We start from the raw sequence: 115,343 nt of genomic DNA on the forward strand, positions 1-115,343 counted from the left end.
CTACTGAAATTTATCATAATCACCTAATTAAAGACTTTGTAGGTGTTGAAAAAATTATCTCAACCTACCTTTAAGATTGATTATTTTATTTTTGACTATAAAACTCTTCCATAACTAGGAAGTTATTTTGATCAATCATAAAGTAAAAGTTTATCCTTCAAAAATTCCATTATCAAAAAAGAAGCAACTTGCTTGGAAAATCGCAGAAATCGCAAGTGACAATGCAAAGTTAGATGAAGAAGCTATTGAAATGGTAATTAACAGAATTATCGATAATGCCTCAGTTGCTATTGCCTCTTTAAATAGAAGACCAGTTATTTCATCCAGAGAAATGGCATTAAAACACTCAAGAAAAAATGGTGCTACACTTTTTGGAGTAAATAATAAATTAAAATTTGATTGTGAATGGGCTGCATGGTCGAATGGTACAGCTGTAAGAGAATTAGATTTTCATGATACTTTTTTAGCAGCCGATTATAGTCATCCAGGTGATAATATTCCTCCTTTGATCAGTGTTGCTCAACAAAATAGAAAAAGTGGTTTAGATCTTTTAAGGGGAATTATTACTGCTTACGAGGTTCAGGTAAATTTAGTTAAAGGCATATGTCTTCATAAACACAAAATAGATCACATTGCTCATCTTGGTCCAAGTGTTGCTGCTGGTTTGGGATCAATGCTAAGATTAAATACTGAAACAATATATCAAGCTGTACAACAAGCGCTTCATACAACTATTTCAACAAGACAATCTAGAAAAGGAGAAATTTCTAGTTGGAAAGCTTATGCACCAGCTCATGCAGGAAAACTTGCTATAGAGGCAGTAGATAGAGTCATGCGAGGTGAAGGAGCTCCTAGTCCAATTTATGAAGGTGAGGATAGTGTAATTGCAAGAATATTAGATGGAAAAAAAGCGTTATACAACGTTCCACTTCCAAAAAAAAATGAGAGCAAAAAAGCTATTCTAGAAACATACACTAAAGAGTATTCTGCTGAATATCAATCTCAGGCTCTAATTGATTTAGCAAAAAAACTTAAGAAAAAAATTCCAAATCTTAATCAAATAAAAAAAATTGATATTTTTACTAGCCACCATACCCATTATGTTATTGGGACAGGTGCAAATGATCCACAAAAAATGGATCCAAATGCAAGCAGAGAAACTTTAGATCACTCAATTATGTATATTTTTGCTGTAGCATTAGAGGATGGTGATTGGCACCATGTAAAATCTTATACAAAAGCTAGAGCTAACAAAAAAAGTACAATTAAAATTTGGAGATCAATTAAAACATTTGAAGATAAAAAATGGACTAAAAAATACCACGATCCAGATCCAAAAAAGAAATCATTTGGTGCTAAAGTTATTGTCACTTTAAACAATGGAAAAAAAATTATTGAGGAACAAGATAGAGCAGATGCTCATCCGTATGGTTCAAGACCGTTTAAGAGACAAAATTACATTAACAAATTTTTAACTCTTACTGATGGGATTTTAGACAAAAAAGAAAGTAATAGATTTATTAAAACTGTACAAAAATTAAAATCGTTAAAACCTGGTCAGCTTGATCAACTTAATATTGAAGTTAAGAAAAGTAAGATTAAAAGAAATTTAAAAAAAGGAATATTTTAGTGCACTTTGTAGAAAAAGAGCCAAGTCAAAAAAGAATAGATTTTGCTGAAAAACTAAAATCAAATAAAATTTTAAGAGTACCTGGTGCTTACAACCCGTTAACAGCAAAACTTATTGAAGAAATTGGTTATGATGCAGTTTACGTATCAGGGGGTGTAATGGCAAATGATCTTGGTTTTCCTGATATTGGATTAACAACCTTACAGGATGTTAGTACAAGATCTTATTTAATTTCGCGAGTTACAAATTTACCAACAATAGTTGATATTGATACGGGATTTAAATCTTGTAAAGAAACAATTCAAACATTTGAAGATTTTGGAATAACAGCTGTTCACTTAGAGGATCAAATTGAAAGAAAACGTTGTGGCCACTTAGACAATAAAGAGTTAATTTCAACAGATGCTATGGTTAAAAAAATCAAAGAATGTGTTGATGCAAAAAAAGATGAAAACTTTAAAATTATAGCAAGATCTGATGCTAAAGGTGTTGAGGGTATCGATAAAATGATTGATAGATGTAAGGCTTATATTGATGCGGGTGCTGAAATTGTTTTTCCAGAGGCATTATATGATGAAAAAGATTTTGAGAAAGTTAGAAAAGAATTATCCTGTTATTTGCTAGCTAATATGACAGAGTTTGGAAAATCAAAACTTTTTAATTACAAAGAATTGGAAAATTTTGGATATAATATTGTAATTTATCCAGTTACAACACAAAGATTAGCAATGAAAAATGTCGAGGATGGCTTAAGGGACATTTATACTAATGGACACCAAAACAATATTATTGATAAAATGCAAACTAGAAAACGTCTTTATGAGTTAGTGGAATATGAAAAATATAACTCATTAGATGAAAAAATTTATAACTTTAGTACGGAAGGACATGAATAATGGCTGATGATGTAAAAAAAGGATTACTTGGAATAGTAGTTGATGAAACAGAAGTCTCTAAAGTTATGCCAGAAATTAACTCTCTAACCTATAGAGGTTATGCTGCTCAAGATTTATGTGAATATTGCAAGTTTGAAGAGGTTGCCTATTTAATTTTAAATAAAGATCTACCTAACTCAATTCAATTAAAAAAATTTGAAAAAGAAGAGAGAAATAATAGAGAATTATCAAAAGATCTTTATGCGATTGTAAAAAGAATGCCAAAAAAATCCCATCCTATGGATGTTGCAAGAACAGCTGTAAGTTTTATGGGATTGGAAGATAAAGAAACTTCAAACTCATCTCCTGAAGCAAACATGAGAAAAGCATTAAGAATTTTTGCAAAAACCCCTACTGCGCTTGCTGCATTTTATAGACTTAGAAAAGGAAAAAAAATTATAAAACCTAAAAAGAATTTAAGCTTTGCTGAAAACTTCTTTTACATGTGTTTTGGTAAAGTACCTCAAAAAGAAATCGTAAAAGCTTTTGATGTATCTTTGATTTTATACGCAGAACACAGTTTTAATGTTTCAACTTTTACTGCAAGAACAATTACTAGCAGTTTATCAGATATTCATGGAGCAATTAGTGGAGCGATTGCTAGTTTAAAAGGACCTTTACATGGTGGTGCTAATGAAGAAGTGATGCACATGATGGATAAGATTAAAAAACCTGAAAATGCACTTAAGTGGATCAATAATGCTCTAGAAAATAAAGAAGTTGTGATGGGATTTGGTCATAGAGTTTATAAATCTGGAGACTCTAGAGTTCCAACAATGAGAGAATACTTTGGTAAAGTTGCAAAAATTAAAAAAGACAAAAAATTTGAAAAAATTTATGACATTGTTGAAAAAGTTATGATTGAAAAGAAAAATATCTATCCAAATGTCGACTATCCTACTGGCCCAACATACCACTTAATGGGTTTTGATACAGATTTCTTTACCCCAATTTTTGTAATTTCACGTATTACAGGTTGGTCAGCTCATATTATGGAGCAACATGCTGCAAACAAACTTATTCGACCTTTAGCTAAGTATAAAGGAAGTCAACACCGAAAAGTTTTAGAACTAAACTACAGATAAATCTTAACTATTTATTGGTAGATTTTTGCAAATCGACCTTCGCAAAGAATATCAATTTTAAAATTATTTTTTTTAACAAATTCATCGATTGCAATCTTTACATCTGGTAAATGTCCAAAATTATAATCATCACACATAATCACACCATTTGACTTAGTAATAACTTCTAAACTACATTCTAAATCATTTTTAACAGTGTCATAAGAATGGCCACCATCTAAAAAAACAAAATCTACTTTTGACATATCAATTTTTTTCATAACAACATTAGAATTTCCTTTGATTAAATTAACGTTATCAGTAAATCTTTTCAGAAAATCCATAACTGCTGGCTTGCTATAAGGATTTTGTTTTTTTATATATTTAAAATATAAATTTTTTATTGGGTTAGAAAAAACAGTACTTGGTATTAATTCATTGGAACTTTCATCCGTTTCCTCAAATAAATCTATACCTATATATGTGAAATTTTTTTTATGTATTGCAAATAACAGCTCACATAAATTTCTTGCAGTTACACCATGGAATACACCAACTTCCAATACAGTTTTAGGAGATAACTTTTTAACCTCGTTAAGAAAAAAATCTCCAACACCTTTTTGTTTAAGACTGGTCTTACGGAAATACTTTTTATATTTCAATTTAACTAAATACTTCTGACCAAGTTCCTTGAGTTGATGCTTTAGAATATTCAGTTGCTCTTCCTTCAAAGAAGTTCATATGCTCAACTGCATTCAACATAGTATCAAGCCATCCAAGAGGATTTTTTTGAACGTCATAAATTCCCTCTAAGCCTAACTGAGATAATCTTCTATTTGCAATAAATCTAATATATTGTTTAACATCATTGGCTGTTAAACCTTCCATCGGACCCATTTCAAAAGCTAAATCAATAAAAGCATCTTCGTGTTTAATTATTGTTTTGCAAGCTTCATAAAGTTCTTTTTTAAGTTGCGGCGTCCAAGTTTCAGGGTTTTCTTTAATGAAATCTTTAAATAATCTAATCATTGAATTACAATGCAAAGTTTCATCTCTTACAGACCACGTAACAATCTGACCCATACCTTTCATCTTATTGTGTCTTGGAAAGTTTAATAAAATTGCAAAACTTGCAAACAACTGAAGACCTTCGGTGAAAGCACTAAATACTGCAATTGTTTTTGCAATATCATGATTTGATTTAACATCAAATCCTTGCATATAATCATACTTATCTTTCATTTCTTTGTATTTCATGAAAGCAGTATATTCAGTTTCTGGCATACCGATTGTATCAAGTAAGTGTGAGTAAGCAGCAACATGGACTGTTTCCATTGAAGCAAATGATGACATCATCATTAAAACTTCAGTAGGTTTAAATACATTCATGTAATGTCTGATATAGCAATTACTTACTTCAACATCAGCTTGTGTAAAAAATCTAAAAATTTGGGTTAGTAAATTTTTTTCTGAAGTACTAAGATTTTTCTGCCAATCTCTAACATCGTCCCCAAGTGGTACTTCTTCTGGTAACCAATGAATTCTTTGTTGTGTTAACCATGCATCATAACACCATGGATATCTGAATGGTTTGTAAACGGGATTTGCAATTAGCAATCCATTATTATTTTTTTTTGGGTTCGTTTCCTCAGAATTAATTTTTTCTGCTACTGACATGATAGACACTCCTCGTACTCTGGTTCTTTTTCGGTTGATTTATTTTTATAAACATTAGCAAGAATATCTGTTGATTTTGCATCATTAATATTCTCTGCTCTTTGGATTGATTTTGATCTGCAATAATAAAGACTCTTTAAACCCTTTTTCCAAGCATCAAAATGAATTTTATGTAATTCTTTTTTATGAACATCAGCTGGTAAAAATAAATTTACAGACTGTGCTTGAGAAATAAATGGTGTTCTGTCACCACTTAACTCAATTATCCAACTTTGGTTCAATTCAAAAGCTGTCTTAAAAACATCTTTCTCTAAATCGGTTAGAAAATCTAAATGAGAAACAGATCCTTGATTAGTTGTTATAGTTGACCAAGTTTCATCATCATTTTTTCCATGACTTTCAAGAATTTCTTCTAAATATCTATTTCTAACATTAAAAGATCCAGATAAAGTTTTATGTGTGTAACTATTAGCTGCAATTGGCTCTACTCCTGGTGAGGCACCACCACAAATAATTGAAATTGAAGCTGTAGGTGCAATAGCTGTTTTATTTGAAAACCTTTCTTGATAACCGTATTCAGCTGCATCAGGACAAGCGCCTCTTTCATCTGCTAAATCTTTAGACGCTTGATTTACTTTTTCATGAATGTTTTTAAATATCTTTTTATTCCATACTTTAGCCATCACTGATTCAAGTGGAATTCTATTCTTTTGTAAGTAAGAGTGAAAACCCATAACACCAAGACCAACACTTCTTTCTCTTTCAGCAGAATATTTAGCATCTTTAAATTGGTCTGGAGCTTTATTAATAAAATCAGTCAATACATTATCAAGAAATCTCATAACATCATTGATCATGTTAGGATCATCTTTCCATTCATCATATTTTTCTAAATTAAGTGAAGACAAACAACAAACAGCTGTTCTATCTCTTCCATCTTTGTCTATTCCAGTTGGTAAAGTAATTTCACTACATAGGTTTGAAGTTTTAACAGTTAAGTTTGCAAGCTTATGGTGCTGTGGTATTTGTCTATTAACCGTATCGATATAAATGATGTAAGGTTCACCAGTTTCAATTCTTGCGGTTAATAATCTTATCCATAAATTTCTTGCAGAGATAGTTTGTTGAATTGTACCATCAGCAGGACTTTTTAATGCCCACTGCTCATCAGTCTCAACAGCTCTCATAAACGCATCAGATAATAAAACACCATGATGAAGGTTAAGTGCTTTTCTATTTGGATCACCGCCTGTTGGTCTTCTCATCTCAATAAATTCTTCTATTTCAGGATGATCAACTGGAAGATAACATGCAGCTGAACCTCTTCTTAAAGAACCTTGGCTAATTGCCATAGTTAAAGAGTCCATAACTTTTATAAAAGGAATTATTCCTGATGTCTTTCCAACCTTACCAATTTTTTCACCAATAGATCTTAAGTTACCCCAGTAACTTCCAATACCTCCACCTTTAGCTGCTAACCAAACATTTTCACTCCATAGATCTAAGATACCACCTAGGCTATCTGAAGCTTCATTTAGAAAACACGAAATAGGTAAACCTCTTTTAGTTCCGCCATTCGAAAGCACTGGTGTTGCGGGCATAAACCACAAATTACTAATATAATTGTAAATTCTTTGAGCATGTAAATTATCATCTGAATAAGTGCTGGCTACTCTTGCAAATAAATCTTGAAAAGATTCGTTGTGACCAAGGTATCTATCTTTAAGGGTTGCTTTCCCAAAGTCAGTCAAATTTGCATCTCTAGAACGATCAATTTTGATAATAATACCTTTATCATTTTGAAAAAGTTCAGTTTCATTATTTAGTGAAAATAAATCAGGTCTTGAGACTTTTGAAACTTCATTAACTGATGGGCTATATTCAGAGACAGCTTTCTTGAGTGCTTGTGATAGAATCTTGTTCATATTTTTATTATAAATTGTTGTTTAAGCGAAAACAACTATATGTTGTATGCGCTTTGACTAAATACACTATATAAATAGCTTATCAATAGAACATTTATAGAACGCGACAAAAAAATTATCAATAAAAAAATTGGAAAAAGTGTAAGTAATTAACAGTATGAGTGAACAACTTAAAATAGACCCCTACGGATTTAGAGAATACGACGCGCGATGGTTGTATGAAGAAAGCATAAATAAATTTGGAATAACGAATCTGGGTAAAGGTTTAGGAACACAAATTATAAAACATACAAAAAAAAATAATCCTAGAGTAATCGTTGGTCAAGATTATCGATCTTATAGTGAAGAAATAAAAGAAGCTTTGAAGGAAGGATTAATTTCAACAGGGTGCTTGATTGAAGATGTTGGTTTGTCTTTATCTCCGATGGTTTATTTTGCTCAATTCAATTTAAACGCAGATGCTGTAGCTATGGTTACAGCAAGTCACAATGAAAATGGTTGGACAGGAGTAAAGATGGGTATTTCAAAGGGACTAACACATGCTCCAAAAGAAATGAAAGAATTAAAAGAAATTACACTTAATCAAAAATTTATTAAAGGAAAAGGACAAGAAAAAAAGATTAATGATTTTCAAAAAATTTATAAAGACGATTTAATAAGTAAAAATAAAATCAATAAAAAGATAAAAGCTGTTGTGGCATGTGGAAATGGCACAGCGGGAATATTTGCACCAGATATATTAAGAGGAATAGGTTGTGAGGTAGTTGAGTTAGACTGTAATTTAGATTGGACATTTCCAAAATACAATCCAAATCCAGAGGATCTTGAAATGCTACATGCGATTGCAAAAGCAGTTAAAGAAAACAATGCTGATATAGGTTTTGGATTTGATGGAGATGGAGATCGAGTTGGTGTTATAGATAATAATGGTAATGAAATTTTTTCAGATAAAATAGGTTTGTTAATTGCTCGAAACCTAGCTCCAAAACATAAAAACTCAAAATTTGTAGTTGATGTAAAATCAACAGGACTTTTTGCTAAAGATGAAATATTAAAAGAAAATAACTGCGAAACGGTTTATTGGAAAACTGGTCATTCACATATCAAAAGAAAAGTAAATCATGAAAAAGCTTTAGCTGGTTTTGAAAAAAGTGGCCATTTCTTTTTCAATCAACCATTAGGTTTTGGTTATGATGATGGAATTAACTCTGCAATTCAAGTTTGTCATTTACTGGATAATCAAGACAAAACGATGAGTGAAATTATTAAGGAACTTCCAAATACCTTTCAAAGTCCAACAATGGCTCCATTTTGTAAAGATGAAGAAAAATATCAGGTAGTAGATGACATTGTAAAAGAATTTGAAGAATTAAAAAAACAAGGAACTGAAATTGATAATCAGCCCATAAAAGATATTTTAACAGTAAATGGTGTAAGATTTACATTTGAAGATGGTTCATGGGGACTAATAAGAGCTTCATCAAATAAACCTTCATTAGTGATCGTAACTGAAAGCCCAACTTCAGATGAAAGAAAGAAAAAGATTTTTGAATTTATCGATCAATTACTTCAAAAAACTGGGAAAATTGGTGAATATGACCAAAAACTTTGAGTTTTTTTTGTTCACAAAATTAAATTACAACTATTAAGTGTTCATAAAACTGTAAAGAATCATTTAAATTTTAATCTGAGGTGATGGAGGGAGACTGAAGTCACCTCTTTTTTTTTATACCCTCTTCTAATTTTTTAATCATACTTTTAAGTAAAGAGTTTTTATAAGGTTTTCCCTTAACTACCCACACAGATAAAGGCCAAGAACTATCACTTTTCTTTCTTGCTATAATGTGAATATGTAGCTGTGGAACTATATTACCAATTTTTTCAACATTTAATTTGGTAGTTTTAAAGATCTTTTTCATAACATTACTACAAAAAACGATTTCTTTGATTAAGGTAACTTGATCCTTAGAATTTAGATCTGTTATGTCAGTCACCTTGTTTCTTTTTGGAACAAGTATGATCCAAGGGAATTTTTCATTATCAATAAGTCTGACACTACACAATTTTAAGTCAGCTATATAATGAGAAGTTTTTAAAAAATTCTTATTAACTTTATTCATCATAATTATATCTTGAAATATTCATACAAAAATTTACCAGCAACAATTAATAAAAATATCCCAAAAATTTTGCTTATTTTATTTTTATCAATTTTATGAACTGTACGGGCACCAATCCTTGCCATAAATGTTGTTATTGGAATAAAAATTAAGAAAGCTGGAATGTTTAGAAAACCAATGCTAAGAGGAATATTAGTTTTTAAATAACTGCCAGAGATTAAAAAGCCTATTGCGCCAAATACTGATATCAAAAAACCAATTGCAGCAGCACTTCCTATTGCTCTGTTTATAGAATAACCAAAGAATTTTAATATTGGAACATTCATTATTGCTCCACCAATTCCCATTGGAGCAGATATAAAACCGACAATAGCTCCTAATATGATTTTCAAATGTAGTTTTATTGGAATTATAATGGTCTTCTCTTTTTCCTTAAGCAACAATAAATAAATACTGAGCAAAAGTATAACAATAGAAAAAAATAAAATTAGAGTTTTTGTTTTGAGTGATGCAGCAAAAATTGTTCCAAGTACAACACCTATAACAACAAATAATCCATAATTTTTTACAATTTCAAAATCGACTGCTTTAAATTTATGATGAGTTAATACAGATACTGTTGATGTAGGAATTATTATTGCAAATGAAGTACCGACAGCTAAATGCATTAGGTATTGTTGATCTACTCCTAAAGAATTAAAAATATAATACAAAAAAGGTACAGTTATTAATCCACCTCCAATACCAAACAATCCAGCAACAAATCCGACAGGAAAAGCCGTAAATAACATTAATAAAATCGGATAAAAATATTGGCTATCTAAAATTGTATTAAACAGATTGACCTACGCTATTTTCAACATTGTTATATTTTATCTTATCCATGATATGATCTATTTTTTTAACATCAGCATCACGTACACACATATTTTCACTTAAATATCTTTTCCAATGACTTGCTCCTGATTGACCATGAAATAGACCAAGTGTGTGTCTCATAATTTGATTTAGTCTTGTTCCTTTTTTAAGTTCATCTTTAACATATGGAATTAATTGCTCAATTACTTCCTGTCTGCTTAATATATTTTCGTTATTAAAAATTTCTCTTTCAATATCTGCTAAAATATAAGGTGTGTGATAAGCTGATCTTCCGATCATTACTCCATCAGTTTTTTTGAGATGTTGTTTAACTTGATCAACATCAGTAATCCCACCATTGATAATTATTTCATCATCTGCAAAATCTTTTTTAAGATTATAAACATAATCATATTTTAAGGGTGGAATATTTAAATTTTGTTTTGGAGTAAATTTTCCAAGCATTGCTTTTCTTGCATGGATAATAAAGGTTTTAACTCCAGTAGATTTGATTGTTGAAATAAACTTATGAAAAGTTTCATAGTCCTCAACATTATCATAGCCAATCCTTGTCTTGATGGTAACTGGTAACTTTGTAACTGATTGCATCTTACTTAAACAATCAGCGACCAAGTTAGGTTCTTTCATTAAACATGCACCAAATTTATTTTTTTCTACTTTTTTACTAGGACAACCAAGATTTAAATTTATTTCATCATATCCAAAATCTTCTCCAACTTTAGTGGCCTCAGATAAAAGTTTAGGAGAAGAACCTCCTAATTGAAGTGCTACAGGTTTTTCATTAATGTTAAATTCAAGCAATTTTTTCTTATCTCCCCTGTTAATAGCTTCATCAACTACCATTTCAGTGTAAAGAAGAGTGTGTTTTGAAATTAATCTTAAAAAGTACCTCTCATGACGATCTGTGCAGTCCATCATAGGAGCAACTGATACTTTCCTGTTCATAACTGGACTTTATATGATTTTATTAAGAGTTTGAAGTTTCGTTATCTTCAGAGTTTTCTTGCACTTCTATTGCAGCATCTTGTTGGCTTTCTGTCTCAGAAACTTCATCTAATGAAACTTCACCATCTTCAGAAATGTTCTCTTCAGCAACAGAGCTTTCAACATCAGGTTTTGCCGTTTGTGATAATTCTGCTAAATCTTCTTGTGATACTTGAATTTTTTCTGGAGCTTTTCTAGCTCTTTTTGAAGGAAGAATTGGTGCACCACTTTTTGAAATTTCACCTTTATATAAGCTTTCAAAATCATCGCCTACTTCTTCATCATCTTCAGCTCCATCATCAACTTGCTCAACATGTTTTCTAAGTTTATAAACTGCACTTTCAGTTAAATCTGGAACTTTAATTTTTTCTTCAGCAATTTCTCTTAATGCAATTACTGTATTTTTATCGTTATCTCTTTCAAGAGTTGGCTCTATACCAGAATTTAATTGCGTTGCTCTTTCTTTTGCAACTAAAACTAATTCATAAGGACTATCTACTTTATCGATGCAATCTTCTACGGTTACCCTAGCCATGCGCAGTATCTATACAGTAGCCTTTAAAAAATCAAGCTTAAATTCTAAAGATATTCTGGGTTTAGCTTATTTTTAATTGAAAATAACAAGATAATTGAAGCTAGGATGTAAATCCCAGCAACAATAGATATTTGTTCTATAGAAAAGCCAAAATCTATTAATATACCAAATAAAGCTGTTCCAAATGCAGTAGAAAAAACCATTAAAGATGTAGTTAAAGCTTTTATTGAACCAATATGTTTAACTCCATAAATTTCTGCCCAAGTTGAAGAGCCTAAAACATTAGCTAAACCATTTGAGATCCCTATTAAACCTAAAAAAATAAATGATGAAATTTCAGAATTAAAAAAATAAAGAACAACTGCTGAAAAAAATAAAGGAGTATTAATATATAATAATAATTTTCTACTTGTAAATTTGTCAATTAAAAAGCCTGAGATAAATAAAGTTATAACTGACAGTATTGAATAAACCATAAATGATTGTGCAATAATATATGGTCCCCAATTTTTTGATGTTGTAATAAATGATTGATAAACAAAAGTACCGGTAGCAATCCAAGGCATCGCCAACATAGTCATACAAATAATATAAAATCTATAATCCTTTAAAACTTCAATTCTTTTCCATTGCCTAATTTCTCTTGAATTGTTTACTTCTTTTACTTCTTCGCGAGTGTCTAGCTTTACATCTCTAATAAATAAGTATGCAACTATTGGTAAGATTATTATTACAATGATTGAAATTGTAATCCATATATCTCTCCAGCCTAAAAAGGTTAAAAGAAAAACAATTAATACGGGTAATATAAATTCAGCTAGAGACAAACCTAACCAACAAGTGCTTAAAGCTTTTCCTCTACTTTTTTCAAAAAATCTAGATACTGTCGTTGTAGCAGTATGCGTAGTTAATCCTTGACCAGCTAAACGCATTAGAAAAATTCCAAAAAATAAAAAAATTACTGAAGAAATTTTTGAAAATATAAAACAAGATACTGCTAAAAAAACTATCACATAAGATGCAAATTTTATAACATCTACATCATCTATTTTTTTTCCAACCCAAACTAAAACAAAACTACTTAAAAGTGTTGCTGAAGCATAAATTGAACCAAACTGTCCGTGACTAATAGACAATGCATCTCTGATACTTGAATTAAACAAGCCAAGAAAAAAACTCTGTCCAAAACTAGAAAAAAATGTAAAAATGAAACCAAATATAATTACTTTTAAACTTAAACTTTTAAACATAGAGAGAATTTATGACTTGTAATGTTGCTTTCATAGGTCTTGGGGTGATGGGCTACCCAATGGCTGGATATATATCAAAAGCCGGTCACAATGTAACTGTTTTTAATAGAACTAAATCTAAAGCTGAGAAATGGGTTTCTGAATACAAAGGTAAACTAGCTGACACTCCTGCTGAAGCAGCAAAAGATGCTGAATATATCTTTACATGTGTAGGTAATGATAATGATTTAAGAGAAGTAACATTTGGTGAGAATGGAGCTTTTAAAACAATTCAAAAAGGATCTATCTATATTGATAACACAACTGCATCAGCTACAATTGCAAGAGAGATTTATGATCACGCAAAGAAAAGTGGATTTGGTGCATTAGATGCACCTGTATCAGGTGGTCAAGCTGGAGCTGAAAATGGTGCACTGACTGTGATGATCGGTGGTGATCAAGCTGATTTTGATAAAGCAAAAGATAAAATTGATTGTTACAGCAAAAAAATGAAATTACTTGGCAATGCTGGTAGTGGACAACTTGCTAAAATGGTCAATCAAATTTGTATTGCTGGATTAGTTCAAGGTTTATCTGAGGGTATAAACTTTGGAATGAAAGCTGGCCTTAATATGGAAGATGTAATTGAAGTCATATCAAAAGGTGCCGCGCAATCTTGGCAGATGGAAAATAGATACAAAACAATGATCGAAGATAAATTTGATTTTGGTTTTGCAGTAGATTGGATGAGAAAAGATCTTAAAATTGCTATGGATGAAGCTAAGAATAATGGAGCTTCATTACCTGTTACAGAAATTGTAGATAAATACTATGGAGAAGTTCAGGAATTAGGTGGCAATAGGTGGGATACATCAAGCTTAATTAAAAGATTCAGAAAATAATATCGTATGCAACCAGCATACTATGAAAATTTTGATGAGATAATTAAGAAAATTTGGTTGATGCTTAATGATGCAGTAACCAATAGAAGTTCTCAATTTAGAATACCTGTATTTATTTGTGGCACTCAAAATGATTTTGATGGAAGAATTGTTGTCTTAAGAAAATCAGATCAAGATAACAATCTAATTCAATTTCATAGTGATATTAGATCAGATAAAATTGAAAAACTTAAATCAAATAATAAAGCTAGTTTAATTTTCTATGATAAAGAAGAAAAAATACAGGTAAGAACTAAAGTTGAATGTACTGTTAATCATAAAAATGAAGTTACTGAACAATCTTGGTTAAAGACTGCCCATATAAGTAGAAAATGTTATCTTGTTGATAATGGTCCTGGTACAGAGTCAGTTGAACCTACATCTGGTCTTAAACCTGAAAAAGATAATTTTGATTACACAATGGAAGAAAGTGAAAAAGGATATGAAAATTTCACTGTCATTCAATGTAAAGTTAAATATTTTGAGTGGTTATATCTTGCAGCAAAAGGACATAGAAGAGCAAGATTTGATTTAGAAAATGATAAAAGAGTTTGGCTTGTACCTTAATTCTAAAAAATACTCTTTGAATATTTTTTCCAATTATCTTGGTAGTGTTTAGTATTTTCCATCACTGCTTTTTTCTCTTCTTCAGTGACTTCTCTAATAATTTTACCTGGAGATCCAACAACCAGTGAATTATCAGGTATTTCTTTATTTTCAGTGATCAGCGCTTTTGCACCAATAATACAATTCTTTCCAATCTTTGCATTGTTAAGAATTACAGCACCTATTCCAATTAAACTTTTATCACCAACAGTACATCCATGTAGCATAACCATATGGCCTACAGTTACATCTTTACCAATTTTTAATGGACAACCAGGATCAGTATGAAGGACACTTCCATCTTGAACATTTGAACCCTCACCTACAAAAATATTTTCAATATCGCCTCTTAAAACTGCGTTAAACCAAATACTTGTATTTTTTTCTAAAGTAACATCTCCAATTATTGTTGCATTAGGTGCAACCCAATTTTCACCTGAACTTTTGGGTTTTTTATCTTTTAAATCATAAAACATAACATATATATTATTACAGTATGCTCACTCAAACTCCAATATGTGATTTTGGTAAAAAAGCTATTCCATTCAAATTAAAATCTACTGAGGGTAAAATTATTTCATTAGAAGAACTTAAAGGTGAAAATGGAACATTAGTTATGTTCATTTGTAATCACTGCCCATATGTTAAAGCAATCACAAAAGATATTGTTGAAGATTGTAATGAATTAAAAAAAATTGGTATTAACTCAGTTGCAATTTCTTCAAATGATTCAACTAATTATCCTGAAGATTCTTTTGATAATATGATTAAATTTGCAAAAAAAAATAATTTTAGTTTTCCATATTTAATTGATGAAACTCAAGAAATTGCAAAAGCTTATGATGCAGTATGTACACCAGACTTCTTTGGATATAATAAAGATTTAGAGCTTCAATACAGAGGTCGTTCGAGAGAATTAAAAAACCTTGTTCCAGTAAGAGATGGTAAGAGTGACTTGTATAAAGCTATGAAATTAATTGCCGAAACTAGTAATGGTCCAAAAGATCAAATCCCAAGTGCTGGCTGCAGCATTAAATGGAAATTTAATTAATGTATTTAGTAGTAACTAGATCCTTTCCTCCTGAACTTGGGGGGATGCAAAGTTTAATGTGGGGTTTATCTAAAGAACTATCAAAAAATTATTTAATTAAGGTATTTGCAGATTACCAAGATGGTCACAAAGAATTTGATGAAAAAGTAAATTTTTCCATCGAAAGAGTTGGTGGAATAAAATTTTTAAGAAAAATCAGAAAAGCACAATTAATTGATGAGGTTACAAAAAATAATCAAGTGGAAGGAATTATTGCTGACCATTGGAAAAGCTTGGAAGTGCTTAAAAATAATAAAAAAAAATATTGTTTAATTCACGGAAAAGAAATTAATCACCCTCAAGGAAGCAAATTAAACTCTAGAGTACTTAAAGTATTAAATAATGTTGAAAAAGTAATAGCTAATTCAAAATATACAAAAGATTTAGCAGTTGAAATTGGAGTTAATGAGGAAAAAATTATAGTTATTAATCCAGGTGTCGATAAGGTTGTAGAATTAGATAAAAAATCTCTAGAAAAAGTTGAAAGTTTATTAAAAATTAAAACACCAAGATTAATTACTGTTTCAAGGTTTGATAAAAGAAAAAATCATGAAAAAATTATTATGGCTCTTAGAAATCTTAAACAATTGTATCCTGATATTGTTTATCTTTGTATTGGATATGGTGATGAGGAAGCAAATATCAAAAGATTAGTTAAAGAACTTAATTTAGAATCTCAGGTAATGTTTTTTAAGGATATTTCAGATAATTTAAAAAATGCATTAATAGCAAAATCAAATATTTTTGTTATGCCATCTATAAAACATAAAACTTCTGTTGAAGGATTTGGTATCGCTTATATTGAGGCTGCTCAATATGGTATTCCATCTCTAGGTGGAAAAGATGGTGGTGCTGCTGATGCTATTGAGCATGACAAAACTGGTTTAATATGTGATGGAAATAATTTAGATGAAATTTACTCATCATTAAATTTAATGATTGAGAATAAGAAATATTTAGAATTTGGTAAAAATGCAAAAGAATTTGCATCAAAATTTACTTGGGAAAAAACAATAGAAGAATACAAAAAAATTATTCAATCTTCTAAAACTTAAAAATCTGAGACATTCGTTCAAAAACCTTTTCTGCTGAAAGTTTTGATAAATCTGGTGCTTGTATTGCTTTAAAATTTTCTCTTTCAATACTAACTTTAAAAGGAGTTGTGTGAGAACCAAACAAAGCAATTCCTTTTGAACCTAAGTGAGCTGTCATATGAGCAGGTCCAGTATCATTAGCAACCACAAATAAACTATCTTTAATCAATCCAGATAATTGTGAAATATTCAAAGCTTTACCATTATCCAAAACACATAAAGCATTTATATTTTTTGCATCTTCAATTTCATCTGGTCCAGGTGCAGTAACAACTTTAAATTTATTTTCAAATTTTTGATTAATGATGCTGATTAAGTCATTGTAATAAGGCCATTTCTTTGAAGTTAAATGAGGTGAGCAAAAAGGAAAAAGTATTATGTATTTATCTAGTTCATAATTTTTTTTTATTTCTGAAATATCAACCGTACTCCATGAAAAGTCTGGTTTCATTGTATGATTGGTATCAATTCCTGAAGACTTTAACTGATAATCAAATCTTGAAAGAACAGAGTCTTTATCAAAATCTTGTTTTGTGGTTCCTTCTGGTAATGTGGTTTCAGTGGATGACCATATTTCTTTTGAAGCTTTTGGAGATAATATTCTTTTATAAAAAGCTGTTCTACTCGAGTTTTGAAGATCGTAAACTTTAGAAAAAGAATATTTCTTCAGCTCACGCATTAGAAAATATAAGTAAATTAGATTATATCTAGGAAGCCTTTTGTCTAAAATTACGCCCTTTAAGAAAGGATTTTTTTTAAATAAATCAAAATATGGTTTTGTAGTTAATAAATACACATCATCATTTTCATGATTTTCACAAATATCTTGAATTGCACCACTAGCTTGAGCTATATCTCCTAATGATCCATGTTTAATGATTAATATATTAGACATATATTATTTAACTTAACATAGTATCAAATATTATGAATAAAATTTTAGTTGAAGTTTCAGTTGGTGAACTCTTAGATAAAATTTCAATTTTAGAAATTAAACAGGAAAAAATTAAAGATCCTGAAAAACTTAAATTTATTAATGACGAACATTCCATACTAAAATCTCAATTAGAACAAAATGTTAAAACTGATGAAAAATTAGAAAAACTTTTCCAGTCTTTAAAAGAAATTAATTCAAAACTTTGGGTTATAGAGGATGACAAAAGACTATGCGAAAAAGAAAAAAATTTTGGGGAAAAATTTATAAAACTTTCTAGAGATGTACATTTTTTAAATGATGATCGAGCTAAAATAAAGCTTGAAATGAACAATCATACAGGTTCAAAAATAAAAGAAATTAAAGAATATACTAGTTACTAAAACTATATTTTTTTTCTAAAAATTTGATTAAGTTGTGAATACAAAAAGTCATAAATAGATAAATACTTCCAGCAACAATAAACACTTCAATTGGTTTAAATGTTGTTGAAATTATATATTTAGCAACCCCTGTTAGATCCATTAAAGTAACAGTGCTTGCAAGTGATGTACCTTTAAGCATTAAGATAATTTCATTTCCATAGGCTGGTAAAGATTGTCTAATAGCAATTGGAATTTGGATTTTATAAAAAATTATTTTATCTGAAATACCAAGACTTTTACCAGCTTCTATCAGTCCTATTTTAATAGTCTGAAAAGCTGATCTTAAAATTTCTGAAGTATAAGCGCCTGTATTTAATGAAAAAGCAATTATTGCACACCAATAAGGTTCTTTAATGATTGCCCATAAAAATGTTGATCGTAAATATTCAATTTGAGCTAATCCATAATAGATTATAAAAATCTGAACAAGTAGTGGCGTTCCTCTAAATAAATATGAATATCCATATGCAAATTTATTTATAAAAATATTTTTATTTAATCTTAGAATAGCAAATCCTAAACCAATAATTAGACCTATTATTAAAGAACTTATTAAAAGTTTTAATGTAACTAATGCTGCTGGAAGTAATTTTGGTAAACTATTTAATATTAATTCTAAATCCATATTAATAGCCCCTACTATATTTTAGTTCTAACCTATTAATTAATTTCATACTTAAAAAAGTAAGTAAGAGATAAAGAACTGCAGCAAATGAATAAAAGAATAAAGGATCTCGTGTTGAGCCTGCTGCAATATAAGATTGTCTCATAATTTCAACTAAACCTGTCACTGAAATTAATGATGTGTCTTTTAGAGTAATTTGCCAAACATTACTTAAATTAGGAATGGCAAGTCTTAAAACTTGTGGGAGTATAATTTTATAAAATTGAGTAAATTTACTAAGACCTAAAACTTTAGCAGCTTCAAACTGACCTTTGTCAATTGATTGAACTGCACCTCTAAATACCTCTGTTGAATATGCTCCTGAAATTATTCCAATTGCTAATGAACCAGTAATAAATGCATTTATTTCAATATATTCATAATATCCAAATATTGATGCTACATACATTATTGCACCACTACCTCCAAAAAAGAAAAGATAAATTACGAGTAGTTCGGGAACACCTCTGATAACTGTTGTGTAAAAATTTCCAAAAAAATTTAAAAATTTAAGTTTTGATAATTTTAGTGGTGTAAAAATTAAAGCGAAAAAAAAACCAATTAACATTGCTGTTATTGAAACAGCGATTGTCATTAAAGTTGCATAGAATAACTCATCACCCCAACCAGTTTTTCCAAATACAAGAAGTTCCATATAGAAAAGGCGGTTAATAAATTAACCGCCATTTCAAAAATTTAATTACATAGAAGCATCAAAGCCAAACCATTTGATTGCAAGTCGAGAAATTACTCCATCTTTTCTTGCTTGATCTATAGCTTTATTAAATGCTCTTAAAAGTTCAGCATCTCTTTTACCCATAGCTGAGTCTTCACCCATTTGAGCTGCTTGTCTCAAACCAACACCAACTCCATTTCCAAATGCACCACCTGAAAATGTTGGACCAACTAATACAACAGGTTTTCCAGATTTTTCAGCATAATCAACAAATGCTACTGCTGCAGCTAAAGCAACGTCACATCTTCCAGCTTCTAGGTCTAAATTAACCTCATCTTGAGTTTTGTAAGTTCTTAAATTGATTTTACCTACATCACCAGACTCTAAGAAGTTTTGATGAATTGTTCCAGTTTGAGTACAAACTGTTTTTCCAGCTAAACCAGCTTCAATTGTTTTTAAAGCTTTTTTTGCAGCACTATCAGGCTTTGTAAGATTTATTCCAGCAGGAGTTTCCATACCTTCTAAATCAGATCCTTTCATGACAGCTAATGAAGCAACTTCGTCTGCATATCCTTGTGAAAATGTAATTACTTTTTTTCTTTCATCAGTAATTGACATTCCAGCCATGATCGCATCATATTTTCTTAATTGTAAAGCAGGTATCATTCCATCCCAATCTTGCTCAACAATTTCACATTGTCTCCCAATATATCTGCAAAGTGACCAAGCCAATTCAACTTCAAAGCCAATTAATTTTCCAGCTTCATTTTTTGAATTCCATGGAGGGTAAGCGCCTTCAGTTGCAATCTTAATTTTATCAGATGCATTTACATTTCCGATAATTAATAGAGATGCCAAAACTGAAAAAATAGTTTTTTTAAATTTATTCATTATTTCTCCTAATTAATTTAATAATTAATTATTCCATAATTTGATGATTTTAAAAAGAAAAATTAATGATTGATGGATGATGAAAAATTCCAAGAACAATCAAAACTTGGGATATATACTCTAGATAATTTAGTATTTCCAAAATGATGGTTAAATACATTTAACCAGTTATCAACTTGTTGAGGTTTTTTGTCTTGAGATCCAACTTGTGCAGTAATTACACCTTTTGGTTTTAGTATTCTTACAAGTGAGTCCATATTTTTTGCCGCTAAATCAATACAAAATTGATCATCATTTAAATCTACAAAAATATGATCATAAGTATCATCTTCTACTGACTTTATACTCTCAAAAGCATCTCCCCAAACACATTTAACTGAATTTTTTTCTGTAGATTTATTACCAATTTCACCTAAGTGTTTATTGCATACATCCACTACTTCTGGATCTAATTCATACCAATCTACGAAATTAAAATTTTTTGAAATACATTCTCTTGCAACACCTCCATCTCCACCACCAATTATTGCAGCTCTTTCATTTTGTTGATTTAGTTTAAGTCCAGCTCCAACAAAAGTTGAGCTATAAAGATGTTCATCATTACTTGCAACTTGGATCTCTCCATCAATGAATAAAGATTTACCAAACTGTTCTAATTCTAATATTTCAATATGTTGACCAACTTTAGATTTAAAATCTTCTAAAACATCATTTACTACATAAGATTTTTGCAAACCTGGCGAGCTATAAATGTCGTGATAAAGAGATTTGGTATCTCTGTTAAATTCCTTTTTAACAATTCTTTTATGTTTAAATTCTTTTTTAACAATTTCTAAAGCTATAGAGGGGCTAACTTTTCCACATGTAAAAAAATCAAAACTTATTATTCCTTTTTCAGGGAATGTGTGAAAGCTAATATGACTTTCCGCAAGTAATGCCAAAATTGTAAAACCTTGTGGTTCAAATTTATACTTAGAGATATTTAAAATTGTAACTTTTGCGGCTGCTGCGATTTCTTTAATAACTTTCTCGTAGATAGAAGGATCGTATTCTTTTGTTGTACCAATAATATCTAAAGTAATATGCTCACCAACTTTAGTCATAAAACTAACCGCTTTTATAATTTTTTACTTTATCTAAAATTTTTTTCATTTCTTGAAATGAAAGAATTTTAGGTTCGCCCATCTTTAAAGCAATAACATATTGATAGCAAATATTTTCTACCTCTTGAGCAAGTTCAAAAGCTTTGGATAAATTTTCACCAAAAGCAACTTGACCGTGATTAGACATCAAACATGCTTTTCTGTCTTTTAAGGCTTTAATAATATTCATTGATAACTCGTGTGTACCAAAAGTGGCATATTCAGAGCATCTTATATTTTCACCTCCTGCGAGAGCAATCATGTAATGAAATGGTGGTATTGATTTTCTATGTGTAGAAATTGCAGAAGCATGTGGTGAATGCGCATGAACAATTGCTTTAGCTTCCCATTTATTTTTATAAATATCTTGATGAAATCTCCATTCTGAAGAAGGATTTTTTCCAGAATTGAACCACGCTAAAAAATCTTTCTCTTCATCCAAAGAGAGAAATACTATATCTTCAGGTTTCAGGCTTTCATACTTTTTACCAGAAGGAGTAATAAAAAAACCTTCTTTGTCATCTTCAAAACCTCTAACTGAAATATTTCCAGATCTTAAAGGAGATAAATTTGTTGTATTAAGTTTAATTGAATACTCAATTACTTCTTCTCTTTCTTTTAAATTTTTCATTTAAATAAATTATTTAATCCCTCTGAAGAAGCATCACAGATCCCTTTTTCTGTAATTAATTTTGTTACATACTTTGCTGGCGTTACGTCAAAAGCTAAATTTAAAGATTTACTTTTTTTTGAATAGATTTGTATCTTTTTAATTTCTCCCTGATTATCAAAACCTTCTATATGTGATAATTCCTCAGAATTTCTCTCTTCTATTGGAATTTGATTGTGATCTTTAATCGTCCAATCAATTGTTGAGCTTGGTAACGCCACATAAAAAGGAATATTATTGTCAAAAGCTGCTAGAGCTTTTAAATAAGTTCCAATTTTATTACAAACATCTCCATTAGATAAGGTTCTATCTGTTCCAACAATACACATATCTACTTCTCCTCTTTGCATTAATATGCCACCGGTATTATCTGCTATTATTGTATTATTTATTCCCTCTTCATTTAATTCAAATGAGGTTAAATTTGCACCTTGGTTTCTTGGTCTTGTCTCATCAACCCAAACATGAACTGGAATACCTTTTTTATGTGCATGATAAATTGGAGATGTAGCTGTGCCCCAATTAATTGTAGCGAGCCATCCTGCATTACAATGAGTTAAAATATTAACTGTTTTATTTTTCTTTTTATAAATCTCTTCAATTAAAGTAAGTCCATTTAAACCAATTTCATTACAAAATTTTTCATCTTCATCACAAATATTTTTTGCTTCATTAATAGCAAGTTCTAAAATTTTATTTTTTTCAGCAACAATTAATTTTGCCATCATTCGATCTACAGCCCATTTTAAATTTATTGCTGTTGGTCGAGAATTAATCAATTCTTCAGATGATTTTTTTAAAAAACTTAGATCGTTATTCTCTATAACCGACAAGACTAATCCGTAAGCTGCAGTAGCACCAATTAGTGGAGCACCTCTAACTTCCATGATTTTGATAGCATTAACAGCATCATTGCAAGTTTTAAGCTTTTTTATTTCAAACTTATGAGGAAGCTTAGTTTGATCTATAATTTTAACTAAGTTATTTTCAAACCAGATGGTTTTGTAATTTTTACCTTCAATTTTCATTTATTTAAAACTCGGCCTGCGACAGTGCCAAGTTTTTTAATGGTTTCTTTAGTTCTTTTTTCTGGAGATGTTATAATTGCAACATCTAAACAATTATTTGTTGGATCATTTGGATCAATATGGCTTTGATAGTTATCAATCAAATTTTTAATCATTACTTTAGCTTTTTCAGCATTACTTAATAAAATTTTAATAACTTGCTGAACATCAACATTTTCATGATTTGGATGCCAACAATCAAAATCAGTAACCATTGAAACAGATGCGTATCTAATCTCTGCCTCTCTTGCAAGTTTAGCTTCTGGCATATTGGTCATTCCAATAACATCTGCATTCCAAGATCTATATAAATTAGACTCTGCTAAAGTTGAAAACTGAGGTCCTTCCATTACAACATAAGTCCCATTTCTCTGATAATCTATATTTGATTTTTTTATTGCATCTTCACAAGCATTCATAAGACCATTTGAAGTCGGATGTGCCATTGAAACATGTGCAACAATTTCATCTTCAAAAAAAGTTTTTTCTCTTGCAAAAGTTCTATCAATAAACTGATCAACAATTACAAATTTACCAGGTGGTAAATTTTCTTTTAGAGATCCAACAGCTGAAACAGATACTATATCGCTCACACCTAATTGTTTTAAGGCATCAATATTTGCTCTAAAATTTATTTTTGTTGGTGAAATAAAATGACCTCTTCCATGTCTTGGAAGAAAATATACTTCATTGTCATTGTATTTGGTTTTAAGTATTTCATCAGATGGTTTTCCCCAAGGGGTATCAAGAAGAGAAATTAGTTCTCTTTCTTTAAATTCTTCAACATCGTATAAGCCACTACCACCGATTATTGCTAATTTATTTATTGTCATAACCAAAATATAATTTAATTATAATTTATACTTATGAATTTAAAAGAACATATTAGATCAATTAAAGACTATCCAAAAAAAGGAATATTATTTAGGGATATAACAACATTAATTAAGAATGAAAAAGCTTTCTCTGAAACTATTGATCAAATAATAGAAAGATCTAAGAAATATAAGATTGATAAAATTGCAGCAATTGAATCACGGGGTTTCGTTTTTGCCTCCGCTGTATCATATCTCCTAAAAAAACCTTTCATTCTATTGAGAAAAAAAAATAAATTACCAGCAGACGTGCACTCTGTAGATTTTGAATTAGAATATGGAACTGCGACTATAGAAATGCACAAAGATTCAGTTGAAAAAGATGAAAATATTTTAATCATAGATGACTTAATAGCTACTGGGGGTACAGCCGAAGCTGCTGCAAAACTTGTAGAAATTTCAGGTGGTAAAGTATGTTGTTTTATTTTTGTGATAAACTTATTTGATCTTAAAGGGTCAGATAATCTTATCAATAATGGCTACAAAGTTGAAAATCTTATAAATTTTCCAGGGCACTAAAATTATATGGAAAAACTTAATCCACTGAAGAAAATATTTAATAAGTTTTATTATGAACTTTTTATAGAAAATTTTAAAGAAAAGGTAGTTTATGATTTCCCCCAAGATTACTTTAGATGGGATTTAATTGATTACTTAATTAAAAAGTATGATTACAAAGATTATTTAGAAATTGGATGTGATAGAGATCAATTATTTTCAAGGATCAAATTAAAAAATAAAATAGGAGTAGATCCTTATAGTGGTGGAAATGTAAGAAAAACAAGTGACGACTTCTTCTTAGAAAATAATAAGAGTTTTGATTTAGTATTTATTGATGGCTTGCATACTTACGCTCAAGTTAAGAAGGATATCTTAAACTCAGTCAAATTTTTAAATACCAATGGAATAATACTAGTACACGATTGCTTGCCAGACACAATGTCTAAACAAGCTGTGCCAAGATATAAAATGCAGTGGAATGGAGATGTTTGGAAGGCAATTGTAGATTTGAGACAGAATCCAGATCTAGATATCTATACATGTGAAATGGATCAAGGCATCGGTATAATTAAAAAAAGAAATAATACTTCAATATTAAAACTTTCGACTGAAATAGAAAAACTTAAATTCAAAGATTATTTTAATAACTACAAAGAGTATATGAGAGTTATAAATTTAGATGAGTTTAAAAAAAAGTTTTAATAAAATTTTGGTCTATACCAGGAACTTTTCCCAATTATAGCATTCAGTAAGCCTAAAAATCTAAAAAGATTTTTTATCATCTTTTCTCTATTCATTAGCATCAAATTAAAAATAAATTTCAAAGAGAGAAATAAAAGTTGGGGAAAAAATTTAATTATTGCTGATAAATGAGAATTATTTTTTTTATAAAAATAAAAACTCGACCACATCCAATGCCAATTTCTACATTTTTCAAATTCAAAACCTAAGTTTGATGATTGTGCTGCTAAATGTTTAATTTTAGCAGTTTTAGTTACATAAATTGAATACCCTTTTTTTACTAAACGTTTGCATAAATCAATTTCTTCTAAATAAAGAAAAAAATTTTCATCAAATTTTCTAATACTTTGAATTTTTTTAATATCAACTAGCATTGCAAAACCCTTAACATAACTAACTTTGAATTTTTTTTTTGTTTCAAACTTTTTTAAATCATTAAAAAAACCATAATTTTTATCATTTGATATGGGAGCTAGAATTGAAAGATCTGAATTATCAATTTCATTGAGTGTTTTTAATAATTCATTTTCACAATTTCTTTTTAAAATAGTGTCTGGGTTTAAAATGAATAGATATTTAGTTTTACATAGATTTATAATTTTATTATTACCAGCACCATACCCAATGTTTTTCTTTGAAAGTATAAATTTGATATTTGGAAATTGAGATAAAATTTTTTTTTTTAAAGTAAGATCGTTTGAATTATCAAAAATAATAATTTTTTTGATTTTTTTTATGCTTTTTAAACATTCAAAAATAACCTTTTCACTGTTAAAAGTAACTATACCAACGGTTATATCTTTGAAATTCATTTAAAAATTTTTCATTATATTATAAGAGTAATCTTAAAAATGAATAGAAATATCATTGTTACAGGCGGTTTAGGGTTTATTGGAAGTAATTTAATAGATTTGCTAATTAAAAAAAAATATTTTGTTATCAATTTAGATAAGGTTACTTATTCATCAAATTTTTATAATGTTAAAGATCATTCAAAAAATTATAAATTTATTAAAACTGATATTGGCAACAGACTTAAAATTTTAAAAATATTAAAAAAATATAAGCCAAAATTTATCTATAATTTAGCTGCAGAAACACATGTAGATAGATCTATCGATGGCCCAAAAAATTTTATCAACAGCAATATAGTTAGTTTATTCAAATTTTTAGAATGCTTAAGAAGTTTCTATAAAAGTAATAAATCATTTAAATTAATCCATATCTCTACTGATGAAGTCTATGGAGATATTTTGTATGGAAGATCAAATGAAGATTACCCTTATAAACCAAGTTCACCTTATGCAGCTTCTAAAGCTGCTTCAGACCACTTGGTCTATTCATATTATAGAACTTATAAATTACCTTTTTTAGTAACTAATTGTTCAAACAATTATGGACCTAAACAACACCCTGAAAAATTAATTCCTAAACTGATATATAATATTTTAAATAACTTACCTTTGCCACTTTATGGAAATGGAAAAAATTCTCGTGAGTGGCTGCATGTTGCAGATCACTGCACAGCCTTACATCAAGTTGCTACTAAAGGAAAACCAGGTGAATTTTATAACATTGGTTCTGGGATAAACTTTTCAAATTTTAAAATTACAAATTTACTTATTAAAATTGCTAAAAAATATATGGCTCTTGGTAAAGATACAAGAATTAGGTTTATAAAAGATAGACCTGGACATGATGTTAGGTACGCATTGAATAGTAATAAAATTAAAAAAGAAATAAAATGGAAGTCAAAAATTAAAATTGAAAAAGGTTTAGAAGAGACATTTAAATGGTATTTAGATAATAAAAAATATTTTATGACAATAAAAAAAAATCATATTACTAAAAGGTTGGGTAAAGGATGATAAGAAAAGGTATAATTCTTGCTGGTGGTCTTGGAACAAGGATGAGTCCTTTGACTAAAGCAGTCAATAAACAATTACTCCCAATTTACGATAAACCTCTAATTTTTTATCCACTTTCAATACTTATGTTGGCTAAAATTAAAGAGATCTTGATCATCGTTAATAAAGGACAGTTAGATCAATATAAAAAAATTATCCCTGATGGCAAAAGACTTGGAATAAAGATTGAATATGCGGAGCAAGAAAAACCTAAAGGTCTTCCTGATGCTTTTATAATAGGAAAAGAATTTATAAAAAAAGAAAATGTTGCACTAATTTTAGGCGATAACTTCTTTTACGGTCAATCTTTAACCACGATGCTTAAAAAATGTGTGCAATTAAAAAGTGGTGCTAAAGCCATTCTTCATAAAGTGGCAAATCCTGAAAAATTTGGAGTCGCTAAAGTAAAAAAAAATAAAATATTATCTATAAAAGAAAAACCCAAAAAATTCTTATCTGATCTTGCAATAACTGGTTTATATTTTTTTGATAATAATGTTGTAAAATATGCATCAAAATTAAAACCATCAGCTAGAAATGAATTGGAAATCACTGATATTTTAAACGAATACAAGAAAAAAAATAAATTAAGTGCTGATTTTATTGGGAGAGGTGGTGCTTGGTTAGATACAGGTTCAATTGATGATTTTTATAAGACCACAAATTTTGTATCTGCAATAGAAAATCGTCAAGGATTTAAAATTGCCTGCATAGAGGAAATAGCTTTTAACAATGGTTGGATTAAAAAAAAAGATATTCTTTCCTCAATAAAATTTTATGGAAAATGTGACTATTCCAAATATCTCAAAAAAATAATCTCTTGATGATTATAAAAACAAAATTTAAAGATCTTTATCTTATTAAAAATAAAGCTTTTCATGACAAAAGAGGATATTTTAAAGAATTAATCCGGGAAAATATAATAAAGAAAAAATTTCCCTTCCATGTAATGTCTTATTCAAAAAAAAATGTTTTAAGAGGTTTGCATTTGCAAACTAAAAATTCACAGGCAAAATTTATTACAGTAGTTAAAGGTAGAATTTTTGATGTCGCCGTTGATTTAAGAAAAAAATCTAAAACTTACAAAAAGGTTTTTTCTTCAATCTTAAGCGAAAAAAACTCAAAATCTATATTTATACCAGCAGGTTTTGCACATGGATTTCTCTCTTTAGACAAAGAAAACTTCATTGTTTATAGTTGTAACCATTATAGAGATGAAAAATCAGAATTAACAATTCAATATAACGATAAAAGTTTAGAAATTAAATGGCCAAAAAAAAAATTTATTCTCTCCGAAAAGGATAAAAATGGAATAAGTATTTCAGAATTTGAAAACAAAAAAAAATGAATGATAAAATTTTAGTAACTGGTGGAGATGGAAGGTTTGCTAAGATTCTAAAAAAACAAAATATTTTATTAAATCTATTTTTTGCCTCAAAAAAAGAATGTAATATTTTAGACTTAAAATCCCTAGAAAAAATAATTAAGAAAATTAAACCAAAGATAATTATTCATTGTGCTGGTCTATCTAGACCTATGAACATTCATGAAAAAAATATTATTAAAAGTATTGATTTAAATATCATAGGCACAGCAAATGTTGTTAAAATATGTAAAAAATTTAAAATAAAGTTAGTTTATTTCTCAACTGGTTATGTTTATGAGGGCACTAAGGGCAACTATTCTGAAAAAGATCCAGTAAAACCATTTAATAACTATGGTTTATCTAAACTTGGTGGCGAATGTGCAGTGAAAATGTATAAAAACTCATTGATCCTCAGAATCACAATGACTGAAAAACCATTTAAATTTCAACAAGCTTATACAAATTTAAAGTCTAATTTTTTATTTCATGAAGATTTAGTTAAAATATTACCAAAACTTATCAATCAAACGGGTGTAATAAATGTTGGGGGAAAATCTCAGTCTGTATATTCATTTGCAAAAACTTTTAATAAAAAAGTTAAAAGTATAAAATCTCCTAAAACGAACAAACTTCCACTTAATCAGACAATGAATCTAAAAAAACTCAAAAAAATTCTCAAGAAAAAATAATGTTATTGGTAGCGGGAAGTGGGATCGAACCACTGACCTCGGGCTTATGAGTCTATCGCCATGAACCCTTGAGCGTACCTCTAGAACAATTACTCCTGTAAATGCTCTCTTTCCTTTCTAAGCATATTGAATCAAATTAAAGAATCTTAGTCAAGAACCAATGTCATTGACGCACTATTGGAGCAGGATAATTTAATATTAAGGGTGAGACTGCAGAAATTAATCTGCAGTCTCAGTTATGATCAAGGATTTTATATAAAAAAAACTATCTGAGGTTAAATAAATATATCAAATTTAAGTTATTTTTTAACCAACAATTATCTTGTTATTAAAAATGAAAATATTAAGATTTTGTTATGAATATTGAAATTTTAATTGCTGGAGCAATAAGACTTGGAAAAGAATTAGGACCAGGAAAAACAATTGTTACAATTCTCTGTGACAAATCAGACACATACAACTCGAAGATGTTTAATAAAGAGTTTTTACAGTCAAAAAACCTACCTTTTCCAAATTGGCTATAATGCACATAGCAGCATTGTAATAAAACAGTTACACTTTCATTATAGTTTAGTCTTAAGTTAACCTCAAAAAGGAGAACAAATGGAAAAAGAAATGTTAGTAGTTGCTAAATTAAAAGAAGGCATGTTTGAAAAATTTATGGGTTTCATGCAATCACCTGAAGGTTTAGCAGAAAGAGCAAAAGTTGCAGTAGTGGAAAAAACAATTGGAACAGTTACTCCAGATAAAAGTACAGTTATGTTCAAAATTTTCTGCACTGATGAAGCTGCTTTAAATAAGTTTATTGAAGGTACAGAAGTATCAAAACCAATCATGGATGCTGTTTTAGATAGCTATTCAATTTATAATTTAACAAAGGTAAAATAGGGGAAATATGAAAAACTATATGGTAACGCACACTTTTAAATCAAAAGAAATGAAAGATAAATTTAGTGAAACAGTAGCTTCTATGAAAATGGAAGATATTGTTAAATCAATGACAAGTGATAAAGCAGCATGTCAAATGACTTGGAATACTCCAGGGGATACTATGGAGATGTTTTGCTGGTGGAAAGGAACTGATCCTGAAGCTATAAAAAATCAACTAGGTCAAATGAATGATTTTTTTGAACCTCACAAATTCGTTGAGTGTAATGACGATGTAATGGATTACAATAAGTAATGAAAGCAATATATACAAGAACTATTGGCGTTTATGATCATAAACTAAGTGAAGCTATGGAAATATCAAAAGGCTTAGCTGAGGTAAGAAAGAAACATTATCCAGATCATGAGGTTTATTTTTCAATACAAATTGGTGGTAACCCAAGAGCTATAAGAGAAACAGTTATTGGTGAACACTTTGATGAAAAAGCAATGGAAAGAGATTCAAATATGTCCTCGGATCCAAAATATGCTGAACTTATGAAAAAAATGGAAGGTGTATTTAAAGAAGGAACAATGCAAGATGAATTTAGGATAATTTTTAATGATTAAAAAAACTTTTATAATTTTTGGGATTTTAATTTATCCATTTTGCTCAGTCGCAGAAACAAATGATCAAAAAAAATTGGTAGATTGTGCTGGAATTTATTACACTTATAGCATGATACCACAAGGTCAATTAGAATTAGACAAGATAGTTCATTCAATAGCTGCAAAAAAGTTTCTTAATTCTCATTTGTTAAAGACAGGACTTAACGAGGATAAGTTAAATAAGGATCTATTAGCTATAGTAGATGAGCTATATGGGCAACCTTATGAAGGAGATAAAGTTAAAAAATGTGATGATTTTGTCTACAAAACAATCTCAAATTCAAAAGAAGAAATACTAAAAATAGTAAACTCTGGAGTTTATTAAATTAAGAAAGGAATAATATGTTTGAAAAATTTAATGGAATAATTTTCTTTGCAATCTTTATAATTCATTTTATTGGGTTTGCTTATTATGGATTTAGATGTGTCTTTCAAACTAAATCCTTTTTAGATCAATATGGCATTGATGATACTGGTGCTGGAATGGTCAGATTTTTTGGATCAATATTTTTTGGCTCTGTAATTATGGCTATCTATGTTGGATTCATTAGACCTAATGGTTTAGATGATACATGGGCTTTTTTTAATGTAATATTCTTACAAAACCTTTCTGCGTTCATTGTTGGTTTTTATAATACAAAAATAAATAAACTTGGGCATACAGATAAAACTTCAGATGAAGCTATCTATGCTCCATTAGTTTTAACAGTTCTTAGTGCACTAATGTGCTACGGCTTTGCAGATAAAATTTATATAACTTACTAAAAGGAGATATATGTCAGTGTTAGAAAAATATATAAGCGCAATAAAAAATAAAGATGAAGCAACTTTAAATAATCTCTTGCATGACGACTTTAAATTTATAATGCATAAATCAGGAAATTCTTTAAGCAAAAATGATGTAATCAAATGGGCAATGAGCGGTGATATTAATCAAGAAAAAGACAGAATTGTCTATGAAAATGATGAAGTTGGTGTTCATCACTCGTTTGTAACTTTTAATGATGGTAACAAAGAAGCTGTGATGGCAGTTTATAAATATAAAGATGGAAGAATTATTTCTTTAGAAACTGGTGCAACAAAACTTTCTTAATCAGTGAAAGAAATAGATTTTTATTTTTCTATAGGTAGTACTTATACTTATCTCTCAGTTACAAGAATTCTTGATGTTGAAAATCAATATCAAGTTAAATTTAATTGGAAACCATTTAGTGTTAGAGCAATTATGAAGGAAATGAATAATATTCCTTTCCCAAAAGACAAAATGAATAAAGTTAATTATATGTGGAGAGATATTGAAAGAAGATCAGCTGGATATGGTTTTTTTGCAAAAACACCTGTTCCTTATCCACTTTCTGAATTTGATTTAGCAAATCAGATAGCAATTCTAGGTTTATCTAATGGATGGGGTATTCAATATGTAAGATTAAGCTACAAAAAATGGTTTCAAGAAGGAAAAGAGCCAGCGATAGAACCAAATATATCTGAAGTTTGTGATGAATTAAAATTAGATAAAAATGAAATAATTTCAAAAGCAAAAAGTAAAGAAATAGAGACAGAATATTTAAACAATACTGAAGGTGCCAGAAAACTAAAAATATTTGGTAGCCCTACACTTGTTGTTGGTGAAGAAATCTTTTGGGGTGATGATCGTTTAGAAGATGCTGTCAAATTTTCTAAAAATTAAATGATTTCTAAAAAATATTCTAAATTTTTATTTATTTTTTTAATGGGTTTTGGAATGAGTTTGATGATGACACTAATTATAACTTTTATAAATACAGGTTATGATGAGCTTTATTTTAAAAGATTTTTAAAAGCTTGGTCAATAAGTTTACCAGTAGCAATGATAGCAACAACAATAGTAGCTCCGTTAGTGCAAAAATTTGTAGATAAGATTACCAACAATTAAAAGATAAAAAAAATAAATGGTTAAAGAAACAAACAAAATAAGAGCAAAAATAATAAAACAACAACAAATTTTAAAAGATAAAGTTACAAACTTTTTTGATTGGATAAAAGGTGCAGAATTAGTTGAGCTAAAAGAGTGTGATACATCAGAAGATCCTATAAGACCTGAATTAGATAACAAATTCAGAACTAATCATGGAAGAAAGATATTTGGGGTAAAATATAAAGGTGAAATACATGCCGTAATGTGTTTTGCATATACAAATAATATCCCAAAATCAGTAGAAGAATTAGATAAGCTAAGTCACGATGCATTTTTACAAAGCGCTCTTAGAGATCAAAATGTTGGTCAAATAGCTATTGCTTATACAGTTTGGTCAAAGAAAAAAGGTGGAGGGAAATTAATTGTTAAAGAAGTATTTAAAAAAATAAAAAAATCTAACCATCTAAATCGATTAGTTACACTCTCTCCTCTTACAGAAATGGCAACAAACTTTCATTCAAGAAATGGCGCAAAACTTTTGCAGATCAATGAAACTACTCAAAACTTTGAGTACGAAATAATAAAATAAGAAAAACCAATGTCATTGGAGCACTGTTGGAGAAGGAAATGATAAAATATTTTTATATATAATTTGTATTTTTGTTTATTTAAATTTTAATAGTAAGCATCCATATACCAACCAAAAACAAAGACAATGAGAAGATTTTGTTTAATATTTTAGAATATTTTTCATTTCTAAATTTTGCACCTATTAAGTCACCAAATAATGTCCACAGAGTAAATGACACGCAGTTATTAATTGTAAAAATTGTACTGATTAAAATTATTCTCATTAAGCTTTGAGAACCGTCTAAAAAGATTGTGAACATTAAAGAAATTATCACATAAGCTTTTGGGTTAAATACTAAAAGTATAACTCCATCAACAAAAGTACATTTTAAATTTTGATTGTTATTTTCATATGTGCTTGCCTTGAAGAATTTATAGGCAAGATAGATTGCATATAATGATCCAATTATCTGAATGTATTGATATTGATCATTAATAAATGAAAAAAATATATTAAAACCAAAACCTATAAGAAAAGTAACTATGATAGTTGCAAGATGATAACCAAAATTTGCTGATAAAGTTTTAGCAAAACCAAATCTGGCTCCATTAACTGCAAAAAACATGTTCCCAGGTCCTGGGCTAAAAGCCAGAGGAAATAAGAAAATTATTAAAGCTACTATTTCAATTAAAGTCATATTTTAATAGGTGATTAAATTTATACTATTCTTTAATTTATACCTTTATATTTTTTTTATACATTCTCATCCATTTTCAAATATCACAATTGCGTCAAGTTAAAGAATCTTGTTCAAGAACTAATGTCAAAGAACTGTAGGAAACTATAGGCTTAACTATTTTTAATACAAATTATGTTTTAAAGAATTATACTTTTTTTATAAAACCAATGGCTGCACCAACAGCTGTTAGAAAACCAGCTAAAGGTAAAATTACAACAGCGTATTTCTTTGGCATATAATTTTCTTTAAACTCTATACCTTGCATACTAATTTCAAAATACCACATCTCCCAATATTTACCTCTCATACCTTCTACAAGCTCAATTCCATAAACAATTAATACTATACCAATAATCATAATCATAATTTTCCAGAATTGTCGTATGTACAATGAAACTCTCTCTGGTAATTTTTCATAAATCAAATTTAAAGCAACATGCTCATTATCTCTTGCTGTTAGAGAAAGTGCTATAAACATTAGCCAAATATTACTTAATACTGTAAGTAAATCTCCCCAAACAGGAGGGTTATTAAAAACATATCTCATAGTAACGTTGTAGAGAGTAAAACCAACCATTGCCGCTAACAAGACTGAGCACATAGCTTCCAGGAAACGGTGTACGAAACTGTCAATTTTGTTAAAAAAAATTTTCATTTCATTAATTGCTTAATAAATTTGGAAGAAACATTGTTAGTTCTGGTACAATAAGTATGAAAAATAATAGTAAAAATAATCCAACCAAATAAGGTATTAACGCAATAGCAACTTTTTCAAGACGAACCTGTGCTATTGTTGCAGATGTAAAATAAGCAACACCCACAGGTGGTGTGACTGAGCCAATTAAAAAGCCAACTATAACAACTATAGCTGCTTGTACTTCAGGAAAACCAGCTTGAGCCATAACACTTACTAACACTGGTCCAACAATGATAATATTAACCGCAGAGTCCATTACAGTTCCTAGAAGAAAAATAAATAATATTAGAGCTAATATAAATAATATTGGAGAGTCTGCTAAACTTAAAAGCCAAGTTTCAAGATCTCCAATTGCTCCTAAAGATGTAAGTAACCAACTAAATGGTCCTGAAGCTGCGATTATAATAAAGACCATCGCAGAATTACGAAATGCTCGACGAAAAGCACCTGTACAATCCTTCCATTTAATAGTTCGATAAACAAATACACCTGTAAATAAAGCAACCAAAGCAGTTATGGCACCAGCCTCAACAACTGATGCTATACCTCCCATTACAGAACCAACTAAAACTAAAGGTATTAAAAGAGCAAATGAAGAACGATACAATTCTTTTCCAGCTCGACGTGCAGAGAATGGTTTATCGCTTCTCTCAAAGTTGTATTTAACTGCAAAGTAATGATTGATTATCATAATCACAACGCCAATCAAAATACCTGGAACAATCCCAGCAGCAAATAAAGATGCAATTGAAATCTCAGTTGCATTTGCAAGTACAATCATCATGATACTAGGTGGAATAATCCCTCCTATAGTGGAACTTACTCCTGTAACAGCAGCTGAAAATGCAGCAGGATAACCAGCTTTTTTCATTGCTGGTAAAACTAATGCTCCTACTGTAGCTGTATCTGCTACTACAGAGCCATTCATTCCTGCAAAAAACATACTCACAAGAACATTTACCTGAGCCAAACCACCTCTTATACGTCCAATTAGCGCTCTACTTAAAGCAACTAAACGGTCAGTAATCGTAGCACTTGTCATTAATTCACCTGTCAACATAAAGAATGCAATTGCGGTCAATGGAACCGAGTCAATTGCAGTAAACATTTGGCTAGGAATTAAAACAAGAGGAACAGCATCAGTTAGTAAAATATAAACAAACGGTATCAGTATTAATATAAAACCAATAGGAGCACCCAATAAAATTAAAAAAAGGAGCACTACAAGTAAAATAATACTTTCCATTGATATAAATAAGTTATGTCTTGTTTAAGGTAAAGACCATCTAATTCTTCAATTGAACTAAATGGTCTCTACATTTTTTTTAAAAGATTTATAAAGCTCCTGCCGCTTCTAATTGAGCTACAAATCCATCCATGCCTTGTTCTAAAAGCACTCTTTTTGCTATTTCTGGTTCAAAAGTACCTTTGGCATCTAACCAGGCACCAATTGCACCCGCTCTCCACTTTGTCATTTCCGCTTCTGATGGCACATACCACTCTTTAGCAGATGCTTTAATTGCATCTTCACCATTCTTGATCCAAGCGTTATCTAACTCGTTTACTTTTTCTCCATAAGCATCAGCTGCTTCATGTAACCATTTTCTTTGTTGATCAGTTAATGCATTATATTGTTTTGCGTCCATTGCTAGAATATTTCCTGACCACATTCCTCCAATTTCAGTGAAATATTTTGCAACTTCATGAAGTTTTGCAACATGTTGCCAAGGACTAGCTACATACTGACCTTCAACTACACCTGACTGAAGACCTTGATACAATTGAGCCCAATCATAAGGAGTTGGTGTTGCACCCCAATTTTTAACTAACATGAATTCTACTGGACTTTTTGTAGTACGCCATTTTAATCCCTTCATATCGTCTGGAACACGAACTGATTTAGTTGCATTTCCTAGCTGTCTAAATCCTCCACTTGAGTAGACAGAAAGACAAATATGACCTGCATTTTCAAGCGCAAGTTTGCATTGTCTCTCAGCTAACCACTCATCTGATATTCTTTTGGCATCCTCTAGTGATTTGAAAATAAAGGGTAAATCAAAAATTGCTAACTCTGATCCAAAATTACCATAATTAGCAGTTGAACTAGTCCATAAAGCTATAAGGCCTTGATTAGCTTGTTCACCACATTTCTGTTCAGCACATAAGCTTCTTTGATAGTGTGGTTCAATTTTCATTTTACCACCAGATGCTTTCTCCATAGCTGGTATCAGAGCTTGATCTATAGCATCACCTATTGGCATTCCCAATCTACCAGTAGTACCAAGCTTAAGAGTAACTTCTGCTACAGCTACTTGAGAAAAGAAAGCAATTGCAAAAACTTTAAGTAGTATTTTGCAAAGTTGTTTACTTTTATTTATTATCATTTTTTCTCTCCTATTTAATATTATAGAAGTCTAGCTTAATTCTTTTAAGCAAGTCAAAGAAAATAATTTAAATATACAGCTTAGTTTTTTAAGATTTGAGAGATTATTGGTGGCTAATCCAAATAGTTTTTGTTTGAAGAAATGAATTTAGCGCTTCAGTACCTTGATCTCTTGACAATGATCCTGATTGTTTATAGCCTCCAAAGGGAGTCTTGATATCTCCTTCTGAAAAAGTGTTTACCGAAACTGTACCACACGGAAGACTCTTAGCTAAATGAAACGCACGATTTATATCACGTGTAAAAACACTTGCATGCAATCCATATTTTGAATTACTTGCAACCTTTAAAGCTTCTTCATCATTTTTAACTGTTAATACTCCTAAAACAGGTCCAAATATTTCCTCTTGAGCAATAGTCATATTCTCTTTAAGACCATCAAATAAAGTAGGTTTAGCAAAAAATCCTTTTTGTTTTATTTCGGAAGTTCCACCTAATAAAAGTTTAGCTCCCTCATCTATTCCTTTTTGAATGTACCCATCAACTGTTTGTAAATGACCTTTTGAAATCATGGATCCCATATTAGATTTCAAATCTAATGGATCGCCTACTTTTAACTTTTTTACTCTCTTAATGACTTTATCTAAAAACTCATCTTTAACTTTTTTGTGAACTATTTGCCTCATATTTGCAGAACAGTTCTGGCCTCCGTTCCAAAAAGCAGAATTAATTGCGTTATCAATTAAGTCATCATTAATATTAGCATCTTCTAAAACTATAAATGGACTCTTACCGCCCATCTCTAAGGCAACTGGTTTTAAATTACTTTCGCTTGAATATTTTAAAAAATATCCTCCAACCTCTGTTGATCCGGTAAATGAAACTGCATCAACATCCTTATGTCTACCTAATGCTTCACCAACATCTCCATATCCTGGTAGAACATTTAATACACCATCTGGAATTCCTGCTTCTTTTGCAATTTGCGCAACTCTAATTGCAGTTAGGGGGGTATCTTCAGCTGGTTTAATTATGACAGAACACCCTGCAGCAAGAGCTGGTGCCATTTTCCAAACTGCCATCATTAGAGGGAAATTCCACGGTACAATACCCGCTACAACACCAATTGGTTCTTTAACGATTAAACTTGTTATAGATGGTTCTGTAGGACCAACTTTTCCAAATACTTTGTCAATTAATTCACCATACCATTGAAAATGCATTGGAGCGTCATTAGCAACTTCATTGATGCAATCTGAAACTAGTTTTCCTGTATCTACACACTCCAAAACAGAATTTTCATCTCCATGTTTTCTTAATAATTCAGCAAATTTTAATAAAACTTCTTTTCTGTGTTCAGGTGAGCTTTTTGACCATATACCACTATTGAAAGCTTTTCTTGAAACCTTAACTGCTAGATCAACATCTTTATGATTACATTTTGCTACTAGGCAGAGCTTTTCTCCAGTTGCAGGATTTATTGTTTCAAATTTTTTTCCATCAATTGCGTTAACATATTTGCCATTGATAAAAGCTCTACCCTCAAACTTAATTTTTTTTGCAATAGATTTATAATTAACTGCCATTTAATTTTAAGGTTATTATTAAAAATTTAAATTAGCAAGAATATTCATTAAAATTTTAAATTTCTGGAAAATTTTCTTATATCTTCAACTAAAAGGTCTGGTTTTTCTAAAGCAGCAAAATGTCCTCCTGCTGGCATTTCAGTCCACTGTTGAATATTGAATATTTTTTCAACATAAGACTTTGGTGGCCATTCAGACATTTCAGCTGGAAATATTGCAGCTGCTGTTGGAATTTCAATTTTTTTAAAATCTTTAGGAAAAAATCTTCCACCTTCCTCTCTTCTACCAAAATAAATCCAACTAGCTGTATCAAATGTTTTAGTTAAAATATAAACCATTATATTAGCTATCAATGTGTCTTTAGTATAAACGCTTTCAATATCATTATCTTTTAAATCAGACCAAGAATACATTTTTTCAATTATCCAGCTAGCTATGCCAACAGGGCTATCCATCATTCCATAAGCCAAAGATTGAGGTTTTGTTGCTTGTTGAGTCCTGTACCCATCTTGCATTATTTGATCTTTATCAAATTTTTTTTGCCAATTTCTTTCTTCATCATTTTCTGGTCCATCAGGATGACGCATCGTAAGGCAGTTTATGTGAATTGCTTTGCAGAAGTTAGAATGATCATAACCAAGCCAATTAGCAATAGTTGCTCCCCAATCTCCTCCTTGAGCTAAATAACCTTTATAACCAAGATTCTTTACCATCAATTTATTCAAAATTTCTGCCATTTTTCTTGGTCCAATTGGTTTAGATAGATTTTTTGAAAAACCAAATCCAGGCAAAGAAGGAGCTATGACATCAAATGAATCTTTTTGGTTTCCACCAAATTTTTCTGGATCAGTAAGTTTTTCTATAATATGTAAAAATTCAATTATAGATCCAGGCCAACCATGCATTAAAAGTAATGGTCGAGAGTTTTTGCTGCTCCCTTTTTTTTTAATAAAATGAATTTTCATACCATCAATGTCAGTAGTATAATTATTATACCGATTTATTTCTGATTGATGTTTATTCCAATCAAACTTGGTAATCCAATAGTCACACAACTCTTTTAAATAATTTTTATTAGTTCCATGTTCCCAACCGTCTAAATTTTTTATAGAATCCCAGGGATAGTCTTTTATTTTCTTATAAATCTTAGAAACTTCTTCTTGGGCAAAATTAACTTTAAATTCTTCAATCATTTTTAAAATTTTATGTTTAGATTATAAACTTATTTACACATTTAATAGTAGCTAAATAGTTTATTAAACAAATTAATGCTTGATAAAATTTAGAGCAAAAAAAACTTAAAAATTTAAAAATTATCCAATAAGTTGACAATTATTTATTGTAATAAAGTCTTTTACCATGACTAATTCTCATTGGAGCACTATTGGAGCAGATTGATATCGATCGTCTAGAATGGTAGCGGGAAGTGGGATCGAACCACTGACCTCGGGCTTATGAGTCTATCGCCATGAACCCTGCTCACCTACTCTAGAACAATTACTCCTGTAAATGCTCTCTTTCCTTTCTAGAAATATTGAATCAAATTAAAGAATCTTAGTCAAGAACCAATGTCATTGACGCGTATATGGAGCATGAATTGCAATGATTAGACTCTATAATTAGCATTTGTTAGTATTAAATATGAAGAAAGTTTTAGGTATCGTGGTTGTGAGTTTAATGTTGATTGGGAACGCATTTTCATTCGGATTACCAAAAGATGTAGGGTCAGGGAACTCGTATACAAAAAGTCTTGAAAGTGGCTTTAAAAAACATGGTGTTAGAATTGTTAAAAAAGAAGATGGTTTTCCAGTTAGGGCTGGAGAAAAATCTGTAAGATTTGAAGTCAGATTTGGAGATTGTGGAAAAGACAAACCTCCAGGAAAGTGGAGTGATTGCAAAAAAGATCGGCAAAGACACGAATTGAGTGGCAAAAAATTCAAAGGTGAAAAATGGACAGCCTTTTCAATTTATCTTCCAAAAGATTTTAAAAGTGTAGATCCTGTAAAATTAGCAATGGGACAATTCCATCAAAAAGGTGGTTCACCAAATTTAATGTTTCAATTTAACAATTATGGATTTTGGGCAGATAGACAGAGAGGTTTCATGACTATAGAACAAAAATTAATTCTTCCATATGGAGACATGATAGGAAAATGGAATGATATTTTAATACATGGAAATTTTACAAAAAAGGAAGACGGTTTTTTTAAAATTTGGGTAAACAATAAATTAAAATACGAATACAGTGGTAGAACTACATCAGGAAAACCAAGTTTTTTTAAATTTGGAATATACCAAACTTATGTCAGTAGGTATTCTCTTTATGAAGAAAGAACTTACCCAACTCAAATTGTTTATTTTGATGAAATTAGACATGGAAATTCACGAGAAAAAGTTGTGAAAGACTTATATTGAATATTAACTAAAAGTGATTAATTTTTAAATATTCTTTTCAATAAATTTTATAATGGCATCAGCTAATTCTTTTCGACTATCTTCAAACATATGGTTTTTGCCAGTTCCACATTTAGTATCTTTACTTAAATTTCCTGACTCTATTAATATAAATGCCGTAATTCCTAGATTTATTTCTTTTAATTTATTTTGTAATTTTTGAGCTGTTTTGTGATGTGAGTTATCACAAACATCTTTTATATGATGGAATATTCCAATAGGTAAATTTAGATCTTTAATTTTTTTTAACGGAACTTTAAGAGTATTATTTTTGACTGAACCGACTGCAGTTCCTGTAAGGATAATACCTGATATTAATTTTGAATTATTTGAAGAAGCAGCCAAATAAGCCATAGTCCTTGCAGCGCCAAAGCTTTGTCCTCCAAGCCAAATTGGTTTTTTGTATTTATCACTATAAAATTTTATAATACTTTTAATCCTATCTGCTTGATCGGGCTTGTATGCTGCTGGAGCATATCCATCAGATCTCCGTTGACTACCAGAACTAATATTGTAAGGATTATACATAACTACAATATCATATTTCCCCTCTACTTCAGATAATGGGTCAGTGCTAAAAAATTGACCTGTTCCACCTGACAACCAAATAATTATAGGTTTATCACTTTTTTCTTCCGCTTCGATAAATCTAGTAAGTGTTAAATCAAATTTTTTATCGCATTTTGGTTCATTGCACGGAACTATTTCTGAAAAACTAAAATTTGGTTTAAGTATTATTAAAAATATTAATAATAACTTTTTCATTTTCCTAGATTAACAAAACTAAATACGTCCTACAACAATCTGAAACTAATAGTTGAAACTATGAATATGCATGCAATTAAAGAATCTTAGTCAAGAACCAATGTCATTGACGCCTATATGGAGCAGGATTTATTTATTATTTTTTAATTACTGAAAACATCCTAGCCATCTTTGGCCATAAGCAAGTTTCCATCTATAATTAAAACACTGAAATTTACTTTTAAAAGGCCCAACACATTTTCTCATTGTTCCACCTTGTTCCATATAACAAGCATACCATGGAGCATGATAACTTGCTTTTTTAAATAAATATTCGTCGGCGATAGAAAAACTTGTAAAACTATTTGCATTAATAAAAGTAGCAAAAATGATTAAAAAGCAAAATTTTTTCATAGAAGTATTATATAAAAAATCCAAATGTTTAGCAATAGAGGTACCAGACAGATCTCAAAATTTGAAAGTTGAATTGACCCCTACTTAGTAAAATAAATTTAGGAGTCCCAACTGCTTTTGGTTTATACAAAGAAATAGAAACTTAACCTTGTAAAAAACTAATTCGTTTTAATTGTGATGTCTAAAAAATTATAATAAAATTTTTTCAAATGACTAGTTTGCAAATTTTTTGGTCAATAATTTGTGCGCCAATATTATATTTTTTAATTCGTTTTGTGTTCTTTCATAAAGATAAATCAGGAAAATATGTTGCAACGTTTAATAATACTTTCTTATGGGAGTATGCAAAGTGGTGGGTTAAAGCGATTATATTTTTAATTATACTTGCAATTATCTTATCAGGCGGCACAGGAATATTTGATCTATAATGGCCAACTTAGCTTATATGATACCTCTGATTTAGATTTATTTTGAGTTCTCATCTAAATTTTCTAAATATTCTTTTAGTTTATTTATTTCTATTTCAAAAAATTCTTTATTTTGTCTAACCCTGTATGCTTTAAATTTTTTGTGCACTTTTTTTTCAACGTTGTCTGCGTTTTTGAAAGATTTATAGTACTCTACTTTAAATGGATAAAGTACACCTGTTTCAGAACTAAGTTGATCGGCTCTTTCCTCAGGTAAATTGGTTGTCCATCCAACTTTAAATACATTATTTGGATAACTTTTATTTGATAAAATATAAACATAATTAAAGTTTTCATCAATTCTTACACGCCTTTTTCTAGATCTTTGCACTAAGGTTGTTTTTCTTTCAAAAGTTTCATAATGATTTAATAAAGAATTTCTACAGTCTATAAATTTTTCTTTATTTAAAATATTTGTAAAATGATAATCTTCATCTACAGTAATTTTACCAAGCTCTACAAAAAATTTACCACTGAGATGTAATTTTTTTTCAGCAAATCGAAAATCATCGTGTTTTTCGAAATAACTTTTGTTTACATCTTCAATTTTTGAAAATTCATTTTTTGAACATTGAACAGAACTATCCCATGATTTGTAGCCAATTTTTTGATTTGTAGGATCTAGTTCTTTATTGGTTATATTATCAAAAATAAAAAATCCAAAATCTCTAGATGTTACCTCAAGCTCTTCTCCTTTGGATCCTTTAATATTTAATTTTTTCTTATTTAAAATTGATAACAAATTGTAAGTAATTGTTTCAAAATCATAATCTCGTAAAAATCTTATTTTTTTAATGCCATCTCTACTTATCAATGAATTTGTCAGAGATGTTATTTTTTGATTATAGTATTGTATTTTTTCTTTATGCTTCTCATATTTTGATATCAATAAATAATATTTATTGAATTGTTTGAGAAACGTTTCAGTTTGATTGTCTTTTTCACAAGTTAAGTTTAAGAGTATTTTGCCTTCACTCAGACCACCAAAAAAACCTTTTTTAGCGTAGTAACTTTTCTTAACTAAAATTTTATGTCTTATTTTTAAAAATTCTGTAATTAAATCTTGTTCTGCCTGTTTTATCTTGTCATGGGGAATTAATGTTTGGTACTTTTCATAAGTTTTTAGGTCGTAAATTTCTTTAATTTGTTTAATTGTTTTATTAAAAATAGTTTGTCTTTCTTTTAGAGTTTTGTCATCTAATCTCTCTAAGTTTGCTAAGGATTTTGGATCTTTCTCTTTTTTTCTATAATAATTTCGCCAAACCATTATTTAAATAAGTTTAATCAATTCTCACACGGATATGTATCTTGCATTCCCCAACCCGAGCTTCTCAATAATTTATCTATATTGTCTCTGGCTCTTTGCTCTGGATTTTGATTTTTAGTCATATCTATTTAAAGATATCACATTTTTTAAATTGAGTGGAAGATCATTCTATTAATTAGATAAAATTTAACATACGGACTAATTCCCTAATTTTTTTGCTAAATGTTCAGCTGAAATATGAGTATACCTTTTCAATACTTTGAGATCTTTCCATCCACCTTGAGCTGATATTTCTGTGATACTCCAACCATTCATAGAAGCTCTTGTTGCAAAGGTATGCCTTGTTGAATGAAATCTTTTATTAATTCCTGTCCATTTCTTTAGCTGTTGCCAATAAAAATCAACTGTATCTCCTCTTTCACAATTAATTAATTTCCCGTTGATATTTATTGGAAGTTTATTTATTTCATCCATAGCTCTTTTGGACAAGCCTACTCTTCTAGATAAACCATTTTTAGTTTCTCTTAAAATCACAGTATGTTTTTTAAAGTCTATATCCTCTCTTCTAATTTTTAGAATTTCTCCTCGTCTTATTCCACAATCAAGACCAAGCATAATAACTAACTTTAACCATTTAGCCTTTGAATGCTCCGCTTGTTCTAAAAGAACTTTTTCTTCATCAGGTTCAATCACTTCACCTTTAAACTCTGGTTCTCTTAAACGTTTAATAAACTCACAAGGATTTGTTGGAAGATATATTCCAAGTATTTGCCTTGCATATTTAATCGAGACAGAAACTAAAGTTAAATATTTATTAACTGTACTTGGGTTTAGTTCTTTTAATAACTCTTGCTGATAATCTCTTAAAACTAATGGTGTAACTTGAATTAGTTTTAATCTTGCTATTTTATGATTGCAGAGTTTTCGTGCTTTATATCGTTCAGATTGATAACTCTTTTTATTAATTACTACTTCTTTGATATAACGATTAATTAAATCTTTAAGTAGAATATTATTAGCAGCAGTTAAATCTTCAAATATTCCTTTATCTAACTTACTCTCTTGTTCTCTTGCCCAGCGTTGAGCATCCTCTTTATTTATAAATGTTTTTGATAAGTTTTTAGAATTGTTTCTTCTTATTCTAACTTCCCATTTTCCATTCCGTTTTCTATATCCAGCCATATCTATTGACGCCTCAGAGACGCAAAACAAACTTATGCTTCTAGAATGGTAGCGGGAAGTGGGATCGAACCACTGACCTCGGGCTTATGAGTCCCGCGCTCTAACCAACTGAGCTACCCCGCCAAATTTTTACAAATGGGTTATACTACTTTTAAAAATTGATGCAAATGGCTTTGTTTCATTAAATATCATAAAACTATTGAACAGTAATTCGATGCATTTTACGATTACCATTAAATGCCGTTGCCTGATGTAACATGGATCTATTATCCCATATAGCTATCTGATCTTTTTCCCATTCTAAAGAATATTGAAATTTCTTTTTTGTTTGATGCTTAAATAAAATATTTTTTAAATTCTTAAAATTTTTTAAAGTTTTATTAAAAGCAATTAAATGACCAGGACTGCAATAAATAGTTTTTTTACCATTAACTGATCTTATTATCTTATGTTTAGCAACTAACTTTTTTTTTAATACTCCTTTTTCCTTAGTTCTTTCAATAGTTGTATTTGCAATTGGTCCATTTGAAGAAAAAGTTCCTTTTAAGTTTTTCAATTTATTTTTAAGTTTTAAAGGTAAATGTTTGTAAGCTAAATATTGTGATGAAAAATCAGTATTACCCAATCCTTTCTTAGGTACAATTTTAGAAAATAGCATTGTAAATTTTGGTGGTCTTTTTGTGTAACTAGAGTCTGTATGGAATTGTTCTCCAAAGTTTGGACCTTTGTCAGTAGATTTTCTTTGAACAACAGTTATTTGAGGATATTTTTTACTTAGTCCTTTTAACCTTGGATAAAAAGCAGGTTTTCCAAATATTTTTGAAAATTTTAGATATTCTTTAGAAGTTAGTCTTTGGTTTCTAAAATAAATTAAACCATATTTAATCAAACAAGATTTAATCTTTGTGATATCAGTTTTTGTTAAGGATTTTAGATTGCATTCAATTTCTGCAGCTATATTATTTTTATTTGGAATAACTTTTATCATTCCAATTATTTAATACTAAAATGAAGATTTTAAAATATTAAAACACCAAATAAAACAGCGCCTAATGAGGTTGCTGCAGTAAATAAAATTTTTTTTTGAAACTCTTTTCTTTTATTAACACTCACTCTATTCAATAAGACATTAATATTCGTAGATTTAATTTGATCAAAATTTTCATCATTAACAGTATATCTTTTAACAATCTTATCCTTCAATGATGTGAAAGTATTTTGCATATTAAATATTTAATCACCAAAATTTAAAATTTACAAATTATTAAATTGAAAAGAAAATACCTGCGGCACCAAGTGCTGTTAAAATCAAAACTATCACCGTTGTGTTCTTAAAGTTTTCTTTATCTTGAATTGCTTTGGCTCTCGCCTTTAAAATATTGATATCTACTTTTTGAGTTTTGTTGTTATCTTGTTCTACAGGCTTATCTGTTTGACTGATGATTTTGGGGTTTTCATCAAATGTTGTCATAACATATAAGCCTTTATTAAAGAAAAATAAATATAAACATAAATAGCAAAGAGGATCAAAATGAACTTTGTTCAAATTGGGTTAAATCCACATTGACTGATGTCCATTTTGGGTCATACTAACTTTAAAGTAATATGAAAAAATTAAACTTATCTAAAAAAATAGAAAGTAATGAAATTTATAATTGCCTGATAAACAGCTATAACAAAATTTCTACAGATTGGATTTATCATCAGTGGAATTGGCTTAATCAAAACTATGATGCTTTTAATGATTTAATAAAATATCTTATTTCAATAGCCTTAATAAGAGATACTTTAAAATTTTATCAAACGCTCGGACGTCTTTATGACTATGATACTTATTATTCTTATGACAGTTTACAAATAGATAAATTTAGTATTTCGAACCTTTCGAAAGAATTTAATCTTCCCAAAGAAACAATGAGAAGAAAGTTGCTCGAATTAGAAAAATCTAAAGTAATTAAAAGAAAAGATAAAAAAATATTTTTTGATAGATCGGCATTTAATTTAGTTAAACCCAATAACCAAATTCAAATTACATCAAAATATTTATCAAAAATTTCTAAATTATTATTTCAAGAAAAAAAAATAGATAAAATTATCTCTGAAAAAGAAATAAATGAAAAAATAAAAAAAAATTTTTCTAAAATATGGCTTTGGTATTACGAATTTCAAATTACATTGATGATAAATTGGAAAACTTTTTTTGATGATATAAATTCTTTTTATATTTGGGGCACCCTTTCTTTAAATCAAATATATAATGAAAATAACAAAAATATTAAGCCAGAAATAGAAAATCTGGTATTCGATCAATATCTAGAAAAGGTTCTTAATAATTCTGGTTCTGGATTGAATGTGATGTCAATTTCTGAAATGACTAAAATTCCAAGAGCAACTGTAATAAGAAAAATAAAATATCTTGAGGATGAAAAATTAGTTAAATCAAATTCAAAAAAACAATATTACTTATCAGATTTTACACCATTTAAAATTACCCCTACCATAAAAGATAATTTTAAATTAAAAAGTGAATTTATAGCTAAAGTAATTAATACAATTATTGTTTAAATATTCATTAAATTAAATAGTATAAGCTTATGGAAGTAGTTACAAAAATTGCTCCTATAATTTTAGCATTAATAATGCTTGGTCTAGGTTTGGGTTTAAAATTTGAGGACTTTACTCGAGTATTAAAAGTACCTAAAGATTTTTTTATAGGTCTTTTTTCTCAATTAATCATTCTTCCAATTGTTGCATATGTATTAATTTTAATTTTAAAAACTCCACCCGAGATAGCAATTGGAGTAATGATAATTGCTGCAGCACCTGGAGGTGTTACCTCAAATATTTTAACTAAGTTTGCTAATGGTGATGTTGCTTTATCAATATCTTTAACAGCAGTTATAAGCTTAATAAGCATTGTGACTGTTCCTTTAATTATTTTTACTTCGGCTGATTTATTTGGAATAACAAATATTGCTCAAAATATTTCAATGCTAGGGATAGCTCTAAAAATGTTTTTAGTCGTAACAGTCCCTGTAATTTTAGGAATGATCATAAGAAGATATGCTGAAAACTTTATCTCTTCAAAAGTAGAAATATTTAATAAATTAAATATAATTTTTTTTATTATTTTTTTTATTGCTGCATTTTATGAAGAAAGAGAAAATTTAATTAATTTTATAATCCAAGCAGGTTTAATTACTTTAATTTTGAATATATCAATGATGCTAATTGCATATTATTTAGCAAAGACATTTGCCTCTGGAGTTAAGCAACAAAAATGTATTGCTTTAGAATGTGGTTTGCAAAATGGAACTTTGGCAATATTTGTCTCAACTCAAATATTTGGCACTGATATATTGTATGCAATTCCAACCGGCGCTTATGCAATAATTATGTACATTACAGGTCTAATGTTTGTATTTTTTTTAAAGAATAAGTCTTAATTATTCTTAAAATCTGTTTGCTTCAAAGGTTTAATTAATAATTCTATTGGATATTTTTTCTTTTCAACTTCGATAAATAGATTTTTAGATTGAAGCTCTTCATTAGTGTGATTATTTTTTATATATCCAAAAGAAAGATTTTTTTTGAAATTAAATGAATAATTTCCAGAAGTTGTTCTTCCTATAATTTTATCTTCTAAATAAATTGGTTCATCATGTAACAATAATGGTTCACCAGGTTTGTTATCTTTAAGTGTAAACATTGCAAATCTTCGATCTACTTTTTGATCTTTAATTTTTAATAATGCATCTTTACCAATAAAATCTATGTCCTTTTTATAACTAATTGTAAAATTTAAGCCTGCTTGATATTGATTTTCCTCAGGTGAAATGTCATGACCCCAATGTAGAAAGCCACTTTCCATCCGCATAGTATCTAGAGCATGCATACCACAATTTGATAAGTTAAATTCTTTACCCTTTTCAACTATTAACTCATAAATCTTTTTTGCATCATTAGTTTTTACATATAATTCAAATCCAAGTTCACCCACATAAGATAATCTTTGAGCCCAAATTTTAGTTCCATCAATTAAAATATTTTTAGAAGTTGCAAATTTAAAGTTTTCATTACTAAAATCATCATTACTTAAAGCTTGCATAAAAGATCTACTTTTTGGTCCAAATAAACCTAATACACAATTATCATCAGTTACATCAACTAATTCAACTCCATTAGATAAATGTTTTCTAATATGAAATTTATCTCTTTCTCTTGTTGCAGCTGAACTAATTATTCTAAAATGATTTTCGTTAATACAAACAACAGTTAAATCAGTTTCAATTCCGCCATCTGAATTTAACATATGTGTATAAGTACATTTTCCAATTTCTTTTTTGATATTTGATGTGCAAATTTTTTGTAATTCTGCGTGAGCTTTATCTGATTTTATTTCAAATTTTGAAAAGGGTGTTAAATCATATAATCCAACATTTTTAAATGTATTATTTGTTTCATATTCAACCGATGGATACCAATTTTGATAATTATAACTGTAGTTATATTCTGCTTTTTCTCCATCTAATGAAAACCACATAGGTCTTTCATATCCAGCTGAAACTCCAAAACATGCACCAAAGCTTTTTAATTGATCGTGATATGGAAGTATTTTTACATTTCTAGAGGTTTTATGTTGTTTGAAAGGCCAATGCATTCCGTATAAATCGCCTAGGCTTTCAGTTATTCGATCTTTGATAAAATCTAGCTCTGAATGAAATTTTTGAAATCTTTTTATGTCATAATTAAAAATATCTTCATTAATATGACCCGTCATTAACCACTCTGCAGTTACTTTACCAACTCCCCCACCACTGCCAATTCCAATACTATTCAATCCACAACTTAAAAATAAATTTTTAACCTCTGGCACTTCTCCAAGTAAAGTATTGGTATCTGGAGTAAAAGACTCTGGACCTGCAAAAAATTTTCTAATTCCAACTTTTTCTAAAACAGGAAATCTCTTCATTGAGGCTTCTAAGTAAGGCTCAAAATGATCAAAATTTTCAGGAAACTCTCCAAATGAAAAATCATTTGGTACTCTATTAGTTTTATCGAATGCAGGAATTGATTTTCCCTCAAATATTCCAATTAATAATTTTCCAGCATCTTCTTTAAAATAGGTGCAGCTATCAAAATCTCTAATAACAGGTAAGGTTTTTGGTAATTCTTCTATTGGTTCAGTAATCACATAAAAGTGCTCTGCAGGATATAAAGGAATACTAACCCCCATATCTTGACCAATTTGTCTAGACCACATACCAGTTGCGAGCACAACGTACTCACATTCTATTTCTTGTCCGTTTACTCTAACTCCTGAAATTCTTCCATTTTTAGTTAATATCTTTTCAACTGGAGATTTTTCAAAAATTTGAGCACCATTTAATCTTGCGCCTTTTGCAAGCATATGCGTTACACCACTTGGATCCGCTGCACCATCACCAGGCATCAATACTCCACCCTTAAGATCATCTGTAAAAACCATTGGGTAATTTTTCTTTATTTCGTCTTTGTCTAATATCTTAATATCAACATCATAAAGTTGAGCAGTAGTTGCTTGTCTTTGAAGTTCTTGCCAACGCCCATTGGTTTGAGCAATTGAAAGTGCACCGTTTAATCTTAATCCAGCTGAATGATCAACTTCTTTTTCTAATCTTTTATAAAGATCTAAACTATATTTCCTAATTTTTGTAATAGCTGCTGTAGGACCTAATTGACTTACTAGACCTGCTGCATGCCAAGTTGTTCCTGACGTCAATTGATCTCTTTCAAGAACAACAACATCTTTCCAACCAAATTTAGTTAAATGATAAGCAACTGAACAACCGATAACTCCTCCACCAATTACGACAACTTTAGTTGATGATGGATAGTTTTTTTGCATATAAATGATTATTTCACTTTTATAGGATTATTAAATACTAAGCTTATCAATTTAAATGCGTTAATATATCTCTTTGTGTAAAATATTGGGTTAAAAATCAATCTGACTAACCATCCTAAATACAATTTATCAATTAAAGAGTTTATTGGTGCTTGTTTGCCAGTAAAAAAAGCTATTGCGGCACCAGTACAAATTATTGTGCATTTTTTTTTAATATTTTTTTTCAAATAAAGTCCTAAAATTTCTTGGGTACCCCCTCCAATATTAGTTAATATATAATTAGGTTTTATTTTATTGATCAGTTTTATCAATTTTTTATCTTTTAATTTATTTTGATTATAATGTGGAGCTACATAGCTATTGATATTTTTTACTCCAATTTTTTTTAAGAAACTTTTGTTAGACTTTGAATTATCTTTATCTGGATCTATGCAAAGAATAGATTTATCTTTATTAATTTTAAGATACTCAAAAAAAAATTTTAAAAATTTATACCCAGAAAATTTTATGACATTAATTCCTTTTAATATTTTTAATAAAATAACAAAAAGACCACTGTCAAATAGAGCAAAATCTGAATGTTTTAATGATGTATAGTAATTTTTTTGATGTTCAATTAGCGCTAATGCAGGAGCAGCAGGAAATACAAAATATCCTTTTTTAGAAATAATCTTTTTAAAAGTTTCATCATTAATATTGATAAACTTTATATTTTTAAAAATAACCTGTCTTATCATTAAAAAATTTTAATTTAACTATTTAAATATAGTATTTCTTATATAAGTGAAATATATGATTTTAGATTATGAGCCAGGTGATAAAGTTATTAACCCTTCTAATAAAGAATGGGGAATAGGCCAGGTTCAATCTATCATAAAAGAAAAAGTAACTGTAAATTTTGAGAATGTGGGAAAAAAAGTAATTAACTCTAATAACTTGGAATTAAAAAAACTAAATAAACAATGAATATTGAAAAAATAATTAAGGATTTAAAGCCTACTTTTTATCAAGCTGGTGAATTATCAATTCAATTAAGAAAAAAAGGATTAGATAAAAAAATAAAATCAGACAACACACCTGTAAGTAATGGCGATATAGAAGTAAATAAAATAGTAACTAAAAAAATTAAAGAATTAACTCCTGAGATACCAATTGTATCAGAAGAAACTTCTGATAATAAATCCAATCTTAATTTAAATACATTTTGGCTAGTAGATCCAATTGATGGAACATATGATTATATCAATAATTTAGAAGAATTTACTATTAATGCTGGATTGATTGTTAATAAAGAACCTGCTGCAGGGATTATATATGCACCAGTAAAAAAAAGATTATTTTACTCTTATGGAACAAATGATGCCTTTGAAGATATTAATGGCAGTCCAACAAAATTAGATAGCACAAAAAATTTTGATAAAAATCAAATTAAATTTGTATCTTATTCTAATAAACTTAAGCCAGAAATTGAAAATCTTCATAAGAAATTAAATGTTAAAACATTTACTAAAATGAAAAGTTCATTAAAATTTTGTGTAATTGCTGCAGGTGAATATGATGGTTATGTTGCTGAACCTAGAGCATGTGAATGGGACATAGCTGCTGGTCATGCAATACTAGTGCATGCTGGTGGATCAGTTAAAGATTTTGAAAATAATAAAATTTTATATGGGAAAAAAGATTTCAAAAATCCTAGTTTAATTCTTAAAAGTAAAAGTTTATTATAATGGATGAGCAATTAAGGATAATATTAATAATCATTGTATCAGTTTCAATATTTGGATTAATTGTATTTGTTTTTGTTAGGAATTATATCAAAGCAAAAATTGATGATTTAGTTAAGGAAGAAAATAAAAAAAAACTACAGTAATCCAATCATTTTAGAATATTCATCTTTATCAAGATCCATAACTTTTTTTGAAGTTTCAAAATCAAAACCATTTCTAGCAAGTAGAGATATATCTTTTTTATAAAATAAAGGTCTATTATCATCTGTTCTTGCAGGCCCAATTCTTTTTTTCTTACATAGTTTAATTGCTGAAAAAAAATCTTGATCTGAATTTTGATCTTTAATTTTCTCAACAGTGTCTTTAATAAAAGTATCCTCAATACCTTTTCCTAAGAGATAGTTTCTTATTTTATTAATTGAGCTTCCTCGTTGGATCATACTTCTTGCTTTACTTTCAGAGTAAAATTTATCATTAATGAATTTACTTTTCTCTAAATCAGACAAAACTAAATCAATAAGTCTATTTACATCCTGTTTTTTGACACTGGGGACAGATAATTTTAAATATTTTTTCAATAAATAGGTTTTTAATTGTTGTTTTGAAGGTGCATACTTCTCGGTATATATAAGAGCAAAATTACGCATTTCCTCTACAGTTACTTCAAGTGTTTTTCTTTTATTTCTTATAGGAATCATAAAGAGATTTTATATAATATAATTTAATGATTGAACAAATTTATACCTTCTTTAATTCAGAAATGCTTTATCTTTGGATTAATATAGGTGTACTACCTTTTTGGTTATTATTAATTTTCTTTCCCCAATCTCATCTTTGTAAATACTTTGTGACATCAATATTTCCAATTCTTATATTGAGTGGTGTCTATGTTTTTATTTTATACAAAGCTTATATAGGTGCTTTTGATTTTGATAATAATTTTAGTCTATATCTTGGCATCAATTATTTAACTGAATTATTTAAAGATGAGTATTATTTGCTAATGTTTTGGACCCATTTTGTATCAATAAATTTATTTGTCGGCGGTTGGATACTAAATGATTCAAAAAAATACTATGTGAATAAGATACTTTTATCTTTGCCACTTATTTTAACTTATTTAATAGGCCCTGTTGGGATATTTTTATACTGGATAATTAAAATTTTTTATTCAAAAAAGTTTAATTTATACTAATAAAAAAAATGAATGAATAAAAAGATTTGTATAGTCTATACTCACCACAAGCTTGGTGATTTAATATGGCAATTACCATACATCAAAGCAATTAGTGAATATCACCAAACAAAGATAAGTTTAGTTGTTAGAAAAAAAACACAAGCAAAAAATATATTAAAAGATTTAGAACATATAAAATATATTTTTTATAATGATTTTAGAAAAGGTATTTATTATTTTATTGATACTTTAAAATTATATAAAATATTTAAAAAAGAGAATTTTGACTTTGTTTATATTCTTGACAAAGTTAATAAACCAGCAATTGCAGCTAAACTAGCTGGCATTCAAAATGTTATAGGGCCCGGACTTAGAAATCAAAAAAAGTGGCTAACTAATAAACATTATCTAGAAGAGGACGATTGGAAAAAAAATTATTCAGAACAATCCCAAAAATTTCTAATGTTAAATTCAATTCCACTTAAAAATTTTTTTCCAGAAATAAATATAGATACAAAAGAATTTGAAAAAGATAATCAAGATCTGTTAATAGAGGGAAAAAAAATATCCTTTGGTGTTGACTCATTTGAAGACTTTAAAATGTGGCAGGAGGAAAATTTTATTAGATTAGCAGATATGCTTATTAAAGAAAAAAAATTGAATTATATATATCTTTTATGTGGACCAGATAAATCTCATATTGCAGAAAACATTATAAAATTATCAGGTAAAGATTATTTTATAAATTGTTCAAGTAAAGACCTTTCAGGTGTTATTCTTGCAATAAATAATTCTGAATTTTTAGTGGGTAACAATTCTGGGCCATTAAATTTAGCCGCTGCACTAGGTGTAAAATCTTTTGGGTTAATAGCAAATGATCCTATTAGTGAATTAAAGTATAGCAAAATAATTCCGATAACGCCTGATGATTATCAAGACAATATATGGATAAGAGATAGAGAGGCCATGAAAAGATTAGACGTTCAAAAAGTTTTTGAAACTATTATTAAAAACATCTGAAGATGAAAAATATTGATTTTTATTTTGATGTAATAAGTCCTTACACATTTCTTGCATATAAAAAAATTAAAAATATTAACTCTAAACTTAAAATTAATTTTACTTACAAGCCCATACTTCTGGGAGGTTTGCATAAAAAAGTACAAATAACTCCTCCAGCATTTAATGAGTTTAAAATGAAAAATATGAAAAATGATTGTGAGTTAATTGCAAAAAAAAATAAAATTGAATTTTGTTGGAACGATAAATTTCCAATTAATTCAATTAATATCATGAGGGGATATCTTTTGATAAAAAGCGAATTAAAAGAAAAGTTTATAGATTTTTTTTTTGATGCTTATTGGAAAGATAATAAAGATCTTAATAATATTGAGGAATTTAATAAAATTTTAGAGCACTTAAAAATTAATGCCGAAGAATATTCAAAAGCAATTCAGGACGATAGTATTAAAAAAAAACTGAAAGATTTAACTGATGAAGCCTTTAATAAAGAAATTTTTGGAGCACCAACATTTGTTGTTAATGATAAATTATTTTGGGGTCAAGATCGTCTTGAATATGCAATTGACGAATTAGAAAATTTAGATAAATAAAATCTAAATATGATTAATATTAAAAAAGCTCCAAGTTTTAAATTACCTTCAACTAATAAAGATAACTATTCTTTGAAAGACTCTCTTGGTAAATACGTTGTAATCTATTTTTATCCAAAAGATGACACTCCTGGATGCTCGATTGAAACGAATGATTTTAATAAGCTTCTTCCAAAATTTAAAAAACTAAACTGTGATGTTTTTGGTATTTCAAAAGATACAATAAAAAGTCATGATAAATTTAGAGATAAATACAAAATTAAATTTGATCTTTTATCTGATGAAGATTTAACTGTTTTAAAAAAATATAAAGTATGGGCTAAAAAAAAATTTATGGGTCGAGAATTTATGGGAATATTGAGAACTACTTTTTTAATTGATCCAAAAGGCAAAATCATAAAAATCTGGGAAAATGTTAAAGTTAAAGACCACGCCAAAGACGTTCTTGCTACATTAAATTCTATTCAAAAATAAAAAGGCCCCGAAGGGCCTTTTAGTTATTAACTATTAGAGAGAGTTAAAGTTTTTAAGGGACTCTTTGTTAATGAGTAAACAATGAGAGCAAAGAGCCCCTTGATTGCATGCAATTAGTCTCTTATTGCGTAAGCAATTACACCTGTTTCTGAAACGTCTGTTCCTTTTGTTTCAGCTTCTTTACTTAATCTTAGACCAACAGTTGCCTTCATGATTGACCATATTATGTATGCAACAATGAAGATAAAGATGTTGACTGCAAGTACTCCGATTAACTGAGCACTAAAAGAAGCATCAGGGTTAGTTGCTGGTACAATTAATGTTCCCCAGATACCTGCAAACAAGTGAGCTGGGATCGCACCTACTACATCATCGATTTGTAATGAGAATAATAGTTTAGTACCGTACACAACAATTACACCACCTACACCACCAATTAAAATAGCAGCTAATGGTGACGGCATTAATGGTTCGGCTGTAATTGCAACTAATCCACCAATACATCCATTTAACATTTGTACAACATCTGTTTTGCCAAATCCTAATCTTGTAACAGTTGCAGCAGCCATTACACCACCTGCACCTGCTAAGAATGTATTAATAAAGATTGTTGATACAGCGATTGCGTCATCAGCAGTTCCCATTGCAAGTTGTGAACCACCATTGAAACCAAACCAACCTAGCCATAAAATAAATACACCAATTGTAACTAATGGAATTGATGAAGCAGCAAATGGTTTAATAGGAGCAACACCACCAGACTTTGTAAATCTTCCAAGTCTTGGCCCAATAATCATTGCACCTGCTAAAGCTGCAGCACCACCAGTTGAGTGTACAAGAGTTGATCCAGCAAAATCAGAAAAACCGATTTCAGCTAACCAGCCTCCACCCCACTGCCAACCCATTACGATTGGATATAAAATTCCTGATAAAATTGCTGCAAATAAAAAGAATGGCCATAGTTTAATTCTTTCAGCCATCGCTCCTGATACAATCGATACTGTAGTTGCACAGAATACCATTTGGAAATACCAATCAGATCCATCTGAATAACCCGTATCAATTGCACTACTATCAGACCATGGAATAAAACTTCCTATGTATCCACCTTCTGGTATTCCGTAAGCTAAATTATAACCTACTAACCAGAACATTATTCCAGCAATTGAAAATAAACCGATATTTTTTGCACAAATTACCGATACACTTTTTGAAGTTACCATACCAGATTCTAGCATTGCAAAACCTGCCGCCATAAACATGACAAGGAAACCGCAAATTAAAAATAATAGGGTATTAAATATAAACCCTACTTCTGCTGATACTGTTGTCTCAGCATGTCCAGCACTTGTTAAACCCATTAACATTATTAATGAGAGTAAAGGTGCTGATATTAGTTTAATCATTTTAGTCATAAGACCTCCCGTTTAATAAAAGGACTTATATTTAAGTGACTATTAAAAACTAACGCTGATTAGGTAAAAGGGATATGCAGTATTTGCATATAGTAACAGCCTAAATGCTTATTTGAAAAACATTTAGGCTGTTAAAAAAGTGTTATTTATTGAATACTTCTTTTAAAGCTTTTGCAGGTAAGAACTTAACCTTTTGTGATGCAGCGATCTGAATCTGCTCACCAGTTCTAGGGTTTCTTCCAACTCTTGCTTTTCTTTTAGCTACTTTATAAGTACCAAATCCAGCGATTTTTACTGAATCATCTCCTTTTAAAGCATCTAAAATAGTGTTGGTAATTGTATCAAAAGTTCTTTCAGCATCTGCTTTACTTAGGTTTAAAGCGCTTGAAAGCTTTACTACTAGTTGTTTTTTGTTCATTTTAGCTCCGGTTTTATTGGTTAATTTCTATCTTTCAAAAAACCCCCGTAAAATCAACCTTTTTTTTAGTAGCAATAAAAAATATAAACACAATATCTTGTATAATATTAAATTAGTGTTGATTTTATTAGTTTTTTTAAGATTTTATAAATTTAAATTATCTAAATAAACCAAGGTCTTTTAGGTCATTAAAGGTAGTGAAAAACATCAATGATATCAATAAAAACATCCCGATTCGAAAAAAACCTTCTTGTGTTTTCTGTGATAATGGACGGCCTAAAACCTTTTCAAATGCATAAAACATCAAGTGACCACCATCAAGCATTGGGATAGGGAATAAGTTAACCAAACCAAGACTTATTGAAATATAAGCCATCATGCTAATAAAAGCGAGTAAACCAATATCAGCAACTTGGCCTGATATTTTAGCAATTCTAATTGGACCTCCTAATTGAGAAGTATCGGCCTTACCAACTATCATTCCACCAATGTATTTTAAAGATGAAACACTTACATAATACACTTCATTAAAGGCATGCAATATTGACTGGGCCGGACCGAGTTTTACGTGGTTAACTTGATCATTATAAGCACCAAGTTTTATTCCAACCATTCGTTTATTAATTTTATTCCCTAAATTATCTTCACCCTCAACTAAATCAGGTTTTATCTTTAATATTAATTCATCATAAGAACGTTTAACTTTAAAATCGATAACATCAGCAGTAGACATCATTATATATTTGGAGACATCCATGATGCTTTGAACTTCATTGTTATCTATTTCTAAAATAACATCTCCTTCTTTAAGACCACCCACCATAGCAGGACTATTTTTTTGAACTTCATTAATCACCGCTGGTGTAAAATCCTTACCAATAAAAGTATAAATTGAAAAAAAGATCACTAATGCCAATATAAAATTAGCTAAAGGCCCACCAAAAACAATTAATGCTCTTTGATATAAAGGTTTTAAGGTAAATAATTTATCTTGTTCTTCTTTGCTGTATTTTTTTATGATTTCATCGTGATCAGCTTGTGAGTAAACATTCCGGTCTCCAAAAAACTTAACGTAGCCTCCAAGTGGGATCCAGCATATCTTCCATCTAGTGCCAGATTTATCGTTCCAACCAAATATCTCTTTACCAAATCCAATTGAAAAATCAGTAACCCCTACTCCATATTTTTTGGCAAAATAATAATGACCGTACTCATGGATAAACACCACAATTAAAATCAAAACTATAAATGGCACTATATATGTAAGCATAATAATTTATTGTATCTAATTTTTAATTTATCTCAACCTCTCAAAAAACTCTTTAATTTAAGTTATTTTTGATTGCTGTTGCTAGATTTGAAGAACTTTGTGCACCTGAAATATAATCTTTTCCTATTTCAAAAAATGGAACTCCCGTTATATTTTTTTCATTAGCAATTTTTCTATAGGAATTAACTTTTTCAATATTCTCTAAATTAAAGAATTCATTAATTTTATTTTCATTGATATCAAATTGTTTACCTATATTGATTAAAATTTCTTTGTCTCCAATATCAAGTCCTTCTATGAAATAGGATTGATAAATTTTTTCTTTAATTTCATTTTGTTTATTTTCTTTTTCAGCTAAATTAATCAATAGGTGTGAAAGAACAGTATTGGGTGTTTTTTTTATAATATCTAAATTAAAATTAAGCCCTTCTTTATTGGCTTCTTCAACCATTCGGTCATACATGGGTTGTGCATTTTCTTTACTACCAAACTTTATTTCTAAGTATCTACTTCGCTCTATTCCTTCTTTTGGCATATCAGGATTAAGTTGAAATGGCATATGCTCTATTTCAAATTGAACATCTTTAAATTCTGCTAAAGCTTTATTTAGTCTTGAGTGACCAATATAACACCAGCCACAAATGGTATCTGCAAATACTTTTATTTTCATCGTTTCTGATACATTTTATTAATTTAAAAGATAAGGGATATTAGAATAAACATCCCTATTAATTTTAAAGTCATGCTGGTTACGCCGCCTTGAACCAACCAAACAGAAAATTTAATCCAGAAATTTTTCATAGTTAAAATAAAGTTTTATCAACTACCTTGCAGCTATAGCTTCCATAAGCACCAGAAATTCTATCTAAAGTATCAGGTTTAAAGTCACGAGGTTCACCAATTTCTTTCATTTTTTTACTTTTCCAAAATGTAATGAATTCTTTAGTCCATTTGACAACTTCTACTTCAACCCCATCAAGAATAAGTAGTTGTTTTTCATCATTAACAATAAAACTAGTTTTGTAATTAGTCGTGCTTACACAGGATAAATAAATATCCTTAGCATAAGAATTGCTACCAAAAATTAATGTAAAAGTTAAAATAATAAAAAGTTTTTTCATAATCGAATTACCTTCTAGCAGGGGTTTCTGATGCAATATACTGATCTCTTACTCTTTCTCTAAAATAAATATAAACCCCAGCAGAAATAATACATATTACTCCTATCAACGTTCTTAGAGATGGGATTTCATTAAATAAGAAATATCCAGGGATCATTGACATAATAATTAATGAATATTCAAATAAAGACACAACAGATGGGGATGCAACAATATAAGCTGAAAATATACAAACAAAAGCAATAGAAGCAGCTATGCCAAAGAATAATATAAATTTCCAAGTATAATCAAAATTTGAAAACCACTCTCTAAATATAAATTGAGTTGTTGGATCAAAGTTTACATTATTAAACTGACCGCTTCCCATAAATACATAAATCACACCACATAACATAAGAGCAATTAAATAAAAGTAATAAAGCTGGGTGTTTACATCATCTTTATCTGAAGTGTACTTCGTAATCGTCATTGAAGCTGCGTAAAGTAAAGCGCTTAATACAGGAAGTAAATTTCTAAATTCAAATTCTGAAAAATTAGGATTTAGTACAATTAATACACCGGTAAAACCAAATGCAATTGCTGACCATCTTCTAATTCCAATAAATTCTTTTAAGAAAAACTTTGCAAAGATAGAGACAAAGAATGGACAAGAAAAAAATAAAGCATTGGCGGTTGCAAGTTGCATATAAGTTAAAGAAATGAAGAAAAATGAAAATGCAAAAAAATGAAGTATGACCCTTACAATAGTTAAAATAGGATAATGAGTTTTAAGAGTTACTTTCTGCCCTCTAAATTTGATGTAACAAAACAACAATATTGCAGCAACCAAGTATCTGCCAAAAAATATTTCATACAAAGCTGATTGTTCAAAGATAAACTTAATTAAAGAGTCTTGCATTGCAAACAAGCTCATTGCAATCATGATCAAGATAATCCCTTTGGAATTATTATCAGCTGTCATAAAAGTGATAGAATAACACTGCTAGCTAAAGCGCAATAAGAAAGTAAATCATTTCTTCTTAAATTTAAAATATAATGAAAATAAAATAAGACCTACTAAGACAATCCCAACAAATACTCTTAAATATTGATTAAAGAATACATCTATTAATTCAATCATTTAAAAACTTTATAATTATCTAAAATTAAAAATAAATTACTTTAATTGACAGTGACTATTTTCAACGATACAGCCAGCCTGTTCCATTTCATCATCAAAAATTTTTGGATGTCTTAAAGCATAAAGATTGGTTAGATAATTAACACCATATCGTTTGAACTTACCATCGCTAGTCAATGCACCACTCTCATGACCAAATGATGTAATATCCTCTAATAAATTACCCTCTTTATTATAAAGGGCAGTTTTGCCATAACAGTTGCAAAAATAAGTTCTGTTATGCTTTGGCTCGATATCAACAAAGATTGAAGTACCTCTAATTCCAATAGTACCATTTGGAACCTCAACTGTTAATTCATCCTTACGTTTTCCAAATACTGCATGAACAGATCCTTGAATAACTTTTAATAATTTTTTAGATGCAAATTCAATTTTTGTATCGGGTCTAATTAAAAAAAAGTCATCTTTAAATTTTATAATTGATTTTTCATCTTTAGTTTCAATTGTAGTGTTATCTAGATCCTTAAAATTTGTACTTGCTTGTTTTCCATCAATAAAAAAATTTCCTGATAAAATCTTATTAGTTTCTGAAGCAAAAACTAAACTGGGGCTTAAACCAGAAGCTAATAAAAGTTGAGTAGTTAATTTGATAAATTTTCGTCTATTATAAAAATCTGTATTCTTAAACATTATTATTTATATCACATTTAAATGATTTTGATTAAATAATTTAAATAATAATAAATTCAACTATTGATATTTTGCGCTGGTAATGAATTCATTGAAGCTTTCACACCAAATCACAATAGTGTTGTATTTATTAACTTGAATATCGTTAGAAACTTCAATTGCAAAATTTTTAAATGATTTTACTTCTGCTACGTATTTAGCATTGTCTTTGATTGCCAAAAATTCGTCCTCATACTCTACAAACTTATTTGTTAGATAGAGTTTATAATCTGGACCAGGTGCAATGGAGCCATTGACTGTGATTTTGTCGTTAGAAATTGTAACTTTAGCCTCCCCCCAATGAAAAAGATCGCTACCTTTTAAATCTTTAACAAATTCTGTTTGATATAACGCCTTTTGTTCATATTCATTAATCTTAAGTGTATCTAGTGATTTTGGTGCAGTTAAAATTGGTAAAAAATAAACACCTAGACCAAAACCCACTATGAGCACAAATAGATGACTAAACAAAAGTAGTGCTTTATTTTTCATTATCATTGATCCTATAAATCAAGTTTGATTAATATCAAAGTCATTTTAGAACAATAATTGCTTTAATGATTATATTGACTAGGATTAAACTCAGATTATATTCTATTCATGAGTTATCCAGAAAAAACAGAAAACGATGTTCTTATAATCACAGCTAACGGCGAAATTGATTTAGAAAATTCTGGTGGTTTAAGAGAACAAATTGCAAGTGCCCTAGATGCTAATACCGCTGTTTCAATAATCATGAGTGATGTAGCTTATATTGATAGTTCAGGTGTTGCCGCATTAATTGAAAGTAAACAAAGAGCTGGTGAAGGTGGAAAAGAATTTAAAATCATAAAACCAAGTGAAGCAGTTTTATCAGTGATTAAGTTAGCAAAACTTGATAGTTTTTTTGATATCGAAAATTAATCTATAAATATTTAAGGCTTAAAACACTCTGCTATTTGAGTGTTAATATCATAAATGCAGCTAACTAACTTAGGCTCAAATTTTTTATCTTCAGTATCTTCTCTTAAAAGATTATATAAAATTTTATTTTGATCAATTATGTTTACTGATTGTATTTGATAACCCATTTCCAAATAATCATTAATCGTTTTATTAGTACCTAAATTATCTGCACAAACATTTAAGGAATAGAAAAAAAATAAAAATATTAATAAATACTTTTTCACGTAAAAAAATTAATATCTAATCATAATCTGCATCGGTATCAATAGCATCGGCTCCTGTATGCCATGGACCATGGTCAGTTAAATTCCAACCACAATCCGCTTGTCCATCTGCAGCACTATCTTTAAAATACTTTCCACCAATTCCTTTGTGAGAGTAATCTCCAGTATCCCTATGAATGATTACTCTAAATCTAGCTTTATCCATTGGGCATCCTCCCCCTGAACCATATCCACCTGTGGATTTATAACAAAACATTTGGATCATTCCTCTTTTGTGATTACCCCAAGCTTCATTATCAATTGTAATACTAGTCTTATCAGGTTTCCATGGATTTTTAAATGTGGAGTTGTCTGTACCGCCATCTAAGAAATAATTTTTCATTGAAATTAAAAATTGTTTACAGGTAGTGTCAGAATTAATCATATCCCCAGTTAACATATTACTGTCATCATATTCAGGAGTTGCACTACCAAGATCGTTTTGAACAATAATAGTTTCTGTTTCCATATATTTTGTAATTGTTGTGTAATTTTGCTCTAAAACTTTTAATCTTGTTGAGTCTACATAAGTTTGATAACCAACTGTACCAACTCCTGCTAATACTCCAATAATTGCAACTACCACTAAAAGTTCGACTAGGGAGAAACCTTTTTGAAAATTTTTCATAAACAGTTAAATTTATTTTTATTAATTATTTTTTGAATAACAACAATAAAAACTGCAGATATTTATCAAATATGAATTGATTAGATAATTTTAATCTTAATAGTTTGCATCAGTGGATATAGCTATAGCACCTCTTGTATAACCTGATGAACCACATAATGCTGTTCCGGCGGATGTAGTCATGTAAGGTTGGCCTAAAGTTGATCTATCAGCATCCGGAGGGTTAGTATAACCTCTGTTATACCATTTAGAATAAACAGTAGAGCCCGCTTGTCTTGTTCCACCTAGCTCATTACTTGTATCGACTGCACCTGCACCAGCCTGCTCAGAACCATCCCTATAGTAAGCAATTATATGAAATAATGAATCTTGTATTTTACAATTCCAACCATTTAAAAATCCTTGAGATCTTTGACAAGTAATTTGAACTTGTCCTTGCTTATGACCAGCTTGACCTTGAGTATCCACTGTAATCATTTTCTTAGTTCTATTCCAAGGATTTTCAAAATGTTCAAAATGTTTTTTAATGGTAAAATTAAATGTTTCACAAGTGGAGTCTGCATCAATTTTACCTCCTGTTAACATATTAGACGAGTCAACTTCATCTAGTGCAGAACCTAATCTATTTTTTACAACTAAGTATTCAAAATCTATTGCCTTTACAATTGTTCTAACATTTTGTTCAAACGCTTTTACTTTGGATGCTTCAACATAAGATTGGTAACCAACTGTACCAACTCCTGCTAATACTCCAATAATTGCAACTACCACTAAAAGTTCGACTAGAGAGAAACCTTTTTGAATTACATTCATCACTATATTATATTATTATTATTTTTAAAAATTTAAAGCAATAACGGGATAATAAAATATTCATTTTTTAATTAAAATACATTGTCCTTGAAAGTTTAAAATTAATTTATACCTATTCTCAATATATTTTTGGTTCTCTAAAATAAATTTTTTTATTCCATCTGCACCAAACATACCAAAGTCGTCAAAAACTAATATACCTCCTTTGATTATTTTTTTATCCAAGTAATAAAAGCTTTTCTTTGTTGAATTGAAAGTATTTAAATCTATATGACAAAATTTGAACTTTGTCTTAGCAAACTTTTTTTCAAAATTTTTTGGAAAAATTCCTTTGCAAACTTTAACATTATCTAATTTTAGTTCTTTAATTTTTTTTTTAACAAAATTTACATCTTCAAAAACAAAGGAATTTTTAGAATAAAAATTTTCTTGATCAATATATCCATTAAATGTATCAATTAAGAAAACTTTTCCTTTTTTATTAATTTTTGAAATTAAAAAGCCTGAACCACCCATTAAACAACCAATATCCAAAATATTACTATTTGTATTTTTTAACTGGTTCATTAAATACCATAATGTATATAACCTTCTTACATCTAATAAGGTATAATTTTTAATCTTTCTATAAATCTTTATAAAATTAATATCTTTTTTCCACGGAGCATAAAAAGCATTTGAAATAATAATTTCAGACTCTTCTTTTTTTATTTTCAAAAATAATGATATTGCAAAGATTAATATTCTATTTAATAAAATAGAAAATTTTTTAAGAATTAATATTTTTACATTGCCAACGGGATGATTAATTTTTTTCATATCACTCTGTTTTTAATTTACATCTAAATATTAAATAAATACTTAATTTTGCTGTTAAAATTTAACTTTTTGAAAATTAAAAAAATTATTTTTAAAATTTTTATCTTTTTTATAAATAAATATCATCTAATAAATACTGATATATAAATAATTATGATTGATCAGCTAATAAATAATATTCAAAAAAATATTATTGGAAATGAGTTTAAGATTAAAATTTCTATAGCCACCATTTTGAGCGGTGGTCATATATTAATTGAAGACCTTCCAGGCACTGGCAAAACAACATTTGCAAAATCTTTAACTTCAGCAATGAACTTAAAATTTAAAAGAATTCAATTTACATCTGATTTATTGCCTAGTGATATTCTTGGATATACGTTTTTAAAAAATGATGAGTTTATTGTTAATAAAGGTCCAATATTTACAAACATTGTTCTTGCAGATGAATTAAATCGTGCAAGTCCAAAAACTCAGAGTGCTTTTCTCGAGTCGATGGAGGAAAAAACAGTTACAATCGATAAAGATACATTTGAACTTCCTAAACCATTTTCAGTAATTGCAACTCAAAACCCCTCTGACTTATCTGGAACTTCATTATTACCTGAATCTCAATTAGATCGATTTACTATCTCATTTTCTTTAGAAGAATTAAGCAAAGATCAAAGAATAAAATTATTAAAAAATGAAATAGATAACAATTCAATTCAATCTAATTTTTCATTTAATGAATTAGTTAAAGATATTAATCAAATAAATGTAAATGATAATGTAATTGAATATTTAGATAATATTTCTGAGTATATTAAAAACAATTTTAATAACACTCATATCTCTCCTAGATGTTTAAAACAAACTATTCATCTATCAAAATCGTTAAGTTTTCTAAACTCAAAAAAATATGTGACCTATCAAGAGATTAAAGATGTCTTGCCTTTTATACTTCGACATCGATTAAATATTGTTGAAAAAAAAGAATTTATAGAATTCATGAATAATGAAATATTAAATAAAGTACCACTACCTGATGAAAAATAGTTTTTGGAAAAAAATTATTTTAAAAAAATCCTTAAAAAATCTTAATACTATAAGTAGAAAAAATTTATATATTTTTCCAAATTTAAGAGGATTTCAAATTGCTGCTTTAATTTTTTTCTGTTTTGCAGTGGCTATTTTTTATCAAAATAATTTTGCATTATTGTTATCAATTGTTCTTTTTTTTATTTATTTCATTTCAATTTTAATCTCTTATCAAAATTTACTCAATTTAGACTTATCTATTAATAATAAACTTCATCCAGCAAATAAATTTGTAAATTTAATTTACCAAATCAATGACAAACAAAATAGAGAAAGGCTAAATGTTAATTTTGATCTGGAAAACGGAACGACTAAAAAAGATATCAATCATAAAACAACAATTAATTTAAAATATAAATTTGATAAAAGAGGTAAAGTAGATACTCCTACTTTAAATATTCATTCTTTGTTTCCTTTTGGAATTATAAAAACATTTACTAATGTATCCTTTAAAGAGCGTTTAACTATTTATCCAGAGCCCATTAGACCTTCAAATGAAATATTTGATCAACTATATCAACTTAATACTGATGAAGGCTTTGATTATGAGTTTGATAAAATAGAAGAAAACAAAGAAAATATTAATTTATCAAAAATTTCATGGAAACATTCATCTATTAAAAAAAAACTTTATGAAAAAAAATTCAAATTTTCTAATAATTTGCAACACATAACAATAGATTTACAAAAGATTACTGCTGAAAGTTTTGAAAAAAAACTTTCTTATGCCAGTTATTTAATTGAATATTTCTATCAATTAAAAAAACCATTTTTATTAAAGAACAAAGATTTTATTTCTGCAATTGCTTGTTCTTTAGATCATAGAAATAAACTTTTAACCTATCTTGCTAATGCCTAGTATAAATTTATTGAATTATAACTTTAATGCTTTAGCGATACTGCTTTGCAGTTATTTAGTTCTAATTCCTGATGTTGAAATTTCCACTAATGTTTTTTTTCTAATATTATTCTTTTTTGCAATTATTCAAAAAAGCTTTAATTATAAATATAAGAAAGTATTTAGCTCTATTTTAGCTATAGCAACAATATACATTTTATTTGTTTTAAATGACCAAACGTTATCTAAAGAATATTTTATCAATTTAATATTAGGTTTAATATTTCTTAAATATTCAGAGATAGAAAAAAAAGAAAGTCATTATTTTTTTGGATTTTCGTGTGTGTTTTTAGCAGTAAGCTCTCTAGTATATGGCCAAGATTTAATCAGCTCATTTTTATCATTTATTATAATCTTACTATCGATCATTCATTTATATTCTTTAAATCAAACCAAAATTTTAAAATTAAACTTAAATAACCTTTTCAGATATTTTATATTTGCGCTGAGCATCATTCCAATCATTGCAATTATTTATTTTGTCTTTCCAAGAGCAGAATTAAATATCAAATTATTTGAAACTAAAAAAAATCAATTAGGAATCCCTGACAAAATAAGCTTAGGTTCATTTCAAAATATTTCAGATAGTGAAGAAAATGTTTTTATTTTTAAAACTAATATTCATGATAATGATCAAAAATATTATTTTAGAGTAAAAGTATTTGACAAATTAAGTATTAGCAAAGATTGGTTAAATTCTGAGTATAAAATACTATTAGCCCAATTTAAAAATAGTTTTAAGGTTTCAAATCCTATTGAAAAACAAGATGTAGATGCATCTTTAATCATGTTCCCTCATGAAAAGAAATGGTTTCCAAAATTAGACAATTATAACTTTAAAAATTCAAATTTAAATTTAAACCTTATAAACAATACTCTCACAACTAATAAGATAGTGACCAACAAAAAATCTTACAAACTAATTTATGATAAAAGAGATGTAATATATCAAAAAAAACTTTTAGATTTTTATACACTTTTACCTAACAATATTTCCCCAAAGTTAAAACAGTGGGCAAAAACAAACTTTGAAAATGCAAATAGTCCTAAGGATTATTTAGATAAGATATTAAACGAATTTAAAACGAATAATTTTTTTTATAGCTTAACTCCAGTTAATCAAGGAAACGATTATGAAAATTTTTTCTTTAATACTAAAACTGGATATTGTGAATATTACGCTGGAACTTTTACTATACTTGCAAGGTTAGCTGGCATCCCAGCTAGAATAGTTACTGGTTATTATGGTGGATCGTATAATAATCTTGGTGATTTTTATACTTTTAAACAGCATGATGCCCATTCTTGGGTGGAAATATTTATAGATAATAATTGGGTTTTATATGATCCAACCCTTTCTGTGCCAAATGAAAATATTCTTAATTCAAACAATTCTAACTTCGAAAGTTTTGAGACATCTACGGTAACTTCGAATAATGAGCAAAAAATAGATATTAGTAGAGTTGGAATTTATTTTGAATATATCAATTATGTGTGGACTAATAGTTTTTTAAGATATGATGAAAGATCTAGAACAAATTTTATCAAAGAAAAACTCTCTAACACAGATATGTACAAATCAATTTTCTTTTTTTTATTTTCAATAATAGCCATCATTTATCTTATAAAGATATTGCTATTTATTTATGCTAGAAACTTTTTATACAAATTATTTTTTAATAAACTTAGAAAAAATAATAAGAATTTATCAAATTATATGACCCACCAAGAAATTTACAAATCGTTAAAAAATATAGATCAAAGAAGATTTGAAGATTTATTTAAACTTTATGAACAAATTAAATTTGATAAAAAATATAAAATTTCATTTAAAAATTTTTACTCAATTAATTTTCAAATAATTAAATATGCTTACTTTAAATAATAAAAATAAAGTATTATTTATTTCTTTAGCAGTTCTAATATTTGTAATTCATCAAATGATGTTTCTATCTTATTTGAATATTGGATCTTTTCATTTTGACTATCAATCAGCTTTATCAAGATTAATATTTGGTAAAATTTGGTTTTTAAAGAATGGATTAACTGTTCCTTGGTTTGGGCCTCATATCTGTTGTGGTCTTCCCTTTTTTTCAAATCCTCAATCAGAATTTTATTCCCCTATTCAATTTTTATTTCTTTTTTTAAGTCCCTTAACAACTTTCAAAGTTGTTTTTTTTGGTTATTCTTTATTGGGCTTTTTAGGATTTTTTTTAGTATCAAAAAATATTTTTAAATTAACCTATAATGCATCTTTGATTGGATCTACTATATTTTTATTTAATCATTGTTTTACATTTCATTATCTTTCTGGTCACATTGCTTGGGGATTATATTATTTAGTTCCATTTTTTTTCTACGTTTCTGCCTTATCAGTTGAGAGATTAGACAAATTAGGATCTATATTTCTAATTACTTGCTCGAGCCTAATTTTTGCAATAATTATGCATAGTGGAGGAACTAGAATATTAATTGAAATCTTATTCATTGTTTTTTTTCTTACTTTATTGCACTTAATCAATAACAAAAATTTAAAAATAATATTATATATATCTATTAGTGTTTTAATTGGCCTACTAATATCATCTTCAAAAATTTATGCCGCCTGGTCCTTCGTTGAAGGAATCCAAAGAGATGCATCAACTGCATATTTTACTAGTATCAGGCATTTTATTTCAGTTTTTTTTGATTTCTTTTTTTTCTCGCCTAGAGAATTTATTGAAGATGATGTTGTTAAAATGGATGTTGAGATAACAATTGAGGAATTATCATTTAATTTATCTATCTTACCTTTGATTATATTAATAATTTACCTAAGAAATTTTCCAAAAATTACAAATGATAATTTAAAATTATTATTTAGTTTTATTTTGTTGATCTGTATTTCCATATTAATTCTTTCAAATTTTTCAAATACTTTTATAGGTTCTGTAGTTAATCAAATACCCTTTATTAACACAGATTGGCTTTCATTTAGAAAACTTACTCCATTTATCGTGTTATTTTCAATACTTTCTGCAATGATGTTTGATAAAATTTCATTTAGAAATAGCAATCTAATTACAATTTTATTCATTTCAATTGTCATTATTCAAAATTTTTCTTTCGATAGAAATAAATTATATAAAATTTTCAAACATACGCATTTAGATCCTTTGATTAATAATAATATATCAAAAGATAATATTGATAACTTTAAAATTGAAGAAGTTATTACACTACTAGATGAAAATTCAAATTATATGGGGCCTAATACTCATGAAAGTTTTTTAAGAAATCAATCTTCTCAATTTTGCTATTTTCCTATACTTGGTTACGATTTAGAAATACTTAAGCCAATAGTTCAAAAAATAAAATTTAATCTTAACCAAAATATAAAACTAGATGCAAATGACAATCAACGTAAATCGCTATATTCAAAAAGAACAATTAATATTTATAAAGGTGATCCTTTAATTGAGATAAATGGTGAATTAAATTTTATCAATCCCTCATGCTATTTAAACCCGAAAGAAAATGATTGTGATGATAATTTTTTATTTAAAACTGATAAAAAAGATGATTTAAAAAAATTTTTAAATTATAAACCCTTTAAGTTTAAACATTTAAAATTACAGATCTTTTTTAATTTTCTAAGTGTAATTGTTTTATTTTTGACTGTAACTTATTTCTTTTATTATTTAATTTTTGAATTAAAAAAAAACCCCTCTAAAAAAAATTAGAGGGGTTTTTTAAAAATTTAAATTTATCTTAATTTATTTAAGTTGAAATTCTTTTGCTTTATATTCTCCAGTACTTCCTGCTGTACCATCTTCAGTATAGTACTCAACTAGAAAGTAGCCTGAAGTACCTGCAGCAGAAAATAATCCACCCGAAGGTATCACTGCACCATTAACTGTTATATCAGCTGCTGTGAAGTGCCTAACATTTACTTGACCCTTCTTTACTGAAGCAGCAGCTAGGTTATAAACAATTTGATTTCCACCAGCAGCATCATATGGATTTTTGAAAGCGTTTCCATATCCATCAGTAGCAAAATAACAAGTCAATCCTTTAACAAAATTTCCTAAAGTTTGACTGTAAACTGTATAAGGTGTTACTGAGGAGCATGCAGATCCTCCACTAATAGCTCCAGATACGGTTTGAATGTTATTGTTTAACAGAGTCAATTCTGTCTCAACAAACCTTTTTACTGAGTTAAAGTTAGCAACAGCTACCCTACTTTTAGCAGAGTCTGTATAACTTTGATAACCCACTATTCCAACACCCGCTAATACTCCAATAATTGCAACAACAACTAGAAGCTCAACAAGTGAGAAACCTTTTTGTAGTGTTTTTTTCATAATTATGTTTTTCCTTTAATTATAGAATTATATATATATATGAACTCCTTCTACTGATTTTGCTTATGATGTAAATGATAAAATAACCTTCTAAGATTATAGTATAATGTTTTTTTCGCCCATTTTGGGGTGTAATTAGCTTATAGAATGATGTAAATGAAAAAATCTATAAAGTAATTTTTACACAATATTTACCAATAAATTAAAAAAATTACTGATTAAAATTAAATTAAAATAAATTGTTTAAATGACTTTATGAAACTAACTGATTTTCAAAATAAAATATTTGAATATGTCATCTATTGTATCTCATTTAGTCTCTTTTTATTTTTTTTTGGGCATACTTTAGATTATGGAAGAACATATGATGATTTTGCTTTAGTAGATCGTTTCACGAAATCCCCTGGAGACGCTAAGCTTATATCAAGTTTTTTTTATGCTAAATTTCATTTTTATCCTGTGTACTTTTTAACACATGAATTAGACAATTTTTTAACTTTTTTATTAAACTTTAATGGAATTGAAATTTTAAATTCAAAAGTAGCAAAATTTACAAATATTTTCTTACATGTCACAAATAGTTTTTTAGTTTTCTTGTTAATAAAAAAAATTTTCAAAGTCGATCTTAACTTAAAAAGTAATGTATTAATATTTTTAAGTTCCTTAATTTTTTTATTTCATCCAATTACATCACAAATTATTTTCAATATTACTACACGGAATGAAAGCTTAGCTTTATTTTTTGGACTTTTGACTTTTATTTATTGTCTCAAAAACATGTATGACAAAAAATTTATAAACTATTTATTTATAGGACTGTTATTTTTTTTATCTTTGTGTTCTAAGTTGATGACTATCTTTCTAGCAGGATTGATACCGTTAACAATTTTTTTACTTAATTATCACCAGATGCATATAAAAGAGAATTTTAAAAAAAATTTTGATATTTTTATTTTATTGTGTGTAACTTTTTTTGTCTACTATTACTTAAGAATAGTTTTCACTGAAAAAAATAATCTTAGTTTTTATGGAAATTTTGATGATTTATTATTTTATTTTTTAACCTCATTAAAATTTTATTTAATTGGGTTATTTTTTCCCTATGAGCATATATACGTTTATGCAACAAACTATGATTTAGGTTTATCAATAACTGTACTTATACTTTTTTTAATCTTCATAATAATAGCATTTTATTTTTTTTTAAAAAAAAAAGATCCTATTTTATTAATTATTATTTTTTGGATTATCTCAAGTTTAACCTTACCTGTTATGTTTGGGATGATTGAAAAAGGTTTTCCTTTAATCTCAAATTTAGCTGAAAGATACCAATACTCATCAGTTGTATCAATATCATTATTATTTGCCTGGATGTTCAATAAATTTTTTAATCATCTTTATAAAAAAACCTTAATATTAAGTTTTTATGGGTTAATCTTACTATCTTCTGTATTTGTTCTTAGTGATAGAAGTAAAGTTTATATCAATAATATTGTTTTCATGAGTCAAACTGATGAAAAAAGTCCTCGTAACGTGCATAGATATTCATTCACTGTTAGTTTAAAAAATGCAATTGTAAATGACAATTGGGAGGAATATAGATTTAATCTTTATCAATTTTATCAATTAAATACTTCGTTTGATGAAGCTATATTAGAATTTCTAAGATACTATATTTATGAAAAAAACGAAAAAGGCATCGAATTTTTTGAAAAAGAATTTGAAAAAAATTTCAAAGATATTCCCCCTGCAAAATTTAAATTAGCTAAATTTTATATAGTGTTTGAGAAATATGATAAAGCTGAAGATCAAATAAAAAAAATTTTTGAAAATTACGAAAAAATAAGATCTCAATTAGATACACCTTCAAGAAAAGTAAGATTTTTAGATCCTCCTATAGATGATTTGTACTTTGAACTTGGGAAAATAAGTTTTTATCAAGAAGATTATGAGAAAGCTTTAGATTACTTTAAAACAACAAATGTAATAAATCCCCTACATGCTACAGCTCTATATAACGCAGCAATTACTCTAAAAAAACTTGGATTAAATGAAGAAGCTACTTTGCTTTTTAGGGACGCTATAAAGATAAATCCTTTTTTAAGGGAAACAACTTCCAACTTAATTGCAGAAACAAATTAAATGGGACATCAAATAAGTATAGTTATACCCGCACTTAATGAGGAAAAAAACATCCAACCTTTAACGTTTAGAATAATTAAAGTTTTAAAAAAAATTAAATTTGAAATTATTTTCGTTGATGACAATTCGACTGATCAAAGTAAAAAAATATTATTATCTTTATCTAAAAAATATAAATTTTTTAACCCAGTTTTAAGAAAAAAAAATAGAGACCTAACCCAGTCTTGCTTTGATGGAATAAAAAGATCAAAATATCAAAATATTTTAATTTTAGATGCAGATTTACAGCACGATCCAAAATATATTCCACAAATGTTTAAGGAATTCTACAAAGGAAAAGATGTTGTTATTGGAGCAAGAAAATTAACATCTGGGAAAAACAAAGGTTTATCTGAAACAAGAAGATTTGCATCTGTATTTCTAATTTTTTTGTTTAAAATTTTTAATATTCAATCAAAAGATCCAATGAGCGGTTTTTTTTTATTTAAAAAAGATATTTATTTAAAAAATAAGAACAGATTTTTTGGAAAAGGATTTAAAATTTTAGCTGATTTATTAATTAACTCAAAAGCAAAATTAAAGACCAAAGATGTCTTTATAGATTTTAACAGACGCTATGAAAGTGAAAGTAAAATGAATTTCAAAATTTTATTAATATTAATTCAATTTTATATAGTTAGTTTAATGAAGAAACTATTAACCTAATAACTTTTTTGCAATCTCATCAATCATAGTCTCGTTATTTTTCAACCAGTCTCTAGATTTTTTTGAAATCGAATTTTTTACATATTTTTTTGCATCAACTAAATTTGAAAATCTTTTAATTGGTTTTTTAAACTCTTTATTAAGGTCAGTTGAGCCAATTTTATCGAAGATACTTTTTATTTCATATTCAGACAGTTGTTCTCTCAATAAATTAAATTGTTTATCCATTTCTTTTTGAATTTTGGGAAAAAATTCTTTTTTTATCTCTTCTGAAATTAGTTCAGGATCTATAGATTTTTGCTCAGATGCTGGAGCAGAGGTTTTAGTTTCCATGTTTTTTTGTAAAATTGAATGGCTATGTTGCAGTTCTGATGAATGATACATCTGTAACATTCTCATATTTTGCAAATCCATGATTTTGGACATTTGATCAAATTTATCCTGAAGTTTTTCAGACTCACTTTTATTTTTTTGTTTTTCTTCAATTTTATTAATTAAATCAGGTTCTATATTTTGAACTTTTTGATTTAATTCCTCAATTTTTTGAGTTGCTTCATTTCTGTACGCTGAAATGTTATCTAGAGTTTCGTCAATTTTATTGTTTAAATTATTCAATGAATTCTCAATTTTCAAATTATAGTCTTTTAGATCACTAATTTTATCCTCAAACCGTTTTTCTAAATTTAAATTTTCACTTAATTTTTGTGGGTCATTTAACTGATTGATATTCTCATCTATTTTTGAAGAGATTGTATTAATATTATTTTGAATGTTATCAAATTGGTTATTTAATTGACCAATTTGATCTTCTAAATTTGCAAAGTTTTTATTAGCTTCATCTTCATATTTCTCGAACTCTTTATGATAACTATCATTGATATTATTTAGTTTGTTCTCAATACTTTCTTCAGATCGAATAAGTGCATCGGTTAATTTAACATCTAACTCATTATTAAATTTCTCTGAGAAAAGATTTTTTTGATTAAGTAATTCATCTAACTTTTCAGTTAACTCAGAACTATTTAAATCAAGATCATTTATTTTAGCATTCAGCATCTCCAATTGTTCATTGGAAAATATTTGAGATTTTTTAATTTCTTCTTGTTCTTGACTGCTAGCAATTACTTGTTGTTGTTCAGCTTCTTGTTTGCCCACAACAACAGTTTCTGCAACCTCTTCGGTTAAATTAATGATTTCATCAACTTCATCAATTAAATCTATGATTTTTTGATCATCTTTTTCAGAAACCTCTTCTTTTAATTCAATTATATTTTCATCAGAATTGCCAAAATTAAATAGCTCTTTATTGGCCTCTTCTATTTCGCTTAAATTATTTTCAATGACTTCGTTATTTAAAAAAATTATTTTCTCATTTTTAGAGTTTTGATGCTTTGGTTTTGATTGAACAGTTGTAGTTGTTGTCTCGTTAGTAGAGCTGACTGCAACAGTTTTATCAGTTCCAGTGGATGACATTCTTGTTTCAACACCATCTTTTAAATCAATCACTTGTTCATTAAATATTTCTTTTAGCTTTTGAACGTAAAGTTGTCTTGATAGTTGAAGCTTTTTATCCTTCAATAATTCAAGTTTAATCTCATCAAGGGTTTTTTTGATGTAATTTGGGCTTTTTTTCATGTAATAATTTTTAAGTACGAATCATTAACAGTTTATCAAACCAGTAAATGATAGTAAAAAAATTATAATGTTTGGATTAGGAAAAAATAAATCAAAAGTAGTTGAAGACGAATCGATAAGAGACAAATCTAAATTTGTTGTTGTTGGTTTTACTGTGATGGTTTTTTCTTTTTTACTGTTAATCATCAGTGAGATCTATACATCACTACAATTATCCAAACAAAACAGACTTATAGCTAGCACTGGAGACATCCAGGAAAAATCTGACAACATTGTTCTTGAAATGGCAAAAGTTGGTAGAGATGTAAATAAAAGTGAATATGAGTACATCAAAGAAATCATGATGTTTATGTCACCTACTGAATTTCAAAACTTTAAAAACTCTATTTCTGGAATGGCAAATGAATTTAATGTACAAATTAACAGCTTAAATGAGAGTAAAGCAGATCAATTAGGCAAAACTTATTCAATAAACTACATTGAGTACCAATTTTTAAGCACATATGAAAATTTAACTTTTTTAAAAAATAAGATTTCTGAAACAGATTTTAAGATCAATATAATTGAAGAAGAGGTCACAAGAGAAAATCCTACTTCTGATAAAGTATTAGCAGAGGGTAAAATTGGAGTTTATGTTTTTCCCGGTAAAGAAAAATTATTAAAAGATAAAGCTAAAATAATTGAAAAATTTAAAGCTGAAGAAGAAAAATTAGCTGAAAAAAATAAAAATAAGCCTGAAAATAATTAAATTAATTTTTATTCAAAGCCTAATGGTTTTTTGATGTAATCATACATCGGTTTTAAAAACTCAAGATATTTTTCCATAAATGGAAAAGCCATTCCAACTTCTTCTCTTAAAGGCACAATCAGAACTGAAAAAACAATAAATAAAAGTATTAATAAATAAAATAATAACCTTGTTCTTCTTGCAACATCAATTTTATTTTTTTCTTCTGATTGTTGTTGATTTTTCTTTTTCTCTAAAGCTTTTGCTGCTTCTTTAAGTCTATCTTTTTTAAATAATTTTTGAAAAAAATTTAAATTTTTATCTCTTTCTAATCTAAAGTTATCTAAATTTTTATCCATTTCCTCTTTTGAAGGAAATTCTTTTTCTTCATCAGTAAATATTTTAAAATTTGAAACAGTTTCTTCACTTTCTTTTTCTTCTTCAATTTCTTTGGTAACCGCATCATTGTCTATAGTAGATAATAATTCTTCTGGATCATCGCTAGGTGGAGTTTCTACAGTAGTCTCTGTTGGATTTTCAACTGGCGCAGGTTCTTCAATTATTGTTGATGCTTCAACTGCGTTCTCTTCAACTGGACTACTTGTTGGTTCTGTTTTAAAACTTTCTTCTGAAGTTTGTGAGCTTCCTTCATTTGGGTGATAGAACCATACCTCAGAACAGGAACCACATCTTACTTTTGATCCTTCGGCTGGCATAACGCCATCAGCCAATCTGAACTTTTTTTTCCCACAAATACAGTCGATAATCATATGTTGTATTTTTAGACTATTAATATAAAAAAATACATATGTCTATTGAACAAAAAATTGATGGGAATATAGGTAAACTATTTCTTTCAGGTGAAATTGACCTCGATAATTCAACACAAGTCAGAGAAAATATAAAAGATTTAATCGACAAAGTTAAAACAATTGAAGTTCAACTTTCAAAGGTTAACTATATAGACTCTTCTGGTATAGCAGCCTTAGTTGAAGGTATGCAGCTATCAAAAAGTGGCTCTAAAGAATTTTCTCTAACAGATGTGAGTAACGAAGTGATGAAAGTTATTAAATTAGCTCACTTAGATAAAATATTTAAAATCAAAAGTGTTACAAACCAAAATGCAGCTGAAGACAGTTCAGAACCAGCTCCTGCCCCTGAGCCAGAGACTCAAGCAAGTGAGAATGTCGATCTTTCTCCAAATGAAGAACCTCAACAACAACCAGTAGATCAAGAAGTTGAAAATAATCAAACAGAAGAAACAAAACCTAGCATCAAACGAGATGATGATGACGGTGATAAAATAAAATTTAAAAGGTAAGTGCTTACCTTAATATCCTTTGTAATTGGATCAATCGTTGGAAGTTTTTATAATGTCTGTATTTACAGACTTCCTAATGATTTAGATGTGGTTAGCAAAAGTTCATTTTGTACTTCATGTAAATACAAAATTCCTTTTTATTTAAATATTCCAATAATTTCCTACATCCTAAATTTTGGTAAATGTAAAAATTGTAAAAATAAAATTTCCATAAGCTATCTAATAGTTGAAGTTTTAACGGCAAGCTTATTCGTCTACGCTTATATGTTATATGGTATTAGTTTTAATGGTTTAGCTTTTATAATTTTTTACTCTGGATTGTTAATAATATTTTTTACCGATCTTAAGTATTATTTAATTTTAGATAAAATCACTATTCCATTATCAATAGTAGGTTTGGTGTTTACTTTTTTTAATTTTAATCCTTTCGATGTTGATATTTTAAGTTCCTTGCTAGGAGGAGCGGTTGGTTATTTGGTAATTTATATTATTAGATTTTTATTTTTTAAAATAAGGAAAGTTGAAGGAATGGGCCTTGGTGATGCGAAATTATTTTTAATGATTGGTATATGGCTTGGAATAAAATCAATTTATTTAATATTAGCAAGTTCAGCTCTTGTTGGGGCAGTTGTCGGTTCGCTAATTATTTATTTTTATAAAAAAGATAAAGATTTTCAAATTCCTTATGGATGTTTTATAGTGATTGCTTCAGCCCTGTATCCCTATTTAGGTTCGCTCTTTTATAATTTGATTTAAAGTTATATTGTTAATTAATTGATTCGTTAAAAAATGAATAAATCGTTAATTGCACAAAATATTAAAAAAAATTATCAACTTTTAGATAATAGACAATATGGTCTAGCTGAACAAAATGCTTTTAACTTATTAAAACAAGATCCCAATAATCATGAAATTTATAATTTAATTGGTGACATTCATTATAAACAAAATAATTTTGATAAATCTCTCTGGTATTATTTCTCATCATTAGACAGAAATTTTGATCCTAAGGCCCTAAATAGATTGGGCACTAATATTTTTTTACTCAATAATAATGCAGTTGCTGAAAAAGTTTTAACTAACTTATTAGCACACGATCCTCATTATGTTGCGGGTTACCTGAGTTTAGGCTTGGTTTATGAACAGAGTAAAAAATTAGAAAAAGCAATTGATTGCTATAAAGCAGCAATCAAAATTGATCCAAAAGAAATAAAAGCTTATTTAAGTCTTGCAACATTATACAAACAAGATCAAAATTATGATGATGCTATTAAAGTATATCAACAAGGATTAATTAATAACCCAAGTAATCACTTTATTTTAAGTAATCTTGGTAATTTGTTTTACCTTCAGCATAAATACGAAGATGCAATAATTAGTCATCAAAGAGCAATAAAAGCAAAACCAGATTCTCATGTAGTGCATTTTAATTTTGCTAATACCTTACTGAATGCAGGTAAATATTCTGAAGCAATTGAAATGTATAAAAAGACAATTGAACTTAATCCAAGATTTAATCGATCAAAAATTAATTTAGGTTCTACCCTACTTTCAATGTCAAATTTTGAAGAAGGTTTTAAAGAGTATAGCCACAGAATATATGAAGATAAAAACTTTAAATCCGTTTTACATAAGAAAAACTTATTATGGAATGGTCAAAATGTTGAAAATAAAAAAATTCTAATCGTAGCTGAAGATGGGTTAGGAAATACTCTACAATTTTCTAGATATCTTGAAACTCTAAGTCAACTTAAATGTAAAATCATCTTTCAATGCCAAGAAGAATTACATCATCTATTTGAGGATATGGAGTTTATTGATGAAATAGTAAGTCTTGAGAATGATTATGATAATTATGATTATTGGGCACCTTTGCAAAATTTGATATATTTACTGACACCAGATTTAAGTAGCAATTGTCCTTTCCCAGCAGTTCTCAAAATAAATGATAACAAACTTTTAGAGTGGGAAACATTAATTGCAATTAATGATAATGTTAAAATTGGTTTAAATTGGCAAGGAAGTGCTTCAAACCCTAGAGTTGCAAACAATTCGGTTTCTCTAAACAAATTTAAAAATATTATCAATAATCCTTTAGCAACATTTATTAGCCTACAAAAAGGTCCTGCTGTATCTGATATTGAAAAATTCAAATTTGAAGAAAACATTATTAATTACGATTTATTAATGGATACAGGATCAAAAAAATTTCTAGATACCGCAGCAATAATTAAATATTTAGATTTAGTTATTACTACTGATACCTCTATTGCACACTTAGCTGGAACTCTTGGCACTCAAACATGGTTGCTACTACCAAAAGTTTCTGATTGGAGATGGTTAAATTCAAAAGATGAAACCATTTGGTATGATAATTTTAGAATTTATAGACAAAAAGTCCAAGGAGACTGGTCTGATGTTTTTTCTAGAGTTGAAAAAGATAGTCTAGAATTGATTAAAAATATAAGTGATTTAAGACAAGCCTAATTAAGCTTTCTCCAAAAATTTTTATCTATTTCTTTTGACAATCCCTTAAGTCGGGAGATCATTAATTGAGATTTCTTTAATAATATTTCATCGTTCGCTATAGCTTTTTTAAAAGCATTATGTTTAGAGATCATAAAAGCAAATAATTCAGCTTTATCTTCGGCTGAATTATTTCTTGCATAACCAGATATAAAACCTTCAACAGAGGTATCTATGCCTAATGCCCCAACGACTAAATCACTAGAATACGGGTTCTTATTAATTTTTTCCCAACGCTCATCTAACTGCATCAATGATAGAGATGCATCAATGATATGATAAAATTCATGGTGAAATAACAACCTAATATATTCTTTTTTTACCTTGGTATTTTTATACTTATTTACAGCAGAGAGATTTAAATAAAAAACTCCAGGAGATTGATCAACATGACCTGGAGCTAGACCTCCTGGTTCAAAACCAAGAGATTTATCTGTAATTTTTTCACAAATCATTACATATTTTAAACCTGAGTTTTGTAGAAAGCTTGATGGATAGATATTTATTTCTTTCACTAAATCATTGATAACATCTCGATAGTTTGATTTTGTTTGACCACAAAAAAAATCATTTTTATTTTTAAAATTTTCTGTACTGATCAAGATATCTATACCTTTAGAAGAATAAATTTTTTTTGATTTAATAAACTCCCCTAAAACGTTTAAACTATTTTTTGAGTTAATAAATTTTGCATATCGATTATATTTTAAATTTTTTTTAAGCGTCCTAAATCGAACTAAACAATCAATGCCTCCATCTTTTTTACAATCTTCTAGAGCAGTTTTATCTAATTGATTTTGAGGGATAGGCCCCATTCTTGTGTAAAGTCTACCAGATACAGACTCGACAATAGTTCCTCTAAATTTTTTATCTTTTTTTCTATTTTCTTTGATTGTTGAAATATAATTTTTTACAAACGCTGCTCTTTCTTTGTAAGATTGTCTAACTTCTTCTGTAATGTTACCTGCGAAAACTTTATTTTGAAATAAAAGAACTAAAATTAGGATAAATAAAATTCTCATTAAACATTTTTAAAAAACTTAATACTAAAGCTCGAAGTAATATCTCTAAATTGTTCTGTGTAACAGGAAGCAAATATTTCTATACTGTTTTGTTGTGGTGCATCTGTTAATACAAAATTTAATGAATTATCTTTAGGCTTTTTTTCTGTCAAATCAAAGCTATTAAAATAATCCTTCCACATTGAAATCTTTTCTTTGCATTTGTTTAAGTCGCCCTGTTTATTATTGTTAAATGCAATAATTGAATAAACTTGATTTTGTGAATTAGTGTAAAAATAATAATTATTAAAATGATTAGATAATTTGCTTGGTTCAACTTTAAAACATTTGCCGTCTGCAATAATCTTTTCACACTCACCTATGATATTCAGTTGGTCTTGATTTAATTCAGCTAAAAATAATTGATCAAAAATTTGCTCTAATCTATTTTTAGGCAGCATAATTTCAGTATTTTTAGGCTGCAATAATTGGTCTATGTTTGACACGTCTAAACCCTCTTTTTCCTCAGGTTTGTCATCAAACATTTCATCAGGTTGTTTTATTTCTTGTCCAGGTAAGTCACCAGGTTCGCCTGATAGGGAGTTAATATTTGTTAGCAATAATATTAAAAATATTTGAATTAATAGTTTCATTTATTTAAGACTCTATATTATTAATAATTAACTAATATTAAACATAAATCAATGAGTGAAGCGCTTCAAAAAAGCATACAAGATATCAATAAACTTCCAGGTCTTAAAAAAGTAAAAGAAGAAGTTAAAAACCTAGTTGCTTATTTACAAAGTACTAAGGAAAGAAAAGAACAAGGTCTAGGAGAAGGTCCAGCTTTAACTTTGCATTTAATTTTCTCTGGTAATCCTGGTACTGGTAAAACTACCGTTGCAAGAATATTAGCAGAAATTTATAGAGACCTTGGATTAATTCAAGGGGGTAAACTTATTGAGGTTACGAGGAGTGATTTAGTTGTTGCTGAAAAAGGAAAAACGGCTGAAAGAGCTGCTGAAAAATTTAATCAAGCAATAGATAATGTATTATTTATTGATGAAGCATACACTTTAATCAATAAAAAAGATCCTAACGATAATGGTCAAGAAGCAATTGATGAATTGCTTAAATACATGGAAGATTACAGAGATAGATTAATTGTTATTGTTGCAGGTTATGAAAAAAATATGCATGACTTTGTTGCTGCTAATGCTGGTTTGGCATCAAGATTTAAGAGAAATATTATTTTTGAAAATTATAACGATTTAGAGCTTTATCAAATTTTCTACAAAATGTGTCGTGAAAATAATTATATGATTGCAAATGATGCAAGTGGCCCAATTCAAAATGCGTGTAAAAAAGTTATAGAAATAACTGGTGAGCGATATTCAAATGCTAGAGATGTAAGGCGTTTTTTCGAGGGTTGTATTCAAACTCAATCTGTAAGATTAAGTCAGATGAAAACTAAAACTAAATTAGATCTCATGATGATTAAAAAAGAGGATGTTGAAACAACAATTAATAATTTTAGTTAAACAGTATTTTTTGCTCGAAAATGATTTACAATATATCTTCTAATAAATTCATAAGCTAAAATGATAAAAGCTACAAAAGTTATAAAAGGCACATAACTTAATATTCTTAAATATTTATAATAAATTTTTTGTAAAGCAGTTGTTTCATCCAACTGAATTTGATGTAATCGGTTTGCAATTAAATGTATTTTTGGATCTGAAAGCTTATTACATTTATCTAAAATTTTATATAATTGCTGCTTATCATAGTAATTTACTAAGTGGACTAGTTTGTTTTCAATCGCATAACAATTTGCACTTAAATTATTATAAACATCATTTAGAGTTAATTGTTTTTTAATTTTTGAATTATTACTAATACTTTCATATACTTTAGCAACTTCTTGCTCTGATGGACTTTCTTTTAAAACAATTTCTATATTTTCTTCAAACTCTTCTAAAGTTTTTTCAACTTTTTTAATAGTATTTTTATCTTTAGGCGACGCTTCTTTTATAACCTCTTGATCATTTTCAGGTTTTTTTGCAATAACTGGGGGAACATTACCTTTAGCAAAATCTCCAAATAGTTTTCTAAAGGTTAAAGAAAAAATATTTGAATTCATATCACTTTCCTCGTTTTGCATTAAAAATGCATTCGCCATTAAGCTTGTATCAGTTTCTTTATTTAAGAAATTATATCCAAGTCCTAATGAATAATAAGTTTCTTGATCTCTTGGCAAATCAACATTGAACGATGAGCCTGAGCTATAACGAGCATTAGAGGTGGTACCATCTATAAAATGATCTTGAGAAGCAAACATTGCAAGGCTTAACTCATTATTAATGTTCTCTTTTTTACTTAGATCGACACCAATTGAAATTCCAAGCTCAGGTTTAACTATAAATAAATTTTCATTATCAACATTTAAAGCTAGCTCGCCCCCTGTTTCTTCGGTATCGCTTTTAAATACATAAGTTGAATTAAATTTTGCTGACGGTGAAACGCTAACTTCACCAAATTTATACTTTTTAATATATTGAACTTCTTGATTTACTCCAACATCCCAATAATCAGAAACATATTTGTCATTTACTGAAGTTCCAAATACTGAAACATTTCTTTCACTTTCTGTTTTCGAAACATACATTCCAGATATTAAGTTTAAACCATGGTCTTTTTTATCATATTGTTTGAATAAAGAGGCATGAACTGAATAGGTTTTAGACTCACCATAGTTATTTTTATAATCAGTATCTGTACCTGTAAAACCGTAAGAGTAACCGGTAAATGTTTCTTCATCATTTTTAAATTGTTGACCAAATAAAATTCCTGTTGTCTCAGAGTCGTAACCTGTATAATTGGAATTGATATTATCTCGATCAGCTGTGGTCCCATAAGTTCTTATAAATGTTGCAGAGTCTTCAGATCGAAAATCATTGAATATAGATCTATTCTTATTATTTTTAACAAAGCCTAAAACACTAGTATCTGAATAATCAAAATATTCATTAAAATTTGTCTTATCCCCATATAAACCTGCATCTTGTAATGAAGCTAAAGTTAATTCATTTGAACTACTTGTGAAGCTACTAACTAATGAAGTATTTACATTAGAGGAAGTAACGCTACTTAAAGCTCTATTAAAATTGTTATGATTTAAAGTAGGTTGAGTAAAAGTTGTAGCAAGCACTGTACCTTTTAATTTTCCAAGCTCAGTATTTACTGAATTACTATCAGAGGCTTTTAACACATTTGCAACTTCAAGAGTTTTACCAGTTGTTGCCGCATCAAACACCTCGGCAATGTCTTTAAAATTATTTTTTGTTGTTAAACTTTTAACAGTATTTGATGAAACCCCACCATCCTCATCAATATTTAAAAATACTTTTCTATTTACAGTGTCGTAAGAAATAGAGGTAGTCGCATCACCTAAATTTGAACTATTATTTACAGTAGTTGAAGCAAAAGTGCCCGATAATGAATTACCAGATCCTCCAGATCCATCAAAAATTGTAAGTGTTACATCAGAATAAGTTGTGTTTGCTGGTTCTAAAACTAATGCACCTGCAAGTGTAATATTTCCAGATACGACTACTTTATCAGATGTCGTATCATTAAATTCAATTGTAGTAGTTGAGTTGTCACCTAAAGTAACATTGCCATCTATTGTTAAAGTTCCAATACTATTACCAGGTGCTAAATTAGCTGTTGCAACTGTAACATTTCCTCCAATAGTTGCCCCTCCAGATAAAGTACCACCACTGACAGTTAAATTGTTTTCAATAACTTGATTTCCACTATCTGCAGCTAAACCTGCATAGAGAGTACCTGCTGATACGGTTAGATCTCCATCAAAAGTATTTATGCCTCTTAAAGTTAAAGCACCACTTCCTGATTTTGTTAATGCCCCTGTACCAGAAATAACACTTGCTAATGTAGAGTCGCTACTATTTCTAATTTCTAAATCATCATTTAATGCTATTGCCGCTGCAGAAATTTCTGTTCCAATTAATGTTGAGCTTGCAGATACTGTAGTTGTACCAGTGTATGATTGTGTTCCTGTTGTTGTAACATCTGCACCTATGTTAGATGTACCTGATACAGACATATTAGTTACACCTGATATAGCGCCATCTAGGTCTAAATTTCCTGTTACTGTTAAAGCGTTTGATCCACCAGTAACAGCCGCCATTGTAATTGTTGAACCTTCTAATGTTCTGTCACCACCAGAAAGTGTTGTTATACCTTGATAATTCTGAGTACCTGTTGTTGTAACATTTGAACCAATATTTGATGTGCCTGATACAGACATATTAGTTACACCTGAAACAGCACCATCTAGGTCTAAATTTCCAGTCACTGTTAAAGCATTAGATCCTCCTGTTACAGCATTTAAAGTAACTGTTGATGCAGTTAATGTTCTGTCTCCACTTGAAAGAGTAGTTGTACCATCATAAGACTGGGCACCAGTTGAAGTAACATCTGCAGCTAAAGTAGATGCTCCAGTAACACTCAAACTTGCAAGTCCTGTAGCATCATTGGTAGAAAGTTGAAATCCTCCATCAACTGTTAAACCTTTTGAAGCACCAGTAATTCCATAAAATGTTATATTACTTCCACCTGTTGAAGTAACAGTTCGGTTTCCTGTACCTGATAATGTTGCATTACCTAAAAATTGAACACCAGCTGTTGTAATATCAGCACCAATATTAGAAGTTACTCCTGCGCCAGAAACACTGAAAGCATTAGTGTTAGTTATTGCTCCATCAATATCAGCATTACCAGAAATAATAATATTATTGTTTCCACCATCAACAGTGGAACCAAAATTTACAGTTGAAGCTGTTAGTGTACTAGAAGCACTAAAAGTTGTAGCACCTGTGTAAGTTTGTGTCCCTGTTGTTGTTACATCTGCGCCTATGTTAGAAGTTAAAGATACAGCTACAGATGAAGCATTAGATATTGCTGCATCTAAATCTAATGCACCTGTAATATCAATGCCACCTAATCCACTAGTGCCTCCAACTATACCTGTAAATTGAGTAGTTCCTGTACCAGTGTTTATATTTAAATTTCTAGCGGTTCCATCTGAGTTGACTGTATTACCAAACATAATATTTGAATTAGTTGTTGTTAATGTGTTTGCTGCACTTAAAGTAGTGGCTCCTGTGAAAGTTTGAGTGCCAGATGTTGTTACATTTCCCCCCAAATCAGAAGTTGTAGAAACAACTAAAGAAGAAGTGCCAGCACTTCTAATTACAGAACCATCTAAATTTAAACTTGCAATAGTTTGTGATGATTGCAAATCTAATGAGGCACCTGAGTTAATTGTTACATCTGTTAAATTAGACAAACTACCTGTCAGTTTTAAAGTTCCAGCTGAAATTAATGTGTCGCCAGAATAATTGTTAGCTCCTGACAATACTAATATTCCAGTTCCTTCTTTAGTTATATTTCTTGAACCACTTTCACTAATATTACCACTTAAAGTCAATTGAGTTCCATCAACATCTACTGTTGAATTGGCAAATAATATGATTGAACCCGCAAAAGTACTTGTACCTGTAGAAGTAGAAATAGTTCCACTATTTCTAAGTGACTCAGTCGTTGAATAATTAACGTTTTGAAAGTCAATTGTAGCTCCTGATTGGATAGTGGTATTATTATTTGTATTTCCTAAGGCATTATTTGATGTTACAGTTAATGTTCCAGCAGTAATGTTTACTGCACCACCAAAAGTATTATTGCCTGACAAAGTTAAATTTCCAGTTCCTTCTTTTGTGATACCTCCGTTTGATGAGCCTCCATCACTTTGAATAATACCTGAGAAAGTTGTCGTTGAATTATTACCACCTACAGTCAATATTTCTTTATTAACGATATCAATAACACCTGCGCCAGAAATGGATCCTATAGTGTCTGATACATCAACATTTAATGTCGCTCCACTTTCAACTGTTACTGCAGTAGTATCTGACAAGCTGCCTGTGACTGTCAAAGTTCCACCGCTAATTGTGGTGTTACCAGTATAATCATTAGCATCACTTAATATAAGTTCATTAGATCCAGATTTAGTCAAAGCACCGGTTCCTGTTATGGTTCCAGATATGGTTTGATCTGAACCAGAAAATATCAAAGTACCAGAATTTGAAATACTTTGCGCATAATCAGCAGATGATCCATCCCATCCTATTGTTCCAGATATCTCTAATGTTCCTGAAGAAATTGTTGTACTACCAATATAAGTATTATTTCCTGAAAGAGTTTGAGTGCCAGAGCCAGCTTTATTTACATTAAGTGTTATGGTGCTTCCATCTCTATCCAAATTTGTGATTATTCCGCCAAAAGAGTTATTATTATCATTTCCAATATAAATTGTTTCTGTTCCTCCAGTATTTCTTCTAACTTCACCCCCTGAGCCTGTAAGTCCACCTACATAAAAATTAGCACCTGTTCCTCCATTTATATAAAGTAGTCCACTTGAATTAAGATTAACTGTATTTAAGTCAGAGCTATTTCCTATAACCGTCTCATTATTTAATTGAAGAATTGATCCGTTGCTGACATTAAATGTTGCTCCCGTAATATTATTATTATCATTATCTAAAGTAACTCTTGTTCCAGTAATTGTGATGTCATTATTTGCTGAAGTAATTCTACCAGTAAACGTTGTTCTGTCAGTTCCTGCATCATGAAAAGTAACATCTCTATTTAATGTTATGTCACCATTAAAAAAAGCATTTGTATGACCACTTCCTGAAGAACCAATAATTGGATTGCTTGCCGTAGAATTATTATTAACAACTATGTCTGAATTATTTGAAGTACCTAATTGAATTAAAAATTGAGGTGTATCTGAAGAAGTAGTTGAACTATCTGTAATATTAACTTGAGAAGATGAAGAAATATTACCAGAAACTAGCAATGTCCCAGCTCTAACTGTGGTATTACCAGTATAATCATTTCCAGAATTACTTAAGGTCAATGTACCAGAATTATCTTTTATTAGCGCTCCTGTACCTGAAACTTTTCCTGATAAAGTTTGGTTAGATGAAGAATCAAAAATTAGTGTTCCACTGTTTGCTATAGCGTTACTATAAGATCCATTTCCCAAAGTTCCTGTTATTTGCAATGTTCCAGCACTAACTTGTGTTGTTCCTGTAAATGTATTTGCACCTCCTAAAACTAATGTACCAGCTCCAGATTTTGTAATACTTGCGGCAGGTTGATTTGTTGGCCATCCGCCAGATCCACCTTGTCCATTAACTAACGGTGCATTAATATTTAAAGTTGAACTTGATCCCACTGTAAAATTTCTATTTGGACCAGTATCGCTACCTGTTCCAAGACCATACGTTCCCATATTTGTTGCATTAAAATTTGCAGTAGAATTGTCACCTAATGTAATGTCGCCATCTAAATTCAATCCTGCAATAGTCGTACCACCTGAAGAATGATTTCCATCTGTAGTAATGATGGCCCCATCAGCTAGTGTAACATTACCAATATGATTAAACCAATTAGATAGATTGGATAATGTACCACCAGTGGTAGCAAAGTCTATACTAGGCGAGCTTGACTGGTGATTTCCAAATATGTCATGAGCACCTAATTTTAAAATACTAGATGAACCTATAATTTCAATTGTTGATACAGATGCAGAAGAATTTGTTAATGTAAGATCAGCAGATACTCTGATTGTGCCAGTTAAAGTATTAGAACCTGTTAGAGTAAGAGCTGTTGATGATCCCCAGACACTTAAAGTACCAGCTCCTGAAATAGGGTTAGATATACTAACTGCTCCAGAAGCAGTTTCTGATAAAAGTAGAGTATTCCCTGTTGGTACTGCTATTTCTTCACCAGTTGCCGGACATGATCCACCAGAACCAATTGTATTGTTTACTACTAAATAAGTCGAAGTTTCAAAATTAGTACCACAACCAGTTATGGGTACAGTTTTCACTGCATTAGCAAAATTAAAAAATGAAAAACTTAATAAAGAAATACAAAATAAAATAAAAAAATTAATTAAATTAAGTAATTTTTTTTTCATTTTAAGAAGTAGATTATTATTTTAATCTTTTTTAATTATTTTGAAATACCCATAGTGGGTGCTCAAATTAGTGCCTAAAGATCTATATTTTTTTTAAGTTATGTAAGATAAGTTAAATATGTCAAAAGTAGATTTAAATGAAATTTATAATCCCTCACATAAATTAAAATCAAATATTTACAAAGCTATTCAACAGCAATCTTTAGATAATAAAAAAAATAAACTTTTTAAAAATGATATTTTAAATTCAGTTAAAGAAAAAAAAGATCCATCTTCAAGTAAAGTTTTATTTGAAAAATTAACTGAACAAAAAATTATTGAAAATGAAAAAAGTAAAAAAATTAAATATATAATTTTTGGATCAGCAATTCTTTTGGTATTTTCAACTTATTTTATAAATTAATATAAATTCTCGCTTTAATTTAGAAAATTATTTTCATAAATTCGTTCAAATTATAATGAAAGAATTTTCTTTAAAGTGTTAAGATTAATATCAAATAAAAACGTATTTTTATTTCTAATTAAATAAATCTGTCTTGAAATTTTTGGCTCATCAATAGGTTTATAAATAAGAGCATTATTCTGAGCAATGCTTTCTGGAATTATACCAACCCCTAATCCTTGTTTAATACAAGTTGAAGAAGTATTTTCATTTTCAGTATAGATTATATCTGAATGTCCTCTATTTTTTTTCCTAATATCAATTAAGTTATTAAATTCTTGTTTATTAATAATTTCATTTTTTTCATCTTTAATTTTGTAATATAAGAATTCACATGAGTCTCTAAAAACATAATTAGATTCACTTTGCACATCTTTTAATTTTATCTTTTTTGATTTTTCAAATTTATGTCCTTTTGCAAATGCTACACAAAAAATATCATCAAATAAAAAATCTTTAATAATATTTTCTTCTTCTTGAGGTAAACTTGAAATTGCATAATTAATTTTGTTATTTTTAATTAGCTTTATCAAATCAAAAGAATTAGTCTCGACTACTTTTAATCTTTTGTCTTTAAAATAATCTTTCATAAACCATATAAAATGATCTTTATGTAAAGTAGATAGTGTAGATGGAAAACCAATTGTAATTTGATTTTTGACTTTATCTTGATTTAAAAGTGTGTTGCTTTTTATGTTTGTAACAATTTTTTGATTTTCAATTTCTCTTTTTTTTGCAAAAGCGTATAGGATTTGTCCTTCCTCTGTAAGTTGTATCCCCTTTTTCCCTCTTAAGAATATTTTTTTCTTGAGATTAAACTCTATAATTTTGATACTTCTTGTAATTGATGGCTGACTAATTCTTAAGTCTTTACTGGCAGCCAAAATACTTCCTTTGTCTGCAACAACTAAAAAATAATTTAAGAATTTAGGGTTTAAAAACTCATGTTTATTAATCATGTATATAATTTTTTTATATTAAAAGTAATTTTATATAATAATTTTATTATACATTAAACCCATTATGAGGATACTCAAATTATGGATTCTGTTAAAAAAATTATTGAAGTTGAAAAATTAATCACTGCAATTTACGCAGATGAAATACACCTGTATGGCAGTAGACCCTATTATGCTCAAATTTTAAAAATTATTTATCATATCAATTTAAAGACCTGGAAAGATGAAGATTTAATCTGTGATAATGAAACTTTTATTGCTCACGCGTTAGGCAGTAACATTAATGCAGTAACAAGAGGTCTAAATTTACCAAGAGAAACTGTTAGAAGAAAAGTTAATGAGCTGATTGAATTAGATTATGTGATGCGTGTTGATGGTAAATTGTACGTTACTCAAAAATACAGAAAACCTACATTTGAAAAAAGTGTTTTATTTCATAAAAAAATGTCTAATTTAGCATAAGTAACTGCTAATTAATGTAAGTGAATAAATCTAAATCATAATGTCTAAAAAACTAATAAAATTTATTTTAAGCTTGATTGTACTTGCTAATGTTTCTTTTAATTCTATAGCAAATGAGCCCAATTCAATTACAAAGCAGTACAGGGATTGGGTATACCGATGTGTTAATGTAAATAAAAAAAATCAATGTGAAATCATTCAAAAATTAACTATTAATAATACTAATATCCAATTTTCTTTCGCCTTTTCAAATTTTATTAATGATCAAAATGAACTTAAAGAAGTATTAAATATAATTACTCCTTTAGGCGTAAACGTTCAAAAAAAAGTTGAAATTAAGTTCCACGAAGGCACAGCTGTAAATTTACCAATTAGTAAATGTGAAGCATTTGGATGTATAATAAATTTAACAAATAATAGTAAAGATGATGCAAATGTAAGTTTATTTAATCAAATAAAAGCATCTATGAATAAATCTGCTTTTTTTGAGTTAAGTATCGATGGATTTCAAAAAGATCCTTTAGTTATCAAAAGTTCATTACAAGGTTTTAGTAACGCTTACAAAGAGTTAAGTAAATCTAAAGGTTAATTTTTATAAATGAACAATGTAAAGAAATATACAGGCATTGTTCTATTGATCTTTCTAGTTTTTTTTAAAATTCAAGATAGCAACTTTGTCATGAAAGTTGAGAATATTGCCTATGATGCTTATCAAAGTTTATTTATTAAAAAAGATAATTACGATGGTGTTGTAATTGTTGATATTGACGAAAAGAGTATTGGTGAAATAGGTCAATTTCCATGGCGAAGAGACGTATTTGCAAAACTAATTGATCGATTAAATCAATACCAAGCATCTGTTATTGCATTTGATATTTTTTTTAGTGAGGAAGATAAACAAAATCCTAAGAAAATCTTAGAGGAATTTAATATCAAAAGTGATCAAGTAATTGACAGTGATCAATCACTATTAGAGAGTATCAAGGGATCTAATGTTGTTCTTTCAGTCCTTGGGGACGTGTCAACTTATAATAAGAATAATCCATCAAAACCAAAAACAAATATTATTTCTCGAGGAATGGATATATCTAATTATGTTTACAGTTTTAAAAATAAAATTACATCACTGGAAAAGTTTAATGATGTTGCAGCTGGCATAGGAACAATTTCATACCTTGATAGCCCAGATGCAGTTTTAAGATCAGTTCCGATTATATTAAAAATTGATGGTGATATTTGGCCTGCACTGAGCTTGGAAAGTTTAAGGGCACTGCATGGACATAAAAGTATTTTAATTAACTCTGACGAAACAGGAATAAATTCAATTAAAACAAGAAAATATCTAATAGAGCCAGATCCAAATGCAATTGTTTATATAAATTACAAAGAATTTGATAAAAAAAATTATATCCCAGCAGTTGATGTTTTGAATATGAGTGTTAATGCAAACAAACTAAAAGATAAAATTGTAATTATTGGAAGTTCAGCTCAAGGTTTATTTGACTTTGTTAAAATCCCCAATGGAGATGTAATACCTGGTGTACAAACTCACGCTCATCTAATTGAAAACATTGTCAACAATGATTTTATAATTAAGAATTTATACACAACGATTGCGGAAAATTTATTACTTATTATCTCTTTGATACTCGTTTTGATTATCCCAAATAAAATTTTACCAAAATTTAGTATAATTTTCTTTAGTGGATTAGTTTTAATCTTAATTGCAGCAAGTATGATTGTTTATCAATTTAACTACTTTGTTGATGTATTTTACATTATTTCAAGCTCTTCAATATTATTCTTAACCACTCTTTACTTTAGATATCTAAAAGAAAATGAACTTGCATTGGAAAATGAAAAAAAACAAATTGTATTAAAACAAGAAAGAGAAATTGCCGGTGAGGTTCAGAAAAAATTATTTCCAAAAGAATTTACCAATAAAGACTTAATTTTTGCTAAAAATGTTCCAGCCAAAGATGTATCAGGAGATTACTATGATTACATTTCTATTAATGATAATGAGGTTTATTTCACTCTTGCCGATGTGTCAGGCAAAGGTGTAAAAGCTGGTATCTTAATGGCTAATGCAGCAGCTGTTTTTAGATCTATGGCTAAACTTGAAAAATCAGTTTCTAGTATTGCCCAATTTGTTAATAACCAAGTAGCAAATAACTCTTATCAAGGTATGTTTATCACTGCTGTAATAGGAAAATTTAATATAAATAACAAAGAAATTGAATATATAAACCTCGGACACGAGCCAATAATGATCTTCGATAAAGAATATAAATTTGAATACTTAAAATCTACCCTACCGCCGCTTGGAATAATGAGCATGGATGATGAAAGTTTCTTTCAAACTAATAAAGTAAACATTCAAGACAAAAACTTAATGATTTATACTGATGGTGTTACTGAGGGATATTTAGAAAATGGAGAAGAACTTCAAGTCAAAGGTTTAGAGCAAGAATTAATTAATAACAAATTTATTAAGCCTAGTGAAATAATAGAACATATCAGTAAAATTTTAACAAAAAGAGATGCACCGTTAAGAGATGATGTAACATGTATAGTTGTTTCGGGCCACAATAATTGATGAAAAAATTTATCCTAATTCTTTTTGTTTTATCTTTATCTACACAAGTTAAAGCTGAAGTAACTTATTTAGAAATTTTAAAAAATCCAACTGACTTAAGGTTAAATCTTCAGTATGCAAAAGAACAAGAGGCATTAGGTGAATTTAAAAGTGTAATTGCTACTTTAGAAAGACTAACAGCTCTTTATCCTACTAACATTGATTTAAAATTATATTTATTATCTATTGCGGTTAAAACAGATAGTACTGAAAAAGTTTTAAGACTAATTGAAGAGATTAGACAATCAGATGAAATCACTGAGGATGTTAAAAAAAGAGTTGCTCAAGTATTTGATGATATCAATAAAAAAAGAATTGATGATGAAAAAGCTATAGCAAGACAAAAAGCAAGACAAGTTGTTGAAGAGGAAGAAAAGAAAAGATCTCAAGTTGCTAGTAAAGAAAATAAATGGACTTTTTATCAAGATATTGGGTGGAAAGCTACATTACACTCAAATATTGGAAATGTATCTTCATCCAAGACTCAATATTCTGGTGGAAGTATTGTTGCGATGAGTGGAGTTGAGGGAGATAATATAGAAACTATTAATACCGTTACTGGTGCAATTTATCAAATTAATGATACTTCAAATATTTCTCTTTCTGTTGGAACATCTTCATCAGAACAAAATAGAGGAACAACAGACGAAAATGACACCAATACATTTTCATCAAGTTACAGTAAATTTTTTGAAAGAAATTCTTTTAGTGCTTCCTACTCTTTCACTGATACTAATACAAGAAGAGCAGCAGATACTTATGCTAACAATTTAAGTTTTAATAACACTTTTAGTTTGAATGAAAATCATAGATTTAATGGTGGGATTACTTTAGGAACTAACAAAGGAAATCAAAATCCATCAAATGCAACTCGTAGAAACCAAAACACCTGGAAGCAAGGTTTTACAACTGGATATGATTTGTTAATGGGTGAAGGAGCTCAACACAAATTAAGTTTAAAATATACCTATACTGACACTCATGCAATCGCTAACCACAATGCTTTAGATGATCATACATATTCTATTTCTTATACTGAAAATACACTGTGGGGAAACTTTACATATAGTTATTCTGAATCTGATAAAGATTATGATACTAGAGATAGTTTTGTAAGTTCAGCAATAACTAGAAGAGAAGATTCTGCTACTCACACTGTTTCAATGAATGGAAGTTTGGGACAAATTGCAAGATCAATGCCTACTTTAGAATTGCCAAGTTTTATAATGAACCAACTAAACACATTAACTTATAACATGTCATGGTCAGAAACTGAAAATGATGGATCCTTACTTCAACACAATTACGAAAAAGAAACCTTCAATTTTGGTATCACAAAAAGGATTTATTATTAATGAGAAACATTTATAAGACTTTGAGGATGAATTATTTACTTAAAATAGTAGCCATTTTAATCTTGTTTTCAAACATCTCTTATTCCTCTGAAATAGGTATAATCGGATTTGTTATTGGTGAAGCATTCAATCAAGATGGAAAAAAACTAAATGTAGGTGATCCAATTTACTTTGGAGACACTATTACAACTAATGAAGGAGGAAAATCTCAAATACTATTTGTTGATCAAACTGTGATGACGGTTGGATCTAATACTGAGCTAACTATTGATGAATTTGTTTATGATGCAGAAAATACAGATGGCAAATTATTATCTACTATCAAATCTGGAAGTGTAAAAATTCTAACAGGTAAAATAAGTGAAAAAAATCCAGAAAATTTAGTTGTAGAAACACCAGCTGGTACAATTGGAACAAGAGGTACAGAATTTAAAGCAGCAGTTGATCCTGAAACTTCAAAAAGTAAAATATTATTAATTGGACCTGGCCCAAAAAATTCATTAGGACTAAGACCGGGTGCTGTTGAAGTTTCTAATGCGGCTGGAACTGTTTTATTAGATAAACCTTATTTGTTTACAGAGGTAAATCAAAACACAGCTCCCAGACAACCTGTTATTGTTCCTCAAACAGAATTAAAAAAATTTCAAGAATTAGAAATAGAACCTGACGCACCAGTAACAGAAAATAATCAGCAAGATGAAGATACACAACTTGCTCAAAATGAAGAACAAATTAAAGAATTGATTAAAGCAGAAATATTTAATGAAGACGAAGATCTAGGAGATTTAGTCTTAGATACGTTAGTGACTGCACTTGCAAAAGATGACGGTGGTATAACTGCTCAACTTCTAGGAAAATCTTTTTTGAATAGTGGTAATGCAATCCCAAGAGCTCTAATTCCTGATGATGTTAAAGATCAATTACCTGAAGGAGTGGATATCAATTCGCCAGAAGCTGATGCTTTTTTTGCAAACGAGCTTCAAAACGAACTTGAGAAAGTAATGTTGGTATCTGCAAGAATTGAAGATGTAGATTTTGTCCCTACTGAGTTTAATCAATTTAATGCAGGCTTTAATGATATCAAAGTACCAATACTAAATGAAGAAACTGGTGATGTTGTGTTCTTAGAAATGGGAGATATTGATTTTAGACCAAAATTTGCTGGACTACCTGGTGATAACTTTAACTTTGGAGAGCCTGCATTACCTGAGCAAATTTTTTTAAAAGGTCAAGAAGCAATTGCGATAGATATAGAAAAGGGTCGTTTCTTTGAACAAGAAATTGATCCTCAAATGGAAGCTTTAAATCAAAGATTTGAAACATTACTTGAAACAGGAGCTTCTTCACAAGAGTTAGATGAGATTGTATTTGAAATGGACAAAGTGATGTTTGAAGCTAATGAAGCAGCTCAAGCTTTTGAAGTTGCTGCTTTTCAAAACCAATTTGGTAATGATTTTAAATTAGATGTATTTTCAAATGAGGAATTTTTACAAACTAAGGAAAGTTTTATTTTTGATACAAATCAATATTCTCAAAATTGGAAAGAAGCAGATAATCAGGGTTTAGTTCCTATATTTCAACTTGATGGTGGTGTAAATTTTGTTAATAAAGAAGAAGCAGATTTAGAATGGCAAAGGGTTGATAATCAATATGAGCAACAGTTTGCTGAACAATTTCCAGAATTATACCAGGCTGAAAAAAGAGTTGAAGAACTAGCGCTTCAAGCAGATCAAGAAGCTACTTTATTATATTCTAGAGTTGATGAAGCTATACAAGCGGGTGCTAGTGAAGAGGAAATAAATCAACTTTATAACGATATTGATAAGCAGCTAGATGAAATTTATTCTGAGATTGATAAAGCATATGAAGAAATAGCATTAGCTGAAGTTAAAACAGATGTGATTGAATTGGGTGCTGAAAGTATTGTTACTGATAACTCAAGAGAAGAAGTAAAAATTGAAGATCCAAAATTTGACGCATATTTAGATAAATATTTAATAGCTTTATACGGCGAAGAAAGACTTGGAGAATTATATTATATAAAAGAAGAGGCTGATAGTTATACTGTAGGCACAACTTCTTATGCAGATCTTAATACAAGATCAACTGGTACAGACACATATACAGGTACAAGTACTAATTTATTTGTAGACTCTGCAGGGTCTAATGCAAATAGTGCTGTAGATAGTGTTGGAGATTTAGCAGGAACATTTACCCCTACACATACAATTGACTTTAGTAACAGGACAATCAATCAAGGGATAACCGCTAAAGTTCAAATTGGTCGCGCTGCTTCAAGATCATTTACTATATCTAAAGACGTAGATTATACCAGTGCATCAGGAAATGTTACACCTGCATCATCTTTTTCTGTAAATAGTAGTGGAACAGTCACTGATGTTGCAAGTTCAGCAACGGGTGATATTTCAACAACTGTCCCATCAAGCGGATATGACGATAATGCTGGAGGAACTAATAATTATTTTGTAACTGTTGAATCTAATTTTCAAAACCAATCAGGAAGATCTTTTGCTGATACTGTAGATACAACCTTAACAGTCCAAACTGTTGATGGTTCTGATACAAATATAGTTTCTGGTACTGCATCGAATGGTAGAGATTAAAAAATTAATTAAAATTTTTTTTTCTTCTATTTTTTTTTTATATTTAGTAATTAACTCCTCATCAGCAAACATTTATCAAACTAATTGTAAAACTGTTGAAAGAAAAAATAATGTTAAATCATTATCTTTTGTTTTTTCATTCAAAAGAGGAAACATTGTTATCAATCAAATAAATAAAAAAAATGCTAAATACATAATTAAAATTTCAAATATCCTTGATGAAAAGAAATTCTTATTTAATGCTGAAGATAAGTTTTTCAAATTGGAATTTAAACCTGGTTATTCTTATCTGAAAAAAAATTATACAAATACACAATTTGACTTGGTAAGTGGTGAGCTTACAGGAATTAATATAAATTGTTCTTATCCAAAATTAATCAAATCTGAAGCAGTGTCAGTAGAACTGGTAGAAAATGAAAAAAATGATTTATCAAATAATGAACAAATAAAAAAAATTTTAGATCAACTTAAATCAGGAAAAGAAATTGATAAATCAAATTTGAATCAATTTATATCCTCTTTGCAGGAAAACAATAATCAATCAGATATTGATATAAGTCAATTACAAGGTTTACTGCAATCTCAAAGTTTTATAAGTCAATTAACAAAAGGAAACCTATTAAACAAATTATCCTCTGAAGAATTTTTAAAAATGATTATTGAAGAATTCAAAAAATTTTCAAAATAAAACCTTTAAATACTATCTGTTATTCCACGAGATTGGGGTAACAGTTACAGCATTTCTGCTACCGATAGCTTTTACTGTACCAATTTCCTGATTTAAATTTGTATCACCATAAACAAGTTCAATTTTAATTTTTCGGTTTCCTGGTGTAAAGTCACTTGTATCAATATTTTCATAATAAACTTTTTGAAGTTCATCTCTCCATTGCTGAATAGTTACAACCTGCCCTGCTGGTGAAGTAATTCTCATTGGAGTATTGCTTGATGCAACAAAATCTGCTGCTTTAGACCAACCTGTGGATAATGCTCTATCTCCTGATGTATCAACTTTAACAGTATCCTCGTCACTTATGAATATACTGTTGTCACTACCATCATTGAAGAAAGAAATTTCTGCTCTAATTGGACCTAATAGAACATTGATATCATTATCTTCCTCCTCAATGTCAGCGCCTGTAAAATCACCAACACTTCCTCCATATCTTGTCACAAATCCTTCCACATCAGAACTAGCCATTCCACCTCGCGTTAAAATTCCAGTGGTTGACGCTGCATTGGTTTGTTGAAAAACAAGATAATCATTTGTATTTGCAGCTGGATGAGAACTGATCCAATTTGAACTTTCAAAAGGTCCAACCCTTACACTTGCTTGACTAGATCTTGTTGTAGAGAAATTACAACTTGCCTGATTTTCTATATTATCAATCACTTCTTGATTTGTGCCAACAGGTACATTCAATCTAACTCGCCAAAATTCCTTATCCTGCCAAGGTCCAGATGTATATCTCCAAAATCCAGATCTAAAAATTCCACCTTGACACTCATCAGTACCATTAACCCAAACTTGTTTATCATTAGTTACTCCAAGCTCTTCTAAAGCATCAAGATCGGCAGATGTAGTTACATTTGCCAAGTATCCTTGAATACCACAAAGATTTTGATAACTTGCTTGAAAGTTTGCTTGATTGTAACTTAATTGAGTTTCTTTCAACTGGTAATAATGTTCTGCACCAGTTGGTTTTTGGACATCCCCTAAAAATACTTCTATTTCTCTTGTTCCATCAGCAGATGCATTATGTTCAAAATACATGGATTTAATTAAATCAACATAATTTTTACAAGTTGCATCTCCAGATAATGTTACTTCGCTACTTTCGTTTCCAGAAGCAGTTATGCTAACTGCATTTAATTCATCAGTACCTGCCACAAGCTTGTCACCAGTTTCAGCTCCAGATTTTATTCTTACAATTGCTTTGGTTACTCTTCTATCATACAATTTAATTACTCTTTTAATTGCAATTCTAATATTTGGGTCTTCATCATTTTCCATACCACCATATTCAAGAACCACTCCTCTAATAGAATAATCAAAGTTATTTGAGTAACTTGCACTCCAATTGTGTAAATCATTCCATGTCAGTTCAGCATCATCTGAAAAATGAGTACCTAACAAATGGATACCATGCTCTGTTTCTGCAACATTATTTGGCTCTCCAGTTCCATTCCAATTTCTAAATGGCATACCATCAACAAATACTTCACCAATTTGTTGACCTTGAGGGTCATTTGAGCCAGCTGTAACACCCCTTTCCCATGTTCCATTATTTGCAGATGGTGTTCCAGAAGCTGTTCGAGTTGGAGCAAAAGCAAGACCTCTCCCATTCCAAAGCATTCCTTCAGGACCTGTCATCCATCTCCATACAGGACATTCCGTGCTGCCTACGGTGTCATCTACATTAGTGAATGAATCTGTAAAATATCTTTTTGTATTATTGCCTGTAATAGCTGCATTAGAAGATAAAGCTATTTTTGGATCTTTATAAAACAAAGTCAAACCAGATTGAGATTGTGGATTTGCATTAGAAGCTGTTAAGGATGTAGATCCTTTTCTGTAATATTCATTTTGATATCCCTCTAATCTCCACATTCGAGCCGAATTTGCTGTGTAATCAGACCATGATGTTGAATTTATATTTTCTCTAGTATCTAAATCAACTAATCTAAAAGTTGTATTAGAGACAACTCTTACTCTATAAAATCCTGTTGCAAGTTGTGTCATACCATCAACATTCATTTGATTGGCAGTACTGTCATCTGCAATTTTAATGATATCATCACTGGTAAGTCCATGTGCTGAACTTGTTGTAATTAATGCCGGATTAGCTTTTGAAATTGAAGAAATAGTATAAGCCGTTGTTGTTTGATATTTTTCAACAATATTTCTTATATATCTTGTATTAGCACTATACGTTTCACCATTTCGATAAAAAGGTATGTTTTCAAAATCTCTTAACGCTTGAAAATCGGCAGTAGCTTGAGCTCTATTTGATCTTTGTCGGAACCCACCACATTTATTCAAATTAGCTGTAGTGTTTGCATTATCTGACATTGCTAGTCCTCCCATCCACCCATTACCAACTGCTTTAGTGGTAATGATATCATTTTCAGACTCACTAGTGATTGTTGCGAGGTATCCACTTTTTCCAAAATAATCTAATTGTCTAGATAAAGAGAATGCTTCATTCATTCTTCTATTTTTATTGTTATATAAATTTTGGCTTGCATTAGCAGTTCCAGCTGGTCTTGCAGGAAATTCATAAAATTCATAAAAATGATTATATCCATCTCGATGTTCTTCAACATGAAGAGGACCTAGAGAAAATAATATTGTTCTTTCTCCAAGCGAGGCTGTAGTTGTTTCTTCAGACTCACCTTCTGTACCATCTGTGCCATCTGTTCCTTCATAAGCAAATGGATTTTCTCCGTCTTCAGCATCTACTTCTTTTGAGTTGTAGTATTTTATAGATTCGAAAGCTTGCGTCCAAACATCAACATCAGCACAAGGTGCATCAGATTCATTTCCTTCAATCATGGTCCAATTATGTGGATTATTAATCGTTGGAGTTTGAGTTAAATCTAAAGAAGAACCACCCGTGATTGTTCCTCCTGATGTATTTTGCCAAACTCTATTATTAAACCACACAAAATCATTAGCAGAATATGTTGTTGTAGAACTCCAATCATCTGGTTTACCAGAATGAACCATAGTTAAAACACCTGTATAAGCGTTCCATCCTGGATAATCATCACTGGTATCGTGATCAACTGAAGATGAAGAAGTATCTCCTGTTATAGCTGAAGGATAATCTTCTGCATCAGTATCCAACTTTAAATAATCTTCAATAACATCTGGGTTTGTATCTGCATCAAGGTCTAATAAGTCTCCATCTGTATTTCCATCAATAGGAGCCACATATGTATCTGCTTCGATAGTTGCTCTTGCAACACAGAAATTACGATCACTAATATCAATCTCATCTGCATCATCAGTGTCACCATCTTGATTAATATCATGCTCCAAATTAAAATGATCAAATCCGCCATATTCAACAACATAACCAGTAATGCAATCTAGCCCACTACCATTACAATTAGGGATTCTTCTTAAATCATTCCATCCACCATCTTGTCTTCCGCTATCACTCCTATTAAGTTCCATATCTGCATATGGTTCATTAACATTATTTGGTTCTTGATTGGCGCCTCCTGGTATCTGCCAGTTTTCAAAAGCTACTCTCATACCCATTAAAGGACCGGATTCTGACTGCATATTTGTTGCATTTGCTGTTGGATTTCTCCAATCTGAGTTTGATAACCAGACAAAATGCATATCATTTTGATCATCTAACCTTGATCCATAATACTCAGCTCTAGTTTCTCCTGCAGCTACATGGAAAGGTGTAATTCCTGAACAACCACTTTCTGTACTACTGTCACACAATACAGAGTCTTTAATAAACTCATTTTCAGCTGCACTTTCAATTGATACTAAATAACCACGCATACCGCCACAAGTAGATTGCTCTGCTCTTCTTTTTGCTTCCCACCAATCTATAGAGTCACCGTTGTAACCAAGGTCTGAGGTTACATTTGGAGCAGTTGAAAAATATTTATAATAATGCCCATAACTATTATCATTTAAAGATGAAGTAAACTGAACACCATCACAATCACTGCCTAATACTTCGGACCAATCATCTTCAATAAAATCTTCACTAGCTGATTTTCCATCATCCTTTTCAAGATAATATAATTTATCTTCAAACTCTGCACAGTCCCCTTCATCATAAGATGAAGCGGCACTGAAATCAGCAAAGCTAGTTGAGTTACTGCATTGTTCCATGGATCTTTTAAATACATAAAAGTTTGTGTTTGTATTATCTTTAGTTTGAATTTTAATATCTCCTGCTACGCCTTGTTGCGCAATATAATTGCTTAATGGTGTTTTTAATGGAGTACCTTCTTGTCCAGTTAAGTTGTCTAAATCCTCTGAAGTAAGTGCAATTTTACCATCTCCAACATCTCCTTTTTGAACAGGTGCTGAAACGATTAATTCTAAAGGAACAATTTGACCTTGAGGACCATTTCCACACGACAAAATTTTATAATAAACAACATCTTCTCCCGGTGGAACATTAATCGCTGGTGCATCATCAGTCGTAGAGATTACTGGATATTTAACAATTTCTGTTTGCCATAAAGTTCCTTTATTACCTATTCCATAAATTGTTGCATCATTAGTTCTATTTGATCCTCTTGAGGTATTATAATCAACCGCAGTATTACCAGAACCTTCATTAAATTTATAATAAGAGACAAGTCCTGGTTCAGAACCTGTCAGTCTTCTTCTGTTGTTATTTGCAATATCTGTTTCAGATCTTGAAATATTCCAAATTCTCATTTCAGAAATATTTCCTAGCCAAGGAACACTTTGAATTACAGGAGCACCAGACAGGTAACTGCTAGGTGAAAAACCATGTAGACCCTCACCTATAGCAAGTGGCCAAACGTCCATTTCAGGTAATGTTTCTGGAGGATTTTCATAACCCGATTTACTTCTTTTTCCAATGTCTGCATTAAAAGTTCCCACTAAAGATCCATTTTGATAAATCCTAACATTGCCAGTATCCGTACTATCAGGATCACCTCCATCCCAAACCCAAGCGATATGAACCCACTCATCTTTCACAGGGGTTCCAACATCACCTTGATTATCTAATCTTACTTCACCTAACCTTGGTGACCACTCATCGTTTAAAACTTTAAAGACTAAATCCCACTCTCTCCCCCATTCAAATGCATGCATATTATATGTGGATGTGGTTTGCATATTTTTAATCCACATCTCAATCGTAAATTGTTCAGTTGGAAAATCTTTAAATTGTTCTACTAATGCAAATGAACGGTCTGTGTAAGTGGTGTCGCGATCGCTATCTCCTGAAGAACCTTCTGCTGAAAAATATATTGATCGTACTATATCTGCATGTCTTTGAACATAGACTTCATATGACATGTCTTCAAATTTTTTGTCATCAGTTCCAAGATTGGCAAATATTCTTTTGGCATAATAAACATCTTCACTAGAATTTGTAAAACCATGTCTATTTAAACATTTGTTGTCTGAGTCTTCTACACTTAAAGTGTTTTGAATATCTACTAGAGAAAAACTATTTGAATTTAATTGATCTGAGATCCATTTTTGTCCCTCTTGAAGTCCTGTTTCAGCAGCAAGGTTAACTTGTTGCATCACAGAATTTCTTGAAACACTTTTTAAATCGTTATCATAATAAAAAAACATTGCTCCTGTCATAATTGATAAAGCAGACACAACAGCTATTACAAAAACAAGAACAAATCCTTTTTGTTTATTATGATTTTTCATAATTATGAATCACTCCATAATTGTTGTCGATCAATAAAGTTATGAGTATCTTTGCAACGATTTGATAACATTCCTATTATTACGTCTTCCCCATCAACAGTCACAGTTTGTTCAGATATTTTAACTGAAGGCTGTACATTTCTTTCAGGAAAATCAAAAGTAATAACTGCTTCATCTAAACTACTAGTAAAAGGTACTGTTTGTCGTCTAAATACTTTTTCTCCACCTTTCCCTTGAATGTAGCCTTCAATAGTCATCGCAGCTTTTGTTTTATAAATTTGAATATTTTCCATTGCTGTTTCTGAGCAATCAACTCTATCAACGTAAACTTTTTCAGTAGTTGCTAATTGATTTCCTCTTAAATCAGTTGCAATGATTCTAACCGAAAAATACTTTTTATTACTTGGTAGATTTGCCCATCTGATATCTGAGTCATCATTGAGCACTAGATAAAACTTATCATCCTTTTGATCTATTCTAAATCTTGATCCATGATCAACATCACTGTCAGCATCCATTTCTGGCACTTCTCCTAAATTAAATCTGACAAAATCATGGGTATCAGGTTCTTGTGTGCTATTTGCAAAAATTTCTCCAATTACAAAATCTTTATCAACGTCCTCTGCCATATCAAAATCTGTGTTATTAGTGATAGCTGTTCCATCCTCTTCTTTAAAAGACACGCCGGTTGGGGTGGTGTTACCTATGTTAAATCCAATGTAGACTTTCTTAATATCTGATATTCGATCATTGTCTGTATCTTGAGTTTGAACTGCATAATAAAAAGAATCTTGATGAGGTTCACCGTCATCAAAACCTGTTGGTAACGTCTCGTATCTAAAAGATCCATCAGCAAAAACAAAAATTGTTCCACCCGCTTCTGTGGTAACGGATGCTCGAGCTCCACTGTAACTTGATTTGTTCATTGTATCATACATTTCACCGATATTAGGTAATTCAGTATTATTTGCCCAAACAGCTGTAGTTGCCCGCCAAGTTCCACTTAATCTACAATTCATTGTTCTTGTTGATCCATCAACAGATTGTGTTTTTACGGTTCCAGTTTCTGCTAAATCGTTAGCAACACTTCCAATTTGAGCACAATTATTGGTATCAGAGTTAGACTCTACTAAAACTTCTAGATGTTCTCCTTGAGGATCGTATGATTTACTCAAAAGTCCATAAATTCTATTTACGGTGTAATAATCTTCATCCATGTAATAATAAAGATTTTGAGCTTTAGGCATTGGTTTATTAGTTGCAGTTTTTGTTGGAACATATCTAGGCAGCCTTGCAATTTGAATATTAGAGTATCGATTATCTGGCTGAGAAAACGAAACTATGGCAACTGAGCCACGTTGAAATCTTTGAAACATTGTAGATTTTAATTCGTCTGTATCTTGTGATCTTTCAGGTAATGAAACCTCTGTACCAGAGGTATTTTCTGTAAAAGGAAAAGTTGAATTAGTGTGGTCGTTTAAAGTACCAGAGGTGTTAAACCTATAATCAAAAGCTGTAAAACGTTGGCTTAAACTATTTGCAACATGAGGTTTATTTTCAATATTTGCTCTAAATTTATTTGGATGATAGGTCAAAGTAACAGTATTTTTAACGCCAGTATTTTTTCCATTACCGCAGTTCCATTCGTGGGTTGCACCAGGGTTGTAGCTTATTCTTGAAAAAGAATTTCCTCTATTGCTACAGTTTCTTGTACCTGTAGTTGTGTCTCTTGTATCATCAAATCTTGCAAATAATCTGTCATAGCCCAAAGTATTATAATTCATAAATTGAGAAGAGCTTGGTGTAGACCAGCCAGTTAAATGACTCATATTTGCATGAGATAGATACGAACCTTCTGTTCTTCCGCAATTTCTTGTATGTTCAAACTCATATCCTTTAAAATGATGAAGATGAATTGCAGATTGATTTCCTCTTGCTCCCCACCAAGACCATAAATACATATCATAAGTCATATCAGCAGCTTCACCCCACCATTCATTTTTTTCAGCATCGGTTAAGCCATCCCATTCAGTTCTGTCCACTCCGCTTAATGAATTTCTCAAATTTGTTGAACTAAAATCACTTGTGCCATCTAAATTTTCATAATCTATTCCTGCACAAGCTCTTATTTTTCCATCAGGCCATTTTTTTTGAACGACACTTGGTCTTTGATAGCCTGCTGCAAAACCAAGCATGTCATCATCCATCCAAGTTGACATTTGAGGGTTACAATCTGGAAAACCTCCAGAGCAAATCATTCCTTTTAAAACAAATGAGTCGTACTCTTCGTCAGAAACTAAAAATGTTGGTGAGGCTAAATTTTGCTGTATATAAAATGATCTACCATCATCTGTTAAATCATAATCAGGTCCACCAAACTGGCTTGCTGTTCCTCTACTCTCATAGTTTTGATCTCCATATGAAAAACCTTTAGGTTCCCAAGTATGCAAATTAACATCAGAAAACTGTGGGGCACTAAATTTCATTACTCTTACTGTATAATCTTTGTAAGCTTCATTTTGGTCGTCCCAGCCTTCACTATCACAATTGGTATCTAGATTTGCTTTAAGTCGAATATTAAAATCTTGATAGCCATCTGCATTAAAAGTGTAACTACTATCAGAATTATTCAAAGTGCCTGATAAAACTAAACTTCCATTCCACTCACCTGCATCAGCTGAGTTATTATTATTGTTATCATCATAACCTGAAGTGGCAGTTAAACCTGGCGGTATTGTTGTATCTGATGATACTGTCTCTAACTTCAATCTCATCTCATCGTGACTAACACTTGGTATTCCTGTAATGGCTGGAGGTTTTTCAGATGAAAATCTTATTTCTTCAAACGTTCTATTCAAATCAGATGTTCCAACTTTTTCCCCTTGATGAAGAATAATAATGTCATCATCTGTTACAAAATTTGCTAGCTGAATATCTCTTGTTAAATTGTTGGCACACTGAACTTTCAAACTTCCAGTAAAAGGAATTACAGGGGTTCTGTTTTCATGTAAATCTTCCTCATTATAAACATAATATGTGGTTCCTCCAAAATTCAAGTTTCGCATGTAAGCTGAAGCAGAATAGGTCTCCGATACTTTTCCGTCCTTAGATTGTAGTTGGATTTCAAAATCGATATGTTTGCTTCGAAGTCTAATACCTAATGTATTGAAAAATTGAGCAACTGGCATCCAATCCAAATCAACTGTGGTTCCACTATCTGTTTCATCACAATTGTTAGTATTCCATACCTTTTTCTTTAAAACAGTTTTGTCTGTTAATGGCGAATAGGGAACTTGCAACTCATACTTAATTAATTTCCTTTGAATATTTCCATCATCATCCTCTGTGTCAAAACAAAAGGAAACTGCTTCTCCATACTCAGTGTCATCAGCTACCTCTGTGCCATCATCATTTAATACTTTAACAGGCTCTTGAACTTCACCATCAGTACTATCAGGGTGTTTATAGCCTGCCATTTTACTGTCATGCTGCAAAACATGAAGGGCAAATCTTGCTTCTTGTTTCATGTTGTTGTGATTAATTTGTCTAACAAACGTTCCCTGAAAATTACTGTAAATTGTATAAGTTGCACCCATAACAATTGTTGAAACAACAACCGCAACTAATGCTTCTGTTAATGATAATCCTTTTTGAGTTATAAATTTTTTTAAATTCATATTAAGTGCCTGCTAAGAATAATCTTCTAAATTTTTCTTCAATCTTATCTTGTTTAATAATTATAGTGACTTGTTTTTTTTTAACTGTTTCATAAACATCTTCACCATCTACCTGATCAGTGACACCGTCGTTATCTTTATCTACTGGAACATCTTTCTCTATATCTTCAATTTCTAATAATCGTTTGTCTCCATCTCTTGCCGGACCTAGATGTTTTTTTAACAACGTTCCCCAATTATCTAAATCTGTTAAAACTTTTTGATTAGTAATACTAGCTTTATAGGTAGTGTCTTCAAATTTAGTCATATCTAAATCATCATATGGATCCAGACTTCCTTCAGAATTTGAGATAAAAGTGATGGGTGCATTTAAAGTTGCATCCGATGCCATATTTTTATTTGGAGTGTCATCAGGCACGTCAGATCTTTCTAGAGATAATGTGGTATTATTATCACTATCAAAAGCTGTTGAAGCTGTTATTTCGTATCTACCTCCCACTCCTTCAATAATTATTTGATCACCATCGCCTGGCAATTGAGCTAGTCCTTTAACCTTTAAAGATGCACCAGCTGAAGTATCTTCGAATACTCTTGGATTTCCATATTGAGCTGCAACAGGATTATAAACAGCAGCAAGTTCTTCAAACATCAATTCAACTGCATAAGCTGCTTTGTCAAATTTTCTAAGATTAGCAAAGTCTCTTTCTTGATAAGATTGAAGTGTCATAAACACAGTAACCGCTAAACCTAGAACACCAGCAGCAGTCATTCCTTCAACCAAAGAAACCCCTTTTTGTAATCTATATTTCAAATTCATTACATTCTTGTTCCGTTATTAAAAAAGCCTGTTTGATAGGTATGCAAATATTCTTTTTTAGATCCTGCATTATCAGAAGATTGCATCTCGCCCCTTGCATTTTCAGGTGCAGACCCATCAGGTAAAAAACAAAAAAAATTATTTGCAGCTGAAACTGCTGTGCAATTTCCTGTTGTTGAAGAACATCTTTTGATTGTCATATGCTGAAGTTTTTTTGTTAAACTTGCAATTTTTGTTCCTTTATCATCGGTACCATCAAAGTCTGAGCACTTTGTGGATGTCGATTTATGATACTCTACATTATATCTATTTAATCCTTGAGCCTGCCAAACTTCTAGATCAGCTGTATTATTAGAAGTATCATTGATAATTCTTATTGTATAAGCGTTTCCATCTTCTAAAGAGAGTTGTCTGACATAATTTATTTGACCTCGTATGGTTGCAAGATCATTTTCATAATTTTCTTGATCACCGAAGTTGTCTATTGCTGGAAAACCAACAGCACCAATAATAGCTACAATTGCTATAGTGGTCATCAATTCTAAAAGACTAAAGCCTTTTTCTTTATTTCTCATTGAAACTTATCCTACTGCTTGACCAATACTGAAGATTGGCATGTATAAAGCTATCATAAGAACACCAATGATTGCTCCAATGATCACGATCATGAGTGGTTCTATAATTGAAGATAAAGCAGCAACCACACCATCAAATTCTTCCTCATAATAATTTGCAATCGATTGAAACATTTCTTCCATATTACCTGTACGCTCACCAACAGCTGTCAATTGAGCAAGTGCAGGTGGAAATATATGTTCTTCTTTTTGAAGTAAGGCCGATAAAGTTTGACCGGTTACAATCTGTTTACCAATTCTCTCCAATGCATATATAAAGACAAGGTTGGTTGTAACAGACTTTGATATTTTAATTGTATCGATAATGCTTACACCAGCTCTGGTTAAATTGGCCATAATCATACACATTCTTGATACAGTGGCCTTTACAATTAAATCTCCAAACAATGGAAACTTTAAAAATCTTTTATGCATTACATGTCTGAAACCTTCAATATTTTTGTACATAAAATTATATAAAACTCTGATGATGATAATTGTCCCAACAATCTTCATAATGTTTGTTGGATTAGCTATAAATTGGCTAGCATTGACAATCACTAAAGTAGCTGCAGGAAGTTTCACGCCCATAGCGCCATACATCTTCTCAAATACCGGCACCACTTTCCATAACATGAAAATTGTAATAACTGTTGCAACCGTTAAAAGCATTACCGGATAAAATAATGCACTTTTAATTCCTTGTCTTATTTTGGCATTTTTTTCTAATAGTTCTACAAGCTTAATTAAAAACTCATCTAATTTACCACTGGCCTCACCAGCTGAAATCATATTTAAATAAATGTTATCAAAAATAGTTGGATGCTTTGCAAATGCATCTGTTAAATTCATACCTCCATTTAGATCTTTAACAATCGAATGAGCTGTCATTTTCATTTTCATATGTACTGTTTGATCCCTGATCATCATAATAGACTCTAAAATTGGCAAGCCAGCCTTGATCATGGTGGATACTTTTTTTGTAAATTGTAATAGTTCTTTTGGAGGGACTTTTGCCCAAGGGCCAAAATTCAAATAAATATTGCCTTTAGCAATTATAATTGGTGCATTACTTAATGGAATGTCATCTAAAGATGGTGGGCCTTTAGTTTCTGATTTACCATTCCCTTTTTTAATTGAAGTAACAATTATTTTCTTTTTTCTAAGTTCAACTGCAGCAGCTTGAGGATTAGAAGCAGAAATAATTCCCGTTATTTTTTTTCCTGCTTGAACACCTGCATATTGAAATGATGCCATAGATTAAACTACCAAGATTCTTGAATATTCTTCAACAGATAATATACCTTTTTTGATAAAATTTCTGCCTATAACTTGCATAGTTTTAAATCCATCTTTAACCGCAACTTCCAACATCTCATCACCTCTTGCATCTCTTAAAATTGCTGCCTCTAAGTTTGGAGTTTTTTTCAAAACCTCATAGATACCTTGTCTACCTTTATAGCCAGTGTTATTACACTCAGCACAACCTTCACCCATTTTGGGTGTAAATGTACTTAACTCTTCTTCTTTAAAACCAAGTTGTAATAAACTTTCTTTAGTTGCTTTTGGATCATCTACCAGACATGCGGAACAATTTTTTCTAGCTAATCTTTGAGCAACAATCAAACTCAATGCAGAGGCCACCATGAAACTTGGTACTCCCATGTTCACTAATCGAACAACTGTAGAAACTGCATCATTGGTGTGGAGTGTACTTAGTAATAAGTGACCCGTTAATGCTGCTTTGATTGCAATATCAACAGTTGATTTATCTCTTATCTCTCCAACTAAAATTACTTCTGGGTCTTGTCTTAAAAAAGATTTTAAGATGGCTTCAAATGTTAAACCAATTTCATTGTTAGCTTGAATTTGACCGACACCCTTTAAATAAAATTCAACCGGATCTTCGGCTGTCATTATATTGGTGCCAGGACTATTTATTTTTTTAATACATCCGTAAAGAGTTGTACTCTTACCACTTCCAGTTGGACCGGTTACTAAAACCATCCCTTGCGGAGCAGTAATAGCCGTAACTAAATTATCATAATCTTCCTTGTCTAAACCAATCTGTTCTAATCCTAAATCAGGTCCAGCAGCAAGTAAACGCATAACCACTCGTTCACCTTCTTTAGCTGGGATTACTGAAAACCTAACATCTATATCCACATCATCTTCATTTTTTGGTTGTGGATTTTTAAATTGAAGTTTGCCGTCTTGAGGTAATCTTTTTTCTGAAATATCACAACCAGACATAATTTTTAATCTTGTAATTACCGCATTGTAATTTTCCATCAAAAACTCTTTGAATTGGAGTTGCTCTTGAAGAACTCCATCTTTCCTAAATCTTACTCGTGCTTCACCTCTTCTAAAAATTTCAATATGAATATCGCTGGTGCCACTAAAAAAAGACTCATTTAAAAGTTTATCAACAAACTCAACAACAGCATTTTCACCTTGAGTAATTTTAACACTTGGGACCTTGACATTCAAATTTGGTTTTGAAGCTGATGATTTTTGAGCTTGAGTATTTGCTGAGGCCTCTTGTGTTGCTTCTATTACAGATTTAAATTTTAATGCTTGATCTAAATTAGATGGCTTTGCAACATATAATTCTACATTACAACCTGTCATACTTTTAATTTTACCAGCTAAGGTAGATTTAGTTGGATCAAATAAAGCTATTTTTAAAATCCTACCATTTAATTCAAAAGGCAGCATTTCATTTTCCATGATAAAATCTTTTGGAAGTTTTTTTACAGCTTCTTTTTTAACAGTTTGCTCAGATAAAATAATTTTTCTTAAAGCATAATTTCTTGAAACTGCTGCAACAATATCGTCTTCACTAACTAAATCATCGTTGATTAAATATTCTAATATTCCAAGGGGTGCTTTACCATTGCCGTCATACTTCTTTTTAGCATCATTAAAATTAGCCTCAGATATTTTTCCACTATTTTTGAGTAGGGTTGAAATTTTTACACTAATTTCAGGGTTTATTGATGGCATGTATAAAGTTATAATAAAAATTATAACTTATACAACATTTGCACTTAAGAATATCAACAGTTGAGTTTTATCGTCTTTATCAGTAGTTTGTCTAAATAATGCTCCTAGTAGTGGAATTTTTGAGAAGAACGGCACATAAGTTTCACTATTTTCTCTAGTATTTTTGTAAACACCTCCAAGGACAGCCACATCTCCTGCATTAATTTGAACTACAGAAGTAAGTGATTCCTCGTTGGTTACAACGTCATCACCTGCGTCTTCACCTGGTGCATCATTTGCAAGGGTTAATTCAATTTTTACTCTACTTTCTCCTACAATTTCTGGAGTTACCGTGATGCTTAAATTTTGTGGAATTTCTACTGTAGAACCTGCAACATCACCGGAAGCTGGAATTACTTTTAACAAAGTCGTACCTTGTGTAAGAGTTGCTGACTCACCATCCATAGCAAATAGTTTTGGATTTGAAACTGTTTCAGTATTAGAGTCTTTTACTGAGGCTGTAATTACAGCTTTGATCTTTGTCATTCCTATATTTCCTAGCAAAAATGCTCCTCCTGCCAAATTGACTGCGTCTGATAAATCTGTATTGGATATAGCCTCGGGACTCGAGTCAGTAACAGGTTCTACTGAAGTAGTGTTGCTAGGGTTTGTATCAATTCCTGCAAAAGTTATTCTATCACTTCCGTTTTTAGTTGCTGAGGCATTCAATGCATCAATGTTTGCACTAAAGTTTTTGTTAAAGCCATCAGTTGCATTTACAATATAAGCTTCAATCATTACTTGTTTTTTTTCTAAATCAATTTTATTCAAAATATTCTCTGCTTGATTTAGCTGTGCATAAGTTCCTGTGATTACAATTTGATTATTTTTTTCATCATCAACCATCGTAAAACCTTCTGCTTCACCCATTATTTCCCCAAGAGATTCTACTAGATCTGTTGAGCTTTGATAGAATACTTTAAATATTTCAGTAATCATGGGCTCACCACTATCACCATCATTTGATACTGAGCCACCAATTTCTAGAGAAGCTAAATTATTATTTTGTTCAATTGTATTATCTATTTTAGATTTTTCTAATTCAGCAAAAAACTCCTTTGTATGAACTCTCAATAATCCAGAATCTTCATCAACTGTCATTATTAAACTATTAATATCTAAAATAGCATAAACAGCAGAACCCCATTTTATATTTTCAAAATCTATAGTTATTTCACCATTAACTTCGTTACCTATGATTATGTTTCTTTGAACCAACCCAGCAAATAATTTTAAAGCTGATCTTATATTCATATTATTAAGCTTTAAACTTACTTCAGTATCTTCTAAATTTTTAATTTTTAAATTTCTATCGATTAGTTTTAACGATTTTTTTTCTTGCGCCTTACCCTCCGTTAAAGAGATTCTTCTTACTAGTTTTTCCTCTTTTTTATTTTTATTTAAAATTTCATTTGAGTCTTGATTAAATTGCTCTGCAGTTTTTCTAAAATTTTCTGCACTAGCTTTTACGTTGAAAGACTCAATTTCTTGAACAGCCCCTTTATCCTTTTGGTCATAAGCCATTTTAGGTCTTTTCGAACTGCTACAACTAGCCAACAGCAAAGAAAGCGATAAGACCAAAAATAATCTAATAAAATTATTCATTAATTAAATAAATCCTCAACATTAGTTACTGTTTCACTTTCATTATTATTTTCATTATTGTCTGTTTGATTTTCATTATTTATGTCATCATTGTTTACTTCATCATTAATCAATTCATCAGTATTTGATTGTGGTAAAGATGCAATTGCCATTCCTACAATTGGAGTATTAATTAAAAACTCATATTCAATATTGTCCTCTAAAACAATCATTCTATTTTTTTCAATTGAAACTATTACACCGTCTCTGTTTCCTATTCTGCCTCCCTCTCTAACCATAAATTCACTATTACTTATTGCTATGATTGCAAGGTTCTTTCTATCTATTTGAAAATCATTAATACTTTTCTTATCTAAGTTTTCATAAGAAATATTTTGATTAGCATAAATTGGTATCTTCACTAATTGATTTTCATTTAGCACTACTGTGTTTTCTTCGAATATGTTAAATTGAATTAATTCATCAATTTCTCTTTCATATCGTCCAGCAATATCTGCAATTGTTTCATTCATGTTTGTTACGTGAATAAAGAAAGGTAACAATAATTTATCGCCAATGAACAAAATGCTTTCTTCATCAAGATCATTATAAGATGCTAATTGAGTTACATTTAAATTGTATCTGTCTGCAATAGTGG

The 115,343-nt window shown here is 29.5% G+C and carries 116 protein-coding genes, 1 tRNA gene and 1 pseudogene (2 of these 118 cut by a window edge); 56 read left to right on the forward strand and 62 right to left on the reverse strand.

The annotated features are described in order from the left end of the window. The 4 genes in view from B9N70_RS03495 to B9N70_RS03510 are tightly spaced (at most 53 nt apart) and all read left to right on the forward strand, a layout consistent with a single transcriptional unit that may run on beyond the window. Positions 1 to 74, forward strand: the 3' end of a protein-coding gene (locus B9N70_RS03495) for an HAD-IA family hydrolase (protein WP_085114421.1). 610 nt of this gene lie to the left of the window's left edge; 74 of the gene's 684 nt are visible here — the last part of the coding sequence; its start codon lies off the left edge, out of view; the stop codon is at positions 72 to 74. A gap of 53 nt (positions 75 to 127) precedes the next feature. Further along, on the forward strand, positions 128 to 1,630 hold the full coding sequence (locus B9N70_RS03500) for an MmgE/PrpD family protein (RefSeq protein ID WP_085114422.1): 1,503 nt from the start codon (positions 128 to 130) through the stop codon (positions 1,628 to 1,630). Beyond that, positions 1,630 to 2,526, forward strand: coding sequence for a methylisocitrate lyase (gene prpB, locus B9N70_RS03505; protein ID WP_085114423.1), 897 nt, complete (start codon positions 1,630 to 1,632; stop codon positions 2,524 to 2,526). Before B9N70_RS03500 ends, prpB begins: the two co-directional genes overlap by 1 nt. Then, positions 2,526 to 3,650, forward strand: coding sequence for a bifunctional 2-methylcitrate synthase/citrate synthase (locus B9N70_RS03510; RefSeq protein ID WP_085114424.1), 1,125 nt, complete (start codon positions 2,526 to 2,528; stop codon positions 3,648 to 3,650). Before prpB ends, B9N70_RS03510 begins: the two co-directional genes overlap by 1 nt. Before the next feature lie 11 nt (positions 3,651 to 3,661). On the opposite strand, the gene B9N70_RS03515 is transcribed toward B9N70_RS03510, so the two are convergent. Genes B9N70_RS03515 through B9N70_RS03525 form a run of 3 tightly spaced genes read right to left on the reverse strand, consistent with a single transcriptional unit; the run spans position 3,662 to position 7,231 of the window. Continuing rightward, positions 3,662 to 4,291 (reverse strand): class I SAM-dependent methyltransferase, encoded by a 630-nt coding sequence (locus tag B9N70_RS03515; protein WP_085114425.1) that lies wholly within the window; start codon positions 4,289 to 4,291, stop codon positions 3,662 to 3,664. 1 nt (position 4,292) lies between these two features. After that, positions 4,293 to 5,306, reverse strand: coding sequence for a ribonucleotide-diphosphate reductase subunit beta (locus B9N70_RS03520; RefSeq protein ID WP_085114426.1), 1,014 nt, complete (start codon positions 5,304 to 5,306; stop codon positions 4,293 to 4,295). Further along, entirely contained in the window at positions 5,297 to 7,231 is a 1,935-nt protein-coding gene (locus tag B9N70_RS03525) for a ribonucleoside-diphosphate reductase subunit alpha (RefSeq protein WP_085114427.1), read from the reverse strand. Before B9N70_RS03525 ends, B9N70_RS03520 begins: the two co-directional genes overlap by 10 nt. A 157-nt stretch (positions 7,232 to 7,388) precedes the next feature. Here B9N70_RS03525 and B9N70_RS03530 point away from each other — a divergent pair, with 157 nt between their 5' ends. After that, positions 7,389 to 8,843 (forward strand): phosphomannomutase/phosphoglucomutase, encoded by a 1,455-nt coding sequence (locus tag B9N70_RS03530; protein ID WP_085114428.1) that lies wholly within the window; start codon positions 7,389 to 7,391, stop codon positions 8,841 to 8,843. Positions 8,844 to 8,943: 100 nt separating this feature from the next. Here the strand turns inward: B9N70_RS03530 and B9N70_RS03535 are convergent, their stop codons facing one another. From B9N70_RS03535 to B9N70_RS03555, 5 genes are read right to left on the reverse strand one after another with little or no spacing between them, the layout of a single operon-like run. After that, on the reverse strand, positions 8,944 to 9,354 hold the full coding sequence (locus B9N70_RS03535; protein WP_085114429.1) for an HIT domain-containing protein: 411 nt from the start codon (positions 9,352 to 9,354) through the stop codon (positions 8,944 to 8,946). Positions 9,355 to 9,356: 2 nt separating this feature from the next. Further along, positions 9,357 to 10,142 carry a sulfite exporter TauE/SafE family protein gene (locus B9N70_RS03540; protein WP_085114430.1) on the reverse strand — a complete coding sequence of 262 codons (786 nt, stop codon included), beginning with the start codon at positions 10,140 to 10,142 and terminating at the stop codon, positions 9,357 to 9,359. A 40-nt stretch (positions 10,143 to 10,182) separates the two neighbouring features. Beyond that, positions 10,183 to 11,175 carry a tRNA dihydrouridine(20/20a) synthase DusA gene (gene dusA, locus B9N70_RS03545; RefSeq protein ID WP_085114431.1) on the reverse strand — a complete coding sequence of 331 codons (993 nt, stop codon included), beginning with the start codon at positions 11,173 to 11,175 and terminating at the stop codon, positions 10,183 to 10,185. Between the two features lie 22 nt (positions 11,176 to 11,197). Next, positions 11,198 to 11,749 (reverse strand): DNA-directed RNA polymerase subunit omega, encoded by a 552-nt coding sequence (gene rpoZ, locus B9N70_RS07155; RefSeq protein WP_085114432.1) that lies wholly within the window; start codon positions 11,747 to 11,749, stop codon positions 11,198 to 11,200. A gap of 44 nt (positions 11,750 to 11,793) precedes the next feature. After that, complete coding sequence (locus tag B9N70_RS03555; RefSeq protein ID WP_085114433.1) at positions 11,794 to 12,999, reverse strand: MFS transporter; 1,206 nt, start codon at positions 12,997 to 12,999, stop codon at positions 11,794 to 11,796. 11 nt (positions 13,000 to 13,010) lie between these two features. On the opposite strand from B9N70_RS03555, the gene B9N70_RS03560 reads away from it, so the two are divergent. Next, on the forward strand, positions 13,011 to 13,880 hold the full coding sequence (locus B9N70_RS03560) for an NAD(P)-dependent oxidoreductase (protein ID WP_085114434.1): 870 nt from the start codon (positions 13,011 to 13,013) through the stop codon (positions 13,878 to 13,880). 6 nt (positions 13,881 to 13,886) lie between these two features. Then, entirely contained in the window at positions 13,887 to 14,486 is a 600-nt protein-coding gene (locus B9N70_RS03565) for a pyridoxamine 5'-phosphate oxidase family protein (RefSeq protein WP_085114435.1), read from the forward strand. Positions 14,487 to 14,488: 2 nt separating this feature from the next. On the opposite strand, the gene B9N70_RS03570 is transcribed toward B9N70_RS03565, so the two are convergent. Continuing rightward, the gene (locus tag B9N70_RS03570) at positions 14,489 to 15,001 is read right to left on the reverse strand and encodes a gamma carbonic anhydrase family protein (protein ID WP_085114436.1); all 513 of its coding nucleotides are present in this window, start codon (positions 14,999 to 15,001) and stop codon (positions 14,489 to 14,491) included. 20 nt (positions 15,002 to 15,021) lie between these two features. Here B9N70_RS03570 and B9N70_RS03575 point away from each other — a divergent pair, with 20 nt between their 5' ends. Continuing rightward, entirely contained in the window at positions 15,022 to 15,576 is a 555-nt protein-coding gene (locus B9N70_RS03575; protein WP_085114437.1) for a thioredoxin family protein, read from the forward strand. Beyond that, positions 15,576 to 16,670, forward strand: a complete 1,095-nt coding sequence (locus B9N70_RS03580; protein ID WP_085114438.1) for a glycosyltransferase family 4 protein — start codon at positions 15,576 to 15,578, stop codon at positions 16,668 to 16,670. Before B9N70_RS03575 ends, B9N70_RS03580 begins: the two co-directional genes overlap by 1 nt. Here the strand turns inward: B9N70_RS03580 and B9N70_RS03585 are convergent. Further along, positions 16,660 to 17,604: a glycosyltransferase family 9 protein gene (locus tag B9N70_RS03585; RefSeq protein WP_085114439.1), complete on the reverse strand. Its 945-nt coding sequence runs from the start codon at positions 17,602 to 17,604 to the stop codon at positions 16,660 to 16,662. The two genes, B9N70_RS03580 and B9N70_RS03585, sit on opposite strands and share 11 nt — an antisense overlap. A gap of 32 nt (positions 17,605 to 17,636) precedes the next feature. Here B9N70_RS03585 and B9N70_RS03590 point away from each other — a divergent pair, with 32 nt between their 5' ends. Continuing rightward, entirely contained in the window at positions 17,637 to 18,026 is a 390-nt protein-coding gene (locus tag B9N70_RS03590; protein WP_085114440.1) for a DUF6165 family protein, read from the forward strand. Here B9N70_RS03590 and B9N70_RS03595 read toward each other — a convergent pair. From B9N70_RS03595 to B9N70_RS03625, 7 genes are all read right to left on the reverse strand, one after another. Next, complete coding sequence (locus tag B9N70_RS03595; protein WP_085114441.1) at positions 18,016 to 18,693, reverse strand: ABC transporter permease; 678 nt, start codon at positions 18,691 to 18,693, stop codon at positions 18,016 to 18,018. The genes B9N70_RS03590 and B9N70_RS03595 overlap by 11 nt on opposite strands. A gap of 1 nt (position 18,694) precedes the next feature. Next, on the reverse strand, positions 18,695 to 19,387 hold the full coding sequence (locus B9N70_RS03600) for an ABC transporter permease (RefSeq protein ID WP_085114442.1): 693 nt from the start codon (positions 19,385 to 19,387) through the stop codon (positions 18,695 to 18,697). 45 nt (positions 19,388 to 19,432) lie between these two features. Next, on the reverse strand, positions 19,433 to 20,299 hold the full coding sequence (locus tag B9N70_RS03605; protein WP_085114443.1) for a transporter substrate-binding domain-containing protein: 867 nt from the start codon (positions 20,297 to 20,299) through the stop codon (positions 19,433 to 19,435). Between the two features lie 62 nt (positions 20,300 to 20,361). Beyond that, positions 20,362 to 21,402: an adenosylmethionine decarboxylase gene (speD, locus tag B9N70_RS03610; RefSeq protein ID WP_085114444.1), complete on the reverse strand. Its 1,041-nt coding sequence runs from the start codon at positions 21,400 to 21,402 to the stop codon at positions 20,362 to 20,364. 4 nt (positions 21,403 to 21,406) lie between these two features. After that, entirely contained in the window at positions 21,407 to 22,072 is a 666-nt protein-coding gene (locus B9N70_RS03615) for a class II aldolase/adducin family protein (RefSeq protein ID WP_085114445.1), read from the reverse strand. After that, a complete protein-coding gene (mtnA, locus tag B9N70_RS03620) occupies positions 22,069 to 23,139 on the reverse strand; it encodes an S-methyl-5-thioribose-1-phosphate isomerase (protein ID WP_085114446.1) in 1,071 nt (356 codons plus the stop codon). The genes B9N70_RS03615 and mtnA overlap by 4 nt, the downstream gene beginning before the upstream one ends. Then, the gene (locus B9N70_RS03625; RefSeq protein ID WP_085114447.1) at positions 23,136 to 24,011 is read right to left on the reverse strand and encodes an S-methyl-5'-thioadenosine phosphorylase; all 876 of its coding nucleotides are present in this window, start codon (positions 24,009 to 24,011) and stop codon (positions 23,136 to 23,138) included. Before B9N70_RS03625 ends, mtnA begins: the two co-directional genes overlap by 4 nt. Before the next feature lie 33 nt (positions 24,012 to 24,044). Between B9N70_RS03625 and B9N70_RS03630 the strand changes: the two genes are divergently transcribed. Then, positions 24,045 to 24,572: an adenine phosphoribosyltransferase gene (locus B9N70_RS03630; RefSeq protein WP_085114448.1), complete on the forward strand. Its 528-nt coding sequence runs from the start codon at positions 24,045 to 24,047 to the stop codon at positions 24,570 to 24,572. Positions 24,573 to 24,578: 6 nt separating this feature from the next. Then, the gene (locus tag B9N70_RS03635) at positions 24,579 to 25,256 is read left to right on the forward strand and encodes a class I SAM-dependent methyltransferase (protein ID WP_085114449.1); all 678 of its coding nucleotides are present in this window, start codon (positions 24,579 to 24,581) and stop codon (positions 25,254 to 25,256) included. On the opposite strand, the gene B9N70_RS03640 is transcribed toward B9N70_RS03635, so the two are convergent. Beyond that, positions 25,253 to 26,107 (reverse strand): glycosyltransferase, encoded by an 855-nt coding sequence (locus B9N70_RS03640; protein WP_085114450.1) that lies wholly within the window; start codon positions 26,105 to 26,107, stop codon positions 25,253 to 25,255. The genes B9N70_RS03635 and B9N70_RS03640 overlap by 4 nt on opposite strands. A 39-nt stretch (positions 26,108 to 26,146) precedes the next feature. Between B9N70_RS03640 and rfbB the strand changes: the two genes are divergently transcribed. The 14 genes and pseudogenes from rfbB (at position 26,147) to B9N70_RS03705 (ending at position 33,276) form a co-directional block, all read left to right on the forward strand. After that, positions 26,147 to 27,163: a dTDP-glucose 4,6-dehydratase gene (gene rfbB, locus B9N70_RS03645; RefSeq protein ID WP_085114451.1), complete on the forward strand. Its 1,017-nt coding sequence runs from the start codon at positions 26,147 to 26,149 to the stop codon at positions 27,161 to 27,163. After that, positions 27,160 to 28,026 (forward strand): sugar nucleotidyltransferase, encoded by an 867-nt coding sequence (locus B9N70_RS03650; protein ID WP_085114452.1) that lies wholly within the window; start codon positions 27,160 to 27,162, stop codon positions 28,024 to 28,026. Before rfbB ends, B9N70_RS03650 begins: the two co-directional genes overlap by 4 nt. Then, positions 28,026 to 28,550: a dTDP-4-dehydrorhamnose 3,5-epimerase gene (gene rfbC, locus B9N70_RS03655; protein ID WP_172819948.1), complete on the forward strand. Its 525-nt coding sequence runs from the start codon at positions 28,026 to 28,028 to the stop codon at positions 28,548 to 28,550. The genes B9N70_RS03650 and rfbC overlap by 1 nt, the downstream gene beginning before the upstream one ends. After that, the gene (locus tag B9N70_RS03660; protein WP_085114454.1) at positions 28,547 to 29,257 is read left to right on the forward strand and encodes a sugar nucleotide-binding protein; all 711 of its coding nucleotides are present in this window, start codon (positions 28,547 to 28,549) and stop codon (positions 29,255 to 29,257) included. The genes rfbC and B9N70_RS03660 overlap by 4 nt, the downstream gene beginning before the upstream one ends. 368 nt (positions 29,258 to 29,625) lie before the next feature. Beyond that, positions 29,626 to 29,781 (forward strand): annotated as a pseudogene (locus B9N70_RS07065) (cysteine synthase A); the annotation flags it as partial. Between the two features lie 79 nt (positions 29,782 to 29,860). Further along, positions 29,861 to 30,145 (forward strand): hypothetical protein, encoded by a 285-nt coding sequence (locus tag B9N70_RS03665; RefSeq protein ID WP_085114455.1) that lies wholly within the window; start codon positions 29,861 to 29,863, stop codon positions 30,143 to 30,145. Between the two features lie 49 nt (positions 30,146 to 30,194). Next, a complete protein-coding gene (locus tag B9N70_RS03670) occupies positions 30,195 to 30,440 on the forward strand; it encodes a hypothetical protein (RefSeq protein ID WP_172819949.1) in 246 nt (81 codons plus the stop codon). Then, positions 30,440 to 30,754: a hypothetical protein gene (locus B9N70_RS03675; RefSeq protein WP_085114457.1), complete on the forward strand. Its 315-nt coding sequence runs from the start codon at positions 30,440 to 30,442 to the stop codon at positions 30,752 to 30,754. The genes B9N70_RS03670 and B9N70_RS03675 overlap by 1 nt, the downstream gene beginning before the upstream one ends. Next, positions 30,747 to 31,118, forward strand: a complete 372-nt coding sequence (locus tag B9N70_RS03680; protein ID WP_085114458.1) for a hypothetical protein — start codon at positions 30,747 to 30,749, stop codon at positions 31,116 to 31,118. Before B9N70_RS03675 ends, B9N70_RS03680 begins: the two co-directional genes overlap by 8 nt. 17 nt (positions 31,119 to 31,135) lie before the next feature. Then, entirely contained in the window at positions 31,136 to 31,558 is a 423-nt protein-coding gene (locus B9N70_RS03685) for a hypothetical protein (RefSeq protein WP_085114459.1), read from the forward strand. A 10-nt stretch (positions 31,559 to 31,568) separates the two neighbouring features. Continuing rightward, the gene (locus B9N70_RS03690) at positions 31,569 to 31,886 is read left to right on the forward strand and encodes a nuclear transport factor 2 family protein (RefSeq protein WP_085114460.1); all 318 of its coding nucleotides are present in this window, start codon (positions 31,569 to 31,571) and stop codon (positions 31,884 to 31,886) included. Positions 31,887 to 31,889: 3 nt separating this feature from the next. Then, positions 31,890 to 32,480, forward strand: coding sequence for a 2-hydroxychromene-2-carboxylate isomerase (locus tag B9N70_RS03695; RefSeq protein WP_085114461.1), 591 nt, complete (start codon positions 31,890 to 31,892; stop codon positions 32,478 to 32,480). Continuing rightward, on the forward strand, positions 32,481 to 32,705 hold the full coding sequence (locus B9N70_RS03700) for a DUF2798 domain-containing protein (RefSeq protein WP_085114462.1): 225 nt from the start codon (positions 32,481 to 32,483) through the stop codon (positions 32,703 to 32,705). It begins immediately after the preceding gene. 16 nt (positions 32,706 to 32,721) lie between these two features. After that, positions 32,722 to 33,276 (forward strand): hypothetical protein, encoded by a 555-nt coding sequence (locus B9N70_RS03705; protein WP_085114463.1) that lies wholly within the window; start codon positions 32,722 to 32,724, stop codon positions 33,274 to 33,276. 79 nt (positions 33,277 to 33,355) lie between these two features. Here the strand turns inward: B9N70_RS03705 and B9N70_RS03710 are convergent, their stop codons facing one another. The 6 genes from B9N70_RS03710 to B9N70_RS03735 form a co-directional block, all read right to left on the reverse strand. Continuing rightward, complete coding sequence (locus B9N70_RS03710; protein WP_085114464.1) at positions 33,356 to 33,955, reverse strand: LysE family translocator; 600 nt, start codon at positions 33,953 to 33,955, stop codon at positions 33,356 to 33,358. Between the two features lie 187 nt (positions 33,956 to 34,142). Continuing rightward, positions 34,143 to 34,652 carry a TRAP transporter small permease gene (locus tag B9N70_RS03715; protein ID WP_231909371.1) on the reverse strand — a complete coding sequence of 170 codons (510 nt, stop codon included), beginning with the start codon at positions 34,650 to 34,652 and terminating at the stop codon, positions 34,143 to 34,145. Positions 34,653 to 34,656: 4 nt separating this feature from the next. Then, a complete protein-coding gene (locus B9N70_RS03720; RefSeq protein WP_085114465.1) occupies positions 34,657 to 35,940 on the reverse strand; it encodes a TRAP transporter large permease in 1,284 nt (427 codons plus the stop codon). A gap of 88 nt (positions 35,941 to 36,028) precedes the next feature. Next, entirely contained in the window at positions 36,029 to 37,078 is a 1,050-nt protein-coding gene (locus tag B9N70_RS03725; RefSeq protein WP_085114466.1) for a TRAP transporter substrate-binding protein, read from the reverse strand. A gap of 103 nt (positions 37,079 to 37,181) precedes the next feature. After that, the gene (locus B9N70_RS03730; protein WP_085114467.1) at positions 37,182 to 38,663 is read right to left on the reverse strand and encodes an aldehyde dehydrogenase; all 1,482 of its coding nucleotides are present in this window, start codon (positions 38,661 to 38,663) and stop codon (positions 37,182 to 37,184) included. Between the two features lie 47 nt (positions 38,664 to 38,710). After that, the gene (locus B9N70_RS03735; protein WP_085114468.1) at positions 38,711 to 39,856 is read right to left on the reverse strand and encodes an epoxide hydrolase family protein; all 1,146 of its coding nucleotides are present in this window, start codon (positions 39,854 to 39,856) and stop codon (positions 38,711 to 38,713) included. A gap of 448 nt (positions 39,857 to 40,304) precedes the next feature. Between B9N70_RS03735 and B9N70_RS03740 the strand changes: the two genes are divergently transcribed. Then, a complete protein-coding gene (locus B9N70_RS03740) occupies positions 40,305 to 41,078 on the forward strand; it encodes a heparin lyase I family protein (RefSeq protein WP_085114469.1) in 774 nt (257 codons plus the stop codon). Positions 41,079 to 41,102: 24 nt separating this feature from the next. On the opposite strand, the gene B9N70_RS03745 is transcribed toward B9N70_RS03740, so the two are convergent. Continuing rightward, positions 41,103 to 41,882: a hypothetical protein gene (locus tag B9N70_RS03745; protein WP_085114470.1), complete on the reverse strand. Its 780-nt coding sequence runs from the start codon at positions 41,880 to 41,882 to the stop codon at positions 41,103 to 41,105. Between the two features lie 147 nt (positions 41,883 to 42,029). Beyond that, positions 42,030 to 42,275, reverse strand: coding sequence for a hypothetical protein (locus B9N70_RS03750; RefSeq protein WP_085114471.1), 246 nt, complete (start codon positions 42,273 to 42,275; stop codon positions 42,030 to 42,032). Positions 42,276 to 42,484: 209 nt separating this feature from the next. Between B9N70_RS03750 and B9N70_RS03755 the strand changes: the two genes are divergently transcribed. Beyond that, positions 42,485 to 42,703: a hypothetical protein gene (locus tag B9N70_RS03755; RefSeq protein ID WP_085114472.1), complete on the forward strand. Its 219-nt coding sequence runs from the start codon at positions 42,485 to 42,487 to the stop codon at positions 42,701 to 42,703. A gap of 37 nt (positions 42,704 to 42,740) precedes the next feature. Here the strand turns inward: B9N70_RS03755 and B9N70_RS03760 are convergent, their stop codons facing one another. The 6 genes from B9N70_RS03760 to B9N70_RS03785 all read right to left on the reverse strand — a co-directional run bounded on the left by B9N70_RS03760 (position 42,741) and on the right by B9N70_RS03785 (position 46,662). After that, the gene (locus tag B9N70_RS03760) at positions 42,741 to 44,009 is read right to left on the reverse strand and encodes a GIY-YIG nuclease family protein (RefSeq protein ID WP_085114473.1); all 1,269 of its coding nucleotides are present in this window, start codon (positions 44,007 to 44,009) and stop codon (positions 42,741 to 42,743) included. Positions 44,010 to 44,207: 198 nt separating this feature from the next. Continuing rightward, positions 44,208 to 45,191, reverse strand: coding sequence for a tyrosine-type recombinase/integrase (locus B9N70_RS03765; RefSeq protein ID WP_085114474.1), 984 nt, complete (start codon positions 45,189 to 45,191; stop codon positions 44,208 to 44,210). Positions 45,192 to 45,237: 46 nt separating this feature from the next. Beyond that, a tRNA-Met gene (locus tag B9N70_RS03770) sits at positions 45,238 to 45,314 on the reverse strand. A gap of 73 nt (positions 45,315 to 45,387) precedes the next feature. Continuing rightward, entirely contained in the window at positions 45,388 to 46,179 is a 792-nt protein-coding gene (locus B9N70_RS03775) for a TauD/TfdA dioxygenase family protein (RefSeq protein WP_085114475.1), read from the reverse strand. A 29-nt stretch (positions 46,180 to 46,208) separates the two neighbouring features. After that, positions 46,209 to 46,415, reverse strand: a complete 207-nt coding sequence (locus tag B9N70_RS03780; RefSeq protein WP_085114476.1) for a hypothetical protein — start codon at positions 46,413 to 46,415, stop codon at positions 46,209 to 46,211. A gap of 40 nt (positions 46,416 to 46,455) precedes the next feature. Beyond that, positions 46,456 to 46,662 carry a hypothetical protein gene (locus tag B9N70_RS03785; RefSeq protein WP_085114477.1) on the reverse strand — a complete coding sequence of 69 codons (207 nt, stop codon included), beginning with the start codon at positions 46,660 to 46,662 and terminating at the stop codon, positions 46,456 to 46,458. Between the two features lie 134 nt (positions 46,663 to 46,796). Between B9N70_RS03785 and B9N70_RS03790 the strand changes: the two genes are divergently transcribed. Together B9N70_RS03790 and B9N70_RS03795 are read left to right on the forward strand one after the other, a co-directional pair. Beyond that, the gene (locus tag B9N70_RS03790) at positions 46,797 to 47,756 is read left to right on the forward strand and encodes a hypothetical protein (protein WP_085114478.1); all 960 of its coding nucleotides are present in this window, start codon (positions 46,797 to 46,799) and stop codon (positions 47,754 to 47,756) included. A 29-nt stretch (positions 47,757 to 47,785) separates the two neighbouring features. Further along, the gene (locus B9N70_RS03795; protein ID WP_085114479.1) at positions 47,786 to 48,637 is read left to right on the forward strand and encodes a bile acid:sodium symporter family protein; all 852 of its coding nucleotides are present in this window, start codon (positions 47,786 to 47,788) and stop codon (positions 48,635 to 48,637) included. Here B9N70_RS03795 and B9N70_RS03800 read toward each other — a convergent pair. Together B9N70_RS03800 and B9N70_RS03805 are read right to left on the reverse strand one after the other, a co-directional pair. After that, a complete protein-coding gene (locus tag B9N70_RS03800; protein WP_085114480.1) occupies positions 48,634 to 51,078 on the reverse strand; it encodes a GcvT family protein in 2,445 nt (814 codons plus the stop codon). The two genes, B9N70_RS03795 and B9N70_RS03800, sit on opposite strands and share 4 nt — an antisense overlap. 8 nt (positions 51,079 to 51,086) lie before the next feature. After that, on the reverse strand, positions 51,087 to 51,815 hold the full coding sequence (locus tag B9N70_RS03805; protein WP_085114481.1) for a WecB/TagA/CpsF family glycosyltransferase: 729 nt from the start codon (positions 51,813 to 51,815) through the stop codon (positions 51,087 to 51,089). A 55-nt stretch (positions 51,816 to 51,870) separates the two neighbouring features. Here B9N70_RS03805 and B9N70_RS03810 point away from each other — a divergent pair, with 55 nt between their 5' ends. Genes B9N70_RS03810 through B9N70_RS07105 form a run of 3 tightly spaced genes read left to right on the forward strand, consistent with a single transcriptional unit; the run spans position 51,871 to position 52,948 of the window. Continuing rightward, positions 51,871 to 52,044: a DUF3553 domain-containing protein gene (locus tag B9N70_RS03810; RefSeq protein WP_085114482.1), complete on the forward strand. Its 174-nt coding sequence runs from the start codon at positions 51,871 to 51,873 to the stop codon at positions 52,042 to 52,044. Next, positions 52,041 to 52,805 carry a 3'(2'),5'-bisphosphate nucleotidase CysQ family protein gene (locus B9N70_RS03815; protein WP_085114483.1) on the forward strand — a complete coding sequence of 255 codons (765 nt, stop codon included), beginning with the start codon at positions 52,041 to 52,043 and terminating at the stop codon, positions 52,803 to 52,805. Before B9N70_RS03810 ends, B9N70_RS03815 begins: the two co-directional genes overlap by 4 nt. After that, on the forward strand, positions 52,805 to 52,948 hold the full coding sequence (locus B9N70_RS07105) for a hypothetical protein (RefSeq protein WP_172819950.1): 144 nt from the start codon (positions 52,805 to 52,807) through the stop codon (positions 52,946 to 52,948). The genes B9N70_RS03815 and B9N70_RS07105 overlap by 1 nt, the downstream gene beginning before the upstream one ends. Here B9N70_RS07105 and B9N70_RS03820 read toward each other — a convergent pair. Further along, positions 52,940 to 53,503 (reverse strand): regulatory protein RecX, encoded by a 564-nt coding sequence (locus B9N70_RS03820; protein WP_172819951.1) that lies wholly within the window; start codon positions 53,501 to 53,503, stop codon positions 52,940 to 52,942. The two genes, B9N70_RS07105 and B9N70_RS03820, sit on opposite strands and share 9 nt — an antisense overlap. Positions 53,504 to 53,529: 26 nt before the next feature. On the opposite strand from B9N70_RS03820, the gene B9N70_RS03825 reads away from it, so the two are divergent. Genes B9N70_RS03825 through bcp form a run of 4 tightly spaced genes read left to right on the forward strand, consistent with a single transcriptional unit; the run spans position 53,530 to position 56,069 of the window. Beyond that, positions 53,530 to 54,000, forward strand: coding sequence for an ABA4-like family protein (locus B9N70_RS03825; protein WP_085114484.1), 471 nt, complete (start codon positions 53,530 to 53,532; stop codon positions 53,998 to 54,000). Positions 54,001 to 54,012: 12 nt separating this feature from the next. After that, positions 54,013 to 55,002 carry a glycosyltransferase family 9 protein gene (locus tag B9N70_RS03830; protein WP_085114485.1) on the forward strand — a complete coding sequence of 330 codons (990 nt, stop codon included), beginning with the start codon at positions 54,013 to 54,015 and terminating at the stop codon, positions 55,000 to 55,002. 2 nt (positions 55,003 to 55,004) lie between these two features. Beyond that, positions 55,005 to 55,595, forward strand: a complete 591-nt coding sequence (locus B9N70_RS03835; protein WP_085114486.1) for a 2-hydroxychromene-2-carboxylate isomerase — start codon at positions 55,005 to 55,007, stop codon at positions 55,593 to 55,595. Between the two features lie 9 nt (positions 55,596 to 55,604). Further along, positions 55,605 to 56,069 (forward strand): thioredoxin-dependent thiol peroxidase, encoded by a 465-nt coding sequence (bcp, locus tag B9N70_RS03840; RefSeq protein WP_085114487.1) that lies wholly within the window; start codon positions 55,605 to 55,607, stop codon positions 56,067 to 56,069. A gap of 113 nt (positions 56,070 to 56,182) precedes the next feature. On the opposite strand, the gene B9N70_RS03845 is transcribed toward bcp, so the two are convergent. The 8 genes from B9N70_RS03845 to B9N70_RS03880 form a co-directional block, all read right to left on the reverse strand. After that, positions 56,183 to 57,484: an ammonium transporter gene (locus B9N70_RS03845; RefSeq protein WP_085114488.1), complete on the reverse strand. Its 1,302-nt coding sequence runs from the start codon at positions 57,482 to 57,484 to the stop codon at positions 56,183 to 56,185. 142 nt (positions 57,485 to 57,626) lie between these two features. Continuing rightward, positions 57,627 to 57,902 carry an HU family DNA-binding protein gene (locus B9N70_RS03850; protein WP_085114489.1) on the reverse strand — a complete coding sequence of 92 codons (276 nt, stop codon included), beginning with the start codon at positions 57,900 to 57,902 and terminating at the stop codon, positions 57,627 to 57,629. Positions 57,903 to 58,059: 157 nt separating this feature from the next. Continuing rightward, positions 58,060 to 59,172, reverse strand: coding sequence for an RIP metalloprotease RseP (gene rseP, locus B9N70_RS03855; protein ID WP_085114490.1), 1,113 nt, complete (start codon positions 59,170 to 59,172; stop codon positions 58,060 to 58,062). A 52-nt stretch (positions 59,173 to 59,224) separates the two neighbouring features. Beyond that, positions 59,225 to 59,842: a DsbA family oxidoreductase gene (locus B9N70_RS03860; RefSeq protein WP_085114491.1), complete on the reverse strand. Its 618-nt coding sequence runs from the start codon at positions 59,840 to 59,842 to the stop codon at positions 59,225 to 59,227. Positions 59,843 to 59,975: 133 nt separating this feature from the next. Beyond that, positions 59,976 to 60,293 carry a hypothetical protein gene (locus B9N70_RS03865; protein WP_085114492.1) on the reverse strand — a complete coding sequence of 106 codons (318 nt, stop codon included), beginning with the start codon at positions 60,291 to 60,293 and terminating at the stop codon, positions 59,976 to 59,978. 7 nt (positions 60,294 to 60,300) lie between these two features. Then, complete coding sequence (locus tag B9N70_RS03870; protein ID WP_085114493.1) at positions 60,301 to 61,254, reverse strand: DMT family transporter; 954 nt, start codon at positions 61,252 to 61,254, stop codon at positions 60,301 to 60,303. A 195-nt stretch (positions 61,255 to 61,449) separates the two neighbouring features. After that, entirely contained in the window at positions 61,450 to 62,103 is a 654-nt protein-coding gene (locus B9N70_RS03875; protein ID WP_085114494.1) for a FecR domain-containing protein, read from the reverse strand. A gap of 60 nt (positions 62,104 to 62,163) precedes the next feature. After that, the gene (locus B9N70_RS03880) at positions 62,164 to 62,634 is read right to left on the reverse strand and encodes a DM13 domain-containing protein (protein ID WP_085115125.1); all 471 of its coding nucleotides are present in this window, start codon (positions 62,632 to 62,634) and stop codon (positions 62,164 to 62,166) included. A 108-nt stretch (positions 62,635 to 62,742) separates the two neighbouring features. On the opposite strand from B9N70_RS03880, the gene B9N70_RS03885 reads away from it, so the two are divergent. After that, complete coding sequence (locus B9N70_RS03885; protein ID WP_085114495.1) at positions 62,743 to 63,045, forward strand: STAS domain-containing protein; 303 nt, start codon at positions 62,743 to 62,745, stop codon at positions 63,043 to 63,045. 11 nt (positions 63,046 to 63,056) lie between these two features. On the opposite strand, the gene B9N70_RS03890 is transcribed toward B9N70_RS03885, so the two are convergent. From B9N70_RS03890 to B9N70_RS03905, 4 genes are all read right to left on the reverse strand, one after another. Beyond that, a complete protein-coding gene (locus B9N70_RS03890; RefSeq protein WP_085114496.1) occupies positions 63,057 to 63,311 on the reverse strand; it encodes a hypothetical protein in 255 nt (84 codons plus the stop codon). Positions 63,312 to 63,327: 16 nt separating this feature from the next. Then, positions 63,328 to 63,978 carry a prepilin-type N-terminal cleavage/methylation domain-containing protein gene (locus B9N70_RS03895; RefSeq protein ID WP_085114497.1) on the reverse strand — a complete coding sequence of 217 codons (651 nt, stop codon included), beginning with the start codon at positions 63,976 to 63,978 and terminating at the stop codon, positions 63,328 to 63,330. A 96-nt stretch (positions 63,979 to 64,074) separates the two neighbouring features. Further along, positions 64,075 to 64,791 (reverse strand): type II secretion system protein, encoded by a 717-nt coding sequence (locus tag B9N70_RS07140; RefSeq protein WP_283227014.1) that lies wholly within the window; start codon positions 64,789 to 64,791, stop codon positions 64,075 to 64,077. A 60-nt stretch (positions 64,792 to 64,851) separates the two neighbouring features. Then, on the reverse strand, positions 64,852 to 65,610 hold the full coding sequence (locus tag B9N70_RS03905) for a TylF/MycF/NovP-related O-methyltransferase (RefSeq protein ID WP_085114498.1): 759 nt from the start codon (positions 65,608 to 65,610) through the stop codon (positions 64,852 to 64,854). 153 nt (positions 65,611 to 65,763) lie between these two features. Between B9N70_RS03905 and B9N70_RS03910 the strand changes: the two genes are divergently transcribed. Genes B9N70_RS03910 through B9N70_RS03925 form a run of 4 tightly spaced genes read left to right on the forward strand, consistent with a single transcriptional unit; the run spans position 65,764 to position 71,310 of the window. Continuing rightward, positions 65,764 to 66,648: an AAA family ATPase gene (locus B9N70_RS03910; protein ID WP_085114499.1), complete on the forward strand. Its 885-nt coding sequence runs from the start codon at positions 65,764 to 65,766 to the stop codon at positions 66,646 to 66,648. Then, the gene (locus B9N70_RS03915; RefSeq protein WP_085114500.1) at positions 66,638 to 67,549 is read left to right on the forward strand and encodes a hypothetical protein; all 912 of its coding nucleotides are present in this window, start codon (positions 66,638 to 66,640) and stop codon (positions 67,547 to 67,549) included. Before B9N70_RS03910 ends, B9N70_RS03915 begins: the two co-directional genes overlap by 11 nt. Next, positions 67,542 to 69,473: a transglutaminase family protein gene (locus tag B9N70_RS03920; protein ID WP_085114501.1), complete on the forward strand. Its 1,932-nt coding sequence runs from the start codon at positions 67,542 to 67,544 to the stop codon at positions 69,471 to 69,473. Before B9N70_RS03915 ends, B9N70_RS03920 begins: the two co-directional genes overlap by 8 nt. Continuing rightward, positions 69,457 to 71,310 carry a hypothetical protein gene (locus tag B9N70_RS03925; protein WP_085114502.1) on the forward strand — a complete coding sequence of 618 codons (1,854 nt, stop codon included), beginning with the start codon at positions 69,457 to 69,459 and terminating at the stop codon, positions 71,308 to 71,310. Before B9N70_RS03920 ends, B9N70_RS03925 begins: the two co-directional genes overlap by 17 nt. Positions 71,311 to 71,343: 33 nt before the next feature. On the opposite strand, the gene B9N70_RS03930 is transcribed toward B9N70_RS03925, so the two are convergent. Next, on the reverse strand, positions 71,344 to 71,931 hold the full coding sequence (locus tag B9N70_RS03930; protein ID WP_085114503.1) for a pilin: 588 nt from the start codon (positions 71,929 to 71,931) through the stop codon (positions 71,344 to 71,346). Positions 71,932 to 72,186: 255 nt separating this feature from the next. On the opposite strand from B9N70_RS03930, the gene B9N70_RS03935 reads away from it, so the two are divergent. Then, positions 72,187 to 74,073: a tetratricopeptide repeat protein gene (locus B9N70_RS03935; protein ID WP_085114504.1), complete on the forward strand. Its 1,887-nt coding sequence runs from the start codon at positions 72,187 to 72,189 to the stop codon at positions 74,071 to 74,073. Beyond that, positions 74,074 to 74,778, forward strand: coding sequence for a glycosyltransferase (locus B9N70_RS03940; protein WP_085114505.1), 705 nt, complete (start codon positions 74,074 to 74,076; stop codon positions 74,776 to 74,778). Here the strand turns inward: B9N70_RS03940 and B9N70_RS03945 are convergent. After that, the gene (locus B9N70_RS03945) at positions 74,770 to 76,413 is read right to left on the reverse strand and encodes a hypothetical protein (protein ID WP_085114506.1); all 1,644 of its coding nucleotides are present in this window, start codon (positions 76,411 to 76,413) and stop codon (positions 74,770 to 74,772) included. The genes B9N70_RS03940 and B9N70_RS03945 overlap by 9 nt on opposite strands. A gap of 67 nt (positions 76,414 to 76,480) precedes the next feature. Here B9N70_RS03945 and B9N70_RS03950 point away from each other — a divergent pair, with 67 nt between their 5' ends. Next, positions 76,481 to 77,161, forward strand: a complete 681-nt coding sequence (locus B9N70_RS03950) for a hypothetical protein (protein WP_085114507.1) — start codon at positions 76,481 to 76,483, stop codon at positions 77,159 to 77,161. Positions 77,162 to 77,169: 8 nt separating this feature from the next. On the opposite strand, the gene B9N70_RS03955 is transcribed toward B9N70_RS03950, so the two are convergent. Then, the gene (locus B9N70_RS03955) at positions 77,170 to 77,910 is read right to left on the reverse strand and encodes a zinc-ribbon domain-containing protein (protein WP_085114508.1); all 741 of its coding nucleotides are present in this window, start codon (positions 77,908 to 77,910) and stop codon (positions 77,170 to 77,172) included. Positions 77,911 to 77,948: 38 nt separating this feature from the next. Between B9N70_RS03955 and B9N70_RS03960 the strand changes: the two genes are divergently transcribed. From B9N70_RS03960 to B9N70_RS03970, 3 genes are read left to right on the forward strand one after another with little or no spacing between them, the layout of a single operon-like run. Continuing rightward, positions 77,949 to 78,461: an STAS domain-containing protein gene (locus tag B9N70_RS03960; RefSeq protein ID WP_085114509.1), complete on the forward strand. Its 513-nt coding sequence runs from the start codon at positions 77,949 to 77,951 to the stop codon at positions 78,459 to 78,461. Continuing rightward, positions 78,462 to 79,217, forward strand: coding sequence for a prepilin peptidase (locus B9N70_RS03965; RefSeq protein WP_085114510.1), 756 nt, complete (start codon positions 78,462 to 78,464; stop codon positions 79,215 to 79,217). Positions 79,218 to 79,250: 33 nt separating this feature from the next. After that, positions 79,251 to 80,948, forward strand: a complete 1,698-nt coding sequence (locus B9N70_RS03970; protein ID WP_085114511.1) for a tetratricopeptide repeat protein — start codon at positions 79,251 to 79,253, stop codon at positions 80,946 to 80,948. Here the strand turns inward: B9N70_RS03970 and B9N70_RS03975 are convergent. Both B9N70_RS03975 and B9N70_RS03980 read right to left on the reverse strand, forming a co-directional pair. Then, the gene (locus B9N70_RS03975; protein ID WP_085114512.1) at positions 80,945 to 82,009 is read right to left on the reverse strand and encodes a putative zinc-binding metallopeptidase; all 1,065 of its coding nucleotides are present in this window, start codon (positions 82,007 to 82,009) and stop codon (positions 80,945 to 80,947) included. The two genes, B9N70_RS03970 and B9N70_RS03975, sit on opposite strands and share 4 nt — an antisense overlap. After that, positions 82,009 to 82,641 (reverse strand): hypothetical protein, encoded by a 633-nt coding sequence (locus tag B9N70_RS03980; RefSeq protein WP_085114513.1) that lies wholly within the window; start codon positions 82,639 to 82,641, stop codon positions 82,009 to 82,011. Before B9N70_RS03980 ends, B9N70_RS03975 begins: the two co-directional genes overlap by 1 nt. Positions 82,642 to 82,692: 51 nt before the next feature. On the opposite strand from B9N70_RS03980, the gene B9N70_RS03985 reads away from it, so the two are divergent. Then, positions 82,693 to 83,529 carry an AAA family ATPase gene (locus B9N70_RS03985; RefSeq protein WP_085114514.1) on the forward strand — a complete coding sequence of 279 codons (837 nt, stop codon included), beginning with the start codon at positions 82,693 to 82,695 and terminating at the stop codon, positions 83,527 to 83,529. On the opposite strand, the gene B9N70_RS03990 is transcribed toward B9N70_RS03985, so the two are convergent. Then, positions 83,526 to 90,062: an autotransporter-associated beta strand repeat-containing protein gene (locus B9N70_RS03990; RefSeq protein WP_085114515.1), complete on the reverse strand. Its 6,537-nt coding sequence runs from the start codon at positions 90,060 to 90,062 to the stop codon at positions 83,526 to 83,528. The two genes, B9N70_RS03985 and B9N70_RS03990, sit on opposite strands and share 4 nt — an antisense overlap. A gap of 118 nt (positions 90,063 to 90,180) precedes the next feature. Here B9N70_RS03990 and B9N70_RS03995 point away from each other — a divergent pair, with 118 nt between their 5' ends. Next, a complete protein-coding gene (locus B9N70_RS03995) occupies positions 90,181 to 90,465 on the forward strand; it encodes a hypothetical protein (RefSeq protein ID WP_085114516.1) in 285 nt (94 codons plus the stop codon). A 50-nt stretch (positions 90,466 to 90,515) separates the two neighbouring features. Here B9N70_RS03995 and B9N70_RS04000 read toward each other — a convergent pair whose 3' ends face one another. After that, complete coding sequence (locus B9N70_RS04000; protein WP_085114517.1) at positions 90,516 to 91,463, reverse strand: LysR family transcriptional regulator; 948 nt, start codon at positions 91,461 to 91,463, stop codon at positions 90,516 to 90,518. 81 nt (positions 91,464 to 91,544) lie between these two features. Here B9N70_RS04000 and B9N70_RS04005 point away from each other — a divergent pair, with 81 nt between their 5' ends. Genes B9N70_RS04005 through B9N70_RS04030 form a run of 6 tightly spaced genes read left to right on the forward strand, consistent with a single transcriptional unit; the run spans position 91,545 to position 99,230 of the window. After that, the gene (locus tag B9N70_RS04005) at positions 91,545 to 91,925 is read left to right on the forward strand and encodes a MarR family transcriptional regulator (protein WP_085114518.1); all 381 of its coding nucleotides are present in this window, start codon (positions 91,545 to 91,547) and stop codon (positions 91,923 to 91,925) included. A gap of 40 nt (positions 91,926 to 91,965) precedes the next feature. After that, positions 91,966 to 92,514 carry an invasion associated locus B family protein gene (locus B9N70_RS04010; RefSeq protein ID WP_085114519.1) on the forward strand — a complete coding sequence of 183 codons (549 nt, stop codon included), beginning with the start codon at positions 91,966 to 91,968 and terminating at the stop codon, positions 92,512 to 92,514. 9 nt (positions 92,515 to 92,523) lie between these two features. Beyond that, entirely contained in the window at positions 92,524 to 94,524 is a 2,001-nt protein-coding gene (locus B9N70_RS04015; protein WP_085114520.1) for a CHASE2 domain-containing protein, read from the forward strand. Continuing rightward, the gene (locus B9N70_RS04020; RefSeq protein ID WP_085114521.1) at positions 94,524 to 95,918 is read left to right on the forward strand and encodes a tetratricopeptide repeat protein; all 1,395 of its coding nucleotides are present in this window, start codon (positions 94,524 to 94,526) and stop codon (positions 95,916 to 95,918) included. Before B9N70_RS04015 ends, B9N70_RS04020 begins: the two co-directional genes overlap by 1 nt. A 26-nt stretch (positions 95,919 to 95,944) precedes the next feature. Continuing rightward, positions 95,945 to 98,542 (forward strand): FecR domain-containing protein, encoded by a 2,598-nt coding sequence (locus tag B9N70_RS04025; protein WP_172819952.1) that lies wholly within the window; start codon positions 95,945 to 95,947, stop codon positions 98,540 to 98,542. Further along, positions 98,529 to 99,230 carry a hypothetical protein gene (locus B9N70_RS04030; RefSeq protein ID WP_085114523.1) on the forward strand — a complete coding sequence of 234 codons (702 nt, stop codon included), beginning with the start codon at positions 98,529 to 98,531 and terminating at the stop codon, positions 99,228 to 99,230. Before B9N70_RS04025 ends, B9N70_RS04030 begins: the two co-directional genes overlap by 14 nt. Positions 99,231 to 99,242: 12 nt before the next feature. Here the strand turns inward: B9N70_RS04030 and B9N70_RS04035 are convergent, their stop codons facing one another. The 8 genes in view from B9N70_RS04035 to B9N70_RS04070 are tightly spaced (at most 27 nt apart) and all read right to left on the reverse strand, a layout consistent with a single transcriptional unit that may run on beyond the window. Beyond that, on the reverse strand, positions 99,243 to 104,948 hold the full coding sequence (locus tag B9N70_RS04035; protein ID WP_085114524.1) for a LamG-like jellyroll fold domain-containing protein: 5,706 nt from the start codon (positions 104,946 to 104,948) through the stop codon (positions 99,243 to 99,245). A gap of 2 nt (positions 104,949 to 104,950) precedes the next feature. Next, positions 104,951 to 108,625 carry a PilW family protein gene (locus B9N70_RS04040; RefSeq protein WP_085114525.1) on the reverse strand — a complete coding sequence of 1,225 codons (3,675 nt, stop codon included), beginning with the start codon at positions 108,623 to 108,625 and terminating at the stop codon, positions 104,951 to 104,953. Position 108,626: 1 nt separating this feature from the next. Then, complete coding sequence (locus tag B9N70_RS04045) at positions 108,627 to 109,442, reverse strand: hypothetical protein (protein WP_085114526.1); 816 nt, start codon at positions 109,440 to 109,442, stop codon at positions 108,627 to 108,629. Beyond that, positions 109,442 to 110,017, reverse strand: a complete 576-nt coding sequence (locus B9N70_RS04050) for a pilus assembly FimT family protein (RefSeq protein WP_085114527.1) — start codon at positions 110,015 to 110,017, stop codon at positions 109,442 to 109,444. Before B9N70_RS04050 ends, B9N70_RS04045 begins: the two co-directional genes overlap by 1 nt. Positions 110,018 to 110,023: 6 nt before the next feature. Beyond that, on the reverse strand, positions 110,024 to 111,313 hold the full coding sequence (locus B9N70_RS04055) for a type II secretion system F family protein (protein ID WP_085114528.1): 1,290 nt from the start codon (positions 111,311 to 111,313) through the stop codon (positions 110,024 to 110,026). A gap of 3 nt (positions 111,314 to 111,316) precedes the next feature. Beyond that, positions 111,317 to 113,062 (reverse strand): GspE/PulE family protein, encoded by a 1,746-nt coding sequence (locus B9N70_RS04060; protein WP_085114529.1) that lies wholly within the window; start codon positions 113,060 to 113,062, stop codon positions 111,317 to 111,319. A gap of 27 nt (positions 113,063 to 113,089) precedes the next feature. Next, positions 113,090 to 114,706, reverse strand: a complete 1,617-nt coding sequence (locus B9N70_RS04065; RefSeq protein ID WP_085114530.1) for a secretin N-terminal domain-containing protein — start codon at positions 114,704 to 114,706, stop codon at positions 113,090 to 113,092. Next, on the reverse strand, positions 114,706 to 115,343 hold the 3' portion of the coding sequence (locus tag B9N70_RS04070) for a LysM peptidoglycan-binding domain-containing protein (RefSeq protein WP_085114531.1). The gene runs 571 nt beyond the window's last position; 638 of the gene's 1,209 nt are visible here — the last part of the coding sequence; the start codon falls outside the window, past its right edge; the stop codon is at positions 114,706 to 114,708. The genes B9N70_RS04065 and B9N70_RS04070 overlap by 1 nt, the downstream gene beginning before the upstream one ends.

This window comes from Candidatus Pelagibacter sp. HIMB1321 (assembly GCF_900177485.1).
Taxonomy (GTDB): domain Bacteria; phylum Pseudomonadota; class Alphaproteobacteria; order Pelagibacterales; family Pelagibacteraceae; genus Pelagibacter.

Bases quoted from the DNA above. Each gene is read 5' to 3' on its own strand.
- B9N70_RS03510 (WP_085114424.1), top strand. From the start codon at position 2,526: ATGGCTGATGATGTAAAAAAAGGATTACTTGGAATAGTAGTTGATGAA.
- B9N70_RS03520 (WP_085114426.1), bottom strand. From the start codon at position 5,306: ATGTCAGTAGCAGAAAAAATTAATTCTGAGGAAACGAACCCAAAAAAA.
- B9N70_RS03525 (WP_085114427.1), bottom strand. From the start codon at position 7,231: ATGAACAAGATTCTATCACAAGCACTCAAGAAAGCTGTCTCTGAATAT.
- B9N70_RS03530 (WP_085114428.1), top strand. From the start codon at position 7,389: ATGAGTGAACAACTTAAAATAGACCCCTACGGATTTAGAGAATACGAC.
- B9N70_RS03535 (WP_085114429.1), bottom strand. From the start codon at position 9,354: ATGATGAATAAAGTTAATAAGAATTTTTTAAAAACTTCTCATTATATA.
- B9N70_RS03540 (WP_085114430.1), bottom strand. From the start codon at position 10,142: ATGTTATTTACGGCTTTTCCTGTCGGATTTGTTGCTGGATTGTTTGGT.
- dusA (WP_085114431.1), bottom strand. From the start codon at position 11,175: ATGAACAGGAAAGTATCAGTTGCTCCTATGATGGACTGCACAGATCGT.
- rpoZ (WP_085114432.1), bottom strand. From the start codon at position 11,749: ATGGCTAGGGTAACCGTAGAAGATTGCATCGATAAAGTAGATAGTCCT.
- B9N70_RS03555 (WP_085114433.1), bottom strand. From the start codon at position 12,999: ATGTTTAAAAGTTTAAGTTTAAAAGTAATTATATTTGGTTTCATTTTT.
- B9N70_RS03560 (WP_085114434.1), top strand. From the start codon at position 13,011: ATGACTTGTAATGTTGCTTTCATAGGTCTTGGGGTGATGGGCTACCCA.
- B9N70_RS03565 (WP_085114435.1), top strand. From the start codon at position 13,887: ATGCAACCAGCATACTATGAAAATTTTGATGAGATAATTAAGAAAATT.
- B9N70_RS03570 (WP_085114436.1), bottom strand. From the start codon at position 15,001: ATGTTTTATGATTTAAAAGATAAAAAACCCAAAAGTTCAGGTGAAAAT.
- B9N70_RS03575 (WP_085114437.1), top strand. From the start codon at position 15,022: ATGCTCACTCAAACTCCAATATGTGATTTTGGTAAAAAAGCTATTCCA.
- B9N70_RS03580 (WP_085114438.1), top strand. From the start codon at position 15,576: ATGTATTTAGTAGTAACTAGATCCTTTCCTCCTGAACTTGGGGGGATG.
- B9N70_RS03585 (WP_085114439.1), bottom strand. From the start codon at position 17,604: ATGTCTAATATATTAATCATTAAACATGGATCATTAGGAGATATAGCT.
- B9N70_RS03590 (WP_085114440.1), top strand. From the start codon at position 17,637: ATGAATAAAATTTTAGTTGAAGTTTCAGTTGGTGAACTCTTAGATAAA.
- B9N70_RS03595 (WP_085114441.1), bottom strand. From the start codon at position 18,693: ATGGATTTAGAATTAATATTAAATAGTTTACCAAAATTACTTCCAGCA.
- B9N70_RS03600 (WP_085114442.1), bottom strand. From the start codon at position 19,387: ATGGAACTTCTTGTATTTGGAAAAACTGGTTGGGGTGATGAGTTATTC.
- B9N70_RS03605 (WP_085114443.1), bottom strand. From the start codon at position 20,299: ATGAATAAATTTAAAAAAACTATTTTTTCAGTTTTGGCATCTCTATTA.
- speD (WP_085114444.1), bottom strand. From the start codon at position 21,402: ATGACTAAAGTTGGTGAGCATATTACTTTAGATATTATTGGTACAACA.
- B9N70_RS03615 (WP_085114445.1), bottom strand. From the start codon at position 22,072: ATGAAAAATTTAAAAGAAAGAGAAGAAGTAATTGAGTATTCAATTAAA.
- mtnA (WP_085114446.1), bottom strand. From the start codon at position 23,139: ATGAAAATTGAAGGTAAAAATTACAAAACCATCTGGTTTGAAAATAAC.
- B9N70_RS03625 (WP_085114447.1), bottom strand. From the start codon at position 24,011: ATGACAATAAATAAATTAGCAATAATCGGTGGTAGTGGCTTATACGAT.
- B9N70_RS03630 (WP_085114448.1), top strand. From the start codon at position 24,045: ATGAATTTAAAAGAACATATTAGATCAATTAAAGACTATCCAAAAAAA.
- B9N70_RS03635 (WP_085114449.1), top strand. From the start codon at position 24,579: ATGGAAAAACTTAATCCACTGAAGAAAATATTTAATAAGTTTTATTAT.
- B9N70_RS03640 (WP_085114450.1), bottom strand. From the start codon at position 26,107: ATGAATTTCAAAGATATAACCGTTGGTATAGTTACTTTTAACAGTGAA.
- rfbB (WP_085114451.1), top strand. From the start codon at position 26,147: ATGAATAGAAATATCATTGTTACAGGCGGTTTAGGGTTTATTGGAAGT.
- B9N70_RS03650 (WP_085114452.1), top strand. From the start codon at position 27,160: ATGATAAGAAAAGGTATAATTCTTGCTGGTGGTCTTGGAACAAGGATG.
- rfbC (WP_172819948.1), top strand. From the start codon at position 28,026: ATGATTATAAAAACAAAATTTAAAGATCTTTATCTTATTAAAAATAAA.
- B9N70_RS03660 (WP_085114454.1), top strand. From the start codon at position 28,547: ATGAATGATAAAATTTTAGTAACTGGTGGAGATGGAAGGTTTGCTAAG.
- B9N70_RS03665 (WP_085114455.1), top strand. From the start codon at position 29,861: ATGGAAAAAGAAATGTTAGTAGTTGCTAAATTAAAAGAAGGCATGTTT.
- B9N70_RS03670 (WP_172819949.1), top strand. From the start codon at position 30,195: ATGAAAGATAAATTTAGTGAAACAGTAGCTTCTATGAAAATGGAAGAT.
- B9N70_RS03675 (WP_085114457.1), top strand. From the start codon at position 30,440: ATGAAAGCAATATATACAAGAACTATTGGCGTTTATGATCATAAACTA.
- B9N70_RS03680 (WP_085114458.1), top strand. From the start codon at position 30,747: ATGATTAAAAAAACTTTTATAATTTTTGGGATTTTAATTTATCCATTT.
- B9N70_RS03685 (WP_085114459.1), top strand. From the start codon at position 31,136: ATGTTTGAAAAATTTAATGGAATAATTTTCTTTGCAATCTTTATAATT.
- B9N70_RS03690 (WP_085114460.1), top strand. From the start codon at position 31,569: ATGTCAGTGTTAGAAAAATATATAAGCGCAATAAAAAATAAAGATGAA.
- B9N70_RS03700 (WP_085114462.1), top strand. From the start codon at position 32,481: ATGATTTCTAAAAAATATTCTAAATTTTTATTTATTTTTTTAATGGGT.
- B9N70_RS03705 (WP_085114463.1), top strand. From the start codon at position 32,722: ATGGTTAAAGAAACAAACAAAATAAGAGCAAAAATAATAAAACAACAA.
- B9N70_RS03710 (WP_085114464.1), bottom strand. From the start codon at position 33,955: ATGACTTTAATTGAAATAGTAGCTTTAATAATTTTCTTATTTCCTCTG.
- B9N70_RS03715 (WP_231909371.1), bottom strand. From the start codon at position 34,652: ATGAAAATTTTTTTTAACAAAATTGACAGTTTCGTACACCGTTTCCTG.
- B9N70_RS03720 (WP_085114465.1), bottom strand. From the start codon at position 35,940: ATGGAAAGTATTATTTTACTTGTAGTGCTCCTTTTTTTAATTTTATTG.
- B9N70_RS03725 (WP_085114466.1), bottom strand. From the start codon at position 37,078: ATGATAATAAATAAAAGTAAACAACTTTGCAAAATACTACTTAAAGTT.
- B9N70_RS03730 (WP_085114467.1), bottom strand. From the start codon at position 38,663: ATGGCAGTTAATTATAAATCTATTGCAAAAAAAATTAAGTTTGAGGGT.
- B9N70_RS03735 (WP_085114468.1), bottom strand. From the start codon at position 39,856: ATGATTGAAGAATTTAAAGTTAATTTTGCCCAAGAAGAAGTTTCTAAG.
- B9N70_RS03740 (WP_085114469.1), top strand. From the start codon at position 40,305: ATGAAGAAAGTTTTAGGTATCGTGGTTGTGAGTTTAATGTTGATTGGG.
- B9N70_RS03745 (WP_085114470.1), bottom strand. From the start codon at position 41,882: ATGAAAAAGTTATTATTAATATTTTTAATAATACTTAAACCAAATTTT.
- B9N70_RS03750 (WP_085114471.1), bottom strand. From the start codon at position 42,275: ATGAAAAAATTTTGCTTTTTAATCATTTTTGCTACTTTTATTAATGCA.
- B9N70_RS03755 (WP_085114472.1), top strand. From the start codon at position 42,485: ATGACTAGTTTGCAAATTTTTTGGTCAATAATTTGTGCGCCAATATTA.
- B9N70_RS03760 (WP_085114473.1), bottom strand. From the start codon at position 44,009: ATGGTTTGGCGAAATTATTATAGAAAAAAAGAGAAAGATCCAAAATCC.
- B9N70_RS03765 (WP_085114474.1), bottom strand. From the start codon at position 45,191: ATGGCTGGATATAGAAAACGGAATGGAAAATGGGAAGTTAGAATAAGA.
- B9N70_RS03775 (WP_085114475.1), bottom strand. From the start codon at position 46,179: ATGATAAAAGTTATTCCAAATAAAAATAATATAGCTGCAGAAATTGAA.
- B9N70_RS03780 (WP_085114476.1), bottom strand. From the start codon at position 46,415: ATGCAAAATACTTTCACATCATTGAAGGATAAGATTGTTAAAAGATAT.
- B9N70_RS03785 (WP_085114477.1), bottom strand. From the start codon at position 46,662: ATGACAACATTTGATGAAAACCCCAAAATCATCAGTCAAACAGATAAG.
- B9N70_RS03790 (WP_085114478.1), top strand. From the start codon at position 46,797: ATGAAAAAATTAAACTTATCTAAAAAAATAGAAAGTAATGAAATTTAT.
- B9N70_RS03795 (WP_085114479.1), top strand. From the start codon at position 47,786: ATGGAAGTAGTTACAAAAATTGCTCCTATAATTTTAGCATTAATAATG.
- B9N70_RS03800 (WP_085114480.1), bottom strand. From the start codon at position 51,078: ATGCAAAAAAACTATCCATCATCAACTAAAGTTGTCGTAATTGGTGGA.
- B9N70_RS03805 (WP_085114481.1), bottom strand. From the start codon at position 51,815: ATGATAAGACAGGTTATTTTTAAAAATATAAAGTTTATCAATATTAAT.
- B9N70_RS03810 (WP_085114482.1), top strand. From the start codon at position 51,871: ATGATTTTAGATTATGAGCCAGGTGATAAAGTTATTAACCCTTCTAAT.
- B9N70_RS03815 (WP_085114483.1), top strand. From the start codon at position 52,041: ATGAATATTGAAAAAATAATTAAGGATTTAAAGCCTACTTTTTATCAA.
- B9N70_RS07105 (WP_172819950.1), top strand. From the start codon at position 52,805: ATGGATGAGCAATTAAGGATAATATTAATAATCATTGTATCAGTTTCA.
- B9N70_RS03820 (WP_172819951.1), bottom strand. From the start codon at position 53,503: ATGATTCCTATAAGAAATAAAAGAAAAACACTTGAAGTAACTGTAGAG.
- B9N70_RS03825 (WP_085114484.1), top strand. From the start codon at position 53,530: ATGATTGAACAAATTTATACCTTCTTTAATTCAGAAATGCTTTATCTT.
- B9N70_RS03830 (WP_085114485.1), top strand. From the start codon at position 54,013: ATGAATAAAAAGATTTGTATAGTCTATACTCACCACAAGCTTGGTGAT.
- B9N70_RS03835 (WP_085114486.1), top strand. From the start codon at position 55,005: ATGAAAAATATTGATTTTTATTTTGATGTAATAAGTCCTTACACATTT.
- bcp (WP_085114487.1), top strand. From the start codon at position 55,605: ATGATTAATATTAAAAAAGCTCCAAGTTTTAAATTACCTTCAACTAAT.
- B9N70_RS03845 (WP_085114488.1), bottom strand. From the start codon at position 57,484: ATGACTAAAATGATTAAACTAATATCAGCACCTTTACTCTCATTAATA.
- B9N70_RS03850 (WP_085114489.1), bottom strand. From the start codon at position 57,902: ATGAACAAAAAACAACTAGTAGTAAAGCTTTCAAGCGCTTTAAACCTA.
- rseP (WP_085114490.1), bottom strand. From the start codon at position 59,172: ATGCTTACATATATAGTGCCATTTATAGTTTTGATTTTAATTGTGGTG.
- B9N70_RS03860 (WP_085114491.1), bottom strand. From the start codon at position 59,842: ATGAAAATAAAAGTATTTGCAGATACCATTTGTGGCTGGTGTTATATT.
- B9N70_RS03865 (WP_085114492.1), bottom strand. From the start codon at position 60,293: ATGAAAAAACTTTTTATTATTTTAACTTTTACATTAATTTTTGGTAGC.
- B9N70_RS03870 (WP_085114493.1), bottom strand. From the start codon at position 61,254: ATGACAGCTGATAATAATTCCAAAGGGATTATCTTGATCATGATTGCA.
- B9N70_RS03875 (WP_085114494.1), bottom strand. From the start codon at position 62,103: ATGTTTAAGAATACAGATTTTTATAATAGACGAAAATTTATCAAATTA.
- B9N70_RS03880 (WP_085115125.1), bottom strand. From the start codon at position 62,634: ATGAAAAATAAAGCACTACTTTTGTTTAGTCATCTATTTGTGCTCATA.
- B9N70_RS03885 (WP_085114495.1), top strand. From the start codon at position 62,743: ATGAGTTATCCAGAAAAAACAGAAAACGATGTTCTTATAATCACAGCT.
- B9N70_RS03895 (WP_085114497.1), bottom strand. From the start codon at position 63,978: ATGAAAAATTTTCAAAAAGGTTTCTCCCTAGTCGAACTTTTAGTGGTA.
- B9N70_RS07140 (WP_283227014.1), bottom strand. From the start codon at position 64,791: ATGAATGTAATTCAAAAAGGTTTCTCTCTAGTCGAACTTTTAGTGGTA.
- B9N70_RS03905 (WP_085114498.1), bottom strand. From the start codon at position 65,610: ATGAAAAAAATTAATCATCCCGTTGGCAATGTAAAAATATTAATTCTT.
- B9N70_RS03910 (WP_085114499.1), top strand. From the start codon at position 65,764: ATGATTGATCAGCTAATAAATAATATTCAAAAAAATATTATTGGAAAT.
- B9N70_RS03915 (WP_085114500.1), top strand. From the start codon at position 66,638: ATGAAAAATAGTTTTTGGAAAAAAATTATTTTAAAAAAATCCTTAAAA.
- B9N70_RS03920 (WP_085114501.1), top strand. From the start codon at position 67,542: ATGCCTAGTATAAATTTATTGAATTATAACTTTAATGCTTTAGCGATA.
- B9N70_RS03925 (WP_085114502.1), top strand. From the start codon at position 69,457: ATGCTTACTTTAAATAATAAAAATAAAGTATTATTTATTTCTTTAGCA.
- B9N70_RS03930 (WP_085114503.1), bottom strand. From the start codon at position 71,931: ATGAAAAAAACACTACAAAAAGGTTTCTCACTTGTTGAGCTTCTAGTT.
- B9N70_RS03935 (WP_085114504.1), top strand. From the start codon at position 72,187: ATGAAACTAACTGATTTTCAAAATAAAATATTTGAATATGTCATCTAT.
- B9N70_RS03940 (WP_085114505.1), top strand. From the start codon at position 74,074: ATGGGACATCAAATAAGTATAGTTATACCCGCACTTAATGAGGAAAAA.
- B9N70_RS03945 (WP_085114506.1), bottom strand. From the start codon at position 76,413: ATGAAAAAAAGCCCAAATTACATCAAAAAAACCCTTGATGAGATTAAA.
- B9N70_RS03950 (WP_085114507.1), top strand. From the start codon at position 76,481: ATGTTTGGATTAGGAAAAAATAAATCAAAAGTAGTTGAAGACGAATCG.
- B9N70_RS03955 (WP_085114508.1), bottom strand. From the start codon at position 77,910: ATGATTATCGACTGTATTTGTGGGAAAAAAAAGTTCAGATTGGCTGAT.
- B9N70_RS03960 (WP_085114509.1), top strand. From the start codon at position 77,949: ATGTCTATTGAACAAAAAATTGATGGGAATATAGGTAAACTATTTCTT.
- B9N70_RS03970 (WP_085114511.1), top strand. From the start codon at position 79,251: ATGAATAAATCGTTAATTGCACAAAATATTAAAAAAAATTATCAACTT.
- B9N70_RS03975 (WP_085114512.1), bottom strand. From the start codon at position 82,009: ATGAGAATTTTATTTATCCTAATTTTAGTTCTTTTATTTCAAAATAAA.
- B9N70_RS03980 (WP_085114513.1), bottom strand. From the start codon at position 82,641: ATGAAACTATTAATTCAAATATTTTTAATATTATTGCTAACAAATATT.
- B9N70_RS03985 (WP_085114514.1), top strand. From the start codon at position 82,693: ATGAGTGAAGCGCTTCAAAAAAGCATACAAGATATCAATAAACTTCCA.
- B9N70_RS03990 (WP_085114515.1), bottom strand. From the start codon at position 90,062: ATGAAAAAAAAATTACTTAATTTAATTAATTTTTTTATTTTATTTTGT.
- B9N70_RS03995 (WP_085114516.1), top strand. From the start codon at position 90,181: ATGTCAAAAGTAGATTTAAATGAAATTTATAATCCCTCACATAAATTA.
- B9N70_RS04000 (WP_085114517.1), bottom strand. From the start codon at position 91,463: ATGATTAATAAACATGAGTTTTTAAACCCTAAATTCTTAAATTATTTT.
- B9N70_RS04005 (WP_085114518.1), top strand. From the start codon at position 91,545: ATGGATTCTGTTAAAAAAATTATTGAAGTTGAAAAATTAATCACTGCA.
- B9N70_RS04010 (WP_085114519.1), top strand. From the start codon at position 91,966: ATGTCTAAAAAACTAATAAAATTTATTTTAAGCTTGATTGTACTTGCT.
- B9N70_RS04015 (WP_085114520.1), top strand. From the start codon at position 92,524: ATGAACAATGTAAAGAAATATACAGGCATTGTTCTATTGATCTTTCTA.
- B9N70_RS04020 (WP_085114521.1), top strand. From the start codon at position 94,524: ATGAAAAAATTTATCCTAATTCTTTTTGTTTTATCTTTATCTACACAA.
- B9N70_RS04025 (WP_172819952.1), top strand. From the start codon at position 95,945: ATGAATTATTTACTTAAAATAGTAGCCATTTTAATCTTGTTTTCAAAC.
- B9N70_RS04030 (WP_085114523.1), top strand. From the start codon at position 98,529: ATGGTAGAGATTAAAAAATTAATTAAAATTTTTTTTTCTTCTATTTTT.
- B9N70_RS04035 (WP_085114524.1), bottom strand. From the start codon at position 104,948: ATGAAAAATCATAATAAACAAAAAGGATTTGTTCTTGTTTTTGTAATA.
- B9N70_RS04040 (WP_085114525.1), bottom strand. From the start codon at position 108,625: ATGAATTTAAAAAAATTTATAACTCAAAAAGGATTATCATTAACAGAA.
- B9N70_RS04045 (WP_085114526.1), bottom strand. From the start codon at position 109,442: ATGAATTTGAAATATAGATTACAAAAAGGGGTTTCTTTGGTTGAAGGA.
- B9N70_RS04050 (WP_085114527.1), bottom strand. From the start codon at position 110,017: ATGAGAAATAAAGAAAAAGGCTTTAGTCTTTTAGAATTGATGACCACT.
- B9N70_RS04055 (WP_085114528.1), bottom strand. From the start codon at position 111,313: ATGGCATCATTTCAATATGCAGGTGTTCAAGCAGGAAAAAAAATAACG.
- B9N70_RS04060 (WP_085114529.1), bottom strand. From the start codon at position 113,062: ATGCCATCAATAAACCCTGAAATTAGTGTAAAAATTTCAACCCTACTC.
- B9N70_RS04065 (WP_085114530.1), bottom strand. From the start codon at position 114,706: ATGAATAATTTTATTAGATTATTTTTGGTCTTATCGCTTTCTTTGCTG.